This is a genomic window from Chitinophaga eiseniae, assembly GCF_012641265.1.
Classification (GTDB): Bacteria; Bacteroidota; Bacteroidia; order Chitinophagales; family Chitinophagaceae; genus Chitinophaga; species Chitinophaga eiseniae_A.
This window is the reverse complement of the sequence record NZ_JABAHZ010000001.1, coordinates 57,672-173,014: the sequence shown is the minus strand read 5'-3', so window position 1 is coordinate 173,014 and position 115,343 is coordinate 57,672. Positions and strand designations below refer to the sequence as shown.

Genomic DNA, 115,343 nt, shown 5'->3' with positions numbered 1-115,343 from the left:
ATCGCTAGAGTGATAATAACCACTGGTGGTACTACCGTCAAAAAGGCCTGCTACATTCCCGCCATAGCCCAGCGGTGCATCACCGGGCAATACTACTTCTTTCATTTTACTCCGGTCCAGCAGCTCTTCAAACAATGGCGTCAGTTTCACCAGTAGGGTATCAGAAATATTCCCCCACCGGTCCCTTACATATACGCCGAACTGTGTTTGTACATCTTTCATATTCCGGGTAGAGAAACTTCCTTCTTTCAGGTTAGTATACTGTGTCGTTACCGCGGAAAACTGCCCCAGGGAATCATTAGCCAGCACTACCAGCGCCAGGTCATTTTCTCCCGTATTAGTAAATTTTACGTTTACCCCACCAAAATCAGGGGCTACTGATAATGATCTTCTCACTATCCAGATCACTGGCTCCAGCGGATGTACCGTTACTTCCACGGCAGGGGAAACATTTTCACTTTTATCTACCACGTACAACGATACCTTGTAGGTACTGGTATCCCCAAATCCTTCCACTGTCAGGTTGTTGTTGTAACGACTTACCCTTGTTTCACTTTTTACCCCCTTCGTGGTTTGATACAGGGCTTTTACATACAACAGATCTGAATCTCCCGGTAGCGCAAAGCTTATTCTCGCGGCGCCATTGAGATTAGTGACGGCTACATTGGTCACTGCTCCCGGGGGAGTGCTGTCTTGTTTAACTGGCCTGGGCTCCTCTCTTTTGCAGGAACAGAAAGCCAACAGGGAAATTAAAATGCTATTGAGATAAATTCGTTTGTTCATATCAGTGCTTTTACGCAGGTATAAATATTTTAACAGGATAATCAGCTATTACCAGCCGGGATTTTGCTGCAGGTTGGGGTTGATCTGAAGATTATCTTCCCTGATTGGCCAGAAATAATCGCGGGGCGCAATAAACTGCATGTTGTATAAAAACACCTTGCGATTATAATCTTCATAAGTGGATTGGAGGATATCCCATCCGTAAATGGGGCTATTCAGTACCTGTGGTGCGGTTTTCCACCGGCGCAGATCCCAGAAGCGACTGCCTTCAAATGCCATTTCTATACTACGCTCCTGCCTGATGATATCACGGAGTCCACTTACAGACGCATACTTCGTTGGGTTGCTGGAATAAGTACTCCATGAAGTTTCGACCGACTGTAAACCGGCTCTTTCGCGGATCTGGTTCAGGTAGGTTAATGCCTCCGTGGAACCTCCGGTTTCATTGAGTGCTTCCGCATACAGGAGATAAAGGTCCGACAGGCGCATCACCGGCCATGGATATGACTCTGTTTGTAAAGAGGAGGTTGTAAAATTCAGGTTCCAGCTCACAATTTTCTTGGTATAATAGCCGGTGATAGAATATAAGCGAGTTTGCTTTTTCCCCGAATATTGTTCCAGCTTACTTTGAATGTTATAGTTTTTGTTTTTCATAAACCATTTGGATCCATCAAATGCCATATCAGCATAGAACCTTGGCTCTCTTTCAAAATGCAGCCCTACCGTGCTGTATCCTTCCTGCATACCGGTATCTTTTGCGGTAACATTACGCAGCTTGTAGCGATTGGCATAGTCCCAGGTTTTATCTTCCTCGATAGGCACACCATGCTGTGTGTAAAACATCTCCGCTATTTTCAAAGGAGGCGCAAGTTTCGCTTTCAGGCTAAGATTAATCGCATTAGGATCCAATTGCGGGCAGGCATAGGTTTGCAACCAGTAGGTAGGATCTCCGTCTGATGTTAATCCCCATATCAGTTCACTGTTCCATTTCTCACACACTGCATTGCGGATATTCATCTCTATCTGCGTAGCATGATCCACCTGGAAGATGGAAGGGCTGAAATGATATAATCTCACGCCAGCTGCATTGGCAAGGTCAATGGCTTTCTTACAGGCTTCCCTGGCCTTCGTCCACTTGGAGGCATCGTATTGGGGATTAAAGAGCACCTGTCCGTTTTTATTTTTCATACCGGTAAAATCACTGTTGCCATTAAACAAAGGACTGGCAGCTGTTACCAGTACCCGGGCTTTAATGGCCAGTGCAGCCACTTTAGTGACACGTCCGAGTTCTGTAGTAGAACTGGTGATAGACAGCGGCAGCCCGGTGTTTTCACCCGCTGCGGATTCATCCAACAGGCTGGTGATATAATTCACCACAGAATCGACCGGTTGCCTGAATACTCTTACTTCATCCGGTGATGCTGTAATGGGGAGATTTTTATCTACTATAGGAATGGGGCCGTACATCCTGAATAAATACCAGTGAAAGTATGCCTTCAGAAATTTTACTTCCGCGATCCAACGGTCTCTTTCATAAGGTTGCAAGTCTATTACTTTGCGGACATTCTCCAGGAAGATATTACATGCCCGGATTCCCTGCCATAACGATTTCCCATCATATCCGTCCCAATAGTTCATATTGGGATTGGCGCTATTTTGATAGCCCCGGGCAATATTGTACGGATCGAGGTAAAAATAGTCTTCAATCATAGGCCAGTAAGTCCACGCTTCGTCGCCGCCACTGAATCCGGGGTTCTTATCCGGGTGGCCTTCTTTTGGGAGATAAGCATAGCAGGTAAATAAATATTTCTCTGCTTCCACGCGGTTGGCGAAAGCATAATCGATCGTAGGCACATTATCTGGTACGATATCCAGGTATCCTTTTTTACAGGAAGTAAAAAGTGCTGCTGCCATACATAGTAGTCCAATCGTAAAATGCCTGCTGCGCATAGATTTCATTGACGCTGAATAAGTATATAATGATTGCATGGTAATAGATTTTGGCTGGTGCTATAAACTAACGTTGACACCCAGGTTAAATACACGCTGAACGGGATACCCCAATGCGTTGCCACCTTGTTCCGGATCCCACAGTTTAAAGGCGCTGATCAGGAATAGGTTGGTACCATTGGCATAGATCCTCAGCCCGGCGATATGATATCTTCTCATTCCCTTTTCTCCGATGTTATAGCCGATTTCGGCGCTCTTCATCCGGAGGAAAGCGCCGTTTCGCATCCACCAGTTGGAAGGCTGGTTGTTGTTGCTACTTTGTGTAGTACCCAGCCTTGGCCAGAACGAATACAGGTTACGGTTGTCTTCTGACCAGTGATCCTGGGCAATCACGTTGAGCAATCCATGTTGGTTAGCCCCATCCATTACGAAAGGGGAAATGGACGCAGGATCTATAAAGAAAGAAGATCGGGCAGAGCCCTGGAAGAAGGTACTGATATCAAAATTCTGGTAGCCGAAAGAGAACCCGAATCCATAAATAATCTCTGGTGTGGTAGGATAGCCCAGTCCATTCACCATATCCAGTTTAGTAATTTGGCCATCGCCGTTCATATCGCGGTATTTGATATCTCCGCCCTTCACTTCTCCGAAATTTTGCCGGGGGGAGTTCTTTACATCCTCTTCATCTACAAACAATCTTTCAGCAACCAATCCGTATACCTGGCCCAGGGAATAGCCTACACGGGAAAGGTATTGCATATTGTCGGGGTATTGCGGTTCTTCGTTTACCAGCAATTTGCTGGCAGCGTACGTAAATGTTCCCCGCATCTGCAACCAGGTGTTCGTAAATTTTTTATTGTAATCCATGGATACATCCACACCACGACCTTCCGCAACACCCACGTTAGCGCTGATGGGAGCAGTGAGCCCCATAGTGGACGGGATATAAGCCCTTGACATCAGGATACTGCTGCGACGTTCTTTATAGGCGTCAACCGTTACCGTGAGCGCATTCCAAAGTCCGAGATCCACCCCGATATTGGTCTTCTGGGATTTTTCCCAGGTAATATCGTTATTCGGATAGCGGGAAACGGAAACACCGGGTTTTGAATAGCCGTAATTTTCGCCAAAGTATGAGGCGAAGTTATTGTCATTCAGGCTTACGTTCGAGAGATAGAAAAAACGGTCCTCGGGCTTGCCGATCTGGTCATTACCTACCAGTCCGTAGGTAGCGCGGAATTTCAGTTGTGAAATGACATATGTCATTCCTTCCAGGAATTTTTCATTGCCTGCATTCCAGGCTACGCCTATAGATGGAAAGAATCCATACCGGTTATTTTTCGCAAAGCGTTCCGACCCGTTGTAACCAAAGTTTCCCTCCAGCAAATAGCGGTTATCATATCCGTAGGTGAATCTCCCGGAAACGCCCTGGTTACGGAAAGGAAGGGAGCGTTGCAGGTCGTCTGCATTGCCATTCAGGTAGTTGCGGCGAATGCCGATCAATAAGCCGCTGATATTATGCACTTTGTTGAACGTTCGGTTGTAGTTCACCGCCGCTTCCATATAGGTGGTGGTATTCACCAGCTTATTACCGGGAGTATAATTCAGGTATTCGGTGGCTGTTTTTTCATTTAAGAGCGACAGCGTGTACTGATCCGGGTCTTTAACAGTAGGATTGGCGGCATAAAAGAAGGGATTATACTGCCTGCTCAGGTCGAATCTGGAATAGCGTTTTGTATAGGCCATGACCCTGGCAGAGAGGCCGGGTATAATAAAGTTGAGATCTTGTTTTATCTCCAGTTGTACATTCAGTGTAGAGGTACTATACTGTTGGAACCCGGATACCATGGATGCGTAAGGATTGTTATATACCTCGCCATTGACGCCGCGGGAAGCATTCCCGAATAAGGGATGTTTCACATTGGGTAGATCACTGGCGGGGAAGATTGCCGGAAATTGCACGGGGTTAGCATTCAGCGCGCTTTGGAAGATAGCCGCGCCGCCGCCAACGGGGCCATTATAATCATCAAAATCGCCGGTGGTTCTGATAATAGCTTCCGTCGTGGAAGTTAATTTCAGGTTTACATTGGAGCGGATTTCATAGCTTCTCAACTTAATGTTATTATTGAAGTTATTCCCGCTTTGGGTTTTCAGGATACCGTTATCCTGGTTCATGGTAGCACCTACATAGTACTGCGCCTTCTGACCGCCGCCGGAGAGGTTGATATTCAGGCGTTGGTTGTTCGTATGTTTTTTGATCAACGTTCCGAGCCAGTCGTTGCTGGGGTATAAGTAAGGATTGTCGCCTGCTTTGGTATGATCGATCTTGTTTTGGCTGTAAGGCAACGGCGCCAGCCTGTCGCGGGTGATGGCTGCTTCGTTGGCCAGTTGCATGTACGAGATGTTATCTGCCAGGGCAATGTTGCGGGTATTGGAGGACATAGAGTTTTCAAATCGTACATTCATTTTCGTTACGCCGGATTTACCAGTTTTGGTGGTAACGAGTATTACGCCGTTTGCGCCACGTGCACCATATAATGATGCAGCTGCGGCATCCTTCAGTACGGAAAAACCGGCAATGTCATCTGGTTGCAGACGGGCCAGTTCGGTGGAAGTAGATTCCATTCCATCAATTAATATCAACGGGTCCAGTTTACCCGAGCCAAATGAAGTAATGCCCCGGATAAAGAATGACGCGTTATCCGCGCCGGGTTCACCACTTCGTTGGTAGGATACGAGCCCGGATATACGTCCTGCCAGCATGGTGGTGAGGTTGCTGGTGGGCCCTTTGATCTCCTTCGGATTTACGGTGGTAATGGAGCTGACCATGCTTTGTTTCTTTTGCTGTCCGTAGGCGACCACCACCACGTCGTTGATATTCTTTTGATCTTCCTGCAGGGTAATATTAAGTGTAGTAGTTGTGGTAACCGTTACCTCATACACCTTATAACCTATATAAGAGAATACCAGTACATCTCCTTCAAAACACTTCAGGGAATAATTACCTTTTGTGTCAGCTACTGCAAAACGGTCCTGGTGGCCTTTAACATAAACACTGGCTCCCGGTAACGCATTGCCCGAAGCACTTGCTATTTTACCAGAAATAACAATCGGCACATTTACTGTCTCCACTACAGATGTGTTCTTTTCAACAGGAATGGCCTTACGAATCAGTACAATGTTGTTACCATCAATCCGGTAGTTTAATGGCTGTTCTCCAAACACCTGGTCCAGGAAGGGTTTTAGCGGTGTATTCGTTGCATTCACCGTCACAGCCCGGGTATCTTTCAGCAATGCTTTATTGTAGAAAACCACATAACCGGTTTGCTTCTCTATTTCAGAGAAAATTACTTTTAATCCTGCACCTTTGGCAGAAATAGTCACTGATTGAGAATACGAACTTGCATATACATGCATCAGCGAAAAGCACATTATTAAAGCAGTTAGCTTCATAACCTGGAAGTAATGTTTTAGGGCACCGTTATGGCGTAGCCTGCGCAGTAGCTTTGGCCACAGAACCGGACAACGGTTTGCGGATTTTTGCATAATTTTGGTTGGATTTTAATTTTTAAATGTTGTTGTATACGACGGTTTTCCAATTGGAATCTATGCCGGAAGCGAGGGTCCAAGTTCTCTTCCGGCTTTATTATTCCAGGCAGGTTAGTTTACAGGTAAAGGCATGCCGCTGCCATACCGAATAGATCCGATAGTCATTATTCCATGTTTATTAATTACATTAATTATTTAGGATAAACTACTTGACTTATATTTTAACACTAATAACAGATAGCCATCTTATAGTTATTTGCTATGGCAGAATGGTTAATTGGCGACCATCCATCCGGAAATGGACCTCTGCATCTTTCAGGGCATGTAGTACCCCATCCAGACTTATATCCATACTTAGTTTGCCGCCGAAATCGATGTCGGGCGGTGTTCCTTCATATATCACGTCAATATCGTACCACCTGGACAGCTGTTTCATAACATCTTTAATATTGGAGCCTTCGAAATTGAATAGTCGGTTTTTCCAGGCCATTACTTTGGTAAGGTCCGGGCTGGTATTAATTGCCATTTTGCTGCCATTTTCGCCGGTCAGGGCTTGCTGTCCGGGTTTCAGCGATATTTTTTCACTCGCTGTTGTTACATTTATTGCCCCTGTCAGCAACGTAGTGGTTATATTTTTATCGTCGCTATATGCACTTACATTAAAACTTGTGCCCAATACCTCAATGGTTGTTCGGTCGGGAAGTGAAACAAAAAATGGATGATTGGCCCGCTGCGCGACTTCAATATATATTTCACCACTTGCTTCGATACGTCTTTCGCTACCGGCAAAGCTTACCGGGAATTTCACAGAGCTGGAAGAATTTAACCATAGTACAGAACCATCGGGTAATACCATGGTAAATTGCCTGGCTTTAGGGGTTGTAATCGTATTTGTTGCTATATTGCCGCTTTCATTTTTTAATACATCGTATTTCAGTTTACCTGAATCCATGAGGAGATTAGTTCCCTGCTGCGCAGTGAGGATGCCATTTCCAAGACTGTCCAGCAATACCTGTTGCCCGTTAGCCAATGTTAGCATGGCCCCCTGGCGGCCAGGTTGAATTTTTGCCGCTACCCGGAAGTTGTCAATACCAGGTTGTTTGGTTTTGTGGTATAACCATGTTGCCCCGGCAACCAGGATTACGGCAGCAGCTGCCGCTGCCCAATACCGGCGGCCAAACGCAACTTCACGTCCCCCCTCTCTACGTTCTGCATCATCCAATAACGATTCTATCGCTTGCTTCCTGTGATAAAGTAATTGTCCTTCGGAAAAAGTACGCCCGGGAAATGCCTCTCGCAACATTTCATTAAATGCTTCAAGAGAGGCACTGTTACACCATTTTTCCCAGGAAAGGCGCTCCTGCTCTGTGATGGTGCCTGCATCATATTTTCTGGCCAGCACAATTACTGCTTGTTTCTTCATAAGTTCTCAATAAATAGACGTAAGCAAAAAAGAGAATGGACACCTTTTTCAAAAAAAAATTTTAACGGGAGGAATTCCAGATGTACAGTACTGCTAATGAAATCCAGTCACTGTTTTTGACCAGGGCGGTTTTCATTTGTTCCAATGCGGTATATAAATGTTTTTTAACAGCAGACCTGCTAATCCCCTCACGCTGGGCAATTTCCTGCAACGTGAGCCCTTCCTGTGTGCGGAGCAGGAAGATAGATTTTTTCTTCCCACGGAGCTGCTGTATGGCTTCCCAGGCAGTTTCATAATATTGCTTATACAGATAGATATCATCTGATAACAGTTCGAATTCAGGCCGGTGCTCCTGGTAGACCAGTTCTGCAGTAGCACGGGTGCTGCGGCTTCTTATTTTATCGATACGAAGATTCCTCGCAACCATGAAGATATAGTCACCAAATGACCTGACCAGCATCAGCGTTTCACGGCTGATCCAGGCCTTTACAAAAGCTTCCTGAATGAGTTCTTCCGCCTCCGTTTCTGATTTTACCAGGAAACAAAGAGAATGATACAGGGAATCGTAATAACGGGCATATAAATTACCATAGGCCTCCCTATTTCCTTCAGCAGCCATATGCAGTAACTCTTTCTCTTCCGGGACTATTCTGGTTGACAATATGATTTCTGTTTATCCATTACTCAGATATAACGCATTTACCGGCATTGATCTAACAACTGAATTTCTGTCTTTGATTTGGGAATAAACTTTACGCTGCACTGGTTCAAAAATAGGGTTGAGAATAAAGTTGCTTTGTTTTGTACAAACATATATACATTTGACGTTTTTTACAATAAAATTTATATGATTTTAAAAACCGAAGATAATATTCATAAAATTTATAATAAATAAACATAAAATCATTCTGGTAATTCAGAGGCCTCAAGGTCAAAGATGCTATTTTTATCCCCTATAACGGTTTGGAAGAATATTCAACACATATGTTTGAACATATAAAAAGCTATTATTTTCATGCAGAATAATACCGGACCTGAAACAGCGATCAGGCATATACCTACCGGCCAGGAAGGCAAACCACTTTTTAATGTGCATAATTCTGATGGCTTCTGGGGTATGGATATTGGCTTTCTTTAGCTTTATCATTTTTAGTCCCTGGAAAAATACCGCTGATAAATAAAGATCAAAATTCCTTTCTACAAAAATCCGAAAAGCGACTACCTTTTTGAGTTGCTGCACGATGACGCGTTTCAGTAATATAAATACGAAAGAACTGTAGTAATTATACTACACATTTTGTAAATCGTCTGCCGAAATCCGGCCGGCGCTTTACTTCCGGCAGATAATAACAAAAAAACACTACGCTTCGATAACCTATCTTATTCCAAAAAATTTGCGCTTCAGCAAATACTACTTATCTTGTACCGTCAGTGAATTTATACAATATATAGTAAACCCATTTTGAAAACCCATATCAACAAGCCTTCTTAAAAAGCCCTCATATAACGTTCTCATAATAAACCATACAGAAAACCGCGATTTATCAATTTAATCACTATGCTATGACGCTCCGTAACCTTTATGGAAACCCACCCTGCGTGGCTGATAACTATCAGCTCATTGTAGACACCCTTACCGATTGGGGTATCACTTTATACACCGGCGTTACCGGCGGCGGTGTTATTCACCTGCTAAAGCACCTCAAACCTTTTGACGACCTGCCCTCCAATGAACCTGCTTTTCTAACGCTGGGCGAATACAGCGCTGGCTTTGTTCCTCTGGGCTATTATCTGGCAAGCGGTAAAATAGCTGCCGCTGTGGCCACTACCGGTGCTGCCACCAGGTTGATCACCTGCGGACTCAGTGACGCCAAGTTACACGACATACCCGCAGTTTTTATTGTGCCCGTTTCCGGTAGTAATACCATAGGCTTCTCTCCATTACAGGACACTTCCGTATATGGCAGCAATACCGTAGCACAGCTATGTGCAGAATTGGGAGAAGCTGTTTTTGTACTGAATGATCCGTTTTCATTAACGGCTCAACTGGCGCAGGCGAAAGCAATGCTGGACCGCTCCAAACCGGTGGTATTGGTATTGGACAATGAAGCCGTGGGAAGTCCTTTAATAGAGTATACTATGCCGATGCCCGAACAAGAAAGATCGGTAGAAGACGACTTCCTGGATGCATTTGTGTCTACGTTCCGGAAAACGGTGGATGATAAACGGGTAGTGGTGCTGGTAGGAGAAGAAATGGCACGTTATCGCAATGCTAAACAACTCACCACGCAACTATGCGAACAATTACAGGCAGCCGCCATCTGGAGCATCAACGGCGCCAACGCCGTGAGCCAGGATAACCCTTACGGTTACGGCTATATTTCCTTTGGGGGAAATGACAAAGCAATGTCTTTATTTAATTCGCTTGGTGCACAGGACGTACTGGTAGTACTGGGCGCCTGCCCCGATGAGTACACCATTAATTTCAACGGTTTTAATGCCGCTCATACCTTCTTCCTGGGGAATATTTTCGAGGCATATGGACTGGTGGAAAATAGTCTGCGCCACGTGGCCACAGGCGGGTATGACCATGTGTACGGACCGCTGGATGTTTTGTTAGGCGCATTGATAGGCGCCAGTCAACGCTATCCTTTTACCAACAGACCAGTGGCAAAGGCGCCGGCAGATCTGAACGACCGACCGTTTGCCACGCCAAGGGAAGGATATGTGAATATGGCTACTTTATATCAGCGCCTCAATAAGTGGTGGCCAACGCATTCGCTGGGGATAGACGATGTTTGCCTGGCTTATAAAGACCGGCAATATGTAACCCAAAGGCCTAATGATAATATCGACTTCTACTCCCTCTATCGTGGTTCCGCTATGGGCGGTGCTTTTGGCGCAGCGGTCGGCGCTAAACTATCAGACCCTGATCGTCCCGTTTTCTTGTTCACCGGCGATGGATGCTTCCGCCTGTTCTCAGGTGCTTTAGGAGAAGTGAGCCAGCTGGGCATCGTCATTTTCCTGCTGAACAATGAGTCGCTGTCTATCGTTGAACAGGGACTGGAAAAAGTACTGCCTGATATCGCCGCGCCGAATTATCATGCCCGTGTAACAGCGATTGATTATTGCGCTATCGCGAGGGCCTGTGGATGGGAAGCCGCACGATTGCAGCCTGATCTGAGTAATCTCGGGGAACTGCTGCATCGTATCGAAATGGAAGGGCAACGTTCCCTGCTCATTGAAATACCCGTAGATCACCAGCAGGAGCTGGGCAAAAATCCCCGTCTTAAAAATTTATAATTACAAACGCATGTCGTCAGTTCTTTCTTTAATCGCACAAATAGACCAGAATTTCCTCAACAGGAACGGCAAGGGGCTTCCCACGCCATCCGGCATTACGGCGCGCACCCAGTGGTTGCACGAAGAGGCGCCTTATAGCATCCTTGCGCATGGGACAGGCACGGACCCGCATTTTATTTATGCGAATCAATTTGCCTTATCCTGTTTTAAATATAACACAGCAGAGCTCTTGCAGCTTCCTTCCCGGTTGAGTGCAGCGCCGCAGGACAGAAGTGAACGGGAGCGGTTGTTACAGGATGTCTCGCTCAATGGCATCGCTTATCACTATACCGGTCCACGCGTTGATAAATATGGAAATACTTTTACGATTTATGACGGCGTAGTATGGCGATTAACTAATCCCGACGGATCACCGTTCGGTCAGGCGGCACTTTTCTGGCTTCATGATGAAGAAAGGCCTGCCTGGTATACAGGTATCAGGTAAGAAGCAAGGCCGGTCCCGTAAGGCCGGTCTTTTCTTAAATCTGTTTTAAAGAAATCCCTGGGGAGCGTCAGAAGGCATTTAAAAAGACAGACTTCATTAAACTGACACTTCACTCAGTTTACGCACAGATGCTATTAATTCGGAAAGACGTTCTGCTTTTACATCGTTATAGTCGGTAACGCTAATGCTTTCCCCACGTCCCTTCGCCAACTTGGCCCCTATAGTTAACAAACATTTATCCATCCATGAGAGCTTTCTGAATTCCAGTTTACCGGGAAGAAAAAAACAAGTGCATTTATTGCTGATGTCAGCGCCAATACCGGCAGTAATGTATCCCTTCAGTTTCTCCTTTTCCGTGGCCGGTGTACCAGCCACCAGGTAGAGAAACAGCTTTTTACCTGCCAACAGTCCTTTGTTCTTCTTCACCCAGTCGCGCAACTGCAATTTGCCAATATAAACGCTGGTTCCCATGATGATATAGTCAGCATCTTCCAACTGATCTTTCGTTTCTCCACCCCCCGTCACTGCGGGAATATTCAATGCTGCCGACAACCAGGCTGCATACTGCTGTGTAGCTCCATACTTGCCTTTATAGATAATAATACCTTGCATAGTTAAGGTTTTAAGGATGCGTGATAAAAATAAGTCTGAGGTCGTAAATCACTTTACTCAAATCTAAAACCAGCCAAGAGAATGAAATATGATGTCTATTAGCATAAATCCTGATTATCGTCAATATTATAGATATACGCATATCGACAACTCATAAAGAAAAATTAATTCCAACCTCCACCTTTCTGGCGTAATTATTGCTAAAAGCTGTAACATTAATATCAGAGAACGCCAGCTAATAAACCATATCGAGCATTAAAAATATTGGCGCACCAGATTTTAAGTGTAGCAATAGTTACATCTATTGATTGTCCTGATTTCTATCGCCTTAAACCATTAACATGAATAATCAATTATACTACGCTTTCCAGGCCGCAGTAGTGTTTTCGTCGTATTAATTGCGGATGGGCACAACATTCCTTTGTATCGTTACATTCCCAGCATTGAAATTGAAAAACCGTTCAACCAGCTTATACTATGCGGACTGAAATGGCCATATTAAAGAACCATAAACAGGCTCTACTAAACTGAGCTTTCTGTAAACCAGCTTAATCTTCTAAAAATGGTAAACAGGCGGAAAACCATTTGCATCAGACTATGGAACTTTCTATTTTTATTATTTGTGGGACAGAACGTCCTGGGGCAGTCGAAATTACTCAAAGTAAGCGTTATCAATGATCAACACCAGGGTATCAGTGCCCATATTGTGGCAGGCGCACTCACCGCTGTTACAGATTCAACCGGCACTGCCCTGCTGCATCTTTCTCCGGGCCGGTACCTGGTTACCATTAGCGCGGTTGGCTATTCCGGCAGCAGTCAGGGTATTGTACTGTACAGTGATACCACCATTGCTTTTGTTTTGCAAAAAAGTACCACTCAGCTCAAACCCATTACCATTGAGGCAGACCGAATTCTACAGCTCAACCAGATGAGTTCACATCTGTTGAGCATTGAGCAGATGAAAAAACTACCTACACTAATGGGGGAAATTGATCCATTAAAATCCATCACGCTGCTTCCGGGTGTCAAAAATGCCGGCGATGCCGGCAACGGTATATATGTTCGTGGCGGTGGCCCCGATGAAAACCTGGTACTAATGGACGGCATTACTGTGTATAATCCCACCCACCTGTTGGGTGCATTCAGTATTTTCAATGGCGATGCTGTTAAAAACATATCCGTCATTAAAGGCGGAATGCCAGCTGAATACGGCGGACGACTGAGCAGTGTAATTTCCGTCACCTCCAGGGAAGGGAATAAAGACAGCCTTAAATTTAATGGTGGTATCGGCTTGATTTCCTCACGCCTTACTGTAGAAGGGCCCCTGTCAAAAGGAAAGTCTTCCTTTATTATAAGTGCCCGCCGTAGTTACATTGATCAGCTTGCCCGTTGGATTGCACCGGATTCGATAGGTAATAATGGTTACTATTTCTATGATGTTAACGCTAAGCTGAATATTGAGTTAAATGCTGCCAACAGCATTTCTCTGAATTTCTATACAGGCAGAGACAACTTCAATTACGATAAAAATGAATCTACCGACAGGTACCGTCATTTTAAAGCAAATTGGGGAAATACGCTTGCCGGTGCTACCTGGAAATCTCAAATCAGCAGAAAAATCCAACAGGAGCTGTCAATATTCCATAACTCCTTTGAACTTGGCAGCAGTATCACCTACAATACAGATGGTATATTGTTTTCATCAGGACTTGTAGACTACCAGGTAAAAAATGACTGGATGTATCTCCCCTCCGACCGTCTTAAATTAAAAGCCGGCTGGCAGGGCACCTGGCATCAGTTCAAACCTGGTGCAGGCAGCACCAGCGCAGGAGAACAAGAATTTATATCAAAGATTAACAAACAATATGGCCGTGAGGCAGCCGGATACCTCAGCGCAGACTGGGACATCAGTAACCGGCTAAATATCCTTGCGGGATTACGTGTAAGTTACTTCGATCAGGTAGGCCCCAAAACAGATGTAGTATACGGAAAAGATGGCGTTCCTACCGGTAAAACAATTGCTTACAAAAAAGGGCAACGGATCGCGAAGTATATGTACCCTGAACCCCGTCTTGCCATGCGATACCTCTTCGACAGGGAAACGAGCATTAAACTTTCGTATACCCGTACCGTACAGTACCTGCACCTGGCCACCACCAGCGCAGCCACTTTTCCGAGCGACCTATGGGTACCTGTGAGCCGCCTGATAAAACCAGGAGTAGCAGACCAGGTCGCAGCAGGTTTCTTTAAGGATTTTTCCAAAGGCTATGAATTCAGTGCTGAAGCCTACTATAAACAAATGGACAACGAACTTGAATTTATGCCAGGCGCCCAACTGCTCCTCAATCAGAACATCGAAAGTGAAATGATCTTTGGTACCGGCAAGGCATATGGACTGGAATTACTGCTCAAGAAGAAAACAGGGCCACTCACCGGCTGGATCGGCTATACGCTGAGTCGCACCGAACGTACCTTTGCGGAGCTTAACGGGGGTAAACCATTTCCCTATCGGTACGATCGCACACATGATCTCAGTGTAGTTGCCAACTACGAATTGTCGGAAAAATGGACGTTCTCCGGTTTATTTGTATTCAGTACAGGTAACGCGCTCACCATGCCTAATGGCCGATTTGTTTATAACCTGGGATTTAATTTCAGCAATGATTCGCCAATATACACCAACATCAACCGCTATGGCAAAATCAATGACTATCGGATGCCCGCTTATCATCGCCTCGACCTCTCCGCTACTTTCACGCCAAACCCCGAAAGTACCAGGCGCTTTAAAAGTCATTGGATATTGAGTGTATATAACGTCTATAATCGTAGCAATCCATACTTTATTTATATAGACGTAGACGAAAACAAAAAGACCATACAAGGTAAACAGGTAACGCTGTTCCCCATTCTGCCAAGCATTTCATGGAATTTTAATTTCTGATGTATGAAAAAATCAAATTACAGCAACGGCTATATCTTTATTCTACTGCTACTGCTTCTTTGTAATTCCTGCGAAAAAAACATAGACCTCAACCTGGATAAAACACCTCCCATGCTGGTGGTAGAAGCTTATATTAACAACAGTCTCCGCACCTACAACTATGTCATCATTGGAAAAACAGTCAACTTCAATGAATCGCAATTCGCTAATACCGCCGTGGAAAAAGCAACGGTAACCATCACCGAAGGTGATTTCGAAAAAGGGAAAGGCTATCAGTGGAACACTGCCAGTAAAGTAACGATGAAGGAAGGAAAAACACCGGGCATGCATGGCCTGTATGTTCCAGGCGCCTACTTTGATCCCAAACTTACTACCGATTCTTCTCACGCCTTATTGGGTAAACCGGGGAAAGCCTATCTGCTTGAAATTGTAGCCGAAGGCAGGAAATATACCGCAATCACCACTTTACCCATTCCGGTACCTATCGACAGCCTTACCAATACCCCCCCATTTAAAGACGACTCCGGAAAGATACTGGCCCGGCTTACCGTACACTATACAGACCCGGATACACTTGGCAACGCACAAATTTATTACTGGGGCAACCGTTATACTAAAAACACCTTTGGATGGGGCGCCCTCAGCACAGACAGGTATCTGCCTAATACAGACGAACTGGTAAACGGACAAGCCATACATATCACACATTCAGCGCCCCTGCCAATCGGCGACACGGCTATTTACTATCTTGTTAGTATAGAACGCCCTGTATATGATTTCTGGGATAGTTTTAATAAAGCAAGGGTCAACAGCGGTCCGTTTTCTACCCCTGTTGTACTGAAGAGTAATATAAAGGGCAGTAATGTAGTCGGTTGTTTCAGTGGTTTTGCGGTGAGCAGCATGAAGCACGTGATGAAATAATAGTTATTCGGCATCCGTGCTTACAAGCTTATTTTTTGCCAACCTTCCTTCAATGTTTAATAAACGTTCCTGTTGAGTTGGATACCAAATAGAAATCTTTGGGGTAAATATTTTTTGAATAACGTCCTTTATGGATGTATTTTCCAGGTAAGCCAAAGCAGCTGTATCAGCAAGCATTTCGGCATTTCGTCTCTTTAAAAAAAGCCTGGAGAAGCTGAGAAAAATTATGCCGAACATTCCCACATAAGATTTGAAAAAATTTCCATTAAACGCACTTATCAGGAATGCGATAACAAATAATATGGCAGGAAACCAAAATATCCTGTTACTAATCTGTAAGAGCTTTTTATCTTTTTGCAGCACGTGCCCCAGCTCATGAAACAAGATGGATTTAAAATACAAAACGTTGGTGGAAAATAAATTAATCAATCCTCTGCTCAGATATAACGTTATTGTTTCGTCTTTTACAGATACATGGGCTTCTAATGCATTGGTCTTAAAATAGCACAGTTGGACGTTGTAATGATCCAGCTCCATTTTCAGCAATGCCTCGTCAATAAATTGCCAGATGGGTTTAAAGTCACTCCTCTCCAGGTAAACGTAATTCCCTTTATCGAGCCGGGACTTTTTTGAATTATAGAAAAGCAATAACAATGATACTCCGCTGGCAACACTCACCAGTAGCATTATCCAGGTAGCCGCCTGGATCGTATTTTCCAAATCATTATCCTTAAAAATACTATCATCTCCTGATACTGTAATATGATTTGTATAGTATAGTTGATTTTCCGTCCGTTCATTCATACTACGCTGCGCTTCCGAAACGGCAATTACTTGTGGAGCGATAAAAAAACCGAATGCCAGGGCCAGTATAATCATAACAATATTATATATATCGCCGTTCCTGTGCTTTTTTACATCTTTCTGATATTGCTCCCTGATATGCTGCCAGTTATATTCAATAGATACAGGGAGATGTTGATCGGCTGATAGTGCGCTATCTGTTTGCATTTTACAATGGTATAAGGGGTTAGATAGAAAAATATCTATTTTAACAATCTCTCAAAATCTGCTACATATTTTCTTGCCAGGCGTTCAGCAGCTGCTTCCTCTACATTATTCCTTATCAGTTCATCTTTCCATAGTTGCTCCATCTCTTTCTTCTTTTCTTTAGCCTCGTCGTCTTTATACTTTTTAAATTGCAGGTATAAAGTAAAGGTAGAAATGAGCAATCCTCCCAGGTCAACAACGCTTTTCACTACAGTGTCTATCAATTCCGGAGCAGCGCTATATTCAAGTCCCTGCGGTTTCCCTTCAATAACAGGACGAGGGTTTTGCGTAAGGAACATTTGCTCAATTAATTCCTCTCCGTCTATTTTAAATATTGTTTGTTGTATTTCGTCAAGGTCATTTTTGACGATTCTTTCAATGAAGTCGTGATACTCAGTGATCTCTTGCATGGGGTTAATTTTCTATTAAAATAAACCATCCGGGTATAAAATGAAAATTTTTTATAACAGGAAAAAGTCGGGGAATCTTAATATATGATTTATAAACAATTAGAAATAATTATTATTTACAAATCATCCATTCCTCCGTATGTGCAGACATATAAAAAACCGGTTGAAAGCATCACTGCTTTCAACCGGACTAAAAATACACCTACTGATATTACACAGTGGCATCCGCAGGAGTAGCTCCGGGAGCGAGCTTGAATATTTCATTTTCAAACATCACTTTAGGGCCATTCGCATACGGTGTTCTGGCTTTCCAAAAATTAAGCAACCTGGTACAAAAATCGATCGCGTTTCTCGCACCGATCAATCCATTAAAGGTTTCCAGTTTGCTGGTATCTAAAAGACTGGTATCATACTTATCGTATTTATCATGGTCATCATGATTCTGTCCTTTGTAGCAATGGAAGTTCTGGATGTCTCCGTAATCTCCGAATTTTCCAGGCTGGAATTGGTCAGTAGTGCCTGGCTTAAGATCACCGGGGTTCTTCAGTGCCCTTCTTACATGCCCTTTGGCAAAGGAATCCTGGATCAGGTGCATCAGGGATCCGATAGCCCTCCTGGAGTTGTTGAGGAATACACATTTTGTATTGCGGTTAAGCAACGTATTAATAGTATCTGTTTCCAGTGGATCGGAAGCCGCCGTAAAGAACGAATTTACGGAGTAGGTGGTACTACCGAACTTACTGGTGACTGGCACCGATTTCAACGTATCCGTATCCATGATTCCTTCATTGATAGACAGTTTATACATGAATTCCGCCCACAGCAAAACTTTGGCCTGCGTATCTTTAGGATCCTCTCCTATCGCCGCTGCCATACCGTGCAGGAACTGCATGTCCCAGTAGTGGGATCTGCCGGTAAGGTTTTTCAGATCATTGGCACTGGCCTTGCCGGCAGTGTCAAACTTGTTCTTCCACATAATGCCGCTGGAGAAATCCCAGTTGTCATACTTGTTCTCATCAAACAACAGGATAGCCGGGTCATCATTCCATATTACGCCGCGGAAGAATTCATTCACGGCCTGATCGCTGCCCACTTTGGTGGTGGTAGGAACGCCAACAGATGATTTGATCAACGCTGCCAGTGTCACATTTTCATGCACAGGGTTATTAATATTCCACGGACCTTCTATCTGGTACCCTTCGGAACTATCATCAATTTTGTCTTTGAAGTGTACCACCTGTACAAACAGGTTATCAGATTTATTATCCGTTACCATCTGTTCAAATGCCGCGATGAATTCGAGGAAGCTCTGTGATTTTTCTGAGCCGGTGGCAGGATCGTTGAAAATAAAGTAAGTACCTGTTCCGTTCGGGTTACCGGTGCCCTCAATCCTGGTGAGGATACGGGCATGAGGCGAGAACATACCAGTGGCAACACTGGCATCGGTAGTAATCCACAGCGGACCATAAGTCTTCATCCAGTCGATATACTGTTGCAATGGATAATCTGCAGGAGGCTCTCCTACCATACCCAGTTTACCGATAAATGCCTCTTTCTCACTAGACTTCAGGCCCTGCTTGTTCATGAATTTATCAACATATTCATCGCCGGCCAGTGCCAGTACGGTTGGAACTGTCATTGGTTTCTTCATCTTCCAGCTGACCATCATCGTAGCAGCAGTAGCCCAACAGGCAAGGTTGTTATCCTGCAGCAGTTTGGGAACAACGCCTTCTACAGCCGCCAGCACGGTACCATTCTTGCCACCGCTGCTGATTTCTACGGATTCTATATTACCTTCCGGATCCGTTTTCTGTGCTTTCACATCCTTGCCCTGGTCTGCAGCTTTTACAGCAGCATCTGTTAAGGTAGGTTTCTGCGTAGCTTTTTCTTTTTCCAGTTCTGCTTTCTTGGTAGCACCGCCATCGATCTGCTGTTGCAGGTGTTCTTTCACCAGCTTACCGTAATCTTCATTGCTGATAGCGCCTGTATCTTTGGCATTTTTCAGGGTATCCATGATCTTGGAAGAGTTATCGGTATTGTGACCCTGCATAGCCATGCTCTTCGCCATTTCTGCAAATGCTTTCGCATTTTCCTGGTTGGAAAGATAGGTTTTAATAGCATTCTGCTGGTTAGCATCCAGGCCGGTAATATCCTTAAAGATGCCTGCCTTGCCCAACAGTTCTGTTATACCTGCCAGACCAGCACCTGGTTCCGGTGTTGCCGGTGCATTCTGGATATTTACGATAGGCGTAGCAAAATCCTTGAATGCTGCTTTCCAGTCGGTAACAGTAGGTACTGGTGGGGTAATCGGATTAATTTGTGATGGCTCATCCGTTGGGAACTTATTCCAATCCTGTGAAGAGTTTTCTTTCACCTTCTCACAAGCATCGCAGGCGCCTTGTACCGCTTCCATAAACACACCCCTGGTAGGAATGCTGATGCGGTAAGGAGGCACGGGCGTAATGGGCTGATAATGATCCAACAGGGTTATTTCCTGCTCTACACCATCGCCGGTTTTTTCTGTGATGAAAGACTGGCTCACTTTATAGCCTGGCGCAACGGGCAGTACAAGGGAATTCCCCACAATACTGATCAGCTGATTTTTGACTACCGATGCCAGGCTTCTGAAACCTACCGGTATGCCGAAATCATTAAAGATCTGGATGTTGAAACCATCCAACAACATAAACCTTCTGTCTGCATCCAGGTTATACCACAGTGCTTTATTATAATGCTCCAGGTTACTGTTGAGATGTTCTATCAGCTTCTGCACCAGGTAGCGGTCTTCTTTACGGGGATCTTTTTTCTCGTCCGCATTTTCAGGAATATAAAGCAGGGTATCATCAAGCAGGTCGTCGCCAACACTGCCGCTGTATAACAATCCATTAAAGTGAGGCGTAGAATAGGCAATACGCACATTTTCCACGGTAAGTGTTACCAGGTCTTTTAAGGTTTTTACCACCGGGCTGTTGCAGAACATTTTCATGGTCAATGGAAAATCGACCCGGCGTTTGCTGGTAGTGCCTTCAAAATTAATACGCATCACACGCTCACCGCCCTTGTACCGGGATGTGCTGGTCATATCAGTGCCGATATATTCCAGGCGGATGCTATCTACGATCTTATCAAAAACCACCGGTGCAATATCATTGTAATAGATATCGTCCCATTCGGATATGAGCCTGCCTTTGAAATAGTAGTCCAGCATTTCCAGTGTATTATTATACCCCAGGATGGAAGCATAAGCGTCCCACAGCTTCTTATCTACGATGCCGTTCTGGAAAAAATCTACGGGGGAAATAGTGATGTTGATACCGGAGAATTTAATGCTAAAGGCCTCGAAATTTACGACCCGGATACATTTTGCCGGCGGCACATATTCGTAGTTTGCATCCAGTTGCATGAAAGAATCGAAGATCTTTTCTTTCGCCAGTATTTCTTCTGTTTCTGTATGGGAGCCATCAGAGCCAAAGAGAAAGGATAAGCCACCGGTCATAACACCCAGCATAGCGCTTTTAGCTATACTGCGCGCGTCGGTTACTTCTTTCGTTACCGTTTTGGTGATAATAGGCAAGGACTTGATGCGGTCGTATTTGGTTTTAGGCCTTTGCAGATTTGTGCGGATATTAATATCTCCTTTTACAAAGCTGATGGGCTCCTGGTCGTAAGATCCTGTCGGGTAATCTACGTGCGCGTAGTTCGTTTTGATCCTTTCATTGGCATCAAATGCCTTCAGCAATGGATGTTGCGGCCTTCCGTAGAAAAAGCTGAATGGCTTCAGGTACGTGTTGGAAGACATGGGCAACAGGTTCTTTGCCAGGATATCAGACCATTTGAAGATATTATCGGTCGTAAAATTGGTCATCAGCAGCGGAACAAACACACATTCTTCTACATTCACCAGCTCCTGGTAGATGGCAAAATGCCGTAATACTTCAAAATACATCATCGTCAGCGCGTGGCAGTGGTTATGATTGGCCACTACATCGGCAGTAGCGCCATATGTTTGCCCTTCCTGTACAGAACTCACCACAGAGGCATTCAACCTCCGGTAGCTTTCTGCATTCTGCATAATAGACTGGCGCAGCCTTTCCCCGAAGAATTGCGACACATTGCGGGAGCTATTTTGCGACGCATTGGAATTGGAATTGGAATAACCGCCGGCAACGCCCAGGGAAGCGCCTATGCCGCCATAGCTAACGCCAACGCCTAAACCGGCGCTGACACCACTCGTAGAAGCAGAGCTACTGCCCTGTAAGGCTTCGTTGATATTGCCTCCCAGCTGATCGGTGATAGAGCGGTCATTCAGCAGGTTAGCCGCCAGGCTTTCCCCTTGTGTGATAGATTGATTTTCGGCGCCTAACAGTGAGTGCGTGGCGTCAATTACTACCATCTGTTTTTTCTGCCCGGGGGCCAGCGCCAGGGAATACAGGAGATCTCCCATGGAATATCCATCTGCTTTAAACTCCGATTTATAATGCAGAATATGACCGGTAGCTACGGTAACAGACTGGTAAAAAGAAAGATTGTCTCCGGCATCCGGGGCATCCTGCCATCTTACCGGGTTGTCCAGGTCTACTGCTGCACGCTTGATCTTCTTATTATCACCTACCAGTTCAAAGGTGCCATTCTCCAGCTTACGCAGCGTATAATTGGATACGTCCGGATCGGAGGTGCGCACGATCGCCTGGTAATTATATTCTCTTAAGGTGCGGTTGGGGGTCGACAGGTTCACACAGGAACCGCCAATGTCCTGGGAATACTGGTCGGAGTTGATCAGGTCTTCCTGGCCAGGTAGCCGTCCTGATTTCTTTACGGAATGACACGCGCAGTCATCATCACCATGACTGTCGCCAGTTGTGGTACAATCAGCCCCGTTTACCAGCAGGTACAGGAAGTCTGCGGAAATGGACTGGTTATTTTTAGAGGCCGGATCTGTGGCGATTGTTACCGGGCTTTGCGGCGTCAGCGACACCAACGCCTGCGCCGCGATATACACACCGAAAGGATAGGCCATGGAAAAATTACCGGCGCTATCTGCATCGGCGGCACCTACTATCTGCCAGGGCTGATCGTCGGCTTTCTTCGCCTGTACCAGTACGGTAACTCCTTTCAGGTCGCATTGCTTACTTAGTTCTACCAGCTGTCCTCTCAGGCGCTTGTTTTCATCTTTACTGCCGCTTTTATCGCCCGAGGTAATTACGTTGGGGCGTTGCAGCGGAACTGAAATAGCGAGGCTGCCCAATGCGGCATCGTCTACCCGGTAATCTTTTGACCAGATAATTGTTTTATCGAAATTCTTCACTTTTACGGAGATCACGCCATCTACATTGCTCTGCAACAGCGGATTATCCTGGGTAAAGGAGAACTTGATTTTACCACTGTGGAAATCTGTTTTATGCGCCATCCAGTCGAAATGCAGGATCTGCATCAGGGAGGTGTTATCAGCAACATGAGAAGCATATTCCACCGACAGATCAAAGAGCAGCAGGTCTGTAAACCCTACATCTGTATTGTCGGTACTGACTACTTCAAAATTACCGCTGATATCCACTGTTTTCAGCTCCGGCATCAGCAATGAAAAATCGAACAGTTGTGCGAAGTTGGCAATCGTGTAATCGATCACCGGTTTAATGTTTGTTTCCTGCACACCCAACGCACCCAATATGCCGGCTATCTTTGTTTTCAGCGCATCATCGATATCTGTGCGCAGTACAGGCGCTTGTCCGCTGAGATCTGCCAGCTGGTTAATCACATACAGCAGGTAAAATCCTTCCTGGTCGGGGGAAATATTTCCAAATTTCTCCAGGAATTTCAGGTACACTGATTTGTTGATTAGGTAAAGGTTCTTGTTAATGTAAATCTCCGCATTTCCGTCGGCGGCATTTGCATTTAACAGTCGCAGCGATCGTTGTGCCGGAGCAAGGTCTTTCAGAAAATAGATGCCTTCCAGTACAGTGCCATCTGCAGCATTACCGGTACCACCATAGGTTACCTGCAGGCTGACGGAGATGTCATTTAAAGTGACGCCTGTAATGGACGACGAACTAAAATGAAGCTGGAAAAACCTGGCCAGCAAATCATAGGCAGTACTGAACATACTGCCTTCCGGAAGCGCACTAAAATAGGTGGTGGCACTTACCTCTTGTGAAAAGCTAATAGTGGCATTGCCTGATTTTTCCCGGGTAACCTGACCACTGGTATCACCAGTCTTGAATGAGAATACAGGATAGCCGACGTTAATGGGAACTTTACTAAACGGCAGCTTAGCAGGGTCCGCAGCGTAGCGGAACGACTTTTGGAGTGTTAACATTGATTTTTCAATTTGGGGTTATGAATATGTGTATTGGGGTTGCTATGTACGTATAAGCATTGTTATTAACTGGGGTTTCGATATACTGGTGTTAAAGGGTTTATGTAATGAAGGAATAAAATTAATTGTTTAGTGAATGGTAGCAAACTTTTCAGCGACCAAAATTAAAAATTCAGTAGAAGTACGTAAGTGGAGGGTATGCCGCCAGCGTAATTCTACGGAAGGTAATATACCCTTCGTCCCGAAGCTTTAGTGGGATGAGGAAAGATAAACTATAAATACAGATAATAAGGCTGCAATAACGCCTTAAACTCCGGTGTATACGTCTTCGCGGCATCATACACTGCCATTTCCGTTACCGCAGTATCTGCTGCCGCTCTTCCAAAAATGCCTACGGCCCGGAAATAACCATGATTCACACTCTGCCGGATATATAACACCTCGCGCAAATGCAATCCGGCTGTCAACGCCAGCTCCCGGAAGGTGTCAAATACAGCATAGGGCAACAACACAGATACCTCGCCTTCCGGCGACAGCTGCCGGTCGATCGCTGTTAGCAGATCACTGTAAGTAAGATTGGTAGCATGCATCGCCTGGTCTTTTTGGGCATGACCACTCTTCAATGCACTTTCATAAAATGGCGGATTGCTGATAATAAAATCATAGCCTCCGCCAGGTTTCATTTTTCGTATATCCTGTTGCGTTAGGGTTAACCGGTCCGCCCAGGGCGAAGCCGCAAAATTAGCGGTAGCCTGCTGCGCTGCGCCGGGATCGAGTTCCACGGCGGTAATGGCTGCCAGGCTATGCTGCGCCAGCATCAGGCTCAACAAACCGGTACCAGCGCCTAAATCCAGTATAGCCGGTACCGTTATTAGTTGGTTCGCCAGGTACTGCGCCGTAAAAGCTCCTTGTATACAGGCATCTGTACACACCTTCATGGCGCAGTGCTCCTGGTGAACGGTAAATTGTTTAAACTGGAAAAATGTATTTGCCATCCTTATTTTGAATCAATCAACAGCGACAGGTTCGGCATACGCAAATTACGATGCACCGATACCGGGTTCGCCTCTCTTACTTCACAGATTTCTACCTTGCCATTTCCCTTCACCTGCACATCCAATGGCTGCACATACATTACCTGTGGTACATTGCGACGGATAGCTACTTCCGACTGTTTGGCAAAACGGCTGTAAGCCTTTACCAGCAGCTGGTTTTTGCCTTCCTTCAGCGACAACAATACCACTTCATTGGCTACGCCTCCCCTTTCCGGGTTGTTATGCAATACCTGCTCTTCCCCGTTTAAATATACCGCAATTCCATCTCCACTGGTAAAACCTACCAAGTAGTTACCCGCTTTGGCAGCAGTGATTTCCTGCAATACATATTTGGCAATACTCCTATCTCCGTCAAAGGTGATGAGGGCATCATTTTTCCAGTCAGGCTGCAGCGTCCAGGGTTGACTGTCGTGGTTGGGCCATGGTTTGGAAGGATCTATCTGTTTTATATCTCCATGTACACCGTTTATACCAGACCAGAAAGGCCCGGCGCTGTACATTGGTCCCCACTGTAAATTGGATGCATCAGACTGCAGTGGCTGAGCAGTACCGCCGTCCAGCAATACCTGGCGGGTATTGCCATTTAGCGTCAGCTCTATACTGCGGCCTTTCTCCGCATCGCTGTATAACAATTTCAATGCGGCCGGCCTGCTGGCGGTAAACGTCCAGGAATCGCCTACCTGGCTGCGGTAGTAACTTTCATAATCGACACCGGAAAAACTGTACAGCGGAACAGCATTGTACCGGTCCAGTCGACGGGCGTTCGACAACAAATGCAGCGGAGTGATATGCACACCTTCTTTACAGGTCAACGCCAGTACTTCAATATCTTTATCCTTTAACTGGAAGCCTGCCGGTAGTTGGATATATGTGTTACCATTTTTGCTGCTGATCCTGGCGGCTATTTTCTTATTCTCTCCCAACAAAGTTACCTGGCTTATTTTACTGCTTAAACCTGGTAACAGGATGCTGCCATTTTCGGGGGTTTGCAACAGGTGCAGGTATAGTTTACCTGGTTTGGTGGTGACTTCTCCCCAGGTGAAAGTGGTGTCAAAAGGATTGGCGGAAGCACCGTAAATGGCTTCTCCATTACGTTGCAGCCAGGCGCCGTTTAACAGCAATACCTCTCTTTCAAAATCTACCACCGAGCCATCGCCACGGGGACCGATATTCAACAGGTAGTTACCGCCGCGGCTTACTACTTTAATCAACCCTTCCAGTTTTTCATGCGCCTTGTCAGTTGCTTTACCATGCTGCTGCCAGCTGCGGTAGCCCCAGGTTTCATCATATACGGAAGCAGGCGTTTGCCAGGCCGAAGCGATCTTATAATCGGGGTATTGATTATCTCCCATCACACAAAAATCTCCGGCATCATTACCCAAACGGCCACTCACCATACATCCCGGCTGCAAACGATGTACAATCGCTGCCAGGTCGCGGCTTTGGGCAGCGGTGAGCGAACCCATATCAAACCAGATTTCTGATACCGGCCCGTAGTTGGTCATCAGCTCAGTAACCTGTTTCTTGTTATACTCATGATGCTCGGGGGTAATAGGGTCACTGTTACTACTGGAGATGGGATAGGCCTGTGGGAAATGCCAGTCGATCAGCGAAAAATACATCCCGAATTTCAGGCCGTGCCGCTGACAGGCATCCGATAATTCCTTCAATACATCGCGTTTAAACGGTGTAGCGTCTACCACGTTATAGTCGGTATAGGCAGAATGAAACATGCAAAAACCATCATGGTGCTTGGACGTCATCACCACCGATTTCATGCCGGCAGCTTTTGCCAGCAGTACGATCGAGTCAGCATTCCAATGCTCGGGATGGAACCGTTTAGCTACATCTCCATATACATCGCTGTAAATACCGGCATGCGCCTGAATTTGTTCACTATAGCCCCGGGTTACCGGCTTTCCTTCCCATACGCCTCCCAGCGTGGAATAGATAGCTCCCCAGTGAATAAACATGGAATATTTCTGGTTTCTCCAGTCGGTATGTCCCGTGGATTCCTGTGCGGAGGCCGCCTGGAACGTGGTTACCAGCACCAGTAATGCGATAAAAATTTTCTTCATAGATAAATGTAAACGTTATAGCCAAACCTAAAGCTAAATCGATTCAGGAACTGAAAGGAATAGGATTTTACCCAAAACTGTTAGCATTTAACCGTGGGTACCTTTTTACTAAAATGCAGCTCTCGCAGTAGGTACTGCATCCAGGCCCACGAAATCGCCCGCCAGGTACTTGTAATACGCGGTAATGGCAATCATACCGGCATTGTCGGTACAGTATTCAAACTTCGGAATAAAGGTACGCCAGCCATAACGATCCCCATATTCGGCCAGCGCCTGGCGCAGGCCACTATTGGCGCTCACCCCACCGGCAATCGCTACATCGCGGATACCGGTTTCCTCAGCCGCCTTCATCACTTTATTCAATAAGATACTGACAATACGATGCTGTATGGAGGCACAGATATCTGGCATATTCTCCGCAATAAAGGCCGGATCCTGCTGCTGTAAAAAGTACAGGATGGCGGTCTTTAACCCGCTGAAACTGAAGTTCAGTCCCGGAATTTTGGGTTCGGGAAATTTAAACCGGGCCGGGTTACCGGTTTTAGCATATTTATCGATCAACGGGCCGCCGGGATAAGGTAGTCCCAGTATTTTGGCGCTCTTGTCAAAAGCCTCGCCGGCTGCGTCGTCCAGTGTTTCGCCAATGACCCGCATCTTCAACGGACTTTCACACAGCACGATCTGGGTATGTCCACCCGACACCGTTAAACATAAAAAAGGAAAATCAGGTTTGGGATCGTCAATAAAATTAGCCAGCACGTGCGCCTGCATGTGGTGCACGCCTATCAGCGGGATATCCAACGCCATGGCCATCGATTTGGCAAAGCAGCTACCCACCAGCAGCGATCCGATCAGGCCGGGCGACTGGGTAAAAGCAATGGCACTCAGCTCCTCCCGCTTCACGCCTGCTGTTTGCAATGCAATATCCACTACGGGCACTATGTTCTCCTGGTGCGCCCGGGAAGCCAGTTCCGGCACTACCCCGCCATATTGCTCATGTACCTTCTGGTTGGCAATATGATTGGATAACACTTTTCCATCTACAATAACGGCAGCTCCTGTGTCGTCACAGGATGATTCTATGGCTAATATTTTAACGGACATAAGCGGCAAATTTAATAAAAAAAGGCGGGAAAATCCCGCCTGTACACAGCATAACTGCTGCCAATACCTTTAGCTGATCAATTACTCCGTATGGCTACCACCGGATCCAGCTTACTGGCCACCCACGCCGGGATGAAACCCGCCAGCAGACCTACAATCGCTGATACGCTGATGCCAAAAACCGCCGAGCCCGGGGATAATATCATCTCAAAACTACCGGACATATTAATAACTACTGTCAGCAAATACACGAGTAATAGTCCCAGTAATCCCCCGAACAAACACAGACAAACGGCTTCCAGCAGGAACTCCATCAGGATAATCGCCCTGCGCGCGCCAATTGCCTTTTTTAACCCAATAATATTGGTCCGCTCTTTTACGGTTACAAACATAATGTTGGCGATCCCGAAAGCCCCTACAATCAGGGCAAACCCTGCAATCAGGATCCCCCCGCCATTGATAGCCGCAAAAAGAGAGTTGAGGTTCTCATTCGCCGAACTGATCTCATTTAGCGCAAAATCGTCTTCTACGGAAGGTTTCAATCGGTGTGCCGCCCGCATTACCCCTCTCAGCTCATCCTTCAGCTGATCCAGCGACACGGTGGATTTGGCCTTTACCAGGATATATGGATCAGCATACCGGCGCTCATCCACAATGGTACGGGCAAAACGGTAAGGCAGGATAATAGCGTTGTCGTAGCCAATCCCCCCGATCATACTTTCCCCCTTTTTCTTCAACACGCCGATCACTTTCACATCCCTTCCCGCTACCTTCACCATCTTTCCCAGCGCCGCCTCCGCGGAAGGGAATAAACCATCCCAGATGGTATATCCCAGGATGGCCACATTAGCGCCACTATTGCTTTCGCCGTTGGCAAAATAGCGGCCGCCCACTATCTGCAAGGTCTGGATCTGGTCAAAATCATGGGTCACCGCCATCATATTCACCCCATCCATGTAATCGTCGCCATACTCCACTTTCTTGCCGCCCACTTCAAAGTCGAAAGAAGCATAGCTGGCACTCTGGACCTTATCCTGTATAATTTTCAGGTCTTTATACTCAGGCAGGGGGCGGTTCATATATTTCCACCATGCATATTCTCCATTTCCACCCCAGGGCCATTTCTGCAGGTAAATCACATCATCACCCAGGTCGGCCAGGTCTTTCCTGATATTGTGTTCCAGGCTGCCCGTGAGCGTCAGTACGGCGATAATACAGAAGATACCTATGGTTATACCAAACAATGACAAAAAAGAACGCAGCTTGTTAACCCGCAATTCCTGCATCGCCATCTTAAAACTATTCCATAATATTTTAAGGGTCGCTATCATATTTCAAATGTAACAGATTTATGGCCATGAGCGGTGCCAATAAACACGAAATATAGCCGGACAAAAAATTTAGTTACCTTTGCTGCCATTTTTCGGATATATATGAAGTACGCTAACGAAATCAATAAAAGAAAATCCTTTGCTATCATCGCCCACCCGGATGCCGGTAAAACCACGCTGACAGAGAAATTCCTCCTGTTCGGCGGGGCTATTCAAACAGCCGGTGCGGTGAAATCCAATAAGATAAAGAAGCATACCACTTCGGATTTCATGGAAATTGAAAGACAGAGAGGTATCTCCGTGGCCACTTCCGTTATGACCTTCGAATACCGCGATATCCTCGTTAACCTCCTGGATACTCCCGGTCACAAGGACTTTGCTGAAGATACCTACCGTACCCTCACCGCAGTGGACAGCGTGGTACTGGTAATCGACTGCGTAAAAGGAGTGGAAGAACAAACCGAAAGACTGATGGAAGTATGCCGCATGCGCGATACACCTGTCATCATTTTCGTGAATAAAATGGACCGTGATGGTAAGTATCCCTTCGACCTGCTCGATGAACTGGAAGAAAAACTCAGCATCCGCGTAAGACCTCTCAGCTGGCCTATTAACATGGGTAGCGACTTCAAAGGCGTTTACAACCTCTATGATAAAAGCCTGGTAGCTTTCCAGCCCAATAAAAAAGCCACCGACGAGGATGTAGTACCCCTTGAGGATCTCAGCAGCAGCTACGTGGATGGGCATTTCAACGAAAAAGATGCCGCCCAGCTCCGTGGCGACGTAGAGCTCATCGAAGGCGTGTATGATACCTTTAGCCGGGAAGACTACCTCGCCGGTAAACTGGCCCCCGTTTTCTTTGGTAGCGCGGTCAACAACTTCGGGGTAAAAGACCTGCTGGATACCTTCGTAGACATTGCGCCTACCCCTCGCGACCGTACTGCTACTACCCGCGAAGTAAGTGTACAGGAAGATAAGTTCAGCGGATTTGTATTTAAAATACATGCGAACCTCGATCCCCGTCACCGCGACCGTATCGCCTTCCTTCGCGTTTGCTCCGGTAAGTTTGAACGCAACAAATTTTATCACCACGTTCGTTTAGACAAAGACGTTAGATTCAGCAACCCTTACAGCTTCCTCGCCCGTGAGAAAAACATCGTAGATGATGCATTCCCCGGCGATGTGGTGGGCTTATTCGATACAGGCAACTTTAAAATCGGTGATACCCTCACGGAAGGCGAAAACTTCTACATTACCGGTATCCCCAGCTTCTCTCCTGAACTGTTCAAGGAGCTGGTGAACAAGGACCCCATGAAAACCAAACAGCTGGAAAAAGGTATCCGTCAGCTCACAGATGAAGGGGTAGCCCAGTTGTTTACCCAACATGGCGGTAACCGTAAAATTATTGGTTGCGTAGGTGAACTCCAGTTTGAAGTAATCCAGTACCGCCTGCTCCAGGAATATGGCGCGGCCTGCCAGTTTAATACCCTGCCTTTCTATAAGGCCTGCTGGCTCACCGGTCCTAAAAATAAAATCGAAGACTTCATCCGTTTTAAATCCTCCAACATCGTGGAAGATAAAGACGGTCACCTGGTATACCTGGCCCAGTCTGAATGGTACCTGAATACTGAACGTACCAACAACCCGGATATCCAGTTTAACTTCACTTCGGAAATACACAAATAGGAAAACATAAAAAAAGATCGGCGTCCGGGATTCCGGGCGCCGATCTTTTTTATTATGCAATCAGGAATTGCTAGTCTTCCACGATCACGTACTGGAAAATATATTCTTCTATGGTGCCGTCCCTGGTGCCTTCTACGCGGGCATCCAGGTGCCGGGCATCTTTAAAGCGGTAAGTAATTTTACGGGGAAAATCGTTATTGAGGTCTTCTGCTACAAAGCCAATGGGCTTCAGTACCCGGAGCCGTAAACGTATAGGCCTGGCCGTAGGTCCACCTTCATAAACAGGCATAAAACTGATCTCCCCGTTCCTTTGCACCACCTGCATCGATTGCTGTACCGCGCTGTCTTTCCCCACCACGCGCCAGGTTTTACCGCTCCAGGTAGAGTCGTTTATTTTACTCCAACGCTCTACTATCGTGCTTTTGCGGGTAGACATACGCCAGGTGCCTTCCAGCTTGCTGAGCAGCGGAAAATCTGTCGTGCTTACCTGGCTGGCTGCCCGTAGACTGCCGGCCAGTAACAATCCTGCCAGGAGGAGATATTTACTGTTGTACCACCGCTTCTTCGCCATAGATCTGGTGTTTGTATTTAAGAGAAGGCGATGGAAGGAAGGGACCCATGCCCAGTTCCGGCCACTTGGCGTCTACTTTACTGATAGTGGTATCATCTGCTACAATGATATTAGGCCAGTCACGCTCGAAGTTATCCAGCAACCTGGTTTTCAGCGTACCGTCCATGCCGATGCCGCCCACATATTTCCCGGCAACAGCCGACGGCTGGCGTATCACAAAGCTATCACGCTTTGGATCCAGGTTATTGCAGAAGCGCCACAGGGCAGAGGCCAGGTCGCTAACATCCACGGTATGCTCTACATACAATACCATTTTCACGCCTGTCAGCGCCGGTAAAGTATATAGCTGTTCATTCAGTTCGCGGATATGGAAAGGACGGTTCTTTTCCACTGCTACCAGTATACAGGAGATATCCAACGGCAGTAAGCTGCTGTTGATACCCTTTATTTCAGGGAACTGCTGCATAATAGCTGCCGTATCTATTTCCCGGGGCGATGGCGCCTGCAGGAAGGTAGTATCCAGCTCTTCTTCCGATTTCCGGGTACCGTCGATACACATCTTACCGCCGAAGCCCATTTTGGAGCAGGAATGATCCAGCACGTCCATAGGCCCCTGGCTCAGGTAGATATCGGTAGCGGGGTTCAGGTGTTGGAAGACATATTGGGCCAGCTGCTTATAGTCATTGATCTTTGTCCCGTCGTCGGTAACCACCAGGATCTTGTTAAACATCATCTGCCCTGCGCCCCACATGGCGTTCATCACTTTCTGGGCTTGCCCGGCGTAGTCTTTCTTAATCTGGGCAATCACCAGGTTATGAAATACCCCTTCTACCGGCATTTCCATATCTATGATTTCCGGTACCAGCGTCATTTTAATGGGCGCCAGGAAAATGCGTTCTGTGGCCTTTCCTATCCAGGCATCTTCCTGTGGCGGGATACCCACTATGGTAGACGGATATACGGCATCTTTGCGGTGCGTAACTGCCGTTACATGGAACCTGGGGTACCAGTCGGCCAGGGAATAATAGCCGGTATGGTCGCCAAACGGGCCCTCCCATATCAGGTCTTCCGAAGGATCTACATACCCTTCAATCACAAAATCGGCATCGGCAGGAACTTCTATTTCCGGCTGGGTAATGCATTTTACCAGTTCTACTTTTTTCTTGCGGAGAAAGCCTGCCAGCATGTACTCATCCACGTTTTCCGGGAGGGGTGCAGTGGCAGAATAGGTATATACCGGGTCTCCGCCCAGTACCACGGCAACGGGCATACGCTTATTCAGCTTTTTATATTCCATAAAGTGTTTGGCAGATACTTTATGTTTATGCCAGTGCATACCGGTCATATCTTTTTCAAATACCTGCATACGGTACATCCCTACATTGCGGGTGCCGGTCAGCGGGTCTTTGGTATGTATCACGGGAAGCGTAATAAACGGGCCCCCGTCTTTAGGCCAGCAGGTAAGTACAGGCAGCTTGTTCAGGTCGGGGTTGGCCATTACTACTTCCTGACAGCTTCCTTTTCCGCCAATCACTTTGGGCATCCAGGAGGCAAATTGTCCCAGCTTGGGAAGCAGGGCCAGTTTATCCAATATCCCTTCTTTGGGCTTGGATAGCATTTTAAAAAGGTTTTCAATTTCCCCGGCAACATCGTCGAGTTCCTGTACACCCAGGGCCAGGCACATACGCTTATAGCTGCCCATCGCATTGATCAGTACCGGGAAGTCGGTCCCGGTATTTTCGAACAGCAGCGCCTTACCCCCATCGGGCGATTTGCTCACCCGGTCAGTTATTTCTGCTATTTCCAGTCGTGGGTCCACATACGTCTTGATGCGTACCAGCTCATTTGCCTGTTCCAGCGTATCTATAAAGTGTCTGAGATTTTTATATGCCATGATCGATTCGTATTACCAATCAACAAAAGTAACCATCCCGCACCGCAATAAAAAATGCCCCCCACTTAAATAATGGGAGGCATCTCATTTATTCCATTTTCAGTTATCAGTTCACGATGGTAACTCCTGCGTGGAATACGGCTCTGGGCCTGGAGGGGTAATAGCGCGGAGCGGGTACTGGCACCGGTACAGGTACTACAGGGTAGTAAGCGGGTTCGGCATATACCACCCTTCTTCTTGGGCGGTAACACTCATCGTCATCCCAGTCGCGGCGACATTCCCTTCTACGTTCCCATCTGTCATCGTCACGGTCGCATCTTTCGCGCTCCCAGCGGCCATGTCCGCGGCCCCTGTCATGACCCCATCCTCTTTGAGCGGAAGCGGTAAACACTGTACCAGCTATCAGCAGCATCATCAGCATTACTTTTTTCATGTTGTTTGGTTTTTAGTTCAAGATTGGTTGGCAAATAAAAATTGTGATGTTATTTTTTACGAAAGCTGATATAAGTTCAGGTGAGCGCTATTCACAACGTAGGTGGCTCCCGGGTAGCTCACATAGCTATATCGGTGGTAATGCCGATGTGGTCTATAGTGCCTGTGATGATGCCGGCGTGGCGGTCCGGGCGGATGTGGTGGATGCGGCGGATGCCTGAAATGCGGCGGCAACGGCGGATGAGGCGGAACCGGCGGATGCGGGAAATGCCCGGGTACCGGTGGCCTTGGCGGCAGTGGCGGAGCTGGAGGCCTGTGCTGTGCAAAAAGGCTCATGCTACCCACCGTCAATATCACTGAAGCTAAATACAAAAACTTCTTCATGGCACTTTTTTTTTGTTCGCTATAACAGGTCGTTGCACACCAACTTATTTTTCTGCGGCTGTTGATTTCATACTCTCTCCGCGATTTCTGTTAATGCCATCCGCTATAAGCTGGTGGCTGCATTGATACCTGTTTAAACTTCTAAATTCAACAACTATGCCAATAAAAAAATCCCGGCATATGGCCGGGATTATATGGAGACAATAAAAGGTTAAATGCGCTGTTATGGACGCAGTACAGGGCAGCGGGTAGCTTTTTGCTTACCCCATCCGGAACCAGAGCCACTGCCGAGGCGATAGGTAATTGTAAACCCTGAAAAGGCATACCAGTCCTTGTGCTTATCAGAACCGCGGATAGTGCCATCTGCCGGATAAGTACCTGGCGTAGTGCCTTTCCCCGTTACTTCATCGCCGCGATAGGCCATGTCTACAGCTTTCTGGCCACGATAAGTCAGCAACGTGTTTTTATCAACATAATTGGTACTTACATCATCCAGGTAGTCGGTGAGTGTAGGACGCAATCCAATTTCGAATCCGAGCGTCCATTTTTCATTCAGATTGGCTTTAAGACCGGCGCCGAAAGGAAAGGAAACAGTTAAAAGATCGTACGGCTTACGGCTGGGATATTGGGGTAACCCCTGCCCTTCCGTGCCCAGTGGCCGCAGGCGCACCTGGTTGCCCGACTGGTCTTTGGCGGTAGGATCAAAACCAAAGGCGCCTACACCTACAAATACGTAGGGAGTAAAGCCTTTTTCATCCAGGTCAAAAAAGTTGATTTCACCAATCAGGCTTCCTTCAAAAATATTGGTACGGAAACTAAGGTTACGGGCTTTCAATGCGGGCGAGGTGTTGGTACTATCTGCACCTGTAGCGATTCCCCAGGTAAAAGCGCCACGCACGCTGAGATAACGGTTGATATCTTTTCGCACTAACAATCCAAGTGCCGGCCGGGTGTATTTCATATCCACCCGTTGTTGTGTCAGATCTCCGCTGTAATTACTGATGCCTGCAAAAGCGCCCACGTGCCAGTCCTGTGCAAAGCTGAAAAAGGGGATCGCCGTCAACAACAAGAGTATTCCGGTAGATTTTGTGAATTTCAAAGTATAAAAGTTTAAGAGGTTAGTCCGATTTGATTCCATTAAACGCTAATTCTACAATTTTTATTTGCTGCCCGCTTCAATACTTCTCCACATATACCCACAGGGTCTTTAAAAATGTAAAAATAAACTAATAAAGTAATTAACTAATAAACAATTAAAGTAATAAATCGCTAAACTAACATCTGATATAGGCCCAGCCTTCTTGTTGGCGTTTTACCAGGTGAAAGATAGCTGCGGGTACCAGGGATATTCCAGGCAGCAGATCTGTTAATTGCATTTCCCGGCCACGGAGGGTATTGGCACAAACAATAAATAATACGGCCCTTTCCTGCAGTAGCCGGACTTTCTCCGCCAGGGGATTGGCGGCGGGTAACAACAGGTTCCAGGCCTGTCCATGTACTACTACCTCCACATCAAGCGGCGTTTGCTCAATAGCTGCCTGAGTTAGCAGGTTATGGAGCTGCCCTAACATGGATAACTGTACATCGGCATCACCGGACGTAATCTGGAAAACGACTTTCATGGCAACAAACCTACCCAAATATCGGCAAAATGGAAAGTAAAAAGGTGGATGTTCTCTCAGCGATGAGCTGCTTTCTGTTTCTCGTGATAGAGCTCATACTGTACCTCACGGAGCTTTTCCTCCAGCTGATGATTTTTCTTCTTGATTTCGTGCAACTGATACAACAGCGAAGCCTCCTTCTGCTCCTGCCTTACAATATTGATATTGGCAACCTGTAAGGCCCTGAAATGGCGGAACAATAAAGCCCAACCGAGAAACAACAACAGCAACAGGAAAGTAATAATGACAAGTATCATGGTTAAATACAATTATACTACGGGAGCCATGTTATAAATCTTCCAAATGGCGTTGCGATTTCCGCAACTCCATAACAGGATTGATAGGACAAATATGATAAACTCAATAAAATCCGAACTGAAAAACCTGGTTGGAGCTGTTTACATGACGCACTTTTAAAGTTATTCAATCACTTTCAGAACGATTTGTCCATTTCAGCTTTTTTTTTAAAAAAATTGCCCCGGGTGGCAACAAACACCCGCATTCCGTTCAAATACTTTAAAAAAAATATTCATATTATATTGATAATTAATATCTTGAAATGATTTTTAAAATTACATGTTGGAACATCTCAAAAGAGATTAAATTAGATATAATGTTCATGTTGATAAAAGCTGATTTACGATAAAATTTACATGTTCGCATCCGGTGAATTCCTAAAATCCCGTATTATTTTATGGCTTCCCTTATAACCAGAGAACAAATTGAGAATTTTGCCCTACAGGGGCTATCCTATGCAGATGATCATGTAGGCGATCCATTTAGTATTAAAGATGTTTCCGACAGACTGGGTATTTCTTATTCTTATTTCTATCACAACTTCGCGCAGTACATGGGCGAACCCTTCTGGCATTATGTAAAACGCCACCGGCTGGAACTGGCCGCGGGATTGCTCCGGCATAGCGGGTATAATATCGGTGAAATAAGTGACCTGTGCGGATACGCTACTACAGCGGCATTTAGCAAGGCGTTCAAACAACATTTTAAAGAAAGCCCAAAAGATTTCCGGCAAATCATTATTCTTCCCAACGAAAAGAGAACCTTGCAGATAACGGAGTCTATTACGGCCGCTCTTGGCCCCGATGCCTTCAACGGTCTGTTTAACTACGAACGTTGCGAAAAGGTAAAGCTGCCGGACAGCATCCTGTACTACTCTCTCATTTCACGGGGACAAGACCCCGTAGCGGAAATGATTGCCAGGATGACCCAGTACTATAACCTGTTTAAGAAGATGCAGACCTTATACGATCTGCCACAAAGCAGGATTATTACCGGTACACTCGACGCCGTACCAGTGACTAACTATGAGCGGCTATCCATGTTTGCCGGCATACTGATCCCCGTACCGGCCATTGCAGCGCATATACAGTTACAGCAAAACTTCGGCTACCTGATGACTAAAAGATTTACAGGTGGCAACTACCTGAAACTGCCCGTACCCATGGACTTTGCCACCGCCGGTGTGCCGATGTATAATTTCATCAGCATGAACTGTAAGGAAGGCGTATTCAAAATGAGCGGCAATCACTTTTTCATCTCCATGAACGGTCCCAGCAATTCCGAAATATATATACCGCAGCTGAAGAAACATTACTGAGTAAATGGCAAATGGATGTTCCCCGCGATGCCCCCCAGGCTGCGGTACCTCTCTCCGGGAACATCCATTGATTATTTTTCTTACTTCTCAAAAACCGCCCGGAAACAATTGGCGCTGGTATGTTCCAGGTCTTTCTGAGGCTTGCCGGTACCATAAAATTCGGCGAGAAAACTATCGGCATCCGACCACACCGTCTGCATCATTCCCTGGTAACGCGCCTTCATGTCCTTAGTAGCTGTAGCCCTGAAATCATTCATGTCTTTCAGTTGCAACTTCGCATTGGCTGGCATCCGCCAGGGACAGGTAATCACAGACAATCCTTTCATTGCAAAATAGACAGGCGTTTTATCAGGACGCTCATAATGCCAGTCGCAGATCATAATATCTTTTGGCACCAGGTCTACCGCCCTGGCAGTGTTATTCATGCTTGCCTCCCAGGCCCCCAGTCCCGTGGTTTTGCCATCCAGCAGGCGATCGCCCCAAATCCATAACGTACGCTGTTTTCCGGCCAGGTGATTGCGCAGCGTCCATACTTCTCCGGCAAATAATTCTGCCTTATCCCGCCCGCCGCAGCGGGGACACTTCTCTTCACCGATATAAAATACTTCGTCCATACCGGCATGAAAAGCGGTGGATTCAAACACATCACAGATCTCATCTACCAACTCAAATACTATTTTATGAACACCCGGATGCAGCGGGCAATAACTCTTGCAATACAACCCATCTGCATTGGGCCATTCATATTTGGCAGGCATCTTTACCCAGGGCGTTTCATCAAAATCAGGATATATCTTCAGCAAGTTGTTAGTGGTACCTGCCCAGGACTGATGCCCGAGCAAATTAATCTGCGGAATAAGCCGTATCTGGTGTGCGCGGCAGGTCTGTACCACCTGCTTTACTTCTGCTTCCGTTAAGGCGCCCGGGTCGCGCAATTCAGGATGCGACTTGAACTCGTAATTGAAATCCACCCGGAGCACCAGCGTATTGATATGGCGGGGCGCCAGCTCAGTTGCTATAAATTTCAGGAAAGCCGGCAGTCCCGCCGACCGGGGAGCCGCTATACAAAAACCGCGAACAGGCAGCGTGTCGGCTGGTGGCGGTGTTGCAAAAGAAAAGGAAATACTGGCGGCAAACAGCAGGAAAAGGGCAAACAGTTTTTTCATAAGTGATAAAAATTTTTCAGGAATGCAGTAAATTAAGGAATGCCGGGATGTTCTGCAACCATTTGGGCCAAACAAATGTATAATAGCAATTCTAATGTTATACACGTTGATTTTTAATATCTTTGATAAAAGTACGCATCTATGAACGAGGTTAAACTGCCTTTCAGCGCAAGACTCACCTTTACCCTGTTATCCATTATCCTGGTTATTTATGTGGCTCATATCGGTAGTGGTATCATTGTACCCATGATGTTTGCCCTCCTTATCGCCATCATGCTGTTACCTGTAGTCCAATGGCTGGAGAAACGGCGGATACCCAGGGGCATGGCCGCCATACTCGCTGTACTGCTATTTATAATTGTGCTCGTGTTGATCATGATCATGCTGGGTAAACAAATGGAAGCCTTTATTTCGGACTTCCCTACCCTGCAGCAAAAACTATTGTTGGTGGTTAGCTCTACCCAGGACTGGGTAAACGAAAAATTTCATGTTAACTCCAGCGACCAGCTGAGTTATGTGGAGAAGGCGCTGATGGGCACCCTGGGTACCGCTACCAGCTTTATCAGCCAAACGTTCCTGTCGCTGTCTTCCCTGCTGGTATTCATCGTGTTTGTATTCCTGTATGCTTTTTTTATTCTCTTCTACCGGAGGTTACTGGTAAAGTTCCTGATAAAAAATTTCAAGGAAGAACATCGCGGAAAGCTATTGACGGTAATCGGCAGTACCCGCAGTATCATTAAAAGCTATGTAGGTGGATTAATGATAGAAATGGTGATTGTGGCGGTTCTCAACACCGTCCTGTTCCTCATATTCGGTATTAAATATGCCATTTTACTAGGGGTAATGGCGGCCATCTTCAATATTATTCCTTACGTAGGTATACTCTCCGCCGCGATCCTGATTATACTGGTTACGCTGTCAACCGGCGCGCCCATCCAGGCCCTGCAAGCTGGCGTTACCTTGTTCCTGGTGCATATCTTCGACAGCAATGTATTGTTTCCCAGCATTGTAGGCTCCAAAGTGAAAATCAATGCCCTTATTACCATTATAGGCGTGGTATTGGGCAATATGCTCTGGGGCATTCCCGGTATGTTTCTCGCCATTCCTACCATTGCCATCATTAAGATCATTTGTGAGAACATAGAGGAAATGCAGCCATGGGCCATCCTCCTGGGAGATGAAGCCAAAGACAAAAAAGCAAGAAAGATAAAGCAAAAAAACAGCGATGAAAACGCTGCCGGATAAATAAAAAGGCTGCCTTCACGATAAAACGGAAGGCAGCCACACCAATTAAACTTATAAAACAACCTTCTTTATTCCTGGTGCCGGGTATCAAATTTCCGGTATACCCAACCAAAAATCAGGGGGAAGATAATCAGGGAAAATACCATAGCGCAAAGGATCCCTCCTATTACTACCCTGGCCAATGGCCGGGAGCTTTCAGATCCGATACCGTGAGATATTGCTGCGGGGAACAACCCTATCGCCGCCATCAATGCCGTCATCATTACTGGCCGGATCCGGGAGTTAACACCCAGCTTAATAGCAGTATAGAGAGAAGCATTTTGGCCCCGCATTTTTTCCAGGTTTTGCTTAAACACGGTGATCAGTAACACCCCATCCTGTATACAAATTCCAAACAAGGCAATAAAACCAATACCGGCGGAGATACTAAAGTTGGTGCCTGTGACATGCAGTGCCAGCAAGCCCCCCACGATCGCAAAGGGTACATTGAGGAATACCAGGCCGGCATCTACCAAATTACCAAACATCACAAAGAGCAACAGGAAGATCAGCATCAGGCTGATAGGCACTACCTGTTGTAAGCGGTGGGTGGCGCGTTGTTCATTTTCAAAGTCGCCCTGCCATACCATCGTATAGCCTCCTTTCAGTTTCAGCACCTTGTTCACCTTTTCCTGGGCTTCCGCAATGGTACTCCCCATGTCCCGGCCTCTTATAGAAAATTTCACCGCAGAATACCGCTCATTGGCATCCCGGAAAATCAGGCATGGCCCGGTTTTCATCACGATCTTCGCAATCTCTTTCACTGGCACTTTAGAGCCACTTTGAGTAGGCACCATCAGGTTGCCGATATCCTCTGCATTCTTACGGTATTCTTCCGGGAAACGTAAGCGAATGTCAAACTTCTTAATACCCTCATATAAAGTGCTGGCTGCCTTTCCTCCTATCGCCATTTCAATCACCGCATTGGCATCTGCCGTGGCTACGCCATATAACGCCATCTTCTGCTGATCCAGGTCGATATTCAGTTCCGGCTGACCGATATTCTTGATCACGCCCAGGTCTTCTATACCTCTCACGGTTCTCAATACATTCTGCACCTGGGTGATCTGTGATTCCATATAGTTTAAAGAATCACCGAATATCTTCACGCAGATAGACCCTTTCACCCCAGATACGGCTTCTTCAATGTTATCCATAATGGGCTGCGAGAAGTTGAGCGATGCGCCCGGTATCACCGATAACTTTTCACTCATGCGATCGATCAGCTCTTCCTTGGTAATGTGCGGTTTCCACTCCTTTTCCGGGTACAACATCACATCAAACTCGTTGTTATAAAACCCTGCCACATCAGTACCATCATCCGGCCGCCCGGTTTGTGATACAATGTTCTTCACCTGCGGGAATTGCATCAATGAGGCCCTTACCTGCCGGGACGTTTGTACGGACTTATCCAGCGACACGCTGTAGGGCAACTGCACCCTTAGCCAGATAGAGCCTTCATTCAGCTCCGGCAGGAACTCTGTCCCCAAAAATTTGAAAGAATATAACCCGAGGCCAATAATGATAAACGAAGAGAAGACCGCCTTCTTTTTATGTTTGAAGGTAAATGCAAACCATCCCAGCATAAACCCGGTGAGCGCGTGCAGAATAGGATTGTGTTTTTCATGCACATTTTTCCGGAGCAACAGGTTGATCAATACCGGCACCAGCGTAAGCGTGGTAATCAACGCGCCCAGCAAAGCAAAGCCCAGGGTATAGGCCAGCGGAGAAAACATTTTCCCTTCCACTTTCTGGAAAGCGAAGATGGGCAGTAAGCCGGTAATAATGATAACTTTGGCGAAGAAGATGGCCTTACCCAGCTGCGCGCCATGTTTACGGATCAGGCCCATTTTGGCCATCTTATTAAATCGCTCCATGCCCACATCCCGCGCCTGGTGGTCAAGGACGACAAATAGCCCTTCTACCATCACCACGGCGCCATCTATGATAATTCCAAAGTCCACCGCTCCCAGGGACAACAGGTTGGCCGACATACCCATAAGGCGCAGGCAGATAAATGCAAACAACAGTGATAGTGGAATGATAATAGAAACGATCAGCGTGGTGCGCCAGTTGAACATAAAGATCGATACCAGCAAAGTCACCAGCAGTATACCTTCTACGAGGTTATGCATCACCGTTTCGGTGGCAAAGTGGATCAGGTCTTCCCGGTCGTAGAAAGGAATAATTTTGGTATCCGCCGGCAATACGGAAGCATTGAGCTTACTAATCTTCGCTTTTACGGCCTGTACTACTTCTGAAGGATTCTCTCCTTTACGCATAATCACGATGGCCTGTACCACATCATCTTCATCTGTAACCGTTCTGTGACCGGCCGAGTCCACGATGGCATCTGTACGGCCTACATGCCCCAACCTGGGCATATTGGATATTTCTACAGCAGCCACGTCTTTCACCAGTACAGGTATACCGTTTACGTTCTGTACAATGATGTTTTTAATTTCATTGATATCATTCAACAGCCCTATACCACGTACTACGTAGGCCTGGTCGTTTTTTACAATCACATCCCCACCGATGTTGATATTGCTTTTGGTAACGGCAGAATATACGTCCAGTGGCGTAATGCCAAGATTGGTCAGTTTGCCCGGATCTACCCGTATTTCGTAGGTTTTTACTTCTCCCCCAAAACTCACAATATCTGCCACACCCGGTACAGCCCGCAGCTGCCGGTCGATCGTCCAGTCCTGTATGGTTTTCAGCTCCCGGACATCCCGAAAGGAACTCCTCAGCGAATAACGGTAAATTTCGCCCGTAGGGCCTGTAGGCGGCTGCACGGAAGGGTTAACATTCTCCGGCAGACTGGCATTGGCCAGGAGATTATTTACCTGTATCCTGGCCTCATTATCGGTGACTTTATCATCAAAAATCAGTTTCACATAAGACAATCCGAAAATGCTAGTGGAGCGCAGGCTGGTCTTCTTTTGCACCGGGTTCATCGCGATTTCTATCGGGATGGTCACAAATTTCTCTACTTCTTCCGCGCTTCTTCCCGGCCATTGGGTAATAATGCTGATTTCCGTGTTGGTAACGTCGGGAAATGCCTCAATGGGCATATTTTTAAAGCAGATAATGCCCGATACCAGCAACAGCAGCGTGGCGAAGAAAATGAAATATTTATTCTTCAGCGAAAAGCCTATTATACTTCTGAGAACTTTATTCATCTAAAAACAATTATACTATGATTAGTTAGCAGGTTCACCTAGTTATTCAGTGCATCATAAATCAGGATGGCCTGGGATGCAATGACCTGGTCGCCTGCGTTCACGCCCGCTGAAATATATGTTCTGTCGCCAATGGAATTGATCACGCTTACCGGTGTAATCTTCACATCAGATTTGCTATGGTAAATGAGTACATAGTAACGGCTATTATCAAATATCAGGGCGGAAGAAGGAATGCTCATGGCCTGTTCCCCATCTTTATAAACTACCCGGATGCTGGCAAACATTTCCGGCTTCAGGGAATAATCTTCGTTAGACATGACAATTCTCACCTTCATCACTTTATTCGTAGGGTCGAGTACGTTATACATCTTATCAACGGTACCATGAAAAACCTTGCCAGGATAGGACAAAGTGGTTACCTCCACATTGTCGCCCATATGCACCTGCCCGATATTGGATTCATATACGTTGGCCATGATCCATACATTTTTCAGGTCGGAGATGGTAAACAATTGTGTACCAGCGTCAGCGCGTACCATCGTATTGTTAGTGACCAGCTTTTCTACTACAAATCCGCTGATCGGCGAAGTAATCACGTATTCACCTCCAGTGTTGCCGCCGTTAATATTCAACACCCTTTTTACGCGGCCGAGTTCAGATTGCGCTTTCTGGTAATCAGTTTCGGCCGACAGGAGATCTTTCTGGGAAGCGATGCCGCTTTTATACATATCTTGTGTGGCATCCATATTTTTCTTTGCTACCGACAATCCTGCTTCGGCATTTACGAGGTCAGCGCTATAGCCGGCCATCTCGGTACTGCTCATGACGGCCAGGGTTTGGCCTTTGTTGACATAATCGCCCAGTGCCACTTTAATGTCCCGGATCTTACCACTCACCAGCGGATAAATCTTAGATACGTTATCATCGTTGGTTGTTACTTTACCAGTCAGTGTCAGGTCATTTACCAGCGCTCCCTTTTGTACAGTATCGATTTTCAGGGAACTTAATACGGTATCGGGGATGATATATTTTTGCTTTTCATCCGCTACTTTGTCGGGTTGGGTGTTACAGCCCTGCACCAGAAGTATTCCGGCAAAGAAGAAAAAGAAACGGCTCATACTACCTGCCTTCATAAAGTTTTGCATCTGTGTTATAGATTAGTCTTAGTTAAAAAAGTTGGTTCCCGTAACGAAGTTGAGTTCCTCAAAAGCCCGTACCCGGTTGTATTGTATGCTGTTTAACTGCAATACATTTTGCTTGTAGGAATCATAGAAATCCAGGAAATCCAGCATGCTGATATTTCTCTTCTGGTAATTAATCAATACTTCGTGCATGAGTCGCTGAAAATCCGATGCAAAAGAGGCATCTATATTCCGGTACAGTTTATCTGCCGCAGTAGCTTTCTCTACTACGCGGTACACCTGTTCTTCTACGGTGGCTTCCGTACTTTTTTGGGTGGCGGTATTCACGTCGATCATTGCCTTCGCCGATTTAATATTCCCCTGGTTCCGGTTAAACACGGGGAGATCGATGGCTACGCCGGCAGCAGTATAGTTTTTAATATAACTGCCTTGCTGATCGTAAGCGAGATTAAAGGTCACATCCGGCACCCCCAGCGCTTTCTGGTAGCTGTAATTTAGTTTGCTGATTTCTGTGTTGGTCCTGGCAATCATCAGGTCACTCCGGCGGCTATACGCAGAATCGAGCAGCGCCGGCAAGGGATACTGGCGGGGATTGAGGGCTACCAGGGAGGTGGTATCTACCAATGGGTCGATATATACCGGCTTCACCTGCAATACGAGTCTCATTTCACTTTGTTGGTCTGCAATCTGTTCCAACAGGTCCCGGTATTCACTTTTCAGGCTATATAGCTGGGCCTGGATCCTTACTACCTCCTTCTGGGAGATATAACCCTTCCCTTTTTGTTCAACAAAGGCATCTACTACTTTCTGAAGGGAGTTAATTTCTTCGTCATAGGCTTTCGCAGATTGCTGCAGGTAATAGATATTATAGAAATCATCTCTCAGGGTAAATTTAAGGGTGCGCAACAGGTCATAAAACTCAAACTCAGAGAGTCTTACATTGGCGCGGGCTATTTTGATCTGCTTATTCCGCTTACCTGCCAGCATTACCAGCTGCGACAATCCCGCGGAAGTTTCCCCGTCGCTGCCAAAAGGAAAAACTTTATGTGTCTGCGTATTATACAGCCCATGTTCAATATTGAAATTAGGGTTGGCGTACAGCTTTGACTGGATGACCAGGGCTTTCTGTGCATCAATATTATACCGCTGCGCGAGCAGGGACAGATTTTGCCTTAAAAAAATGTTTTCAGCGCTGTCTAAAGTGAGGTGAAGGGTATCCTGCTGCATGGTGGCAGTAGCGGGAGGAGCTGTTAGCTGAGCAAACACCATCACAGGTAGAAAGACGGCAAACAGTACAAAATAGGAACTTAATACTAGTCTATTAACCATACATCTGATTTTTCAGTGCAAAGATGGCAATAGGCTATTAGCTACATATTAGAATGAAGTTAAAACAAAATTAGAATTTATGGAGCAGGCGGAAAGAATATATTAAAAGTGGTGCCCTGACCAGGTACGCTGCTAACGGTAATACCGGCGCCATGGAGTTGGAGGATTTTGCCGGTCATCGACAATCCTATTCCATACCCATCAAAGGGATGGGCGTTACCAGCCCGGTAAAGCGGCATAAATATTTTATCCAGGTCGTCGGCTTCAATGCCAATACCATGGTCGCTGATGGATAGTGTCATCCCTGACTTATGCCAGGTAAGCAAACAATTAACATCACGGTTATACGAAAACTTAAAGGCATTCCGGACAATATTTTGCAGTGCCAGCATGAGCAGGGAGCGATTTCCCCGGATACAGAGCAGGGTCGCCTCTTCCGGCAGATCGTTGAGTTTTACGATCAATCTTACCGGCGGCGTCTTGTGGCGCCAGTGTTCCTGCATCTCCCACAACAGCTCATCTAGACGTACCATTTCGGCATTAGCGTCGGTTATGATGGCATCCAGCCGGGTAAGCTGCAACAGGCCGTCTGTAATGATCTTCAGTTTTTCCGACTCTCCCAGTACAGTACCCAGTGACTGTACGTATTCTTCCGGTTGCCGGTCGTTCTGCAGGGTAACTTCTATTTCGCCTATGATGGTGGTCAACGGCGTACGCAACTCATGAGAGGCATTGGAAACGAAGGAACGTTGCATATCAAAAGCCTGTTCCATATGTTGCAGCAGACTATTAAAGTTAGTTGCCAGTTCGTCTATTTCATCTTTATTCCTGCCATGCTGTACCCGCATATGCAGGTTATTGGACCGGATATTTTTCACCTGGCGGTTAATGTTCTTGATAGGTTCCAATGCCCTGCTGGCATACCACTGCCCCATCAGGAATACAATCAGCAGCGCCACCAGGAACATCACGATCAGTATCCACATCAGGTAATTCAACTGTTGGATGCCCATACTGTTACGGGCCGTTACAATAACCACAAAATCGCCCTGGTTGTCGGGATAATAGATGCCCAGGCCCGACTCATCCTGGAAACGGAAGCGGTATACTTCTTTATGGCGGATAGTTTCCAGCATAGATACCGGCCAGTCGTACCGCGTTTTTTCAATGAAGGCCGGCTGGTTATGGGCATCATAAATATTACTGGATTCATCAGGTATACGTTCCCGGTAACTTTTTTCTATTTCGAGGAATTTCTTTTTGGTGAGCTCATCTTTCTCCAGGTATACCTGGGCGGTTACCAATGCACGCATCTGCAGCAGCTTATAAAAGCTGTTCTGGATATATTGGGCAGACAACAGGTATATCAATACAAAAACGATCGTAAGGATAATACCTGATATCAGTGTAAACTGGAGGGATAAGCGATGCCGTATCTTCATGAGTGTGGGTAACCTGGCCTGTTTGTGTGATGGTGATGATTTACTTCTGCTTCATAACATAACCCATGCCTACTACGGTGTGGATTAACTTCTCGCCGCTGAAACCCTTTTCGATTTTATTGCGGAGATAATTTACATAGACGTCAATCGTATTGGTACCGGTATCGAACTCCAATCCCCATACCGCTTCCGAGATGAGGGCACGGGAAAGCACCTTACCGGTGTTTTTCAGCAATAGCTCCAGCAGGGCGTATTCCTTGGCAGTGAGCGTAATATCCTGTCCACCCCGCCTCGCCATTTTGGTATTGGTATTCAACTGCAGATCGGCAAACGCCAGGATGGCCTGGTCCTGGTGGAACTGGTTTTTCCTGCGGGAAAGTGCCTGTAGCCGGGCTATCAATTCTGAAAAATGAAAAGGCTTGGCCAAATAGTCATCAGCACCGGCGTTGAGGCCATCCACGATATCCTGGGTGGCATTGAGGGCCGTGAGCATCAATATAGGAGTGCCGACTTCCAGGGCACGCAAATTTCTGCAGAGGGTTATGCCGTTGATGCCGGGCAACATAAGGTCGAGAATGATCAAATCATAGTCATGCTCCAATGCTGCCTGTTGCCCGCCAATACCATCAGCATATACTTCTACCTGGTGATGATGTTCTTCCAGGCCCCTTTTAATAAAAGCGCCTACTTTAGTTTCATCCTCAATAACCAATATTTTCATAGTAATATATTAAAAGCAATAACCCTTACAAAAGTAGGATTGTTTCATTGCGCGGGCATTAAAGACAGATTAAAATCAGACATTTTCCGAATAACTGTTAGCTTTGCCTCAACCTAAACCGGCATCCGTATCATGCATTTACCCGTTTTAAGTACCGGCGACCTGGTACTGAGGCCTATCGAAGAAAGAGATACCGCTGCCCTTTTTCGTCATTTTTCGGACGATGCAGTTACCCAATTCATGGACATCGACTCCTTTACCAATATCAGTGATGCTGTGCAGATCATTCATTTTTTCCGGGAGAACCTGGAAAAAGAAGAAGGCATGCGTTGGGCCATTACAATGGCTGGCAGCGACGAGTTGATTGGCACCTGTGGATTCCACAAGATCAATAAACCGCATTTTAAAGCGGAGATCGGGTACGATCTCCGGCCTTTATACTGGGGACAAGGTATAATGAAAGAAGCCGTCAGCGCTATGCTGGCTTATGGTTATGATGTATTGCAATTCAACCGTGTCGAGGCTTTTGTAGATCCCGCCAATATCGCATCTTCCAAACTATTGACGCGGCTGGGCTTTCGCTATGAAGGTTTTTTAAGAGATGCGTTCTTTGAGAAGGGTAAATTTGTGGATGCGGAGATGTATAGTCTTTTACGACGGGAGCACAGCAGAGAATCTATTTACTAATATTTTATACCGATGATGAATTTAGTGTACAGGCAGGCTGGCATGGCTGATTTACCGAGGATCGTAGAAATTTATAACAGTACGATAGCGGGTAGGATGGTGACGGCTGATACCAGTCCTGTTACCGTAGAAAGCCGTATTCCCTGGTTTGAAGCGCATAATCCTGCGCAACGTCCTTTATGGATGATAGATCTCGATGGGCAAAATGTGGGCTGGATGAGTTTCCAGTCGTTTTATGGCCGGCCGGCGTATAGCGGCACCGTGGAAGTGAGTATTTACCTGGCAGAAAGCGCACGGGGAAAGGGTTTGGGAAAAGAAGTGCTGCGTTATGCCATGGAGGCGGCGCCGCAATTCGGTGTACATACCTTACTGGGATTCATCTTTGCACATAATGAGCCCAGTGTGAAGCTCTTTACGGCCATGGGCTTTGAAGAGTGGGCGCATTTACCGGATATTGCTGTACTGGATGGCGAACCCCGGAGCCTGAAGATACTGGGCTATAAGGTAAAATAAGCATCGCTTCAGGATTCCGTCAGATTCAACCCCTACATTCGAACTTTTAAATATGGTACCATGTGGTGGATTTACGCGTTACTATCAGCTGGTTTTGCAGCGCTCACGGCTATTTTCGCCAAGGTGGGCGTAGCCAATATCTCTTCGGACCTGGCAACGGCTATCCGTACCGTCATTATTCTCATCATGGCCTGGGCTATTGTGCTGACCCGTGGGGAATATAAAGGGATACAGGCTATTTCCCGTCACAGCCTGATATTCCTGGTATTGTCGGGGTTGGCGACAGGCTGTTCCTGGATTTTTTATTTCAAGGCCATACAGATCGGAAAAGTATCGCAGGTGGCGCCGGTAGACAAGCTCAGTGTGGCGTTGACTATTATTTTATCGGCTGTTTTCCTGCAGGAGGCGATCACCTGGAAGACGGCGATCGGGGCCTTGCTGATTATTTCCGGTACATTGGTATTGATTATAAAGTAGGAGTATCCACCTGTTCTATCTTATATACACAGCGGCGGGCGCCGTTGATGATGTGTTCCTCCCGGGATACGCTGGTGGCTTCCCCCAGGATGCTGACGAAAGTCCTCATTTCTGAGGTACAGATATTATCGCATTCGGTGGCGGCGCAACAGATAGGACAGTGATTTTCAATAAAATAATAGGTATTACCTTCTTTTTTCCATTCAGCCAGGTATCCTTCTCCTGAGCGGATGGCGGCAAACGAGGTGAGCCGATTTTCAAGGCCGGTGATGCCCTGCAGGGCAGTATTATATTTCTCCAGTTGATTTTTTTCCCGGGCATTCACTACGTTATCCAATGCTTCTTTACCCAGCACATGCTTAATGGTCTGGATCAGTTCACGGGTCAGTTCCGTATGGGTGTCGGGGAAACGGGCATTACCCAGGGGGGTAAGGCTCCATATTAATACGGGGCGTCCAACGCCCTTAGAGGTACTTTCAGATTGCACCAGTCCTTCTTCGGCCAGCTTTACCAGCTGTAACCGGGCTCCTTCACCGGTAATACCCAATTCGCCCGCCAGCACGGCGGCAGACAGCGGACCCCTGGTCTTGAGCAATGTCAAAAACCTGTCGGCAGCATGTTTCGTACGGATTGGATAATTTTCCAAGTTCTTACTTGTTTTATTCTCAAATGTCGTAAATTTGTGGGAGCTAAAAAAAGATTTTTGGGATTTTGATGGTTATGAGCGGTTGTTCATTAAAACTTAATCTCACAATCAGCTCAATCTCTAAAAATTAAATATTAATGAACGTCCTGATATTTAATGGCGCTATCGATGACCGGCCATATGCCACCTCCAATCAGTTGGCGGTGTATCTGACGGAGCAGTTAAAAGAAAAGGGATTTTCCCCGGAGATTTTTAGTTTGGGTAATGCAGATATCCCCTTTTTCTCTCAACAGGAAGCAGGTAATAAACCGGCAGCAGTAGATGCCATGTGTAAGGCATTTTGCAAAGCAGATCTTCATATATGGATGACACCCCTCTATCATGGCAGTATGACCGGCGCCATGAAAAACTGCCTGGACTGGCTGGAGATGACCAGTAAGAACCAACGCCCTTATTTAACAGGAAAGGTTGTAGCTTTGCTGTCCTGGGCAGACGGGACGCAGGCCATGCAGGGTATCAATGCGATGGATGCAGTGGCGAAAGCACTAAGGGCCTGGGTATTACCTTATTCCCTACCCATTTTGAAAGACAATCTGTATGACCCGCAAACCCGTGGGTTTACTGCATTTTATAAAAACAAGCTGGATACGATGGTGCAGTTATTATGTGCGGCTAAATCGCACGTAGTAGCAGGTATTGAAGGATAAAGCGTTACACCGGGCAACCGGTATTAGTCATTAAAAAAAATTCTGAGTATGATAACCGTTTCAGAAAAAGCAGGAGCATATATAAAAGATCTCATGGAAAAAGAACACCATGCGCCAGGCACCTTTGTACGTGTAGGCGTAAAAGGTGGTGGTTGTTCAGGTCTTGAATATGTGATGAAATTTGAAGCAACAGAAGAAGAAGGCGACCAGGTATTTGAAGACAAAGGCGTAAAAGTAGTGGTACAGATGAAGAGCCTGTTGTACCTGTATGGTACAGAGCTGGACTATTCAGATGGGCTGAACGGCAAGGGCCTTTTCTTTAACAATCCTAATGCGACAAGAACCTGTAGCTGTGGAGAAAGCTTCGCAGTTTAAATTTTAAACTTGTATGATCAACAGTAACGAAATAATTGATGATATAGCCAATAAGGAGTACGAGTTTGGCTTTACCACCGATATTGAAATGGATATTGCCCCTCCCGGGCTGAATGAGGATATCATCCGTTTTATTTCGGCAAAGAAAAATGAACCTGAATGGTTGCTGGAATGGCGTTTGAAAGGCTTTGCAGCCTTTAAGAAAATGGAATTCCCAAAATGGCAGCACTTTGAAATGCCGGCACTCGACCTGCAGGCCGTTTCTTACTATGCCGCACCACGTAAGAAAAAACAGCTCAACAGCCTGGATGAAGTAGATCCTGAACTGCTGGCTACTTTCGAAAAGCTGGGTATTCCGCTGAATGAACAGAAAGCATTAACCGGCGTAGCCGTAGATGCCGTATTTGACAGCGTTTCCGTTGCTACTACCTTTAAAGGTAAGTTAAAGGAAATGGGTGTTATCTTCTGTTCCTTCGGAGAAGCCGTACAGGAACATCCCGAACTGGTGAAGAAATACCTGGGTAGCGTGGTACCTCATACCGACAATGTTTTCGCTGCCCTGAACTCCGCTGTATTCTCCGACGGTTCTTTCGTTTACATTCCCAAAGGCGTACGTTGCCCGATGGAACTGAGCACCTACTTCCGTATCAATGCCCAGAACACCGGCCAGTTTGAACGTACCCTGATCATTGCAGACGATAACAGTTATGTGAGCTACCTGGAAGGTTGTACCGCCCCGATGCGTGATGAAAATCAGCTGCATGCGGCCGTAGTAGAGCTGGTAGCCCTCGAACATGCTGAAATAAAATATTCTACCGTACAAAACTGGTATCCCGGTGATAAAGACGGTAAAGGTGGTATCTACAACTTCGTGACCAAAAGAGGGATCTGTAAAGGCGCTGCCAGCAAGATCTCCTGGACACAGGTAGAAACCGGTTCTGCCATTACCTGGAAATATCCCAGCGTAATCCTGCAGGGCGATCACTCCGAAGGTGAATTCTATTCTGTAGCCGTTGTGCGCAATAAGCAAATTGCGGATACCGGTACCAAAATTCACCATATCGGTAAAGGCACTAAAAGCCGTATCATTTCCAAAGGTATTTCTGCCGGCCATGGCGACAACAGCTATCGCGGTCTGGTATCTGTAGGGCCTCGTGCGGATAACGCGCGTAACTTTACCCAGTGCGATTCCCTGCTGATCGGTAACCAATGCGGATCACATACGTTCCCTTACATTGAGTCGAGGAACAAATCAGCTATGATTGAGCACGAAGCCACCACTTCCAAAATCGGGGAAGACCAGATCTTCTACCTGAATCAACGTGGTATTGACAGTGAAAAGGCCGTAGCCCTCATTGTAAATGGTTACGTGAAGGAAGTACTGAACCAACTGCCAATGGAATTTGCGGTGGAAGCACAAAAATTATTATCTATTACACTTGAAGGAAGCGTTGGATAATTCATTATTCAACTAATACATACAGAACGAAATAAAACAAACATGCTGACGATTAAAAATCTGCACGCAGAAGTAGAAGGGAAAAAAATTCTGAAAGGCATCAATCTCGAAATAAACAAAGGAGAAATGCACGCTATCATGGGGCCTAACGGTTCCGGCAAAAGCTCACTGGCTTCTGTGCTGGCTGGTCGTGATAACTATACTGTGACCGAAGGTGAAGTTTGGTTCAATGGTAAAAATCTGCTGGATTTATCTCCGGAAGATCGCGCCCGTGAAGGTGTATTCCTTGCTTTCCAATACCCGGTAGAAATACCAGGCGTTTCCAACCTCAACTTTCTGAAAACAGCGCTAAACGAAATCAGGGCGTATAAAGGTCTCCCTGCGCTGGAAGCCAGAGAGTTCCTGAAACTGACCAAAGAAAAACAGCAGCTGGTAGATTTTCATTCCAACCTGATGAACCGTTCCCTGAATGAGGGCTTCAGCGGTGGAGAAAAGAAACGTAACGAAATTTTCCAACTGGCGATGCTGGATCCTCAGCTGGCTATTTTGGACGAAACAGATTCCGGATTGGACATTGATGCGCTGCGTATTGTTTCCAGCGGTGTAAACAAATTACGCGACGCAGAAAAATCCTTTGTAGTGATTACCCACTACCAACGCCTGCTGGAGTATATCATACCCGACTTTGTACACGTATTGTACAATGGCCGTATCATCAAGACCGGTACCAAAGAACTGGCACTGGAGCTGGAAGAAAGAGGATACGACTGGCTGAAAGAGGAATTACATTTGAAAGAATCTGTATAAGAAAGAATTTATGACAAGCGATATGATACTGCCATTTTACCAGGCTTTAACAGCCGATGTAACTGCATTAGCGGCGCAGGCAACTGTTCCGTCGACCGATGCAGTACAAAGCATCCGCCGCAAGGCGTTGGAACGTTTTACAGCGATGGGCTTACCTACGCTGAAAACGGAAGCATGGCGCTATTCAAATATTCAGCGCTACCTGAAGGAATTTCCCTATGAGCTGCTGAACGATGCCGCTCCCGTAGCGCCAACAGTGGCACAACAGGCAGCAATCCCTGAGCTGGACTGCTACCGGGTAGTATTGGTAAACGGTCGCCTGCAGGCTGATCAGTCTACCCTGCCGGAAGGTAAGGGCATCACCATAGGCGCTATGAGCGCATATGCCGACGCCCCTGGTTTTGTAACCTACTTCAACCAGCAGCATCACCTGGAAACAGAATCCCTGGCCCAGCTGAACACCGCCCTCTTTGCAGATGGCCTGTATATTGAGCTGGCCGCCAATACGGTACTGGATAAACCTGTCCATGTAATACACGTATACTCCTGCACTGCGCATTCCTTTATCCAGCCCCGCCACCTGTGGGTGCTGAACAGGAACGCCGCTGCAACGATCATAGAAAGTTCTGTACACCCGGAAACCACTGCTGTAGCATTTGCCAACAGCGTAGTAGAAACCATAGTACAGGAAAATGCTGAATTATGGCATTACTGTGTACAACAGGGAGAAGACAGCTTCCGTGAAGTAAGCACTACTGCGGCACAGCAATTTAAAGACAGCCGTTACCATCATTTCAGTGTTACCCTGCCTGGTACACCATTTACCCGCAATAATACCAGCGTGGCACTGAATGGCAGTCATACCGAGACTAACCTGAACGGTTTATACATTACCAACAAACACCAGCATGTAGACAACCATACCTTTATGGATCATATCATGCCGGATTGTAACAGTAATGAGCTGTATAAAGGCGTGCTGCTGGACGATTCCAACGGCGTATTTACCGGTAAGATCCTGGTACACCAGGAAGCCCAGAAAACCAATGCCTTCCAGCAAAACAATAACCTGTTACTGGGCAGCAAAGCGGATATCAATTCCCAGCCACAGCTGGAAATTTATGCCGACGATGTAAAGTGCAGTCATGGTTTTACTGCCGGTCAGTTCAGCGAAGAGTCTATGTTTTACCTGCGCTCCCGTGGCATAGGTGAAGAAGCGGCGAAAGCCCTGATGGTAAATGCTTTCTCGCACGATATTACCGATGCGATACATGTACCGGCCCTGCAGCATTTCCTGCAGGAGCAGATTGCGGAGATCATGAATAATTAAAATTAACGATGGAACATATTGCTAACATTACCACCGGCCTGGATATCGCACAGATAAGAAAGGATTTTCCTATCCTGCAGCAACAGGTGCATGGTAAGCCGCTGGTATATTTTGATAACGGCGCTACCACGCAGAAACCACAGGTTGTAATAGATGCGGAAGCACGCTATTACGAGGAATATAACAGCAATGTGCACCGGGGAGTACACCACCTGAGCCAGGTGGCAACGGATGCATATGAGAAAGCCCGTCACATTGTGGCCGGTTATATCAATGCAGCTCATTCCCATGAAATCATCTTTACCAAAGGTACTACCGATGGCATCAACCTGGTAGCCAATACCATGAGCCGTCGTTTCCTGAAAGCAGGCGACAGTGTGATCATCTCTTCCATGGAGCACCATAGTAATATCGTGCCCTGGCAGATTGCCTGTGAAGAGGCCGGCGCTACCCTGAAGGTCATACCGATCACAGAGAAAGGGGAACTGCGGATGGATGTGTATGAAAGCATGCTGGACGACACGGTGAAGATGGTAGCTGTTACGTATGTTTCCAATACCCTGGGTACCGTAAACCCGGTACAGGATATCATTGCCCTGGCACATGCGCGGAATATTCCCGTGCTCATAGATGCCGCCCAGGCCATTCAGCATATCAGTATTGATGTGCAGGCCTTACAGCCGGATTTCCTGGTATTTTCGGGGCATAAAATTTACGGTCCTACCGGTACCGGTGTGTTATACGGCACCACGGAATGGTTAAATAAACTGCCTCCCTACCAGGGTGGCGGCGATATGATCAAGACCGTTACTTTTGCCAAGACTATTTACAACGAACTGCCTTATAAATTTGAAGCAGGTACACCGAATATAGCTGGTTCCATTGCATTGGGTACGGCCATCGAATACCTGCAGCAGATTGGTCTCCCTGAAATTCAACAGCGGGAAGAAGCGCTGATGGCTTATGCTATGCAGGAGCTGCGTAAAATAGATGGTATCCGCTTCATTGGCGATGCCAAAAACAGAAGTGGCGTTATTTCCTTCCTGGTACATAATATTCACCCGTTTGATATGGGAGAATTACTGGATCAGCAGGGAATAGCGGTGAGAACCGGCCACCACTGTACCGAACCATTGATGGACCTGTTCCAGGTACCTGGTACGGTAAGGGCATCACTGACATTTTATAACACCAAGGAGGAAATAGACAAACTGGTAGCCGGTGTTAAAAGAGCCGCTTCCATGCTTTTGTAAACGAGTGTATATGACGATCCAGGAAATACAGGAAGAAATAATATCCGATTTTTCGGTGATGGGTAGCTGGGAAGATAAATATGAATATATTATCCAGCTGGGCAAAGAGTTACCGCTCATTGCAGAAGAATATAAAACACCGGATAACCTGATCAAAGGCTGTCAATCCAGGGTATGGCTGCATACCGAGCTGAAAGACGGGAAACTGTTTTTCACCGGCGACAGTGATGCGGTGATCACCAAGGGACTGGTAAGCCTGATGATTTATGTGCTTTCCGGTCATACGCCACAGGAAATTGCCACTTCGGATATTTATTTCATCAATGCCATTGGTTTAAGCAGTCATCTCTCCCCTACCCGTTCCAATGGGCTACTGAGTATGCTGAAACAAATGAAGCTGTATTCCATCGCTTACCAGGCTAAAATTAACCAGCAATGAGTGAAGCACCTATTAGTGAAGCAACATTAAGAGAACAGATAGAAGCCCAGCTGAAAACGGTATATGATCCGGAAATCCCGGTCAATATCTGGGAACTGGGACTGGTATATGAGGTAAAGATCAAGGCCAATAACCGGGTAGGTATCGATATGACATTGACGGCGCCTGGTTGCCCGGTAGCCGGCGATATTATCCGGGAAGTAGATGAGAAGGTAAGAAATATAGAAGGCGTGTCTGATGTAGATGTACACCTTACCTTTGATCCACCCTGGACCCGGGATATGATGAGTGAAGAAGCCAAGCTGGAGCTGGGATTTTTATAAGAGAAAGAAATTTCGTGATATTAAAACCAAATACCAAATACACTGCGTAGTGTTATTTGATATTTGGTTTTTTATTTTACTTAATTCTTTAATTTGTGGCTTAAATCGTTAATCCATTGAACCTATCCGACGAACAAGTGCTGGCCATGGGGCCTGACGATTCCTCCCGTAAATCGGGGAAAGACCTGGCCAATCCGGCTAAATGGGTGAGTAAGGGCGTTGGCGAACATGCATTGTGGGGCGAGTGCCAGGGCAGCGGCAGTAAACCCTACCAGACACAGATAGATACCGGCAACATGGCATTCAAGTGCAGTTGTCCCAGTCGTAAATTTCCCTGTAAACATGGTTTGGGGTTGCTACTCCTTTATTCCCGGCAACCCGGTTCTTTCGATACCCAGACACCGCCTGCCTGGGTGAGTGACTGGCTGGCCAAGCGCGCGGAGCGCGACGAGAAAAAAGCGGTGCCCACGACAGAGAAAACAACCGATACAGCGGCGCAGGCCAAACGGCAGCAGGCCCGTCAACAGAAGGTAACCGATGGTACTGATGAATTGCTTCGCTGGATCAAGCACCTGGTATACAACGGCATACTGGATCTCCCCGAAAAAGATTTTTCCTTCTTCGAAAATATGATCCGCCGTATGGTGGATGCCCAAGCCCCCGGCCTGGCCGCCATGATGCGGGAGCTGGCAGACATCAGCTATTTCCATGATGGCTGGCAAACCGTTTTCCTGAACCAGCTACTGCGTATTTACCTCGTTATCCAGGGCTACCGGCACCAGGATCAGCTACCTGCGGCATTGCAGCAGGATCTGCGCGCCCTGATTGGCTTTTCTCAATCGCAGGAAGAGCTGAAAGCGCAGACCGGGATTGCTGATACCTGGCAGGTATTGGGGAAACAAACCAGCGAAGAAGACAGGCTGGTAACAGAACGGTACTGGCTATACGGCATTCATACGCGGCGCAGTGCCCTGATCCTGCAATTCTTTGTCCGCGGCCAACAGGCGGCGGCTGTTCCGCTGACGCCCGGCACCTGCCTGGAGGCAGAACTGGTGTATTATCCTTCTGCAGCACCGCTGCGGGCATTGATCAAGCAACAAATCCAGGTACCGATGAATCATACCTTCCAGGGCCTGGAAGGCTGGCAGGAAGTGGTACAGGCGCAAACCAATATAGGAAGCGTATTTCCCCTGTATAACGACCAGGTATATACGATAACGGCCCTCACGCCGGTATGGTACCAGGAACAATGGTGGCTGCAGGATGGCCGGCAACAGCTGATGCCCATTAAGAAAGGGTTTCCGCATATCTGGAAACTGCTGGCTTTCAGCGGCGGCGCCCCCCTGCCCATGGCCGTTACCGGTCGCGAAAAGCAGTACGAACCCCTGGGAGTCTGGCATGAACAGGAATACAAAATATTATAATGGAGCATTGGAACAACATCATTAATACTGTGTTGCTGGGTACCGCCAAAAAACCGGCCGACAAGCAGGGCTTAACGGGCCCGCTGGAACAGGCTGCCGACGGTATACTGGGCAATCCCGCACTGGATCGGGAAGATCAGTTCCTGCACCTGGCATCGGTGATTTATAATTACCGGCAGTGCGGCACACAGGCCATTACAGCCAATGTGCCACCTATGCCCGTTGCACCACCGGAAACGAAACGTTATTGTCCCCCCGCCGCGGTGAGGGTATTACAATCAGTGCTGGAAACCGATAGCATACAGCTGGCACAACTCTGGCTGGAATACTGTACCAAAGCCAATTTGCTGCTACCGCCGGCACAGCTTCCGGTAATGCTCGACAAAGCCTGGAAAAACAAATCGCTGCGGGTACTCGCCGCAGCAGCCGGCGGATACCGGGCAGAATGGCTGGGACAATTTAACCCCGACTGGAACTTCTCCCGGGTGGCAGATACCATCGAAGAAAGGTGGCAGAACGGTGCTACCGCACAACGGGTGGAAGCCTTAAAAGAATTACGTATAACCGATCCCGTAATGGCCCGTACCTGGTTACAGCAATCCTGGGCGAAAGAAAGTGCTACTGTAAAAACAGAACTGCTGGGGGTACTGGAACAAGCCATTGATCCGGATGATGTTCCCTGGCTGGAATCGCTCAGCGGCGAAAAAAGCAAACAGGTAAAAGAAGCCCTGATACACCTGCTGAAAAAACAATCGTCGTCTTCCTTACAGACACAATACTGGCAGGTAGTATCAGCAGCAGTGCAACTACGCCCGGATGGCGCCGTAGATGTAATGGCGCCCGTCATTAAAGATGATGACATTTTTCAAAGTGGTATAGAAAAGCTCAGCAACAATAAAAAAATATCGGATGACCAGCACATCCTGCTCCAGTTGATCAGCCTTATACATCCTGCTCAATGGGAACTCCATTTCGGTAAAACCACAGCGGAAGTGATGCAGCTATTCCAGCAACAGGCAGCGCTGCAAATTTTTATTCCGTCCCTCGTACAAGCCATTGTATGGTTTGAAGACCAGCAGCGCGCTATGACGTTTATACAACACAGTGAGGTGTTTTATATCGATCTGATTCCTTTGTTGCCAGTGGAACAACAACAGCTGCTCAGTGAAAAATATTTCGATGAGCAGCCGGAAACGATCATCAAATATGCGGCCGACAGCCCGGAAGAATGGAGTATGCCGTTATGCACCCGCATTATGCGATATGCGGCCACGCAGCCATATACGTATAACCAGCTATTTATGAGTAATGTGGTTCGACAGATACCAGTGGCCATAGCAGGCAAACTGGACGATATCAATGCCACCGAAACTTATCATACCGGCTACTGGAATAATATCAAGGCTCACCTGGCCAGGCTGTTGCACGCCAAAAGCCTGATTAATACACTTTAACAACAACGCTTAACAAACATACCATGTCAGACATTTTACGCTATCATGCAGAACAACTCTTCGCAGAAGAACTGGAAGAACTCCGGAAACAGGATACCGGGAAACGCCCGCATAACTGGCTGTTAACACCCCAGTCTGTAGTAACCTACCTGGTAGGCGGAAAATTGAAAAACGGATTTGACGTAACTCCTAAATATATTGGCAGTAAGCGCCTCATGGAAATAGCCGTGGCTACACTGGCTACCGACCGGGCCTTATTGCTTTATGGCTTGCCCGGCACCGCCAAAAGCTGGGTGAGTGAACACCTGGCCGCCGCCATCAGTGGCGATTCCACCATGATCATACAGGGCACGGCCGGCACCAGTGAAGAAAGTATCCGGTACGGCTGGAACTATGCCCGCCTGCTGGCAGAGGGACCTTCCCGTAATGCACTGGTGGAAACACCGGTGATGCGGGCCATGCAGGATGGAAAAATTGCCCGCATAGAAGAGCTGACCCGTATCGGGGCAGATGTGCAGGATAGCCTTATCACGATCCTGTCGGAAAAAACATTGCCGATCCCCGAACTGAATACCGAAGTACAGGCCAATAAAGGCTTTAACGTGATTGCCACCGCCAACAACCGCGACAAGGGAGTGAATGAATTATCCAGCGCCCTAAAACGTAGGTTCAATACCGTTATACTCCCTGTACCGGATTCTATGGAAGAAGAAATAGATATTGTAAGGAGAAGAGTAGAAAGTTTTGAAAAGACCATGGATCTTCCAGCAGAGAAGCCTGCACTGGAGGAAATACGCCGTATCGTGACCATTTTCCGGGAACTGCGCAATGGCGTAACGCTGGATGGCAAAACGAAATTAAAATCCCCCGGCAGTACCCTCAGCACCGCAGAAGCTATTTCTGTCGTAAACAATGGATTGGCATTGGCCGCCTACTTTGGCGATGGCACCCTAAACGCCGCGGATCTGGCCGCAGGCGTTATCGGCGCTGTGGTGAAAGACCCGGTACAGGATAAACTGGTATGGCAGGAATATCTTGAAACCGTTGTGAAAACAAGGGAAGACTGGAAAGATGTATACCGCGCCTGCAGGGATCTGGCGTAGAAAGCTAAAAGCCCAAAGCAGAAAGCACCAGTTACAATGAAACCAACCATGTAAACGAGTCAAAAGCCTTATGCTTTTAGCTTTCTGCCTTCGGCTCCTTCATTACTTAACGATCTAACATAGACATATGTCTGTACATATTTTAGGTATCCGGCACCATGGGCCTGGTTCTGCCAGGAACGTGAAAGCATTCCTGGAGGAGTTGCAACCGGATATTGTGCTGATAGAGGGGCCTCCCGAAGCCGATACGCTGCTGTCGTGGGCGGGGCATGACGACTTACAGCCGCCGGTAGCCATCCTGGCCTGGCAGCCGGATAATCCGCGGAAAGCGTGTTTCTATCCTTTTGCCACCTTCTCGCCCGAGTGGCAGGCCATGCTATATGCAAAAGAACATCGTATCCATGCCCGGTTAATGGACCTGCCCCTGGCGCATGTATTCGGACTGGAAAATGAAGCGGCGGCGAAAGCGGCGGCCGCCAATGAGGGCGCTGAGGGAAAAAACAACACGGACGATATTAAGGGAGATAACGGGGATGAAAAAGCACTGCTGAACAACGCCCGTCAATCTGCCCGTGGAACCAGGCAGCATGCCCGCCAGGATAATATAGCAGAGGATGACGAGATAATCCCTTTCCCGGTGAGGCGGGATCCTATTTCCCACCTGGCTGCCGCCGCAGGCTACGATGACGGAGAAAGATGGTGGGAACATATGTTTGAATACCGCCAGCAACAGGAACAGGTATTTGAGGCGGTGAATGATGCCATGCAGGCGCTCCGCGAAGAGTTACCCCAGCCAGATAACCAGCAGGAACGACTGCGGGAAGCCTGGATGCGAAAATGTATCCGTGCTGCCGAAAAGGAAATGTTTCAGCGGATAGCCGTCATCTGCGGCGCCTGGCACGGTCCGGCGCTGCAAAATATGCCTAAGCAAAAAGAAGACAACGACCTGTTGAAAGGCTTACCCAAAGCCAAAGTAGCCACCACCTGGATACCCTGGACCTATAGCCGTTTGAGTTATGAAAGCGGCTATGGTGCAGGCATTCCTTCCCCCGGCTGGTATGAGCATATCTGGGAACATCCCACCGATGATAGCACCCGCTGGATGGCCCTGGTAGCAAAGCTTTTCAGGGAACAGCAACAGGATACCTCCGTGGCACATGTAATGGAAGCAGTACGGCTGGCCAATGCGCTTGCTGCGCTGCGCCAATATTCCCGCCCGGGACTGGAAGAGCTGAACGAGGCTACGCTGAGCGTGCTATGTAACGGGGAATCAGTGCTAATGCAGCTAATCAGGGATCAACTGATCATACGCAACCGCATCGGTAAGGTGCCCCATGAAGTGCCGGCTCCTCCCCTGCAATCTGATATTGCACAATGGCAGAAGAAACTGCGGCTACCGCAAACAGCCGATTTCAAAGACTATCAACTCGACCTGCGTAAGGAGAATGACCTGGAACGCAGTATCTTCCTGCACCGGTTACAACTGCTGGAAATCCGTTGGGGAACCATGCAGGAAGTGACGGGCAAGGGAACCTTTAAAGAGCAGTGGCGCCTGCAATGGGATCCCTCCTATTCCATCGACATTATCGAAAAAGGCAGTTGGGGAAATACAGTAGCCGAAGCGGCTTCCAGCTATGTGATAGATACGGCCCATCATACGGGCACCCTGCAGCAGGTATGCCAAATGCTGGAATCAGCCATACCGGCCGAACTACCGGCGGTGGTAGATGTATTGATACATCGTATCAATAACCTCGCAGCCACTTCCGGAGATGTGTTGCAGCTGATGCAGGTAATTCCCCCGCTGGTGAATATCAGCAAATTCGGGAACGTACGTAAAACAGATGCCGAACTGGTGAATGGTATTATTGAGAGCATGATAGACCGTATCTGCATCAGTTTACCCGCCGCCAGTACCTCCATTACAGAAGATGCTGCGCTGGCCTTACTGGAACTCTTCTATGGTATGAATGATGCCATCGGGTTGCTGCAACACGCGGCGCTAACCGGCTCCTGGCATCATACTTTACAGGTCATTGCCGGTAATCGCCAGTCGGCCCCCATGATAGCAGGCTATGCTACCCGCCTGTTGTTTGATGCCCGGATATTAAGGGGAGAACCTTTACTGCAGGGTTTCAGTGTAGCGATGTCGGTGGCCAATCCACCGGCGGTAGCTGCTTCCTGGCTGGAAGGCTTCCTCAAGGGCAGCGGCACCTTGCTGCTACTGGACGAATCGCTGTGGGGAATGGTGTACAGCTGGGTTTCTCAGCTGGAAAATGATATTTTCATCCAGGTATTGCCGTTATTACGCCGCACCTTTTCTAACTTTACAGCCCCGGAAAGGAAAAAACTGGGTGCTAAAGTGAAACAGGGCGGTAGCGATACCTCCGTTAAAATAGTAGCAACAGGAGATACAGATGCAGCACGGGGAGAACAGGGCATACCGGTGGTAATGCAAATGCTGGGATTGGTTGACTCAAAATTGTTAGCAGATGGAGCATGAAGAACAGGTTCGCAGATGGCGGTTGGTGTTGGGAGGTACAGAAAATGACGGCACTGCTTATTCGTTGGATAAAACGGATCTGCAAATCGACAAAACACTGGAGGCATTGTACGACAGTACGAAGCGGGGTGGCCTTGGCCCGTCATCGCCCAATGTAAGCCGTTGGCTGGGCGATATACGCAACTACTTCCCTTCCTCTGTAGTACAGGTCATGCAGCAGGATGCACTGAAACGCCTGAATCTTACCCAGATGCTCTTTGAAAAAGAGATGCTGGAGAACGTGGAAACAGATGTACACCTGGTGGCTACGCTGATGACCCTCAGCCGGGTAATACCGGAGAAAACCAAAGATACCGCCAGGCAGGTGGTAAAAAAAGTAGTGGATGAACTAATGAAAAAGCTGTCCCAGCCCACTCAACAGGCCATCAATGGCAGCTTAAACAGGAGTACACGCAACCATCGTCCGCGCCATCATGAAATCAACTGGCACCTGACGATACAGAAAAACCTCCGGCATTACCAGCCCGACTATAAAACAATTATCCCGGAAACATTAATAGGCTACGGCCGGAAGCGTTCTGCGCTGAAAGAAGTAGTATTGTGCCTGGATCAAAGTGGTTCTATGGGAACATCTGTCGTATATTCCGGTATCTTTGGCGCTGTGATGGCCTCCATCCCGGCGTTGAAAACACAGATGGTGGTATTTGACACCGCAGTAGCGGACCTGACAGAAGAGCTGAATGACCCGGTAGACCTGCTCTTTGGCGTACAGCTGGGCGGGGGAACCGATATCAACGCCGCGTTGAAATATTGCAGCCAGATCATTTCCCGCCCTACCGATACGGTATTGGTATTGGTAACCGACCTGATGGAAGGCGGCGATGAAATGGGCATGAGGAAACGCTTTGTAGAGCTGCATGCTGCCGGTGTGCAAGTGATCGTTTTGCTGGCGCTAAACGACGAAGGAGCACCGAGCTATGACCAGGAAAATGCGCAGTTCCTCGCGGGACTGGGCATCCCGGTGTTTGCCTGCTCGCCGGACAAATTCCCGGATATGATGGCCATGGCGCTGAGTAAACAGGATGTGGCGCAATGGGCCGCAAAAGAAGATATTGTGCTGAAAAAATAATTGAATCTATCTATACCTTATGCCGTACAAAAAGGAAACGATACTACCTCTGCTTGAAAAACTGAACTTGACTAACTATGAAAACAATGAATCTTTACGGTCCGGGGTAGATTTCCTTACTGGTGTAACCTTTCAGCCACCCATCTTCACAGATGAACATGCGGATACACCCGGGTTATTTATTGCACTATTGCAGGTACCAGAGCTATGGGACGATAACGACCGGCTGGTACTGCAACTTATTTCTGCGCCTAATACCTGGGCCAGGTGCCAGGACCGGTTCCTGCGCACGATTGTACCCATGATGGACATGCCGGGCACTTCTTCGTCTATCGTACTGCGATTCAGTTATTTTACCAGCTTCCTGCAACAGCGGGGCTATACGCCGGAAGAGATAGGCTCCCGCCTGATCAGCTATTCCGGCGATGGACATAACTTTGACCTGGCTCCGCTGAAATTTACGCCACTGCGTAAGTTTTTGCAAGACCTGATGAAGAGTGCAGACCCTCATGTGGTAGATGCATACCTCCATACCTGGAGAGACAAGCCCTGGAATTCCCTGTTTTATCGCCTGCTCGCCAAGGCCCATCCCGAAAGGGAAATGGAATACCTGGAAAACAGGTTGCTGCGAGGCGACACGCTGGCAGACCGGTATGAACTGAGCCGGGTATTGCTGCAAAACAATGCACAGAAATATGTCGACCTGGTGGCCCGTGTCACGGGAACATTCACAGCAGATCAGCAATACGCTGCTGCCTTATTGGGCTATCACCTGTTGGCAGCCCAATTGCCGGAGCAATATGTACCGGTATTGAAAAAAGCCGCGTACGATTTCCTGGAAGCGCCTCATAACAATATCGAAGCCCCGGCCCATAACGGTATACTGTCATCCAGTATGCCGCCACCGGTGGTACTGGCCATAAAAGACCTATTGCAATACGACCAGCCTGCGGTGTGCTCCTACCTGGGCAATTATCTTAGCGACAAGCGCTATATGCACCCGGATACCTTCCAGGTGCTGGCCGATGCGCTGAAAGAAAATGCGGTCGGCCTGTTGCTGCAGGCGCTGGACAACGATTACGATGCCAGGGTGATACTACCCGCATTGAGCCAGTTGCCCGTGTCGCTGTACATGGATCAACTCTGGCCGTTTACCCTGCACAAATTAAAATCTGTTCGTTCGCTCGTAGCCGTTATCCTGGCGGAACATCCGCTGGCATTGGAGAGAGCGGGCGAATTACTAGAGCATAAAAAGGCGGATCAGCGCCTGACAGCTGTGCAAATCCTGTGCAGATTAAATAACACCCATGCCAGAACATTACTGCAAGAGGCGGTACAGAAAGAAATAAATGATGATGCCCGCGACCTGATGTTGGAAACGCTGAATTATCCGACCGTTGAAGACGGCGACGATCTTACTGTTGTAACCCGGTTGGTAGCCTATGCCAAAAAAAGGCATAAACTCTCCCGGCCAGCGGAGAAGTGGCTGGATGACGCTTCCCTCCCATTATTATATTTACAGGATGGCCAGGCGATGAGTATCGAAATGATGCGTTTCCTGCTGTACCGCATGTCGCGGGTAAAGGAAGTACGTGCCGATATGGAAGTGAAGCCCCTCCTGCGTTTAATAGACCGTTCCCGCAGTGGGGAATTTGCTTCGGCCTTATTTCAGCAGTACCAGCAACAGGGTGGCGACGCCAGTATCCGGTACCTGCTGATTGTAGCGGCGATGCTGGGCGATGATCAGCTGGTAGAAAAGCTCAAGGACGCCATGCATTTCTGGATAGAATCCAAGCGTTTCAAAATGGCGGAACACGGCATTGCGGCGCTGGCCATGCAAGGCAGCGCCAATGCACTTCGCTTTGTAGAATTCCTGTCGCGCCGCTACCGTATCCGCAAATCGGCCGTGGGTGCAGCTGCATTGGCAACCTTGCAAAGCACCGCCGCTGAACTGGGCATCAGCATTCATGAACTGGGAGACCGTATTGCACCTGATTTCGGCTTTACCGGCATGTTTAAATATGTGGAGATAAACAACGAAACCTGGCGCGTATTTATCGATAACCACTTCAAACCTGGTTATCTCAACGAAAATAACCGGCGCTTCAAATCCATACCTACCGGTACTTCCAATGAAATGAGAGAATCATTTAAGCTGCTGGCCAAAGAAATTACCGATGCGGTAAAATCGCAGTCGCAGCGACTGGAGTATTTCCTGGTGATACAGCGTAAATGGAGCAGCCACGCATGGCGGCAACTGTTCCTGGGAAATCCATTAATGTTTGTATTCGCCCAACGGTTGCTGTGGGGATTATTTGATGAACAGGATCAGCTGATCACACCATTCTACTGCCAGGACAATATGGCCCTGCTTACAGCAGTAGATACGGAGATTACGTTGCTCGAAAATACCAGTGTACGCATCCTGCATCCCCTGATGCTGGATACAGCTACTTTACAACAGTGGCAGCATAAATTTGCAGAACGCGGTATTGAACCGGTTTTCCCTCAACTGGAAAGACCGGTAAGTGCCTTGTTGCCGCAACAGGCCTATACTACGCTGGTAGAAGATTTTGAAGATATATGGATGGAAAGCGAGGTATTGCATGCCCACATGGAACAGAAAGGTTGGAAACTGAGTGAGGGCAGCGATAGTAAATTCATGTATGCCTGGCACAAAACAGATGATGTACACCAGCTGGAAGTGGTCCTGGAGATGAATAATATTGCTGCTGCCGACCAATTGCGGTCTAAGCTGGGCAAGCTGTACTTCATCGATAAAACTAAAACATCACAACCTTGGTTCCGCAGTACAGATAAAGAAGCAGCCGACTGCCTGTTGCCGTTGAAAAACGTGCCGCCGGTATTTTATTCCGAAGCGATCACGGACATTACGATTTCCCGTGGGCAGGCATAGTTTTAAATCATGGGATTTTATTTGTATTTTATCACGGTTAATCAAGTGAACAATTAAAATCTCTGTATGTCAAAACTACGTTCCACGCTGGCAGGCGCGTTCCTGCTTTTGCTATCGGCGCGCACCACTCCGGGGCATGCCATTAACATCATTCCGCAGCCGTCGGAAGTAAAAACGTTAACCGGCACCTTTACATTATCCGGCGCCACTGCCATTATTCCTGGCAAGAGCGCCGGCGAGGCCAATCTCCTTGCATTGTCCCTACAGGAGAGTTATGGCATGGCACTTCCGCTGAAACCCAGCGCCAAAAACAATTACATCCGCCTTGCCATCAATCCCGCCCTCAAAAAAGAGCTGGGAGATGAAGGCTACCAGCTGCAGGTAAATTCCGATCATGTCGACATTACCGCCGCCACCAATACCGGCATTTTCTACGGTACCCAGTCGCTGCGCCAGCTGATCGCTACTAACGGGAACACGTATACGATAAATGCCGTTGCCATTAAAGATAAGCCCCGCTTTGGCTGGCGCGCTTTCATGCTGGATGAAGGCCGTTATTTCAAAGGCGGTGAAACCGTTAAGCGTCTGTTGGATGAAATGGCCCTGTTGAAGATGAATGTGTTTCACTGGCACCTGACAGATGACCAGGGCTGGCGCATAGAAATCAAAAAATATCCGCTGCTGACACAGGTGGGCGGCAAGCGCGACTCTACACAGATAGGCACCTGGAACAGCAAAGTATTTGACGGCAAGGTACATGAAGGCTATTATACCCAGGAGCAGATTAAAGAAATTATCAAATACGCGGCCGACCGGCATATTACGGTGGTTCCGGAAATAGAAATGCCGGGCCATTCCAGCGCCGCCATTGCGGCCTATCCCTGGCTGGGCACTACCCACCAGGCTATCAAGGTACCCACCGCCTTCGGCGTGCATTACGATGTTTTCAATGTATCTGACCCAAAAGTGATTGCCTTCCTCCAGGATGTATTACAGGAAGTGATTGCCTTATTCCCCTCTAAGGTCATTCATATCGGCGGCGACGAGGTAAGGTATGACCAATGGAAGGCTGATCCTGGCGTGAATGCTTATATGAAAGCGCAGCATCTCAACTCTCCGGCCGACCTGCAAATAGCCTTTACCAACGGTATTTCCAACTACCTGGCGGGAAAAAAACGCCGGATGACCGGCTGGAATGAAATCATGGGTAGCAAACTGCATGAATATACCGACAACAAAGACAATACAGTCACTGAAAAGCTGGCGCCAGGTACCATTGTACAATTCTGGAAAGGCGACCTGAAATTGATCAACGACGCGGTGTCCAAAGGATACGATGTAGTGAACTCCTATCATGCGCTCACTTACCTGGACTATAGCTACCAGGACATCTCGCTGGAAAAGGCATATAATTTTGATCCTATTCCTGCCGGATTAGATCCTAAATACCATGCGCAAATATTAGGTACCGGCTGCCAGATGTGGGGAGAATGGATACCCGATGTAAAATCTATGAATCGCCAGGTATTTCCGCGGTTGGCAGCCTATGCCGAAGATGGCTGGAGCCAGACGGCTAATAAGAATTTTACCCAGTTTCAGCAGGCGTTACAGTACTTCTATAACCGTTGGGACAAAGAAGCTATTGGTTATAATAAATAGAGATGAAAGCAAAAAGCGAAAAGCAAAAAGCTATTGTGAAGATTGATCTTAGCGAATATTAAAATTCGCATTGGTCATTCACTACAATAGCTTTTTGCTTTTCGCTTTCAGCTACTTACGGTTGTTGCACCATTATCAATGTATCCTGTTCCCGCTTTAGATAATATAACAGCATCCCTTGGGTATTGGAGGTAAGCGCCTCCGGATCCCCCGGTTTATACACCGGGAAACTACGTACCAGCCGGTCTCCTTTTATATAAAAAGTGTCCTCTCCTCTATAAGAGGGCAGCTCCATGGTGTCGATAGCATCGGTATTGATGCCGGTTATTTTATTGCCCAGGTTATAGGCATATATTTTCCCATAATGTCCTGTGCCTTCTGATAACGTGGAACAATAAATTTCCGGTTTGCCATCTTTATCAAGGTCGGCTATCATCACATCTTTCAGCGTTCCTTTAATATCGCGCTCCATTACGCTGTCCTGCCGCGTAGTATCCTTCTTATCCACTACAATCAGCACCAGGTTTCTGATGTTATCGTTCCCCTCTGTTCTGGCTATTATGTGCAAGCTGTCATAAGTAGTATCTTTCGTCACATTTTTCTTATTATCGGGAGAAGCAACCTCCGGGGGGGCATTGGCGGAATCATGCTGTGCCCGCTCTTTTTTATTTTGCAGGGGGCTGTTACAGGAAAAAAGAATGACCATCCATATCAGGAAGCCTGTTGTTATTTTGCTGTCCATCATCCTTGTTTTTTCTGTTTGTGTGCTTTGGTGTCTTTACTGTTATGTGTCATATCATTTCCTTTAAACACCTGTTCTTCATTCTTGCGGCTATCCAGGTGGTCCCGGATTTCCGGTTTGGGTAAATGAGGCTGTCTGCTCCGCTGGTTGTTGGCGCTATTCACGTTCTTCATAGCAAATAGATTTAAAGTAAGCAATATTTCATGCGACACAAAAGCAGTGCCCTACTCCTTTGCCCGCCTGTGGGGTGTTTGTGGGAATAATCGTGTTACCCGTGTTCCACTGATTGACGGGCAATGTCCACAGTTAACGGCTGCGGCTGGGCTAGGTGAAATAATGTATAACTTAAATATGTTCAATCGATTAGCTCAAACCAACGGGTATTTGGCAAGATATCTGCCTACGTTTTCATGAACAAAAATATTAGCATTATGAAAAACCTGCCTGCCACTATTGGCCTTGTCGTACTACTGATGCTGCTTTTTTTCTTTAAGGGAAACCCGGACCATGCAGCACAGGCCGCTCCGATAGCAACTAACGGTAGCGTTATTTCCGAAGGCGCTTTGCGTCAGTCGGTGGATACCATGCCTAAAAAGCACCACGCTGAAAAGAAGGATTGGAAGAAAAAAGGAATGGGAAAGGACACAACCTGGAGGCCCAAGAAAGATAGCGTTTAATAAGAATAAGTAAGATAGATGACTATAGTACCGAACTCCTGGCTCTTGCCAGGAGTTTTTTATTTTTCCAGGGTGCCGAATAAGCCGTTTTTATAGTCTGCTATTGCCTGGTCCACTTCTTCCGCGGTATTCATCACGAAGTTGTCTTTTGCGGCTACCGGTTCGTTGATCGGTTCGGCGCAAAGATATAACAGGCGTGTATCTTCAGCGGCGGTAATATGTATATCGCCGGCGGTATCTTCTTTATCAAATACTACCAGGTGGTACCCGGTAACATCCGTTCCGTTTACATTTATTTTGCCATCCACTACATACAATAAAGTCCAGTAGCCGGAAGTGGCCGTTAATGTTACCTGGCTACCGGCATCTACCTTTCCCCAGATAGCAGTAATGGGCGTATAGTTTTTCAGGGGGCCTTTTTTGCCTTCATAGTCACCGCCCACCAGGGTAAGGTGTACACCTTCCTTTACCGCCACAGCGGGCATTTCTGCGCCTTTAATGTATTGGTACCAGGGATTTTCACCCTTATGGGCAGCAGGCACATTAAACCATAGTTGCAGCAGTTCATAATTACCACCCTTTTCCAGGAATTCGGGGGAAGGACCTTCACTGTGGAGGATGCCTTTACCGGCAAACATCCACTGTACGTCACCACCGGTCACTGTCATAGCGTTACCGGCATTATCGCGGTGGAAGCCTTGTCCCTGCAGCATAAAGGTAACCGGGGCAAAGCCACGGTGCGGATGCGGATGCAGCCTGTCTTCCGGCGATCCCGGGGCAAAATATTTGGCCGGCATATGATGTATCACAATGAAAGGGCTGGCAAACCGGAACTGCATAGCGGGCAGCGATTGCCTGACAACCTCGGTATCCGTAATGTGTTTTTCGCGTCCTTCCAGTACGTGCAGTATCTTCTTCTCCATAAAAATTATTTAACGGATCAGTTTCAGTCTCGCTTTCTCCACGGAACTACGGAACATCTTCAGGATCAGCACTTCGTAGTTTTCGATGATGATCACTTCTCCTTCACGGGGGATATTACCATGTATGTAATTGATTAAACCGGAAAGTGTTTCATAATGTTCACTTTCAGGGAGTGGGTAAGGCAGCAGCTCATTGATGTCGGCCAGGTATTCGTGCGCGTTGACGATAAAGTTATCATCTTTTTGTTCCACGATAGGCGCCTCATGGTCGTGTTCATCCTGGATATCCCCTACCAGTTCTTCCAGGATATCTTCCATGGTCACAATCCCTTCTGTGTCGCCGAATTCGTTGGTTACAACGGCCATTTGCAGGCGTTGCAGCTGGAAAGTACGCAGGAGGTCTTTGATCTTCATGCTGTCCGGCACATAAAATACCGGCTTCATGATATCTTTTATGTTGACCAGCGTTTTCTCATGCATGCCTTTTACCACATCTTTGGTATATACCACGCCCTGGAGGTGATCGAGGGAGTTGCTGTATATAGGGTAGCGGGAATAGCCATCGCGGATAACCTGGTCTATCAATTCTGCCAGGGGCAGGTTAATGTCGAGAGCGGAAATATCTTTGCGGTGGGTAAGGATTTCCTTTACCCGGCTGTCATCGAATTCAAATACGTTCTGGATCAGTTCCCGCTCCGTTTCTTCGATAGCGCCCCCTTCCTGGCTTTCAGAGATAATCAGCTTCAGCTCTTCTTCGGAGTGAATTTCGGACTCTCCCACCGGGGTAATACCGATCAGGCGGAGGATACTATTGGCGAACCCGTTGAGCATCCAGATAAAAGGGCGGAAAATGACGAACAGCGCTCTTAACGGAACGGCTACCACCAGCGTGGTGGGTAACGGTTTACGGATGGCCATTGATTTAGGGGCCAGTTCCCCGAAAACGATATGTAAGATGGTGATAATGGTGAAGGCGATGGCCACTGCAATCACATGTACGGCAGATTCGGCGATGTGGATACCCAGTTTATCCATTACCGTGAGTACAATTGTAGTCATTACAGACTCGCCCACCCAGCCCAGGCCCAGGGAAGCCAGGGTAATGCCCAGCTGGGTAGCAGCCAGGTACCCGTCCAGGTTACTTAATATACTCTTGGCCGCCGCGGTGGTTCTCTTCCCCGCACCGCCCTTGCTGGCGATTTGGGAGGAACGTACTTTGACAATGGCAAATTCCGCCGCTACAAAGAATCCGTTTAAAAGCACTAATATAATGGTCCAGAAAAGTTGCCAAAGCATGTAGTTCGTAAATTGGTTCGCAACCCCAAATATAGGTAAATCAATTTTTATACGTTGTTGCTATTTTATGAATAACTTATTTATTGACGGTCGGGGGCTATTTTTTTTTAAATAGTCTACTTATTTCATAGAGTTTATGTATTTTGTGGTGAATTAAGGCAGGCATATCATAAAAAATGGAGAAAGATACTACTACCCTGGTTGCCCCTGCAGCCAATATCACAGCGGAATCGAAGGCGGTAGCGCCAAAAGGAAACGGCATCAATACCGAAAGCAGCACGTTTAGACAACAACGCTGGATATACGGGTTGGCCGGACTACTGCTCCTGGTAACGGGATTGGGCATTGCCTGGTGGCAGTCGCCCGATTTTCGCGTATATGTAGAAGATGTCCCTCCTACTTTCTATTACTTCCTCATTGCCGGGTTTATTTTTGCCATGATCGATGGCGCCATTGGCATGTCGTATGGTATTACGTCTACTACCTTTTCGTTGTCGATGGGGATACCGCCGGCATCGGCCAGTACGGCGGTGCATATTTCGGAAATCCTGAGTTGCGGCATTGCCGGCTGGATGCACCTGAGAATGGGAAATGTCAACAAGAAACTCTTTAAACTCCTGATATTACCGGGTATTGCCGGCGCGGTGATCGGGGCCTACCTGCTATCCTCGCTCGAACATTACGCACAATATACCAAACCCCTGGTATCCTTATATACCCTGATCCTCGGAACCGTGATCCTGAAACGGGCTATCCAGGCGCAGCGGAAAAAGGTAGTGGCTAAAAAAATAAAACGTATCGGTTTCCTGGGATTTGGAGGTGGTTTTATAGATGCCATTGGTGGCGGAGGCTGGGGCTCTATCGTATTATCCTCGCTCATTGCCGGCGGCAGGCATCCCCGCTTTTCGTTAGGCACGGTAAAGGCTACCCGCTTTTTTATTGCCATGCTCAGTTCCCTCACATTTGTTACGGTACTTTCTCACGTACACTGGGATGCTGTACTGGGCCTGGTATTGGGCAGCGCCATTGCTTCCCCCATTGCAGCCCGGGTATCCAATAAAATTTCCGCTAAAACCATTATGGTGGCCGTGGCTGTAATTGTGATCCTGGTGAGTATGAAGAGCATTTACACCTTTGTGGGAAAAATCATATAGTCCTCACCGTTAATTAATTGGCTGGTTAACCGTTAATGTAATGGGTTTATCCATTTCATATTCTACCCATACTTTAATGGTCACCGCTTCCCGATCGCTCAGCGGGCGTCCGGGTAGGAATTTGGGTGGTACATTTACGTGAATTTCTGCGGTCCGGTCTTCAAACACGTAGTTATTGTTATTCAACTTTTTGGTAAAGTAGCCGATGAGCTGCACAGTAGTGCTATCGTTATGCAGCCGGCGGGCATTGCGCATTACCTCTCCCACAGTATAAGTTTTATCCTGCACCAGGGCAAAGGGAAGCAACAAACCCAACAACCAGCTTTTCATAGTACTAAAATTAGTATACAAATTTCATTAAACAATAATCAGCCCTGATTGTTCACGGATCAATTACATTTGGTTAACTTGTACCCTATAAACTTCAGGCATGGGATTTTTCAAGACGTACCGCAGCATGTTTACGCTGCTGGCCGGCATTATAGCAGGTAGTATTGCAGGGCTTATATTCGGTGAAAAAGTTGTTGTGATAAAGCCCATCGCCGACATATTCCTGAACCTTTTATTTACTGCCATTATACCGCTGGTATTTTTCTGTATTGCCAGCGCCATCGCCCATATTGAAGCCGGTAATAAGCTGGGGCGTATACTGGGCGTGATGTCGCTGGTATTCCTGTCTACCGTTCTTCTCTCTGCTTTCTTAACCATTGTAGCGGTATGGATTTTCCCGATACATCAACAGGTAACGCTGAGTCATGATATCAACCTGGAACAGCCGGGCAACTGGGGAGACCAGGTCGTTAAACTCCTTACTGTAAATGAGTTCTACGAGATACTGTCCCGCAAAAACATGTTGCCGTTTATTATATTTTCGGGCATCACCGGTTTGGCGGCTATGCGCGCAGGCGAGCGTGGTAGAGCATTCCGGCAGTTTTTGCATTCCGGCAACGAGGTAATGAAAGATGTGCTCATTGTAATTATGCGTCTGGGCCCTGTTGGCTTAGGGGCTTACTTCGCTTACCAGGTGGGCACTGTAGGCCCAAAATTGTTTGGCACCTACGCGCATTCCCTGGGTATCTATTATGGCTTCGGCTCCTTGTACTTTCTTGTTGGCTTCACCTTATACGCCTTCATTGCCGGTGGTATGCCGGGTATCCGCATCTTCTGGAAAAATAATATTATACCTACGCTTACTGCAGTGGGCACCGGTAGCAGCATTGCTACCATTCCCGCCAATCTCAACGCGGTAAAAGCGATGGGCGTACCTGAGGATATAGGCGGCGTGGTAGTTCCCCTGGGAGCCACCCTGCATAAAGATGGCTCCAGTATTTCTTCTATTATCAAGATGGCGGTGGTATTTGCCATGTTTGGCAAGAGCTTCGATGGACCGGGCATTATCCTCATGGCGCTCGGTGTTACCGTCATTGCCAGCATTGTAGAAGGCGGTATCCCCAATGGGGGTTATATTGGGGAGATGCTGGTGATGAGCATCTACGGCTTCCCGATAGAAGCCTTGCCCCCACTGATGATTATCGGTACCCTTGTAGATCCGTTGGCCACCATTCTCAATGCCACAGGCGATAATGTAGCCGCTATGCTGACAACGCGGTTTCTTCGCGGGCGGTCGCCGGCAGTTTCTTAAACGCCTGTTCCAGGTCGGCCAGCAGGTCGGCTGTTTCTTCCAGCCCTACCGACAACCGGATGAGGCTATCGCTTACACCCGCTGCCTTTCTCTTTTCAGCAGGAATAGATTTATGGGTCATGGCCGCAGGGTGACAGACCAGGCTCTTAATACCGCCCAGGCTTTCCGCCAGTTTGAAGTAGTGCGTACCTGTTACGAAAGCGGTAGCTGCTTCGGTGGTATCGTCTTTGAGTGTGAAAGAAATGATTCCTCCAAATCCTTTGCTCTGCTGCTTTGCCAGCTCATGCCCCGGATGCGACGGTAGCCCCGGGTAAAATACTTTTTCTACGGCAGGATGTTGCTCCAGGTATTCGGCCAATGCCTGTGCGTTGATGCCATGCTGTTTGATGCGCAGTGGCAGGGTTTCTATGCCCCTGATCAGGAGGAAGCTGTCGAACGGCGAAAGAATAGCACCACAGGCATTTTGGTAGAACTTAATTTCCTCGCCCAGTTGCGGCGTTTTTGAGATGACCACGCCGGCAATCAGGTCGCTATGGCCACCGAGGTATTTGGTGGCGCTGTGTATGACCAGGTCGGCGCCCAATTGCAACGGCTTTTGCAGTATAGGGGAAGCAAAGGTATTATCGACGCAAAACAGGCAGTTATGCGCTTTGGCAATGCGCCCTATCGCTGCAATATCAGAGATCTTCAGCGTTGGGTTGGTAGGCGTTTCCAGCCAGATAAGGCGGGTGGCCGGTGTAATGGCATTGAATACCGCCTGTGTATCGGAAGTATCTACATATTTTACTTTGATACCAAATTTTTCATACACCTTATGAAACAGGCGGAAAGCGCCGCCATAGATATCGTCTACGGCTACGATTTCATCGCCTGACTTTAACAGTTTGATCACTGCATCGATGGCAGCGAGGCCACTGGCAAAGGCGGAAGCAGCGGCGCCGCCTTCGAGTTGAGCGATAATTTTTTCGGCTGCTTCCCGGGTAGGATTGTTAGACCGGGCATAGTCATATCCCTTGTTAATGCCGGGTGCGTCCTGTACAAAAGTAGATGTTTGATAGATAGGTACAGCAATAGCGCCTGTTTGCGGGTCTACCGGGATAGAATGGATCAGTTGGGTGATAGTGCTCATCTTCATTTGATTTTTAGTTTGATGAAAAATTGATTAAACAGGTCCGGTTAAATGAGCGTATCAAGAAGTGGTGGGCAGGTACAAAAAAAAACTCACCTGGATGCCAGATGAGTTTTTACATTATATGATAATGCGATTAAAAACATGTAATCTGACTTATCTTTCCCCGCTAAAAGCGGGGATGGATGCAGCACCTTTCTCGCTTTCGCGCGATGGTTGCTAAGGATTCGCAGGGCCATTTCCCTCCTCCTTTCTTGATAAGCTATTTAAAGAACTGGTGCAAAGATAGGGCAGAAAATTTAATTACCAAATTTATTTCCTACAAAATTAGTAGACTATTGTTTTGCCAGTGTTAAACGTATACCTTCTTCATAAGGCGTAGGTTTAACATGAAAATGATTTTCAAATTTTGATGAATCCAATATATAGGGATAGTTGTTCTGGTAAAGCATTTCCTTCAGTTCCCGGATGGTAGGATCAAACAATCCCGAGATGGTGAGCATAAAGCCGCCCAGCTTCATGTACCTGGGTTTCACACCCATTTGCGCGGCAATCATCTGCATATAACCTTTGCCATCGGGCGCAGGGTTGGCCGTAGGGAGATGCCACACCTGGTTCCAGGAGCTGTCATCCTGCGACAACAGGTAAAGTCCTTTGGCGGCATCCGGAGTAAAGGTATAGCTATGTGTGAGAGTATCTTTTCCCAGCCACATAGCCGAGCTTTTATTTTTGAATTTGTCGATGATAAGGAGGTTAAGGAAACCGGTTTTATCGGCGCCCGGACCGTAGAAATCCGCTGCCCTGGCAATGGTAGCAGTGATATTCCCCGCTTTTACTTCATTCATTAATTGAGTGGCAACAGCCGCGCGTACCTGGCCTTTTTTGCTGCTGGGCTGATACGGGGTATCTTCTTTCATAGGACCGTTTACTAACCCGTACGAGTATACGTTGTCGAAGAAGATCAGTTTAGCGCCGGTAGCTTTACAAGCTGCTATAACATTATTCATGATCCGGGGCCATGCATCGGACCATACTTTAATGTCATATTTGAGTCCCGCCGTGAGGAATACTACGGCGCTTCCTTTCACAGCATTGAGTGTTTGCGCGGCATCCGTGATATCTGCAGATACCAGGTCGGTAATACCGGCAATGGATTGAGGGGAGCGACTTACGAGGCGTACCCTTTTCTGGTTGCTGACCAGTGTGGAGGCCAGTTCATTGGCAATAATACCTCCTGCGCCGAGGATGGTATACAAAGGTGACTCAGACATAAATGATAATTGTAGATGTAAGTAAGACGAACAAGTGATTAAAATATTGCGTGCACCGGTCAGGGATCCAGCGGATCCATGGCGTTAGCCTGCAGGGAGCGGAGATCAGGCATAAATGACAAAAAGTAAAGGTCTGTTTGCTGGATATCCGCTACCGGCACATAACCCAGCTCGGTATTACAACGTTGTGCAAACACGGGGCTGTTTACATACACGAGGTGCATAGCATCAGATACACACAACATGCGCTTATCGACCGGCATACCGCTTCTCCACGCCAGGCGCACGGCGTTGCGTAAATTGGTGGTGGTATGCCGCGCATAGGGGTCTACCAGCACCGCAGATGCGGGGATTTTCAATTCTTCCACCAGGTACTTTTTCATTTCCACTCCTTCTGAAAACGTGGTGAACACTGGTCTCACATGACCTCCGGATACGATAATGAAGGGCACCTGCCCTTTGCGGTATAATTCGGCGCCCATACGGCAGCGGTTTTTACCGATTTCGCTGATGCGCTCCGTCGCTTTGGGGCTGGCGCCCAGGATCACCATGGCCGGGTACATATATTTACTCCAATCGGTTTTCTTTATCTGCTTCCAGGCGGCGGCATTGAGTGCCGACAAGGGCTCATAACGGATGGCTTCTTCGCGCCGGTTGAGGGTGAGCAAGCCCAGTGCCAGTCGCAGAGAGGGTTGAAAGAAAAGGGTGTTCTTCTCTCCTGCTTTCCCTGCTAATCGCTGTACAGCGTTCTTATACGCCCGCGCCTCTACGTAAAATGCAGCGGAATCGATGGTGGGATAACGCTGTCCCTTTCCTGTCGTATAACCGTTAATGATATAGTTGATACCGTTGGCGGCATCTTTCCACGCTGCTTCCAGCAGTTCATGATCGCCTTTGCCGGCATACAGTTGAAACAGTCCGCTGGCACGCATTTCACGAAACAAGGGCGCCATTTGCTCCGGATATTGCCGCGATAAACGCAGCAACGCGCTTGTTACGTCCCGGATGGCGTCGTCCGAAAACAGCAACGCTTCGGCGGGTGTTTCCTTACTCACAGGATGGGCTATACGTTCCTGGCAGTTAACCAGTATATGCTGCAGGGCACTGTCTTTCTCCAGCGGTGCAGACAGGCCTGGTAAACGTTCCATCAGCGTAAAAAGGTAGAAATTCCTATCCTGCAACAAGGACGGTCCGGCAATAAACCGGTAGTGCGGATCTGGTGCGCTGGGTTGACTATAAACGGCTGGTAAGAAAATGAATAACAGCAGGATGTTTATTAAGCAGATTCTCATAAGACGCATGGAAATGATATTACTACCGCAATAATAATACAAAAACACGCCTGAATTTTGCCTGACTAAAAGATATCTAAAATTTATTATACCAACGGTAACCAGGCGGGAAGTTTGGCCTTTATTATATAAAAAACATTAATGCATTAAATATATTAATATATAGCCAATTCAACCGAAAATACATACCCATATTCATTGTTTTCAATTGATAATCTATTAGTTATGGAAAATAAAATCATCTATTTTCGTTCTTTGGCCGGGAAAGCCACTCCTGCCAGCGCAATCATTATAATGTAACAATGTACAAATTACCCGAAAAAAAGACGTTTACCCGTTACGTAGTGTTAACCATCATGGTACTGGTGCTAATGACATTTTTCATGATCTTTTTTCTAAAGAAAAAGGAATCAACACAACTAGGTATCGTCGTAAAACATCTCGTTGCCACCAAAGCCGATGTTGGTCACATTGACCAGGCCGTACAGCTATTGTATGCCGCCGATAATAATTTCCGCATCTATACCCTTACTTATGACCGCAAATACCTGCACACCTATATATCGCAACTAAATGGTATTACCGCGCACCTGGACAGCGCCCTGACTTCGGAAAAGGATGAGCAGCAACTGGAAGTCCTGATGGCCGACAAAGCCCGGAAATCATCCCTGTTCCTGGAAACACGGCAATATGTAGACTCTCTCCTGCAGTTGTCGCAGGTATGGGACACTACTGATGTCCCTTCCCCCGAAAAGCAGTTAAGCCAGATTAAACTTCCGCAAATAAAACCGGCAGCAGATACGATGGTCACCACCCACGTAGCCAGCACCCGGGGTAAGAAAAAGCTGTTTGGCCGCCTGAAAGATGCGATCAGCAATAAGTCCGGCGTTCAGCAAACCAATCGCCAGGTAACCATTGTGCAGCGTGATACCGGCAGCAACCGGGCATTTACCAAAGAGCAACTGAAAAAGATACAGGATACCTATGCTAACTTTTTAAAGAATGCCACGGAAAGTCACAACAAGCTGAAACAAAAAGAGTATGCCCTGGTGGTGGCCAATGAACGCCTGTTTTCCGAGCTGCTCCACCTGATGGCCACATTAAAACAAAACATTACAACGGAAACGGACAAACGCCGGCTACAGCTGGGACAGGATATCGACCATTCGCTATACCGGCTCGATAAGCATAACTCCTGGGAGATTCCTTTGATACTCCTGATGGTGGGCATTGTGATCTATGGCATTATCCGCCTGTACCGGTACGACCTTGCTTTGTTAAAGGCCAAGCAACAGGCCGAAACGTTTGCGCAGCAAAAAAGCGATTTTGCAGCTACAGTGAGCCACGAGATCCGCACGCCCGTGCAGTCGATACTTGGGTTTTCATCCCAGCTGGAACGGGACCAGTCACCCGAAAACATATCCGCCCTGCGTCATTCGGCACAGATGCTGTTGCAGGTCGTCAATAACGTATTGGACTACACGCAGATGGAAAGCGTTACGCCCGTGTTGCGCCAGGAAAAATTTGCGCCCCGCACTACCATTGAAGAGGTATGCCAGGCCTTGTCTATCCAGGCCGAGATGAAGTCGCTGCCCCTGGTCGTCAACATCTATTTCCCCAGCACCTTACAGGTGATAGGCGACGATTTCCGGCTGAAACAGGTATTGATCAACCTGGTAGCGAACGCCATTAAGTTTACCGAAAAAGGGAACATTACCGTTACCGCGCATATGCGTGACAACAACCTGTTACAGGTAAGTGTAAAAGATACTGGTCCTGGTATTTCCCATAAAGAATTACCTTTGTTATTCAACGCTTTCTCCCAGGGAAATAACCATCATCATAAAGGAAGCGGATTGGGATTACACATTACAAAGAAAATCATCGATCTGCATAACGGTAAAATTCATGTGGAGAGCCTTCCAGGTAAAGGCACCACTTTTTATTTTGAAATCAGGTATCAGGCGATGCCCCCATCTCCGGCTACCAAAAAAATTATTGTCCCCGTGAGTAATACACCTACCAATGCCACCATTCCTGCAGGAATCCGATTACTGGTGGTAGAAGACAGTATCCTTAACCAGAAACTGTTGGCACTGATGCTCAACAGGATGCAGGCCTCTTTCCATATTGTTTCTTCTGCAGAAGAAGCCCTGGAAGTATACCAACGCGAAGCCTTCGATTTTATCCTTACCGACATCGATCTTCCCGGTATCGACGGGCTGATGCTCACCGCCATGATCCGTGAACTTCCCGACAAGAAAAAGGCCAGCGTCACGATTATCGCCATTACCGGCAACGTGATGGAAGATGATATTTCGCTGTACTTACGGTCAGGGCTAAACGATTATATTATGAAGCCTTACCGCGAAGAAGATATCCTGGAAAAAATAACCAGGCATCACCAAATGGTCTAAATTGCAGCATGACTATCGCCGATCAGATTATTAACTTCAACAGCCATCTGCATTTTCCTGGTAAGTTACCTCCCGGTATCCGTGTCATGAATCCTTTTAAAGAGGGTCCCGGCATTATGGATATTATGACGCAGTTTTATAAAAAGTTTTACGACGATAAAAAGCCCCGGCAGCTGATCATGGGCATCAACCCCGGCCGGCTGGGCTCCGGCGCTACCGGTGTACCTTTTACAGATACTAAAAGGATGTGGGAGAAGTGTGGTATAGAAATCCAGGGGCTGAAAACCCATGAACCCTCTTCTGTATTTATATATGACGTGATTGATGCCTATGGCGGCGTTAAGAAGTTCTACCAGCAATTTTATATCAGCTCAGTATGCCCATTAGGGTTTACCGCTATACAGCCCGGGGGCAAGGAAATCAACTATAATTATTACGATAGTGCCGCGCTGACAAAAGCCGCCTACGACTTCATTATAAAAAGCCTGAAAGAACAGCTGGAATGGAATATCAGCCGGGAAGTCTGTTATGTGATGGGAACAGGCAAGAATGCAGCTTTTTTGCAGGCGCTGAACGACAAGGAACACTTTTTCAAAAAAGTGGTTCCGCTGGAACACCCCAGGTTTGTGATGCAGTATAAATCCAAAACCAAGGCCGTTTATATCGACAAATACCTGCAGGCATTTGCCGACTTCGCCTGACCCCAGATTGTGGATTTATTACGCTGTTTGCCTGGCAATTTGTTCCGCAATATTGTTCAGCAGTTGCATATCCAACCGGTGTCCGCTGTCGGTAGCACCGGGCGCCCGCACATATCCGTCTTCATCTTTTTCCATAGCAACCTCCTCCCCGTCTATATCCACCAGGAAACGCCCAAGAGTACAAGGTCTTACATAAAACCGTCCGCCGGTTGTTTTAATCATAAATGCATTCATAAGATCCCCTTTTAAGAGATCTTAACGCAAATCGCAGACCAGCAACGTCAGGACAAAAAATTAAAATATTTGTTCCAGATCCCTTCAAATTCGGCAGCTGAAATCTGTTCAGAGACAAGCTGGGTATCTGCCGAAAATTCTTCTATCTCGGGTATTACCAGGCCAGATAAAGCGGTGCCGCCAAAATGAAACTGGGGACTGGCAATGCCAAAGCTGCCATCCGGGTATATCTCTATTTTCCGGCTTTCCTGGCGCTGTGCGTCGATTTCGCTGTACAGGAGTTCGGGTTCATCTTTAAAAGGATAAAGCCAGGATATCTTGAGGTATTCCATCGCTTACATTTTTACCAACCGGCAGTCCCAGGTATCTTTAGGTTGTTCCTGTACCGGGTCGGGAGTTACTACCCCCGTTATCTGGTAGATATTTCCTTCTTCATGTAAACGGTCGCCTATCTGTGGCGTCAGCGAGTCCTTAAACCGGATAGTGGCAAGGATACCGAAAGATTTATAGCTATGGATTTTCAGGATGTTCGCAGATCTTACGGGTGTCATAAATGCAACCTTTTTGCGATTGTGAGTCCGGTAGAGGGAGAACATCAGCCAGATTGCTATGGCAAACAGGCTAAGTAACAGGAGATTCACGGCTTTTTTTCAGGTTTAGGTAGTGATCAATATATGGTTGAATACGCCTCTCCGTTGGCATAGTAACTGGCAGAGGTCTTACAATATAGCGATTTTAATATATGTAAACAATTATTTTTATTTTTCCGGAGATGCGTACCGCGGTATTCCTGCGCTTTTCCCGGTACACCGGCCTGTGGATGCGCAACTGGCGGAAAACTGCCTATACCTGTTTGGAGGGCTGATTAAAAATCAGCAGTGGATCATCGTAGGTAAAAGTATAGCCCAGCTTATTTCTCAGTTTACTGGATCCCACTATTTTATAGGGTTGTTCTTCAGCGGGCATGCGCCGGGGTAATTGCAGTCCTATGGCCTGTGCAGCAGCCTTGTAGTAGGCGCAGCGCAACGGATGCCGGGTAGCGCAGGCATTGAATACTTCTCCCCAGGCCTCTTTCTCAATCACCATTTGGATAACGCCAATGCAGTCGTCCCGGTGAATGACGTTCATCGGTTGTTCGTTTACCCGCTTCCCTTCCAGCAACCGGCGTTCGTCTGGTACCCGGTCGTAACCGATCAGGCCTCCGAAACGTAGTACCGTGGTTTCAAATACGGGCGATTCCATCAACAGGGCCTCCACCGCTCTTAACGCCTGTCCATTGAGGGTATCCGGCATTTCTTCATTGTCTTCCGTCACCAACCCGTTGATATCGGCATATACGGAGGTAGAACTCACAAATAACACTCTACGGATAGCGGTTGTTTCAACAAAACTACGCAGCAGGGCTATTTCGGCGATATGTGCTTCTTTTCCTCTTTCCTTGCGGGGCGGGATATTTACAACAAGGATATCCGCATCCCAGAATGCATCGGGCCCGGACAACACCTCTTCAGACAACACTATTTCATAGGCCTCCAGTCCCAGCGCTTCCAGCTCCCTGACGCCGGCAGCCGATGTTCTGGCTCCTTTTACGCCATAACCTGCCGCCTGCAGGTGCAGGGCTAGTGGTTTTCCGAGCCAGCCGCAGCTTAAAACACTGATCTTAGTTTGTTGAATCATATCACTACTTTACGTTTACACTACACGTTATACGGCCAGGAGTACCAATTTCCACCGGATTTCCTACCCGTAAACAACCTACCCGGGAGGTGGCCGCGAAGATAAAAACATTTGACGGCATCTCCCCAAATCCGTCGAATATATAAAATATCGCCGCGGATATAGGTTCCACCCGATATCTGTGAATGATTCCTGTTACCTTGCATCCGTATTTAAGCAGCACTTTCGCCACCAGGGCATTTAGCCGGCCTCTCATCACTGTTTATACCCCCAATTTTGAAGACTGTGAAAATCCCTGTCTGGCGTGCCCCTGCAAAATATCACCCAGCCTGTTGTGCATGCCACAGCAGGTAGTATTTTATGGCGGCGATACAAATCACCACCGTAAAGGTTACCGCATGATTCAGGAGCGCTACGGTCCGGAATTCTTCATGGGCAATACTGCGGTCATTTTCCCCGATATACGGTTTTTCTACCAGCTTCCCCTGGTAAGTGTTAGGGCCACCGAAACGGCAGTCGAGAATGCCGGCTAATGCTGCTTCGGGGTATCCTGCATTGGGACTGGTATGTGCAGCGCTATACTTTATGACGAAATGCCAGGCACGGCTGCTGCCATACAAAATGATCATCAACAGGGCCGTTAGGCGCGCAGGAATGTAATTGGCTACATCATCCAGTCGCGCGGCAAAGCGTCCGAAATACAGGTATTTTTCATTCTTATAGCCAATCATGGAATCGAGGGTATTGATCATTTTATACATCATCATACCCGGGAGTCCCAGCACCGCATAAAAGCATAACGGCGCCACTACCCCATCGCTCAGGTTTTCCGACATCGATTCCATCACTGCTATCCGCACCTGGTTAGGCGTTAGTTCAGCGGTATCTCTTCCTACAATCCGCGACAGGCGCTGGCGGCCAGCTTCCACTCCTTTGTATTGCAGGACATCAAATACTTCCCGGCCCTCCTTCAGCAGGCTTTTATTGGCCAACGCAAAAAAGACGAAAATGGTGCTAAAACTGTAATAAGCCAGGGGCCAGGGCGTCAGGGCTCTCTGCATACCGTAAAAAAAGAAATATACCGCAGTGCAACTGGTAACCGTCAATAAAGCTCCTTTCCAGAAACGGGCGCCTCCTTTATTCAGCCATCGTGTGCCATAATGAATCAGTTTACCATAGCCTTTTACCGGGTGCGGCCAGCTTTGGGGATCTCCTAATATAAGATCCAGCAGATACCCTAACAGTAATGGCAATACGAATTTCAGTATAAGGTCCATTGGCGCAAAGCAGTAGTCAGTAATGTATTGTCGGCAACGCTGCGGCAGGCAACACGGCAATGGCCCTGTTCCAATCCATAAAAATTGGTCGCATCACGAATAAGAATGCCATGATTTTCGAGCAGCCAGGCCTTCAGCCCCGCGGCAGTGCCCGTCAATGTTTCAAAAAGAAAATAGTGCGTATGTGTGGGCCAGACCTTGAACTCCGGCATTTTCCGGATGCTTTCACGGAGCTGGTAAGTTTGTTCCAGCAAGGTATCTGTTGGCAGCTGGAACTGCCCAGGATGCGCTACAATGTAGTAGCCGGCTTCCAGTGCCAGGCTGTTGACCGACCAGGGCATTCTATACGCCCGCACCCGGTCTACCAGCTGTTTCCGGCCGGCAAGATAACCCAGTCTCAAGCCAGGAATACAGCAGGTTTTGGTAAGGGAACGTATCACCAGCACATTCGGCAGACGGTGCAGGTGTGGCACCATGGTGGCCGCATCACGGGTGAATTGGATATAGGCTTCATCAATGACGAAAATGGTGTGTTTATTCAGCTTTACCAGGTGTTGCAACGATTGTTCATCGAATGCATGCCCGGTTGGATTGTTGGGGTTACAGATAAATACCATGTCCGTTATAAAAACGGTGTCCCGGGTCAGTTTGTCCCAGAACAGGTATTGTACCTGGTGACGATATAGCTTGCAGGCGTCGGCATATTCGGCGAAGGTAGGCGCTATGATGGTAGCGGTGGCCCCGGTAAAGGCCTGCGCTACGAGGTAAATAGCTTCCGTACCGCCGTTGGTGACCATAACGGTCCCGGGAGCCAGGCCGGCTTGTTTCTCCAGCAGGGTTTGTAATTTCACACCTCCTGCATCCGGATAATGGTCTATGTCGCCTACCTTGCCGGCAAGATGCGCTTTCAACCCTTCGGATAAGCCTCCATACCAGACATTGGAGCTGAAGTCGGCTTTGATGGGCCGGTCAAACAGGTAGCCATCGTCCCCGTGTCCTTGTATCATAATGCAATTAAGTTATAATTCCAGCGCCTTATAAACAGCCGGAATATCCAGATGTTCACGGATATGTGTTGCCAGTTTGTTATATTGTATTTCTTTGAATGCACGATAGTCAAAATCCTTTACAGCAGTATCTTTACCACATTGGGCCAGTAAATCATTTACCACCGTATCGTTATCGAGTATGCCGTGCAGGTAAGTGCCCCAGCATTTTGCATGGAGGAAATACCCATCGGTAGTGCCATCTGTAAATTCATTGAGCGGCACACGGTTTTCACAGCTGGTATCTCCCATATGTATTTCATATCCTTCACATAACTTAGTTTGTTGGCGGTAATAAAAACTGCGTTGCCGGGTGACCTTTTCCCTGGTAAGCACCGTGGTTACCGGCAAAATGCCCAGTCCCGGTATGGTAGCTGGCGCTCCTTCCACTCCATCCGGGTCGGCTACCTGTAATCCCATCATCTGGTAGCCTCCGCAAATGCCGATGACCACCTTATTTCGTTTGTACGCTTCCGTTACAGCAGCAGCGGTGCCATTGTTCCGGATCGCCACCAGGTCGCTGATTGTATTTTTACTTCCCGGCAAAATAATGATATCCGCTTCGGCCAATGCCACTGGATTGTCTGTATAAAAGAGGTTTACCCGTTCATCTTTTTCCAGGGCATCAAAGTCCGTAAAGTTAGACATATGCCGCAATAAAACTACCGCAATATTAATACGGCCGGTGCTCCAACCTTTTTGCTTCAACGACAGTGCCACCGAGTCTTCTTCTTCAATGTGAATATCATGAAAGTAAGGCAGCACACCGGTTACGGGTACGCCGGTAATATTTTCCAGCATGGTACGTCCTTCCGCAAAAAGGCGGATATCGCCACGGAATTTATTGATAATGATGCCTTTGATCAGCTGTCTTTCTTCCGGCGGCAGCAGCGCGATGGTACCGTAAACGCTGCCGAAGATACCGCCGCGATCGATGTCGGTTACCAGGTATACGGCGGCGCCGGCGTGTAGCGCAATGCGCATATTGGTGATATCACGATGCCGCAGGTTGAGCTCTGAGATGCTGCCGGCGCCTTCCATCACTACCGGGTTAAACCTGTGTGAGAGGCGGTTAAAGGCCTGCTTTACCTCGTCGAACAAGGCACGCTTATCATCTTCCATGAAATATTCCCAGGCCGATTGGTTACCGGCGGGTTTACCATGCAGCACCAGCTGGGCAGTTTTATCGGTAGTAGGTTTGAGCAGGACCGGGTTCATATCTGTGTGACAGGGTATGCCTGCCGCTTCCGCCTGTACGGCCTGTGCACGGCCTATTTCAAAGCCTTCGGGCGTAGCATAGCTGTTGAGCGACATATTCTGCGCTTTAAACGGCGCCGGCGTATAGCCGTCCTGTTTAAATATACGGCAAAACCCCGCAGTGATCACGCTCTTGCCTACATCAGAGGCAGTACCTACAAACATAACCGGCCGCAGTTGTTTCATATATTACCCGCTTTAAACGGGAACGAAGATATTAACTTTCATAAAAGAATTCTTTCTTTGCATAGCATGAAACCACAGTTCCTCATCGCCGCGCCGCACAGCGGCGCCGGCAAAACCACGGTTACCCTTGGCCTGCTGAGCGCCTTACGACGCCGCGGACTACGGGGGCAGCCGTTCAAGTGTGGTCCCGATTACCTGGATCCCCAGCTCCATACCCTGGCCGCGGGGCAAACCAGCATTAACCTCGACCGGTATATGATGACTGATGCGCATGTACAGGAAGTGTATGCCCGCTACCTGCAGGCCGCCGATGTGGGTATTGTAGAGGGAGTCATGGGACTTTTTGATGGCGCCCGCAAAATGGAAGGCAGCGGGGCTGCCCTCGCCGCTTTCCTCAATATACCGGTGATACTGGTCGTAGATGCCAAAGCCATGGCCTATTCAGCGGCTGCCTTGTTATATGGATACAAACATTTCTATACAGGCATAAACATCGCCGGGGTTATCTTCAACTTCGTGAATTCACCAGCTCATTACCATCTCCTACAGGAGGCCGCGGCTGACGCAGGCATTCCGGCTTTGGGCTATTTACCGGAAACAGCGGCTATTCATCTTCCGTCCCGTCACCTGGGGCTATATGTAGCTGCCGATACAGACTACGAGCGGGTGATGAACCAGGCGGCCGATGAACTGGAAAAACATATTGATCTCAGCGCCTTGCTTGCGCATTGTACGCGGCCGGCGCCAGCCGTTACCACAGCATCTGCGGTGACCGGCAATTTTCGTATAGCCGTGGCCAGGGATGCTGCATTTAATTTCCTGTACGGGGAAAATCTCCGGGTATTATCCCTGTTGGGGCCGGTTAGCTATTTCAGTCCCCTGCAAGATAAACAGCTCCCGCCCGCCGACCTGCTCTATTTCCCCGGAGGTTACCCGGAGCTGCATCTGCCGGCCTTGTCGGCCAATACTCCCTTGCTGGAACAATTGCGTGCGTATACCGGTAAAATACTGGCAGAATGCGGCGGCATGATGTACCTGGGGACTTCCATCGCAGGCGAAGATGGTATCGCCTACCCTATGGCTGGTGTACTTCCCTGTAACACCAGTATGCAGCCACCGCAGCTATCAATGGGTTACCGCCAGGTATATTTCGGCGATGTGCTGTTAAAAGGGCATGAATTTCATTACTCACAATATACCAGTGTACCGCCACTAACGGCGCCGGATATACGCGTTTTAACAGTGCGGGATGAAATGGTGGAGGTGCCGGTTTTCAGGAGTGAAAATATGCTGGCGAGTTACCTGCATTTTTATTTTGGGGATAATGTATCGGGATTGAAGAAGGTGTTGGGGATCGTTTCCCGTTAACCAGGTGTATATACAAAAAGTATCGCCTGGGAATGCTCCCGGCGATACTTTTTCCAGGCAGCAACTATTGTTTGTTCACGGACTGTTCCACTTTCTCCAATCTTTCCTCCAGCGATTTATTCTTTTTATCAAGCTGTATAATATACAAGCTCAGCTCTTCAATTTTCTGCAGCAATTTTTTATTGATATCTCCGAGGTCGAGCCCATTGTCTGCCACTTCCTTTGCAGAAGGAATTTCAGGCAGGTGTTGATGGGTCAGGATGTACTGTTCCAATTCCGCAATGCGGGGCAGGTGATAATCTTTTCCAAATACATAATCCGGCCAGCCGGTTTGGGTAACCTTTACTTTGGTGGCCAGAATATCGCCATATACCGCTAATTTGGCTTTAGGGGTAAAAGTTCCGATACCCACGTTTCCGGTGGCATTAGATACAAACAAGGAATTGGCCAGGTAGGTATCGTTGAGGGTACGGGATTCGAAGGGCACCTCATAAGCGGTAGTGCCAGGGTCAGTGGCAGCTGTCATGCTGTGCGCCCAGCTCCCGTAGGCACTCAATACCTGGTAAACACCCATGCCGATATAGCTACCATTACTAAAATAAATGTCATAGGCAGTGGCAGCAGCGCCGGCAGCATTGGGCAGAATACGGATAGCTGCAACAGCCCATATTGATCGACCGGTTCGTGTAGCATAAGCTGAAAAGGCAAAACCATTCACTAAACTGCTTCCGTTGCTTGTTCTGATTACCAACTCGGTATATCCCATCTGATCCAGACCTGCATTGAAGCCGTTGCCTCCATAAATCTTTATTACAGCATCGGCTCCTCCCTGTTGCAAGGTAAGCGTTCCCGCTTTAACCCAGCTTGTCAGGCTCAGGGTAGCATTATTAGTGGTTCCGGTAAAATTAATTTGTGCAAAAGTGGATGGTATGCTCAGTACAAAAAGTGATAATAACATCCATAAAAAACGGCTAACAGTAACTGGGTTAATCATCATTATTTTTTTAGGTATAAGAGAATAGTCCGAAGATAAAAAAAGCAGTTAGTATAACAACATACTAACTGCTTCTTCTAAGAAAAAAATTTACTTACCACTTAAACACCTCATCACTCAAACCACCGTTTATCACGGCTTTTTTCAGGGTGAGGCTATTATTATATCCCCCTATATTTGACTGCATTTTATGCGGCATCAGGATACCTCCTTCTTCGCGGTAGTCGGCATAGTCAGTGGTGGTTTCGCTGCCTCCGCCGCTTTCCTGGCCTACCAGGGCGGTGCTTCTTACTTTAAAGCCGGTTTTAGCATCGTAGTAGTTTTTTACCAGGGCGCCGTTGGGAGTGGCAATGTTTACCACATATGCCGGCGCACCATTTACATCTTCCATGGTGGGCGATAATTCCAGCTTGGCATTATAATCTGGTGCTGCGAAATACAGTTCCGGGAAGAGCAGGTTTTTATCTTTCAGGATAGCCTTGTCGGATGCGGAAAGTGGTATTTCCTGTCCGCCGCGGGCTATGCGTACTTCATTACCATTGATCAGCAGTTTCATGGCGGTTAGACTGGCAATAGGAATGTATACAGTTTCCAGGCGTTTGTCGGGTGTAGCTTTGATGTGCAGCTCCATTTGTGTGCCGGAAACATCTCCTTCTTCATCCAGCACCAGGTCTTTTACTCCTTTTAATTTATCGGCGCCGCCAACAGCATCGATATACCGTTTCAGCACAGATGCACCGGTAGTACCGGCGGGTACAGGGATACCGGTATCTGCTTTCCAGCTGTTGTTGGCAGGTTTAATATCAGGGAAGTTACCGGCGGGATCAATCACTATACTACTCAGCTTCACAGTAGATGGATAGTGGAAAGTCCAGCTGGCGCCGCGTTGCCATATTTCAACCGGCAGGCGTACCGTATCTGTTTTACCGTTTACATCTTTTATTGCGATGACTACCGGCATCGGCATTTGCTGCAGGTTTTGTATGGTGATCAGCGCACCTTGTGCGGGATCGTTTTTAACATACTGTACGCCTTTCACGGCCTGATCCAGTTTCCAGGTGCTGAAGAACCAGCCGCGCCAGAACCAGCTGAGATCCTCTCCTGCTACATTTTCTATAGTCCGGAAGAAGTCCCACGGCGTAGGATGTTTAAATGCCCAGCGCTTAATGTATTCCCGGAAAGCATAATCGAAACGATCGGGCCCTAAAATTTCATTGCGCAGTAAATTCAATCCCATAGCGGGTTTAAAATAAGCTGCCACGCCATTGTACGACAAGTCAATCACATCAGGGGTATTCATGATCGCTTCTGCCCTGGGGGAAAACAGCAGGGCGGCCATGCGTTGCGCGTTCTGGGGGCTGTTGTATTCTCCTTTGTTGAATTGCGCTGTAGAGATCCCGTTGATGAAAGTATTAAAGCCTTCATCCATCCAGGCATATTTACGTTCATTGGTGCCTACGATCATCGGGAACCAGTTATGCCCGAATTCATGATCTGTAACGCCCCAGAGGCCGCCCCTGGTGGATTTTGCAGAGCAAAAAACAATCCCGGGATATTCCATTCCGCCTACAATACCGGCTACGTTGGTAGCTACTGGGTAAGTGTAGGAGAACCATGTTTTTGAGTAATGTTCAATACATCCTTTCACATATTCTGTGGATCTGCCCCAGGCGTTGCTGCCGCCAATTTCAGGCGGATAAAGCGACTGGGCCAGGGCTTTTTTACCGCCGGGCAGGTTGATGCGGGCAGCATCCCATACAAATGCGGACGAGGCGCCCCAGGCTACGTCGCGTGAATTTTTGCAGACGAAATGCCAGGTACGGTTGCCTTTAGCCGTGTTATTTTTTACCTCGGCGCTATCGCGGATCATTACCGTTTCTTCGCTGTTGCGGGCTTTGGCCAGGCGGCTGATCTCTTTGGGCGACAATACCTGTGCTTCGTTTACCAGTTCACCGGAACCGCCCAGCAGCATATTGGCCGGGGCAGTGATCGTATAGTCGAAGTTGCCGTATTCGAGATAAAATTCAGAAGCGCCCAGGTAAGGAATATTGTTCCAACCGAGAATATCATCATATACTGCCATACGGGGATACCATTGCGCTATTTCGTAGATCCAACCGTTGGGCGTACGTAGTCGTCCGTTACGATCGGTACCGTATTCAGGAACCGTATAGGCGTAGTCGATTTTTATTTGCAGCGAGGCGCCTGTTTTCATAGCGTCTGCCAGGCGTATCTGCATGCGGGTATCATTTACCAGGTAGTTGGCCGCCATTGTTTTGCCATTTACGACCAGGTTCACGGCCTTCAGCTCAAATCCCTGTGTAAAGCTGCGGTTGGCAAATCGTTCCCCGGTGGCAGCTACTGTAGCGGAACCACGGGAACCTTCCCGGTAAATGTTCTGGTCTAGTTGCAACCATACAAAGGGCAGTTGATCGGGGCTATTATTCTTGTAGGTGATGAGTACAGAACCACTGATCCGGTGTTGGGTGGTATCGAGGGTCACTTCCATTTTGTAGTCCGCCGTATTTTGCCAATACTTAGGGCCGGGCTGGCCGCCGGCGCTGCGGTATTCATTGCCCGGTGCAGGATAAAACAGGGGAGCGAAAGCTTCATGCTGGTCATATACCGGTGCCGTTTGGGCCATGCTCTGTTGTACTCCCGTGCCTAGTAACAGGCACGCGATAGCATAGATTTTGTTGATTTTCATCGGAGCGATTAGATTTAGCTAAATCGAATATACTGAAAAAGCGCACTACAGATGGTGCGCTTTTTTAAAAGCTTTTATCCGAAAGGCAAAAATAATACTCAGGATACCGGTAGCCCAGAAAGCGGCGGCCATGAGGCCCAATATGGCTGCGATGCCGAGGGCGGGATTATCAAGTATAAAAATAGCGATAATGATAAGTACTATCCCACCTACCAGCAGCCAGCCCCAATTGGGGATACCATCTGTTTGCAGTTGTATCGAAAAGCCTATCAGGCTAATGCCTTTAAACATAAACCAGAAAGCGAGGAATAACGGGATGACCGCCATGCTCACGGCCGGGTACAGCATGAGAATAATACCGATTACCACGTCTACAATACCCGATGCTAGGGACCATCCCCACCCCGTGTGATGTTTACGGTTGCTGAGTGCGAAAGATACTTCAAAGATCCCCGTCACAAAAAAAGTAATGCTAAAAAAGATACTTAATAGGACATAGCTGCTGAAGGGGTTGGAAAAAACAATACCTCCTGCAATCAGGAATATAATACCATTGAGCAAATACAGCCACCAATACTTCAGGTTGTTCCGGATGCCGGAGATAATTTGTGACATAAAGATTATTTTAATGTTATAAAACGATCGTATTCATTTTTCTCTAACACATCCGGGTATAAAAAGTTCGGCAGAACAGAAGCGCAAAAAAACGGGGAAAAGCACTTAACTTTGTCCGGATGATTTAAATCATAGAATTAACAACAGACGGAAATTATCTTTGTGGAATGAATAAGGCGATCAAGCAAGACAGACAACCACCCAACTGGTGGCATCAGGCAGACTTCATGGGTATTCACGCGGTGCCCTTGTTAGCGTTTTTCACTGGTACAACAGCATTTGACTGGATTTTATGCGGAGTTTTGTACGTAGTACGCATGTTTTTTGTGACAGCCGGCTATCACCGGTATTTCTCTCATCGCGCATTTAAGACGTCGCGATTCTTCCAGTTTATCCTGGCGGGCGGAGCGCAGAGCAGTTTACAGAAGGGCGCGTTGTGGTGGTCTGCCAATCACCGTATCCACCACAAGCATAGCGACACGCCAGAAGATCCGCATTCGGCGAATGTATATGGTATCTGGTATGCCCATATCGGGTGGATTATGGGTCCGGAATACAAGCCAACCCGTTTTGACCTGATCAAGGACCATAAAGCGAAAGAATTATTATGGCTCAACAAATGGCATATGGTGCCTGCCGTTGTATTGGCTATCGCCGTATACTTTGTAGGTAATAAAGTAAATGGTGCTGGTTGGTTTGATTGGTCGGCCGGCCTCTCTACCCTGCTGATTGGCTTTTTCCTCAGCACGGTATTATTATACCATGGTACTTTTACCATTAACTCACTTATGCATAAAATAGGTAATAAAAGATATTATACCGGAGATGAATCCCGCAACAGCGCTGTCCTGGCGTTGATTACCCTGGGAGAAGGCTGGCATAACAATCACCACTACTACCAAAGCGCGGCCAGACAAGGTTTTTACTGGTGGGAAGTAGATATTACCTACTATGTGATCAAAGTATTGGGCTTACTGGGCATTGTATGGGAAATACGCCCGATCCCTGCCAAACTGAAAGAAAGTAATAAACTGAAGCAACTCGCTTCCTCCCGTGTACCGGTAGAAGAAGTTACACACTAAAACAGTTTTCCATCGTATAGAAAGGGAAATGTACCTGCTGGTATGTTTCCCTTTTATTTTTTATCTTGGTTGCCTAAAATTTAAAATTCCATGCATTACGCTCCTGCAGCCGACAGATACAACAACATGACTTATCAGCGTTGTGGTAAAAGCGGTATCCAGCTGCCAGCTATTTCACTCGGCTTATGGCACAACTTCGGTTCAATAGATAATTTTGAGAACGGACGCAGTATTATCCGGCATGCCTTCGATAAAGGGATTACCCATTTTGACCTGGCCAACAACTATGGTCCGGTACCAGGCAGCGCAGAAGAAAACTTCGGCCGCATACTGAAAAAAGATTTTACAGGGCACCTGCGGGATGAGCTGATCATCTCTTCCAAAGCCGGTTATACCATGTGGCCCGGCCCTTATGGCGACTTTGGCTCCCGCAAGTATCTTATTTCCAGCCTGGATCAAAGCCTGCAACGTATGCAGCTGGAATATGTAGATATCTTCTATTCCCATCGCCCTGACCCGAATACACCCATCGAAGAAACCATGGGTGCGCTGCACAGCATTGTTCAGCAAGGGAAAGCATTGTACGTGGGACTTTCCAACTACAACGCCGGGCAAACCAAGGCGGCCCTGGCCGTACTGCAATCGCTTGGTACGCCCTGTTTAATCCATCAGCCGAAATACAGCATGTTTGAACGCTGGGTGGAAGGCGGTTTGCTGGATGTGCTGGAAGCTAACGGCGTAGGCTGTATTCCATTTTCGCCGCTGGCCCAGGGACTGCTGACCGATCGTTACCTGCACGGCATCCCCGCCGGATCCCGTGCCAGCAAACCTTCCGGCTTCCTCCAGGAAAACGACATAACGCCGGAGAAAGTTGAGAAGGTGAAAAAGCTCCATGCCCTGGCACAGCAACGCGGGCAATCCCTCGCACAGATGGCGCTGGCCTGGATATTGAAAGACAAACGGATCACTACTGTGCTGATAGGCGCCAGCTCTGTAGTGCAGCTGGATGATAATCTTGATACATTAAAAAATACCAGCTTCAACAAAGAAGAACTGGACACGATAGAAACGATATTAAAATAAACGAATAAAAACGGAACGCTTTCAGCGTTCCGTTTTTATTTACGATACTTCGCGCGTTCATATTGCACCGGCCATTTCACCGTGGCGTCCAATTCATGAGCAGCCCTTAATGGGAAATAGGGATCTCTTAAAAGTTCCCGTGCTATGAGCACCATATCCGCTTTGCCTTCATCAATAATCCCAGCCGCCTGTTGCGCCGTAGTGATCAGTCCCACTGCCCCGGTGGCAATGCCTGCTTCTTTCCGGATCCTTTCTGCAAAAGGCGTTTGATACAACGGGCCAATACTTATTTTCTGATGGGCGGCGAGGCCTCCGGAGGAACAATCAACCAGGTCTACTCCCTTGTCTTTCACGATAGTGGCCAGTTTCACCGATTCATCCAGGTTCCATCCTCCTTCTGCCCAATCGGTGGCGGAAATGCGCAGCAGTAAAGGATATTCTTCCGGCCATACGCTACGCAGGGCAGCGATGGTTTCCAGTACCATGCGGATCCTGTTTTCAAAGGAACCGCCGTATTCATCCGTACGTTGATTACTCAGTGGCGATAAGAAGTTATGCAACAGGTAGCCATGCGCTGCATGCAGTTCCAGCACCTGGAAACCTGCCTGGTGGGCGCGTATCGCTGCAGCCTTGAAGTCGTCCTGTATTTTACGTATACCTGTTTCCGTGAGGGTCTCCGGTTGAGGATATACGTCGTTGAACGGAATAGCGCTGGGGGCTACTACCTGCCATCCGCCTTCCGAGCGCGGTAAAGCGCGACTGCCCTCCCAGGGCCGGACCGTACTGGCTTTCCTACCCGCATGAGCCAGCTGTATTCCTGGTATTGCGCCCTGGGCGCTGATGAAATCGGTAATGCGTTGCAGCATAGGAATGTGTGCATCGTTCCAGATACCCAGGTCATGAATAGAGATGCGGCCTTCCGGTGAAACAGCCGCCGCTTCGGTGAGCACCAGCCCCGCCCCTCCTACCGCCCGGCTACCGAGGTGTACCAGGTGCCAGTCGTTGGCGAATCCATCCGTAGAAGAATATTCGCACATAGGCGACACCGTGATACGGTTTCTCAAGGTAACTTTCCTCAATGACAGAGGGCTGAACAATTGTGACATAATCGGCTGCTTTTAAGTGGATTAAAATTAAGCATTAATTATATAGTTAAGACCACCTTCCCTAGCCCCTTTCCCCCGAAAATTATCCGTAAAAATACCCTACTTTTGGCGCATATACCTATTCTACGATGGTCCTGTACCCTGTTAAGCACTCATTTGTTGCCTCCTTTTTTCTGAGTTTATGTGTGTGTTTATGTTTAGCTATTTCTGCAAAAGGACAACAAAAGGCTGATTTTACCGCTTCGGTAACAAGCGACTGTGAATCCGTGATTACCACTTTCACTGATCAGTCCACCGGCAGCCCTGTGTCCTGGCAGTGGGATTTCGGCAATGGCAATACTGCCACCAAACAAAACCCGGGCGCCACCTACGTTCAAACAGGCAACTATACGGTTACCCTGAAAGTAACCTATGCTGATGGCAGCACGCAAACAGTGACAAAAGCAGATTATATTCACGTAAGATCCAAGCCCAAAGTAGATTTTGTAGTTTCCGCCAATAAGGGCTGCGCGCCATTCGCCACTTCTTTCACCGATAAGTCGCAACCGGGCGATGGTACTCTCCAGAGCTTCAGTTGGGATTTCGGAGACGGCGGCGTGGCGCTGAATGCCAGCAGCACCGCCAATTACACTTATACCGTACCGGGCATCTATAATGTTATCCTGACGGTAACTAACAGCTACGGATGTACGAACTTTAAAACAATGGAAAAGGCCGTGGATGTGGCGCCGGCTATCCAGGCTGATTTCACGGTAACAGATAAAATACTTTGCAAAGCCCCCGTGGATGTATTGTTTCAAAACACCTCCACCGGCACGGGCACCCTTTCCTATAAATGGGAATTTGATGATGGCAGTACCAGCGCCCTCAAAGATCCTGTGAAGCATACCTTTACTACCAAAGGTACTCACCAGATCAAGTTAACGGTAACGAACGAACGGGGTTGCACAGGTACCAAAACGGTCAACGACATCAACGTGGCCAACTATGCTACCACGCTAACCGTTCCTACGCTGGCCTGTAGTGGCCAAAACAGTGATTACAGGGCCACGTTTTCACCTGTTCAGCCACAAAGTACCATATGGGAATTCAATGGCACTCCTTACTGGTCCAACTCTGACTATGCCACTTATAACAACGGCGCTGCCGGCCCCCTCACAGTGAAAGTAACCGCCCAGTATGGTAACTGTACCGATGTGGTGACAAAAACGTTGGATGTAAAGCAAAGTCCCACGATACAACCGGTTACCGATAATAAGCTGATCTGCAATGTACCGGCTACCGTGGACTTCAAGTCAAACAGCACCGGCGCCATCGCTTGGAAGTGGGACTTTAACGATGGCGGCAGCACCGCCACCACCGCAGATGCCACCCACGTTTTTAACCGGGAAGGATACTTCTGGATAATGCTTCAGGCTACCAGTAAAGACGGATGCAGTGTGAGTAACAGTATCCCGCTGGAAATCCGCAAAACAGAAGTCCGTATCTACTCAGCGATGACCAATGGTTGCGAAAACCTGTCTACCAACTTTTATGCATATACCAGTACGGGCGACGAGGTAAAGACCTATTTATGGCATTTCGGAGATGGCACCACCTCTACCGAAGCTACACCCACGCACGAATATGCCAAGGCCGGGTTTTATACCATTTCGATGGACTATATTACGGCTAATGGTTGCAGCGGAACGGCTTACCTGAGCGATAAAGTGGCTGTTTATAAAAAACCGACTCCCGATTTCAGTTCTCCGGATGCACCGGAGATTTGTGGCAATACGCCCGCTACCTTTATCAATAAATCAGATGTAGGCACTGACTGGTACTGGGAATTTGGTGATGGCGGATATGCTTCCGGCAGCACGGTTACCCATAGTTACTCGGAACCAGGCACCTACGATGTGACCCTGGTGGTAAACAATGAAACCTGCCGTAACAGGATTACCAAAAAGGCTTATATCACCGCGGTGAATCCATTCCCCCGCTTCGATATCAACCCGGTTGACTGTTCAAAACGTACTACCGTTAGCGTTACAGAGCACTCTTTGGGCGCCACCAGCTGGAAATGGAGCTGGGGCGACGGCAAAGAAACCAGCTACACCACACACAGCGATATCGTTACCCATCAATATGATAAAAGCGGTACCTATACTATACAACTCACTACCTCTGATGGACATTGTACCACGCATACCAGCCATACCGTTACTATCATTGCCCTTTCCCCGGTGGTGATTACCACCAATAAAACGGAATTGTGCAGCAATGACAATGTGGTGGCCAGTATCGTTTCTGAAGATGCCAGCATTCATGACTCCTATTATCCTGCCCGCTGGGAACTGGATGGTGGCGGTGGTTATGGGTACTATGATTACAAAACCTATACCTACAGCGGACTTACCCCCGGCAAACATGTGATAGGCCTTCAAATCATAGATAAGGTAGGATGTTACCATCCCAGCAATGATATTGAGATCAATGTAAAGGGGCCTGTAGCCGGTTATCATCTCCCCGGACAAATTCAATGCAGGGGAACAGAAGTAACCTTTACGGACAATACAGATGTTAGCCACAGCAGCGGTATTAAAAAGTGGGATTGGAACTGGGGAGATAACACACCCGTTCAATCCTTTACCAGCGGGCCGTTTAAACATACCTACCAACAGGCCGGCAGTTATTTTGTGCCTTCTGTTACCGTCACTGATAAGGACGGCTGCGTGAATACCTATAACCAGCAATATTTACAGGTAAACGGACCGAATGCTGATTTCTCGGCCGACTACTACCTGATCAAACCAGGCGATTATGTGAATTTATATAACTCCTCAACAGAAACAGGCGGCACTATTGTCAGTTACAAGTGGGACCTGGGCGACGGCACCACCAGTAATGAAGCCTATTATTTTTCCCATCAGTATCCAAACAAGGGTATTTACCCTGTGAAATTGCAGTTGACTGATGATAATGGGTGTACCGATGAAAAGACGAAGAGCATTAAAGTATCTGCCGTGGTTGCAGGATTCACTTATACCTCTTCGTTTGTGAATGGCAGTAGCTGCGCGCCTATGCTGTTTCGTTTTACCAATACCTCTACCAACTTCAGCTCCTCTGTATGGGATTTTGGAGATGGCGCCATTTCTGACCAGGTATCTCCCAATCATACCTATGTAGAAGCAGGGCACTATAAAGTGACGCTGAAAGTGAAAGGAGATGCAGACACCGAAGATGAATACAGTGAAGTGATGGTGGTAAAAGGCCCGTATGCCACTATTCAAACCAGTGCAGATGGAGGATGCCTGGAAAAGGAAATTCTGTTTACGATTAAGCCGGAAAACGCTACCACCTTCAGTTGGGACTTTGCCGATGGTAACGTAGAACAGACCACCGACCTGGAAATAAAACACCACTTCACCGCTCCCGGCATATACAAGCCACGGTTGTTATTGAAAGATGATGCCGGCTGTAAGGGCAGCGCCTTGCTCGATCATCCTATTGTGATCGACCAGCTGGATATTAAGCTACATCCTACGCCGGACAAAATATGCGATCAGGGCACCCTTACCTTTGCGCCGGTGTTCAACAGTTATTCCGTGGAAGAAATGAAGATCCCGCCCACTTTTACCTGGACTTATGATGCATCGCTGACGCCTAAAAATATTACTACCACCACGCCGGAATTTTACCTGGATAAACCCGGCGTCTATAAATTTGGCATGATAGTCAGCACCAAATATGGCTGTACTCAAACCGTGGAAGTGCCGGTAAACGTATACCCAAAGCCGTTAGCCGCCATATCGGGTCCGAACCAGGTATGTAAAGATGTACCGATCAGTTTCAGCGGCAGCGTTACCAAAGCTACAGATGTAACCTGGGCCTGGGAAATGGGAAATGGCCATAATAGTAGCTTACAACAACCTGTTGCACAGTCGTACGATCAGCCCGGTGCGGCTTCCGTAGCGCTCACCGTTACCAGTGCAGAAGGCTGTGCCGACCATATTGTGCACCCCTTGCAGGTATTGGCCTTACCTGATATCAAAGCGAGTACGCCGTCCCCATTTGTATGCTTGGGTAATACCACTCAACTGCATGCAGGCGGCGGCAGTACCTATGAATGGACACCTGCTGCAGGTCTCGATCATGCCAATATTGCTGAGCCAAAGGCCACGCCACTTACCACCACTACTTACCAGGTAAAAGTGACCGATAACAATGGCTGTGTGAATACCGATAAAGTGGACCTTCGCGTAGTACAGCCTTTTAAAATACAAGCCACCCCTGATACGGTACTATGCCTGGGAGATAAGCTTCCGTTGTGGGCTACAGGGGCAGACTATTACAAGTGGCAGGGCGCAGGTATCAGTCAGTCTACCGAAGCGGCGCCAGTGGCTACCATAACAGCCACAGGCAACTATCCTTACGAGGTAACCGGTTATGATAAAGAAGGCTGTTTCTCCGACCATACTTCCCTGACAGTAGCGGTACACCCTAGTCCTACTGTGAGTGTGGGACCCGACCGGGAAGTAATGGCGGGCATCCCGGTATACCTCCGGAGCGTTACCAGCAACGATGTGGTGAGCTGGCGCTGGTCGCCGCCAGATGGCGTGGATTGCCCCACCTGTGCGCAGGTGCAGGTACTGCCTAACCTCACCACCCGTTACCAGCTGGAGGTAACCAACCGCTATGGCTGCAAGGCCAGCGATGACGTGACTATTCACCTGCTGTGCAATCAAAGCGCTATCTACATGCCGAATGCTTTTACCCCTAACCAGGATGGCAAAAATGAATTTATATATCCCAAAGGAAAAGGTGTGAAAGAAGTGGCCTGGCTACGTATTTATGACCGTTGGGGTACGTTGGTATTTGAGAATCATCACTTCCCGGTGAATGTACCTTCCGCTGGCTGGGATGGGCGCCGTGGCAGCGACAGGGCGCCGATAGGCACCTATATTTTCTTTATGCAAACCGTTTGTGAAAACGGGGAAACATTTGAATTCAAAGGCAATATTACCCTGATCAAATAATTAAACGGGGTAGATAAGCCGTCTTATCTACCTCGTTAAAAATATCTTAAAGGCATGGTAGGTGACGGAAATTTTGATTAATTCGCATGGATCAAAATCCCATCATGGATACCCGCACTACTATTAATGAACAATGGCCTCTTTCCCGGAAAATTGCGTTCCGTTTTTTCACCGTTTATTTTCTCTTATATATCGCCTGCAACTTTGGTATGCCGGCATATCTCTGGAATGTTCCTGTGACCTGGGCAGGTAAATGGCTGATCAGACCAGACTTTGCTATTACCGCCTGGCCCAATGGCAGTGGCGATACTACCTTCAACTACCTGCAGTTGTTTTGTATGGTACTGTTCTCCTTACTGGTTTGTATTGGCTGGTCGCTGGCTGATCGGCGGCGGGCCGGTTACAACCGGCTGTTGTACTGGCTGCTGGTATTGTTGCGATACTTCCTGGCCGTTACGATGATCAGCTATGGCCTAGCCAAAGTATTCAAAACACAGTTTCCTTTCCCGTTACTTACATCGCTGGATGAGCGTTTGGGAGATATGTCGCCCATGAAACTGGCCTGGTCGTATATGGGATATTCCGCCGGCTACAACCTGTTTACCGGCGCGGCTGAGTGTATCGGCGGACTATTGCTCTTCTTCGGCCGTACCCGGCTGCTGGGCGCATTAGTGAGTATGGGAGTGATGATCAATGTGGTGGCGATGAATTTTTGTTATGATATCCCGGTAAAATTATTTTCTGCACACCTGTTTTTCATCGCATTGTTTATCGCGTTGCCTGATATAAAAAGATTGGTTGATTTCTTCCTGCTGAATAAACCGACGGAGCCCTATAATGGCTGGCAACCAACGTTCCGGACCAGGTGGAAGCATATTACTTTCAGGATTGCGAAGTATGCAATAGTTATTACTTTGCTGGTATTATGCAGCCGGGGAATGGTGGCCACGGACCCACATTCCCCCAAACCACGCTATTATGGTATTTATGAGGTGCAGTCCTTTACCGCTACGCCCGATATTACTAATACGCAACTTACCCAGTTCCGGGAATGGCAGAAAATATACCTTGACGAGTTTAACCTCCTGGTAGCCCGCAAAAAAGACAACAGCAAGGAATATTACAACATGAAAACGGATACGGCACATCATACTTTATCTTTCTGGGGTGACCGTGATACGGTATATTTACAAATCGGCGACCAGCTGGCCCAGGGGCTGCTTACCCTGGAGGGTAAAGTAAACGGGGATAGCCTGCATATAACCCTGAAGCAACAGGATTTGAATGCCATGCCGCTGATCAGCCGTGGTTTTCACTGGGTCAACGAATATCCATTTAACTGGTAATGTACATGCAAGATCACCACCTTTCCTCTTATGCCACGGGGCTGAACACAGCCGGGTTTACAATTATACCGGACGTATTTTCTGCTGCTGCTGTTGATGCTATGCTGACAAATATTGCCGGCGCCGATCAGGTGGGTCCCAATTTCAGGAAGACCGCCGACCTGTTTGCCATCCGTAGCTTTTTACAGGAAGTGCCGGCCATAGCGGCGCAGGTATTCTCTCCTGCGTTGCAACAGATCGTGCGGCAATTGTTTGGCGAAGATTATTTCCTGGTAAAATCTATTTACTTCGATAAGCCCGGTGAGTCGAATTGGTTAGTAGCCTGGCACCAGGATTTAACCATTTCCGTGGCAGAAAAACTGCCGGCGCCGGGGTATGAGCGTTGGTCTGTGAAGCAGGACCAGTATGCTGTTCAACCTCCCGTCGACGTCCTGGAAAGTAATTATACGATACGTATCCACCTCGATGATACCGATGAACAGAATGGGGCTTTAAAAGTACTGCCCGGCACACACCGCAAGGGGATATACCGGGCAGATAGCATAGATTTCGGCGCAACGCCGGAGGTCTGTTGCGCCGTTAAAAAAGGGGGTGTGATGATTATGCGTCCTTTGTTGATGCATGCCTCCGGGCGCAGCAGCAATGGACATAACCGGCGGGTGATCCATCTTGAATTCAGCAACCGTACCCTGGCCGGTGGGCTACAATGGGCAGAACGGCCGGCCTAATAACCATCATTTTGTTTTAGTGTGGGACTACCGCCTTTTACGCTCAGGTCTATCTGTCTTTGCGGAATCGGATATCTCACATTTTTAGGAGCGAAGCTACCGGTAGCAATGTCTGTCGTGATCGTCTTCTCATACGTAAAATAGCGGGTGAGCTCTGTTTGCGCAATGCCCCAGCGCACCAGATCGAAGTAACGATGTCCTTCCATGGCCAGTTCCAGCTTGCGTTCAAATCGTATCGCCTTCAAGGCCCAGGCTTGTCCGCCTGCGCTGAATTTACCGGCCGGCCAGGCGCCGATTTTATAATTGGCTGCCGGCGTGTTGGTATACCCGGCCAGCGGATGATCCGGATCGATATACGTTTTCACCCATCCTACGGGGTTGGCAGCTCTTTCTCTCACTGCATTTACATGATCCTGTGCGATGTCGAGGCTACCAGCCATGGCCTGGCACTCTGCCGCCATCAGTAATACATCTGACAGGCGGATGAGCACATAGTTGATGGCATTTCCCGGGGCCCAACCGTTGCCATCATAGTATTTATCCTGGGTAGCCTGCATATATACATTCTTGATGGCGGCATAAGGACCGGCAGACTGCTGGTTACGTACCCAGTCATTACCCGGATGATTGCCCCAGTCCAGGAAGGGAATACCCCGGCGACCTACGGTCCAGTCGAGCCGTGGATCCAGGTTTCCGGCATCCGGTGTAAAGGGCTCATTGCTTCCAATGGCCATATCATTTTTCACCGGGTGCTGATTAAAATCATCCAGGTAGGGCAAACCATTCGGGTCTGTGCGGAAGGAGTTGACCAGGTCTTGTGAGGGCTGATAAAAACCACAACAGCTAAAAGGACCGTTATAAGGGTAATTCAGCATCTCTCCCTGGTTAGCGTTACCTGTACCCCCGGAGCCATCGTTAGCGCTGTATTGGATCGAAAAAACGGCTTCACTGTTATTTTCGGTGAAAGCATCGAAGTTGTCGTGAAACTTTGTCACCAGCGCAAACTTCCTTCCTTTGGCCGTTACGCCATTGGCAATCACATCTTCAAAAACAGGCAGGGCATCTGCATATTTTTTCTCATAGAGATAGGTTTTGGCCAGGTAGGCTTTAGCGGCCCAGCTGTTGGCACGCCCTATCACATCCTGTATTTCGTTGAGATTATCGGCGGCAAATTTGAAGTCGGCTTCAATCATGGGCCAGATGTCTTTATCGTTGGGCACCTTGTAGTCATCTACATGCAGCTGGGAATAGCTGGCGGAGTTTTCATCTACCCAGGGTACATGATCAAACATTTTCTTCAGGTCAGAATAAAAATGTCCGCGTAGAAAGCGGGCTTCCGCTGCCAGCTCTTTCTTTTCATCGGCGGTCATGTCGGTTACGTTGTTAAGCACATGCAGCACGAAGTTGCAGCGACGTACGCCTTCATAGTCTACCCGCCATTTATCGTTAAAGAAACCGTTGGTAGCATTGCCTACGAAGGTAGCAATCTGCAGTACGGCAGAAGCATCACCGGGATCGCTGCCTTTATGGGCATCACCACCGCATATGCTGCCATAGATCCAGTTGTCGGGCGATACCGCATAGCCGCTGCCCCCCGAGAGGTTGACCATATCGCCATCTTTAAAATCCTGTCCGTCGAGCGCGCCGTAGGCGCCTATCAGCAGGGTATTTACGCCTTTTTTATTGGTAAGGGCAGCTTCTTCCAGGGAAGATTGCGGCGTGCGTTGCAGGAAGCTTTTGCTGCATCCCGGCGCCAGGAGGGTAACCGCAGCAGCGCCCAGTAGTATATGATAAAATGATTTCATGATCATACTTTTTAAATGAGCAATGTTTAGAATCCCAGGTTCACGCCAATGAGAAACTGGCGCTGGTTGGGATAAGCGCCTTCATCTACACCAAAGTCGGTGATGTTGCTACCACCGATTTCAGGATCCAGTCCCGAATATTTTGTGATGGTAAACAGGTTGGCTGCCTGTACATATACCCGCAGTTTTTCTACATGCAGACGGGTGAGCATACCTGCCGGCAGCGTGTATCCCAGCTGCATATTCTTACAGCGCAGGTAAGCGCCGTTTTCCACCATATAAGAGTTGGGAACATTTTGGGTACTGGTAGATCCGTCTCTTTCCTGTATGGGCGCCGTAGCATTGTGGTGGTCGGGGCGCCAGGAATCGTACAGGGCTGTTTTGCTTTTGGCGCTTTCAAAAGAGGGATAGAAATCACGCCACCATCGTACGTTATTCCATATCTGGTTGCCATGTGTTCCAAAGAAGAACATGCTGAAGTCGAATCCTTTGTACACTACGCCGATATTGATACCATAGGAGAAATCGGGATTGGGATTGCCGAGGAAGGTACGGTCATCGGGAGTGATGATACCATCGCCATTTACATCAGCGTAGCGGAAGCGGCCCAGCCCCTCTCCTTCCTGGTAGGTAGCCTGGGGATCGCTGGTGGCTTTCCGCGCTTGTTCATCCGCAGCTGTTAACTCCGCCTGTTCATTCCAGAAGCCTACTATTTTATATCCGAAAAAAGAAGATACCGGTTGACCGACGGCATTGCGGATAATATTGCTACCATCGAAACGGCGGCCATCACTATCGAAATAATCAACGCCATCGGCGATCTTGCTGATTTTATTCTTATAAGTGGTGAAAGTACCGGTTACATTGAACTGTAATTTTTTATTGATGGTTTTATGCCAGCCTACCGACAGGTCGACACCTTCATTTTTCATGCGGGCAATGTTAACAAAGGGCTGTGCCGAAGTACCCGCCAGTCCTGGCAATTCGGGGTTATATAAGAGGTCTTTGATGTCTTTGCGATAATAATCTATCGAAAAATCAAATTGCCCGTTAAACAAGCTGGCATCTATCCCTACGTTGGCGTTGATATCACTCTCCCATTTTGCATCCGGGTTACCGATCTGGTTACCGGCAAAACCGGCTGTGAGTCCATTGTTGACGCCGGCCAGGTCATAATAGGAAGAACTGCGTTTACCGCCATAGAGGAAATAGCCGTTGTTGACACCGAGATTGAGCTGGTTCCCCATGATCCCCCATCCGCCCCGAAGTTTCAAATCGCTGATCCAGGTGACCGGTTTCATGAACTCTTCCTGCGAGATGCGCCATCCTGCTGATATAGCGGGGAAAGTACCCCAGGGGTTATTCAGGAACTTGGAGGAGCCATCGCGGCGAACGGTGGCACTCAGCAGGTATTTATCTCTATAGGCATAATCTACTCTGGCCAGCAGGGAAAAAAGGCCTTCCTCCTGCCGGGTGCTGTAGTTCGTTTGCACGCCGGTACCGGTAGTCAGATCAGGGAAATAAGGTGCAAAGGTAAAGTAGTCTTTGGTAGTACCGCCTACGCTGCGATTGCGGCTGTCGAAGGCTTCTGTGCCGGCAATGACTTTCAGGTCGTGGGTATTATGAAACGTCTGGTGATAGGTCAGTGTGTTGGTCCAGGTCCAGGAATGCGCATTGGTAGATCCTTCCGTATAGGAGTTGCTGGTACTGTTTTCCTTGTTCTCATATTGCGGATAGGTAAAGGAATGCGACCAGCCGGAAGACACTTCTCCCCCGAAGCTGGTGCGGAAGGTGAGGTACTTCAGGAAGTCTACTTCTCCATATACATTCCCGAATAGGCGGCTGTTAAACCCTTTGTTGTTGCGGGTGCGGGCCTGCATAGCTACGGGGTTGAATGCATCGCCCAGGGCGTCGCCGGCAGAACCGGCATAGTTGCCTTTGATATCGTATACCGGTATAATGCTTTGTTCGCGCATAGCGTGACCAATAGCGGCATCGGCGGAGTTGACCTCCACAGAAGGGTTTTCAGACATGGCGAAGGCGAGGTTTTCTCCTATCCTGATATGATCGCTAACATTATACTGGGTATTGGAACGTACCGTATATCTCTTCAGGTAGGTATTGATCAAAGTACCTTGCTGATTAAAATAATTAAGGGAGAAGAGATAGTTGCCTTTATCGCCGCCACCGCTCACGGCAATGTTATGGCTGGTGATGGGCGCCGGGCGGAAAACCTCGTGGTACCAGTCGGTACCTGCTTTGTTGGCTTTTGCAATCTGGTAAAAGTTACCATAGTCGGTGAGGTCGGTATAGTCGGGGTTCAGATAATATTTAGAGGGATCTACTGCCGGATCTCCTTCCATTTTGCCGGAGGGCAATATATAATCCGGGATCACCGGCGTAGCGCCGTGGCCGTATTGATCCGTGCCGGGGTCGGCGCCTGAATTTTTGTAGGCCAGCCAGCGAAGATTGGCTTGTTCCTGTGGATTGAGGGTATTCCATACATTCCCGTGTTTGGGAGATTGGCGGCCATAGTAGCCATCGTAGGCTACCTTTACCCTTCCACTACCGCGACGGGTGGTGATGATGATGACGCCATTGGAAGCGCGGGCGCCGTAGATAGACGCTGCGCCGGCATCTTTCAATACCTGGAGGCTGGCCACATCATTGGGATTGAGGTCGGAAATATCTGTGGTGGGTACACCGTCGACCACGTATAGTGGTGAGTTGGCGCCAAAAGTGTTCACCCCGCGGATGCGGATTTGTGGCGCCTCGCCGGGTTGCCCGGAGCCTATCACGGTAACACCGGAGGCTTGCCCCTGCAGCTGTTCTGTTACCTGGGCGGAGGGCTGCTTAATGAGGTTATCGATATTTACTACCGCCACGGATCCGGTGAGGTCTTTTTTCTTCTGGGTAGTATAGCCGGTTACCACGATTTCGTTGAGCGCGCTCGCGCCTTCTTTCATGACGATATTAATAGCGGACCTACCGCCAACGGGTATACGCTGGGATTCATACCCGATAAAAGTGATTTCCAGCTGATCATTGCCATTACCCGGGGCCATGATGGAATAGGAGCCATCGGCATTGGATACCGTTCCTATAGTCGTTCCCGTTACCCTGATGACAGCGCCGGGGAAGGCGTTACCTTTCTCATCTCTCACGATACCCTTTACCGGGTGCTGCTGTACCGCGCCGGAGGCTGGAGGTGTGGCTGCCGGTGCTTTTTCACTGATCATATAAAAATGATCCCTTACTTTTTCATAGCGGAGATTAAAGGGCAGCAGGGCCTTATCCAGGGCTTCTTCGGGCGACTGACAGCTGGCCACTGCCAGTTGTACTTTTTTATTTTTCACCAGGTTGCTTTTGTAAGCAATAGATACGCTGAATTTTTCTTCGATCTGGTGCAGTACTATTTTCAAATCGGCTCCGGGGGCGGTGTTGTTGACATTTTCCGGGGGGAGCTGCGGGAATTCAGGGGCCAGCGTTTCGGCCGACACGGTTTGGGACAGGAAATACAGGGCCAATGCTTGCATTAGCAAAACACGTAAACCTTTTTTCATTTTGAACAGGTTTTAACGATTAAGAATAAGACTACTTATACTGATAAGCGGCGATCCTTACTTCTTATGGATCCAGACTTCATCGCCTCTTTGGTTGAATTTCATACGGAATACTTTTCCCAGTTGTGTCATCATGGTATCAGGGTTATATATAATCGGCATTGAGCCTGATACTTTATCATTGTATAGCGTTGTATCGGATACAATTAATTTTTTACCGAATACCTGTTGCATAAAGGCGGCAGCATCACGGAGTGTATAATCTTCCATGGTGAGACGGCCGGTATGCCAGGAGGTGTAGGTGTTGGCAGCTACACTTTTCTTGGAATAGTCGCCATCTGCTTTGTTGTAGGTAAGCATTTCGCCGGGCTGCAGGTACAGTGCGGCCGCTTTTCCCTGCCGGGGTGCAGTGATGTTGAGCAAAATACTTCCCTGCTGCAGTACCACTACGATGTTCTTCCCCTTGCTGTTGACATTAAACTGCGTGCCTAACACTTCTACGTTAAGATTATCGTAGGTGTGCACTACAAATTGCTGTGCGTTGGTGGTATGTTTTACCTGGAAGAAGGCTTCTCCATCGAGCCATACTTCGCGGGCATCGCCGGTAACGGCGTACAGCAGGCGGGAGTCGGCGTTGAGGGTAACGGTTGATCCGTCGGGCAGTTGCAGGGCTTTCGTTTCTCCCAGCCGGGTGTAGCTGCTAAGGAGCGTTTGCCGGTGCCGGGCAGCTTGTATCCCCCACCAGGCAGCGCCCAGCGCAATTCCCAGGAGCAGGACCGCCGCATATTTCCAGGCATATTTCCACCAGGAGATGGCAGCCGGCGCTGTGGGCTCTGTTTCTTCCAGTCCGTTCCAGACGGCCTCCCACAGCTGCTCTTTATCGGCAGTGGTGAGACTGTAGGCACGGAAGCGGATACCCTGTACCAGCTGACGGGCATCGTTGACAATACTTTCCTTTTCCGGGTGTTGCTGCAACCATGTTTCCCAGAACAAATTTTGTTGCCCGGGATGCAACACCCAGTCCTGGAAGTCTTCATCCATGGCCAGCTCAGAGGCTGTATATGATAAATAGTTACGGACTGTCAAAGGAACCTGCTTTCCATTAAAGAGCAGGTAGCCGATGAAATCTCATCACTTTTCAGCAACTTTTTTTTATTTTCCTAATAACAGCAACAGGAGCGGCAGTGGGAGCTGTTTTTTAAGCAGGCCGATGGCTTTGGAGATGGTGTTATAAACGGAGTCGACCTGCATAGACATGATGTCGGCCACTTCGTCGTAGCGGAGGTTCTGGAAGAAGCGCAGGTAGATGGCTTCCCGCTGGCGGCGGGTAAGGACTGACAGGGCTTTCTGGAGAAGGCGTTTTTGTTCTTCTATGGTTTCATTGATGATCAACTGGTTTTCCTGTGGCAGGGTATATTCAAATTCGAATGCTTCCCAGGATTCGCGGTGCTGGTAGCGGCGGTCTTTACGTAATGCGCGGAGTAGGCGCCTGCGCAGGCTGCTGAGCAGGTAATAACGTATATGCAGTACATTGGGCGACAGGTGTGTGCGGCTGCTCCATAAGTCCTGGAACAGGTCCTGCAGGCAGTCTTTCACCCTTTCCTTTTCCTGGCAAAAGTGCATTCCATAATGAAAGAGGTCATCGATGTGGGCCTCATATATTTCGGCGAATGCGTGGCGGTCACCTTGTAGAAAGCGTCCCCAAAGTGAGGAATGGGAGGCCACCACGTGTAAACCTGATTTGTGGGCTTTCCCTGTATTCATACCTATTTTGGTTGATCTGTTAAAGCTTGCGAATTATTTCGACAAGTACAAATATATTTTGGTACAGGATATGTCCGGTGTGATATATCACTAAAACTGAATACTATGAAACGCCTTCCTTATTGGTTTTTCTTGTGCCAGGTTCTCTTTCTCAGCAGCTGTGAAATAATAGGCGGTATATTCAAGGCTGGTGTATGGACAGGTATACTTGCGGTGGCGGTAGTAGCAGGCCTTATTATATACCTGGTAAGCCGTGGCGGCAAGCGGGATTAACGCCTCAGTGCTTTTTCTCCTGTTCTATCTTCAACAGGGTTTCCAGCAGTTCAATGCGTTTGCGTTCTGTAGCCAGCAGCTGGTCGTATAGGGCCACAATTTTTTCAATGGGGTTGAACTGGTAGTTGATCACCGTATTGTTTTGGTCGTATACATTATTAATAATGACATCTTCCCTGAAATTACGGATAACATCCGGAGATACTTCCAGGGCGGATGCTACCCTTTCCAGTCGTTCATCGTCTACCACTTCGCAATTTTCCATTTTAGATAAAGCCTGTTGTGTAATGCCTAATCGGCGTGCAAGGTCAGCCTGCTTAATACCACGAATTTCACGGAGGCGGGCTATTTTCTGACCAATATTCATATAAAAAACAGATTTATTATAAAAGTACGTTAAACAATTAAATTATGACCAGCCCGCCATTTTCAAATATTTCATATACAATGCATTAGCTGTTCATTGTTGTAAAGTACAATCATCCTGGTTGTATTTTACAACTTAAAAAACTTGTATTCCTTACAATAATATGAAATCTTTGCTTTGATACCTGTAACAGTCCCTATATACTGCCACAGGAATTATCCAAAACCCGGTGTTAATCGTTCCTCCGTTTGTGATCCACGTTTTGAAGTACCGTTTGTTAAGGGGAATCATACCATCACAGCAACAGATCCAGTTATTCATGGTTCCGGTACCAACTACCGGGGAACAGTGCAATGTTTTTTTTCGCTGATTTTGCAATCGATTACAAGAAAAAATTACTGCCCAAAAAAAACGCGATGAATTATTATCTCCAAATGAAAACAGCCGGCGCCTAACCAGCTACCGGCAAGCAACTCTCCGGGGAGAGTCTGCATGATATTACCATCTCTCCCTATCTGCCGGACAAAAGACCGTCCGCGGAAAGGCACAATCATGCATATAACGTAAACGGATATACGATTTAAAAATCACGTTTAAATACCACTTATGCAAGACAAATTTTACACAGGTATCGCTGTGTTATTCTTATTATTAATCCGGCTATCGGCCCCCGCTACCCCCGGGCTTCCCCTGGCGGATAAAGAAGTGAGGGGGCTTATCACCGACAGCAGCGGCACACCCGTCATTGGCGTTACCATTGCCGTTAAAAACAGACCGGGCGTAGGCACTGCGTCCGACAACAACGGACGTTATATCCTCAAAGTCCCGGAAAACGCCACCCTGGTATTTTCGATGATAGGATTCAAATCACAGGAAATCCCTGTGAATGGCAGGGAAATCATCAACGTAACGATGCGCCCTTCCTCCAGCCAGTTGACCGAGACGGTGATTGTTGCTTTCGGCAAGCAAAAGAAAACAGACGTAGTGGGCGCCGTTACTACCATTAACCCCGCCGCATTAAAGGTACCGGCCAGCAACCTCACCACCGCACTGGCGGGCCGTATTGCCGGCGTTATAGGCTACCAGCGCAGCGGTGAACCGGGACAGGACAATGCCGACTTTTTTATTCGCGGCGTCACCACCTTTGGTTACAAGAAGGACCCGTTGATATTAATAGATGGAATAGAGCTGACCGTAACAGACCTGGCCCGGCTGCAGCCGGATGATATTGCCAGCTTTTCCATTATGAAGGATGCCACCGCCACCTCGTTATATGGCAGCCGCGCAGCCAACGGCGTAATACTGGTGACCACCAAAGAAGGAAAAGAAGGCAAGGCAGCCATCGGCCTGCGTGTGGAAAACTCTTTCTCTGCCCCTACCCGCAACGTAGCCCTGGCAGATCCGATTACGTATATGCGGCTGAATAATGAAGCGGTGCTGACCCGTGACCCATTGGGGCAGCTACCTTACACGGATCAGAAAATTGATAACACCATTGCTGGCGTCAATCCCTATATGTATCCTGCCACCGACTGGCGTGGCGCTCTCTTTAAAAGCTATACTACTAATCAACGGGCCAACCTGAACGTAAGCGGCGGCGGCAGTGTAGCCCGCTACTATGTAGCCGGCTCATTCAACCAGGACAATGGAATACTGAATGTAGACAAGCGAAATAACTTCAATAGTAACATCAACCTGAAAAGCTATTCGCTTCGTTCCAATGTAAATGTGCATGTAACCAAATCGACCGAGATGGTGGTACGCCTCAGCGGCTTGTTTGATGACTACACCGGGCCTATTGACGGCGGCGCCGACCTCTATAAAAAAGTAATGCATACCAACCCGGTATATTTCCCCGCATATTACCCTGTGGATGAGGCTCACCGCTATGTGCAGCATATTATGTTTGGTAACTATGACGATGGCAGCAACAGCTATTTGCTGAATCCTTATGCCGATATGGTGAAGGGATATAAAAACTATTCCCGCTCCATGATGGCGGCACAATTTGAGGTGAAGCAAAACCTGTCGGCACTCACAGAAGGGCTGAACTTCAGGACCATGGTAAATGTAACGCGTAACTCCTATTTTGATGTTACCCGCGCCTACCAGCCCTTCTGGTACCAGGCTGGCGCGTATGATAAATTGCAGAATACGTATCAACTGGAATTATTAAATGAAGAAAAGGGAACAGAATACCTGAGCTACCAGCCGGGCGATAAAACAGTGAACTCAAGTTTTTATATGGAATCTGCGCTCAACTATAACCGCACATTTCATAAAGATCATACACTGAGTGGATTATTGGTATTTATGGTGCGTAATAACCTTACCGGCAATGCGGCAGACTTACAGGCATCCCTCCCTTTTCGCAATGTAGGCTTGGCTGGCCGCGGTACTTACTCTTATAAAAACAGGTATTATGTGGAGTTAAACTTCGGGTACAACGGGTCTGAGCGGTTTCATGCATCGCACCGGTATGGTTTCTTCCCTTCTGCCGGTGTGGCCTGGAGCGTATCGAATGAGAAATTTTTTGAGCCCTATAAGCATACCATCTCCAATTTACGCTTACGCGCTACCTATGGCCTTTCCGGCAATGATGCCATTGGCGATCCCAACGACCGCTTCATGTACCTGTCGAATGTAAATATGAATGACGCGGGTAAGGGCGCCGTATTCGGGCGTGAAAATAGTTATACCCGGCCTGGTATTTCTTTGTCGAGGTATGCAGATCCCAACATTACCTGGGAGCTGGCAAAGAAAACTAACCTTGGCCTGGAGCTGGGATTATTTGGTAAAATGGATGTACAGCTCGACTTCTACAAAGAACAGCGTAGTAATATCCTCATGACAAGAACTGCCACACCGGCTACCATGGGTCTTTCAGCAACGCCCCGGGCCAATGTGGGGGCTGCACAGGGCCAGGGAGTAGATTTATCGGTAGACTATAATCATTCTTTCAATCAACGGTTCTGGTTGCAGGGAAGGATTAATTTCACCTATGCCACCAGTAAATTTACCGCGTATGAAGAACCTTCTTACGATGGCGCGCCATGGAAATTACATGTTAACTATCCTATCTCCCAACAATGGGGATATATAGCGGAACGGCTTTTTGTAGATGATGCAGAAGCAGTCAAATCGCCCAAACAGAATTTCGGCGAATACGGCGGCGGCGATATCAAATACCACGATGTAAACGGCGATGGCCAGATAACGCAACTGGACCAGGTGCCCCTGGGTTACCCCACTACGCCTGAAATCACCTATGGCTTTGGTTTTTCTGCCGGGTACAAAAGGTTTGACCTTTCCGCTTTTTTCCAGGGATTGGGGCGGGAATCGTTTTGGATTGATGCCCGTGCCACTGCTCCTTTCATGAGCTACGACGGTGGAACATTGTCGGGCAAGCCGCAGAACCAGTTGCTGCAGGCGTATGCCGACAGTCACTGGTCGGAAGAGCACCGCGACCTATACGCGTTATGGCCCCGGCTTAGCACCACTGCTATTGGTAACGACAATAATTCCCAGCAAAGCACCTGGTTTATGCGCAATGGGGCTTTTATCCGGCTGAAACAG

The 115,343-nt window shown here is 47.8% G+C and carries 90 protein-coding genes and 1 riboswitch (2 of these 91 cut by a window edge); of the genes, 40 read left to right on the top strand and 50 right to left on the bottom strand.

Going from position 1 to position 115,343, the window contains the following annotated elements:
* The 5 genes from HGH91_RS00695 to HGH91_RS00675 form a co-directional block, all read right to left on the bottom strand.
* A protein-coding gene (locus tag HGH91_RS00695; protein WP_168736550.1) for a DUF5000 domain-containing lipoprotein crosses the window boundary here: on the bottom strand, window positions 1-783 show its 5' portion. 387 nt of this gene lie to the left of the window's left edge; 783 of the gene's 1,170 nt are visible here — the first part of the coding sequence; it begins with the start codon at window positions 781-783; the stop codon falls past the left edge of the window.
* Window positions 784-831: 48 nt separating this feature from the next.
* A complete protein-coding gene (locus HGH91_RS00690; protein WP_247651624.1) occupies window positions 832-2,772 on the bottom strand; it encodes a RagB/SusD family nutrient uptake outer membrane protein in 1,941 nt (646 codons plus the stop codon).
* A gap of 21 nt (window positions 2,773-2,793) precedes the next feature.
* Window positions 2,794-6,186, bottom strand: coding sequence for a TonB-dependent receptor (locus HGH91_RS00685; RefSeq protein WP_247651623.1), 3,393 nt, complete (start codon window positions 6,184-6,186; stop codon window positions 2,794-2,796).
* Window positions 6,187-6,541: 355 nt separating this feature from the next.
* Window positions 6,542-7,705 carry a FecR family protein gene (locus tag HGH91_RS00680; RefSeq protein ID WP_168736549.1) on the bottom strand — a complete coding sequence of 388 codons (1,164 nt, stop codon included), beginning with the start codon at window positions 7,703-7,705 and terminating at the stop codon, window positions 6,542-6,544.
* 61 nt (window positions 7,706-7,766) lie between these two features.
* Window positions 7,767-8,366 carry an RNA polymerase sigma factor gene (locus HGH91_RS00675; RefSeq protein WP_168736548.1) on the bottom strand — a complete coding sequence of 200 codons (600 nt, stop codon included), beginning with the start codon at window positions 8,364-8,366 and terminating at the stop codon, window positions 7,767-7,769.
* A gap of 354 nt (window positions 8,367-8,720) precedes the next feature.
* Between HGH91_RS00675 and HGH91_RS31370 the strand changes: the two genes are divergently transcribed.
* From HGH91_RS31370 to HGH91_RS00665, 3 genes are all read left to right on the top strand, one after another.
* The gene (locus HGH91_RS31370) at window positions 8,721-8,843 is read left to right on the top strand and encodes a hypothetical protein (protein ID WP_262888280.1); all 123 of its coding nucleotides are present in this window, start codon (window positions 8,721-8,723) and stop codon (window positions 8,841-8,843) included.
* Between the two features lie 425 nt (window positions 8,844-9,268).
* A complete protein-coding gene (locus HGH91_RS00670; protein ID WP_168736547.1) occupies window positions 9,269-11,008 on the top strand; it encodes a thiamine pyrophosphate-dependent enzyme in 1,740 nt (579 codons plus the stop codon).
* 10 nt (window positions 11,009-11,018) lie between these two features.
* The gene (locus HGH91_RS00665) at window positions 11,019-11,492 is read left to right on the top strand and encodes an MEKHLA domain-containing protein (protein WP_168736546.1); all 474 of its coding nucleotides are present in this window, start codon (window positions 11,019-11,021) and stop codon (window positions 11,490-11,492) included.
* Between the two features lie 96 nt (window positions 11,493-11,588).
* Here HGH91_RS00665 and HGH91_RS00660 read toward each other — a convergent pair whose 3' ends face one another.
* Window positions 11,589-12,104, bottom strand: a complete 516-nt coding sequence (locus tag HGH91_RS00660) for a flavodoxin domain-containing protein (RefSeq protein ID WP_168736545.1) — start codon at window positions 12,102-12,104, stop codon at window positions 11,589-11,591.
* 622 nt (window positions 12,105-12,726) lie between these two features.
* Between HGH91_RS00660 and HGH91_RS00655 the strand changes: the two genes are divergently transcribed.
* Together HGH91_RS00655 and HGH91_RS00650 are read left to right on the top strand one after the other, a co-directional pair.
* Window positions 12,727-15,045 carry a TonB-dependent receptor domain-containing protein gene (locus HGH91_RS00655; protein WP_168736544.1) on the top strand — a complete coding sequence of 773 codons (2,319 nt, stop codon included), beginning with the start codon at window positions 12,727-12,729 and terminating at the stop codon, window positions 15,043-15,045.
* Between the two features lie 3 nt (window positions 15,046-15,048).
* Window positions 15,049-15,966 (top strand): DUF4249 domain-containing protein, encoded by a 918-nt coding sequence (locus HGH91_RS00650; RefSeq protein WP_168736543.1) that lies wholly within the window; start codon window positions 15,049-15,051, stop codon window positions 15,964-15,966.
* Between the two features lie 3 nt (window positions 15,967-15,969).
* On the opposite strand, the gene HGH91_RS00645 is transcribed toward HGH91_RS00650, so the two are convergent.
* From HGH91_RS00645 to HGH91_RS00615, 7 genes are all read right to left on the bottom strand, one after another.
* Complete coding sequence (locus HGH91_RS00645) at window positions 15,970-16,977, bottom strand: M48 family metalloprotease (RefSeq protein WP_168736542.1); 1,008 nt, start codon at window positions 16,975-16,977, stop codon at window positions 15,970-15,972.
* Window positions 16,978-17,012: 35 nt separating this feature from the next.
* A complete protein-coding gene (locus tag HGH91_RS00640; RefSeq protein WP_168736541.1) occupies window positions 17,013-17,426 on the bottom strand; it encodes a hypothetical protein in 414 nt (137 codons plus the stop codon).
* 211 nt (window positions 17,427-17,637) lie between these two features.
* A complete protein-coding gene (locus tag HGH91_RS00635) occupies window positions 17,638-23,739 on the bottom strand; it encodes a papain-like cysteine protease family protein (protein WP_168736540.1) in 6,102 nt (2,033 codons plus the stop codon).
* 272 nt (window positions 23,740-24,011) lie between these two features.
* Window positions 24,012-24,734, bottom strand: coding sequence for a tRNA1(Val) (adenine(37)-N6)-methyltransferase (locus tag HGH91_RS00630; RefSeq protein ID WP_168736539.1), 723 nt, complete (start codon window positions 24,732-24,734; stop codon window positions 24,012-24,014).
* Window positions 24,735-24,736: 2 nt separating this feature from the next.
* Window positions 24,737-26,872 (bottom strand): alpha-L-fucosidase, encoded by a 2,136-nt coding sequence (locus tag HGH91_RS00625; protein WP_168736538.1) that lies wholly within the window; start codon window positions 26,870-26,872, stop codon window positions 24,737-24,739.
* A gap of 108 nt (window positions 26,873-26,980) precedes the next feature.
* The gene (gene tsaD / locus HGH91_RS00620; RefSeq protein ID WP_168736537.1) at window positions 26,981-27,976 is read right to left on the bottom strand and encodes a tRNA (adenosine(37)-N6)-threonylcarbamoyltransferase complex transferase subunit TsaD; all 996 of its coding nucleotides are present in this window, start codon (window positions 27,974-27,976) and stop codon (window positions 26,981-26,983) included.
* A 77-nt stretch (window positions 27,977-28,053) separates the two neighbouring features.
* A complete protein-coding gene (locus HGH91_RS00615) occupies window positions 28,054-29,307 on the bottom strand; it encodes an ABC transporter permease (protein ID WP_168736536.1) in 1,254 nt (417 codons plus the stop codon).
* 102 nt (window positions 29,308-29,409) lie between these two features.
* Here HGH91_RS00615 and HGH91_RS00610 point away from each other — a divergent pair, with 102 nt between their 5' ends.
* Window positions 29,410-30,993, top strand: coding sequence for a peptide chain release factor 3 (locus tag HGH91_RS00610; RefSeq protein ID WP_168736535.1), 1,584 nt, complete (start codon window positions 29,410-29,412; stop codon window positions 30,991-30,993).
* A gap of 70 nt (window positions 30,994-31,063) precedes the next feature.
* Here HGH91_RS00610 and HGH91_RS00605 read toward each other — a convergent pair whose 3' ends face one another.
* The 3 genes from HGH91_RS00605 to HGH91_RS00595 all read right to left on the bottom strand — a co-directional run bounded on the left by HGH91_RS00605 (window position 31,064) and on the right by HGH91_RS00595 (window position 33,891).
* Entirely contained in the window at window positions 31,064-31,564 is a 501-nt protein-coding gene (locus tag HGH91_RS00605) for a DUF6265 family protein (protein WP_168736534.1), read from the bottom strand.
* Entirely contained in the window at window positions 31,536-33,458 is a 1,923-nt protein-coding gene (locus HGH91_RS00600) for a menaquinone biosynthesis decarboxylase (protein WP_168736533.1), read from the bottom strand. The genes HGH91_RS00605 and HGH91_RS00600 overlap by 29 nt, the downstream gene beginning before the upstream one ends.
* Before the next feature lie 106 nt (window positions 33,459-33,564).
* Window positions 33,565-33,891 carry a hypothetical protein gene (locus HGH91_RS00595; protein WP_168736532.1) on the bottom strand — a complete coding sequence of 109 codons (327 nt, stop codon included), beginning with the start codon at window positions 33,889-33,891 and terminating at the stop codon, window positions 33,565-33,567.
* Window positions 33,892-33,937: 46 nt separating this feature from the next.
* Here HGH91_RS00595 and HGH91_RS00590 point away from each other — a divergent pair, with 46 nt between their 5' ends.
* Window positions 33,938-34,111, top strand: a complete 174-nt coding sequence (locus tag HGH91_RS00590; RefSeq protein ID WP_168736531.1) for a hypothetical protein — start codon at window positions 33,938-33,940, stop codon at window positions 34,109-34,111.
* A gap of 386 nt (window positions 34,112-34,497) precedes the next feature.
* On the opposite strand, the gene HGH91_RS00585 is transcribed toward HGH91_RS00590, so the two are convergent.
* From HGH91_RS00585 to HGH91_RS00575, 3 genes are all read right to left on the bottom strand, one after another.
* The gene (locus tag HGH91_RS00585; protein WP_168736530.1) at window positions 34,498-35,373 is read right to left on the bottom strand and encodes a DUF6089 family protein; all 876 of its coding nucleotides are present in this window, start codon (window positions 35,371-35,373) and stop codon (window positions 34,498-34,500) included.
* Window positions 35,374-35,548: 175 nt separating this feature from the next.
* On the bottom strand, window positions 35,549-35,896 hold the full coding sequence (locus HGH91_RS00580; protein WP_168736529.1) for a DsrE family protein: 348 nt from the start codon (window positions 35,894-35,896) through the stop codon (window positions 35,549-35,551).
* 56 nt (window positions 35,897-35,952) lie between these two features.
* Window positions 35,953-36,192, bottom strand: coding sequence for a hypothetical protein (locus HGH91_RS00575; RefSeq protein ID WP_168736528.1), 240 nt, complete (start codon window positions 36,190-36,192; stop codon window positions 35,953-35,955).
* A 437-nt stretch (window positions 36,193-36,629) separates the two neighbouring features.
* Here HGH91_RS00575 and HGH91_RS00570 point away from each other — a divergent pair, with 437 nt between their 5' ends.
* Window positions 36,630-37,550 (top strand): helix-turn-helix transcriptional regulator, encoded by a 921-nt coding sequence (locus tag HGH91_RS00570; RefSeq protein WP_168736527.1) that lies wholly within the window; start codon window positions 36,630-36,632, stop codon window positions 37,548-37,550.
* An 80-nt stretch (window positions 37,551-37,630) separates the two neighbouring features.
* On the opposite strand, the gene HGH91_RS00565 is transcribed toward HGH91_RS00570, so the two are convergent.
* Window positions 37,631-38,716 carry a family 20 glycosylhydrolase gene (locus HGH91_RS00565; RefSeq protein ID WP_168736526.1) on the bottom strand — a complete coding sequence of 362 codons (1,086 nt, stop codon included), beginning with the start codon at window positions 38,714-38,716 and terminating at the stop codon, window positions 37,631-37,633.
* A 141-nt stretch (window positions 38,717-38,857) separates the two neighbouring features.
* On the opposite strand from HGH91_RS00565, the gene HGH91_RS00560 reads away from it, so the two are divergent.
* Window positions 38,858-39,961 carry an AI-2E family transporter gene (locus tag HGH91_RS00560; protein ID WP_168736525.1) on the top strand — a complete coding sequence of 368 codons (1,104 nt, stop codon included), beginning with the start codon at window positions 38,858-38,860 and terminating at the stop codon, window positions 39,959-39,961.
* A gap of 68 nt (window positions 39,962-40,029) precedes the next feature.
* Here the strand turns inward: HGH91_RS00560 and HGH91_RS00555 are convergent, their stop codons facing one another.
* From HGH91_RS00555 to HGH91_RS00535, 5 genes are all read right to left on the bottom strand, one after another.
* Window positions 40,030-43,185: an efflux RND transporter permease subunit gene (locus HGH91_RS00555; RefSeq protein ID WP_168736524.1), complete on the bottom strand. Its 3,156-nt coding sequence runs from the start codon at window positions 43,183-43,185 to the stop codon at window positions 40,030-40,032.
* Between the two features lie 38 nt (window positions 43,186-43,223).
* On the bottom strand, window positions 43,224-44,333 hold the full coding sequence (locus tag HGH91_RS00550; protein ID WP_211092150.1) for an efflux RND transporter periplasmic adaptor subunit: 1,110 nt from the start codon (window positions 44,331-44,333) through the stop codon (window positions 43,224-43,226).
* 18 nt (window positions 44,334-44,351) lie between these two features.
* Complete coding sequence (locus HGH91_RS00545; RefSeq protein ID WP_168736523.1) at window positions 44,352-45,659, bottom strand: TolC family protein; 1,308 nt, start codon at window positions 45,657-45,659, stop codon at window positions 44,352-44,354.
* 77 nt (window positions 45,660-45,736) lie between these two features.
* The gene (locus tag HGH91_RS00540) at window positions 45,737-47,101 is read right to left on the bottom strand and encodes a sensor histidine kinase (protein WP_168736522.1); all 1,365 of its coding nucleotides are present in this window, start codon (window positions 47,099-47,101) and stop codon (window positions 45,737-45,739) included.
* Window positions 47,102-47,141: 40 nt separating this feature from the next.
* Complete coding sequence (locus HGH91_RS00535; RefSeq protein WP_168736521.1) at window positions 47,142-47,822, bottom strand: response regulator transcription factor; 681 nt, start codon at window positions 47,820-47,822, stop codon at window positions 47,142-47,144.
* A 132-nt stretch (window positions 47,823-47,954) separates the two neighbouring features.
* On the opposite strand from HGH91_RS00535, the gene HGH91_RS00530 reads away from it, so the two are divergent.
* Genes HGH91_RS00530 through HGH91_RS00520 form a run of 3 tightly spaced genes read left to right on the top strand, consistent with a single transcriptional unit; the run spans window position 47,955 to window position 49,499 of the window.
* Complete coding sequence (locus HGH91_RS00530) at window positions 47,955-48,509, top strand: GNAT family N-acetyltransferase (protein WP_168736520.1); 555 nt, start codon at window positions 47,955-47,957, stop codon at window positions 48,507-48,509.
* 12 nt (window positions 48,510-48,521) lie between these two features.
* A complete protein-coding gene (locus HGH91_RS00525) occupies window positions 48,522-49,022 on the top strand; it encodes a GNAT family N-acetyltransferase (protein WP_247651622.1) in 501 nt (166 codons plus the stop codon).
* 60 nt (window positions 49,023-49,082) lie between these two features.
* Window positions 49,083-49,499 (top strand): EamA family transporter, encoded by a 417-nt coding sequence (locus HGH91_RS00520; protein ID WP_168736519.1) that lies wholly within the window; start codon window positions 49,083-49,085, stop codon window positions 49,497-49,499.
* Here the strand turns inward: HGH91_RS00520 and HGH91_RS00515 are convergent.
* A complete protein-coding gene (locus HGH91_RS00515; RefSeq protein WP_168736518.1) occupies window positions 49,489-50,145 on the bottom strand; it encodes a helix-turn-helix transcriptional regulator in 657 nt (218 codons plus the stop codon). The genes HGH91_RS00520 and HGH91_RS00515 overlap by 11 nt on opposite strands.
* Window positions 50,146-50,282: 137 nt before the next feature.
* Here HGH91_RS00515 and HGH91_RS00510 point away from each other — a divergent pair, with 137 nt between their 5' ends.
* From HGH91_RS00510 to HGH91_RS00440, 15 genes are all read left to right on the top strand, one after another.
* A complete protein-coding gene (locus tag HGH91_RS00510) occupies window positions 50,283-50,852 on the top strand; it encodes an NADPH-dependent FMN reductase (protein ID WP_145673539.1) in 570 nt (189 codons plus the stop codon).
* A gap of 48 nt (window positions 50,853-50,900) precedes the next feature.
* Entirely contained in the window at window positions 50,901-51,227 is a 327-nt protein-coding gene (locus HGH91_RS00505) for a HesB/IscA family protein (RefSeq protein WP_168736517.1), read from the top strand.
* Window positions 51,228-51,240: 13 nt separating this feature from the next.
* On the top strand, window positions 51,241-52,686 hold the full coding sequence (gene sufB, locus HGH91_RS00500) for a Fe-S cluster assembly protein SufB (RefSeq protein ID WP_168736516.1): 1,446 nt from the start codon (window positions 51,241-51,243) through the stop codon (window positions 52,684-52,686).
* Between the two features lie 42 nt (window positions 52,687-52,728).
* Window positions 52,729-53,493: a Fe-S cluster assembly ATPase SufC gene (gene sufC / locus HGH91_RS00495; RefSeq protein ID WP_168736515.1), complete on the top strand. Its 765-nt coding sequence runs from the start codon at window positions 52,729-52,731 to the stop codon at window positions 53,491-53,493.
* Between the two features lie 10 nt (window positions 53,494-53,503).
* Window positions 53,504-54,823: a Fe-S cluster assembly protein SufD gene (gene sufD, locus HGH91_RS00490; protein ID WP_168736514.1), complete on the top strand. Its 1,320-nt coding sequence runs from the start codon at window positions 53,504-53,506 to the stop codon at window positions 54,821-54,823.
* 8 nt (window positions 54,824-54,831) lie between these two features.
* Complete coding sequence (locus HGH91_RS00485) at window positions 54,832-56,076, top strand: aminotransferase class V-fold PLP-dependent enzyme (protein ID WP_168736513.1); 1,245 nt, start codon at window positions 54,832-54,834, stop codon at window positions 56,074-56,076.
* Window positions 56,077-56,086: 10 nt separating this feature from the next.
* Window positions 56,087-56,515 (top strand): SufE family protein, encoded by a 429-nt coding sequence (locus HGH91_RS00480; protein ID WP_168736512.1) that lies wholly within the window; start codon window positions 56,087-56,089, stop codon window positions 56,513-56,515.
* Between the two features lie 11 nt (window positions 56,516-56,526).
* On the top strand, window positions 56,527-56,838 hold the full coding sequence (locus HGH91_RS00475; RefSeq protein WP_145673772.1) for an iron-sulfur cluster assembly protein: 312 nt from the start codon (window positions 56,527-56,529) through the stop codon (window positions 56,836-56,838).
* 116 nt (window positions 56,839-56,954) lie between these two features.
* Window positions 56,955-58,262 (top strand): SWIM zinc finger domain-containing protein, encoded by a 1,308-nt coding sequence (locus tag HGH91_RS00470; RefSeq protein WP_168736511.1) that lies wholly within the window; start codon window positions 56,955-56,957, stop codon window positions 58,260-58,262.
* Window positions 58,262-59,716 (top strand): DUF5691 domain-containing protein, encoded by a 1,455-nt coding sequence (locus HGH91_RS00465; RefSeq protein ID WP_168736510.1) that lies wholly within the window; start codon window positions 58,262-58,264, stop codon window positions 59,714-59,716. Before HGH91_RS00470 ends, HGH91_RS00465 begins: the two co-directional genes overlap by 1 nt.
* A 23-nt stretch (window positions 59,717-59,739) precedes the next feature.
* Window positions 59,740-60,819: an ATP-binding protein gene (locus HGH91_RS00460; RefSeq protein ID WP_168736509.1), complete on the top strand. Its 1,080-nt coding sequence runs from the start codon at window positions 59,740-59,742 to the stop codon at window positions 60,817-60,819.
* Window positions 60,820-60,946: 127 nt separating this feature from the next.
* Complete coding sequence (locus HGH91_RS00455; protein ID WP_168736508.1) at window positions 60,947-63,322, top strand: DUF5682 family protein; 2,376 nt, start codon at window positions 60,947-60,949, stop codon at window positions 63,320-63,322.
* Window positions 63,312-64,451, top strand: a complete 1,140-nt coding sequence (locus HGH91_RS00450) for a VWA domain-containing protein (RefSeq protein WP_168736507.1) — start codon at window positions 63,312-63,314, stop codon at window positions 64,449-64,451. Before HGH91_RS00455 ends, HGH91_RS00450 begins: the two co-directional genes overlap by 11 nt.
* 67 nt (window positions 64,452-64,518) lie before the next feature.
* Complete coding sequence (locus HGH91_RS00445) at window positions 64,519-67,368, top strand: DUF4132 domain-containing protein (protein WP_168736506.1); 2,850 nt, start codon at window positions 64,519-64,521, stop codon at window positions 67,366-67,368.
* 66 nt (window positions 67,369-67,434) lie between these two features.
* Window positions 67,435-69,027 (top strand): beta-N-acetylhexosaminidase, encoded by a 1,593-nt coding sequence (locus HGH91_RS00440; protein WP_168736505.1) that lies wholly within the window; start codon window positions 67,435-67,437, stop codon window positions 69,025-69,027.
* A 115-nt stretch (window positions 69,028-69,142) separates the two neighbouring features.
* Here HGH91_RS00440 and HGH91_RS00435 read toward each other — a convergent pair whose 3' ends face one another.
* Together HGH91_RS00435 and HGH91_RS00430 are read right to left on the bottom strand one after the other, a co-directional pair.
* The gene (locus tag HGH91_RS00435; RefSeq protein WP_168736504.1) at window positions 69,143-69,769 is read right to left on the bottom strand and encodes a PliI family lysozyme inhibitor of I-type lysozyme; all 627 of its coding nucleotides are present in this window, start codon (window positions 69,767-69,769) and stop codon (window positions 69,143-69,145) included.
* The gene (locus HGH91_RS00430) at window positions 69,769-69,942 is read right to left on the bottom strand and encodes a hypothetical protein (protein WP_168736503.1); all 174 of its coding nucleotides are present in this window, start codon (window positions 69,940-69,942) and stop codon (window positions 69,769-69,771) included. Before HGH91_RS00430 ends, HGH91_RS00435 begins: the two co-directional genes overlap by 1 nt.
* 258 nt (window positions 69,943-70,200) lie before the next feature.
* Between HGH91_RS00430 and HGH91_RS00425 the strand changes: the two genes are divergently transcribed.
* Window positions 70,201-70,446 (top strand): hypothetical protein, encoded by a 246-nt coding sequence (locus HGH91_RS00425; protein WP_168736502.1) that lies wholly within the window; start codon window positions 70,201-70,203, stop codon window positions 70,444-70,446.
* A gap of 59 nt (window positions 70,447-70,505) precedes the next feature.
* On the opposite strand, the gene HGH91_RS00420 is transcribed toward HGH91_RS00425, so the two are convergent.
* Together HGH91_RS00420 and HGH91_RS00415 are read right to left on the bottom strand one after the other, a co-directional pair.
* Complete coding sequence (locus HGH91_RS00420; RefSeq protein ID WP_168736501.1) at window positions 70,506-71,369, bottom strand: pirin family protein; 864 nt, start codon at window positions 71,367-71,369, stop codon at window positions 70,506-70,508.
* Between the two features lie 9 nt (window positions 71,370-71,378).
* Window positions 71,379-72,665, bottom strand: coding sequence for a hemolysin family protein (locus tag HGH91_RS00415; protein WP_168736500.1), 1,287 nt, complete (start codon window positions 72,663-72,665; stop codon window positions 71,379-71,381).
* 176 nt (window positions 72,666-72,841) lie between these two features.
* Between HGH91_RS00415 and HGH91_RS00410 the strand changes: the two genes are divergently transcribed.
* Window positions 72,842-73,819, top strand: coding sequence for a sulfite exporter TauE/SafE family protein (locus tag HGH91_RS00410; RefSeq protein WP_168736499.1), 978 nt, complete (start codon window positions 72,842-72,844; stop codon window positions 73,817-73,819).
* Between the two features lie 9 nt (window positions 73,820-73,828).
* Here HGH91_RS00410 and HGH91_RS00405 read toward each other — a convergent pair whose 3' ends face one another.
* Complete coding sequence (locus HGH91_RS00405; protein WP_168736498.1) at window positions 73,829-74,149, bottom strand: NirD/YgiW/YdeI family stress tolerance protein; 321 nt, start codon at window positions 74,147-74,149, stop codon at window positions 73,829-73,831.
* A gap of 100 nt (window positions 74,150-74,249) precedes the next feature.
* On the opposite strand from HGH91_RS00405, the gene HGH91_RS00400 reads away from it, so the two are divergent.
* Window positions 74,250-75,461, top strand: a complete 1,212-nt coding sequence (locus HGH91_RS00400) for a dicarboxylate/amino acid:cation symporter (protein WP_168736497.1) — start codon at window positions 74,250-74,252, stop codon at window positions 75,459-75,461.
* Here the strand turns inward: HGH91_RS00400 and HGH91_RS00395 are convergent.
* From HGH91_RS00395 to HGH91_RS00385, 3 genes are all read right to left on the bottom strand, one after another.
* Window positions 75,412-76,590: a trans-sulfuration enzyme family protein gene (locus tag HGH91_RS00395; RefSeq protein ID WP_168736496.1), complete on the bottom strand. Its 1,179-nt coding sequence runs from the start codon at window positions 76,588-76,590 to the stop codon at window positions 75,412-75,414. The genes HGH91_RS00400 and HGH91_RS00395 overlap by 50 nt on opposite strands.
* Window positions 76,591-76,743: 153 nt before the next feature.
* A riboswitch (SAM riboswitch) is annotated at window positions 76,744-76,854 on the bottom strand.
* A gap of 71 nt (window positions 76,855-76,925) precedes the next feature.
* Window positions 76,926-77,861 carry an NAD-dependent epimerase/dehydratase family protein gene (locus HGH91_RS00390; protein ID WP_168736495.1) on the bottom strand — a complete coding sequence of 312 codons (936 nt, stop codon included), beginning with the start codon at window positions 77,859-77,861 and terminating at the stop codon, window positions 76,926-76,928.
* Window positions 77,862-77,920: 59 nt separating this feature from the next.
* Complete coding sequence (locus tag HGH91_RS00385; RefSeq protein ID WP_168736494.1) at window positions 77,921-79,153, bottom strand: YdcF family protein; 1,233 nt, start codon at window positions 79,151-79,153, stop codon at window positions 77,921-77,923.
* Between the two features lie 302 nt (window positions 79,154-79,455).
* Here HGH91_RS00385 and HGH91_RS00380 point away from each other — a divergent pair, with 302 nt between their 5' ends.
* Entirely contained in the window at window positions 79,456-81,570 is a 2,115-nt protein-coding gene (locus HGH91_RS00380) for an ATP-binding protein (protein WP_168736493.1), read from the top strand.
* 8 nt (window positions 81,571-81,578) lie between these two features.
* Entirely contained in the window at window positions 81,579-82,271 is a 693-nt protein-coding gene (locus HGH91_RS00375) for a uracil-DNA glycosylase family protein (RefSeq protein ID WP_168736492.1), read from the top strand.
* Between the two features lie 18 nt (window positions 82,272-82,289).
* Here HGH91_RS00375 and HGH91_RS00370 read toward each other — a convergent pair whose 3' ends face one another.
* From HGH91_RS00370 to HGH91_RS00340, 7 genes are all read right to left on the bottom strand, one after another.
* Entirely contained in the window at window positions 82,290-82,505 is a 216-nt protein-coding gene (locus HGH91_RS00370) for a hypothetical protein (protein ID WP_168736491.1), read from the bottom strand.
* Between the two features lie 47 nt (window positions 82,506-82,552).
* Window positions 82,553-82,837 (bottom strand): DUF6881 domain-containing protein, encoded by a 285-nt coding sequence (locus HGH91_RS00365; RefSeq protein ID WP_168736490.1) that lies wholly within the window; start codon window positions 82,835-82,837, stop codon window positions 82,553-82,555.
* A gap of 3 nt (window positions 82,838-82,840) precedes the next feature.
* Window positions 82,841-83,056, bottom strand: a complete 216-nt coding sequence (locus tag HGH91_RS00360; RefSeq protein WP_168736489.1) for a hypothetical protein — start codon at window positions 83,054-83,056, stop codon at window positions 82,841-82,843.
* Between the two features lie 292 nt (window positions 83,057-83,348).
* Window positions 83,349-84,182, bottom strand: coding sequence for an SDR family NAD(P)-dependent oxidoreductase (locus HGH91_RS00355; RefSeq protein WP_168736488.1), 834 nt, complete (start codon window positions 84,180-84,182; stop codon window positions 83,349-83,351).
* A gap of 320 nt (window positions 84,183-84,502) precedes the next feature.
* Window positions 84,503-85,459 carry an adenosylcobinamide-phosphate synthase CbiB gene (gene cbiB / locus HGH91_RS00350; RefSeq protein ID WP_168736487.1) on the bottom strand — a complete coding sequence of 319 codons (957 nt, stop codon included), beginning with the start codon at window positions 85,457-85,459 and terminating at the stop codon, window positions 84,503-84,505.
* Window positions 85,444-86,466: a pyridoxal phosphate-dependent aminotransferase gene (locus HGH91_RS00345; protein ID WP_168736486.1), complete on the bottom strand. Its 1,023-nt coding sequence runs from the start codon at window positions 86,464-86,466 to the stop codon at window positions 85,444-85,446. The genes cbiB and HGH91_RS00345 overlap by 16 nt, the downstream gene beginning before the upstream one ends.
* 12 nt (window positions 86,467-86,478) lie before the next feature.
* On the bottom strand, window positions 86,479-87,948 hold the full coding sequence (locus HGH91_RS00340; protein WP_168736485.1) for a cobyric acid synthase: 1,470 nt from the start codon (window positions 87,946-87,948) through the stop codon (window positions 86,479-86,481).
* A gap of 66 nt (window positions 87,949-88,014) precedes the next feature.
* Here HGH91_RS00340 and HGH91_RS00335 point away from each other — a divergent pair, with 66 nt between their 5' ends.
* Window positions 88,015-89,316, top strand: a complete 1,302-nt coding sequence (locus HGH91_RS00335) for a cobyrinate a,c-diamide synthase (protein ID WP_168736484.1) — start codon at window positions 88,015-88,017, stop codon at window positions 89,314-89,316.
* A 64-nt stretch (window positions 89,317-89,380) separates the two neighbouring features.
* Here the strand turns inward: HGH91_RS00335 and HGH91_RS00330 are convergent, their stop codons facing one another.
* From HGH91_RS00330 to HGH91_RS00320, 3 genes are all read right to left on the bottom strand, one after another.
* Window positions 89,381-90,310 (bottom strand): hypothetical protein, encoded by a 930-nt coding sequence (locus tag HGH91_RS00330; protein WP_168736483.1) that lies wholly within the window; start codon window positions 90,308-90,310, stop codon window positions 89,381-89,383.
* A gap of 94 nt (window positions 90,311-90,404) precedes the next feature.
* A complete protein-coding gene (locus HGH91_RS00325) occupies window positions 90,405-93,017 on the bottom strand; it encodes a M1 family metallopeptidase (RefSeq protein ID WP_168736482.1) in 2,613 nt (870 codons plus the stop codon).
* 45 nt (window positions 93,018-93,062) lie between these two features.
* Window positions 93,063-93,632 (bottom strand): HdeD family acid-resistance protein, encoded by a 570-nt coding sequence (locus HGH91_RS00320; protein ID WP_168736481.1) that lies wholly within the window; start codon window positions 93,630-93,632, stop codon window positions 93,063-93,065.
* A 167-nt stretch (window positions 93,633-93,799) separates the two neighbouring features.
* Between HGH91_RS00320 and HGH91_RS00315 the strand changes: the two genes are divergently transcribed.
* Entirely contained in the window at window positions 93,800-94,714 is a 915-nt protein-coding gene (locus HGH91_RS00315) for an acyl-CoA desaturase (RefSeq protein WP_168736480.1), read from the top strand.
* Between the two features lie 90 nt (window positions 94,715-94,804).
* Complete coding sequence (mgrA, locus tag HGH91_RS00310) at window positions 94,805-95,797, top strand: L-glyceraldehyde 3-phosphate reductase (protein WP_168736479.1); 993 nt, start codon at window positions 94,805-94,807, stop codon at window positions 95,795-95,797.
* A 35-nt stretch (window positions 95,798-95,832) separates the two neighbouring features.
* Here the strand turns inward: mgrA and HGH91_RS00305 are convergent, their stop codons facing one another.
* Complete coding sequence (locus HGH91_RS00305; RefSeq protein ID WP_168736478.1) at window positions 95,833-96,903, bottom strand: NADH:flavin oxidoreductase/NADH oxidase; 1,071 nt, start codon at window positions 96,901-96,903, stop codon at window positions 95,833-95,835.
* A gap of 185 nt (window positions 96,904-97,088) precedes the next feature.
* Here HGH91_RS00305 and HGH91_RS00300 point away from each other — a divergent pair, with 185 nt between their 5' ends.
* From HGH91_RS00300 to HGH91_RS00290, 3 genes are all read left to right on the top strand, one after another.
* Complete coding sequence (locus tag HGH91_RS00300; RefSeq protein WP_317166798.1) at window positions 97,089-101,921, top strand: PKD domain-containing protein; 4,833 nt, start codon at window positions 97,089-97,091, stop codon at window positions 101,919-101,921.
* A gap of 86 nt (window positions 101,922-102,007) precedes the next feature.
* Window positions 102,008-103,267 (top strand): DoxX family membrane protein, encoded by a 1,260-nt coding sequence (locus HGH91_RS00295; RefSeq protein ID WP_168736476.1) that lies wholly within the window; start codon window positions 102,008-102,010, stop codon window positions 103,265-103,267.
* 5 nt (window positions 103,268-103,272) lie between these two features.
* Window positions 103,273-103,995: a phytanoyl-CoA dioxygenase family protein gene (locus HGH91_RS00290; RefSeq protein ID WP_168736475.1), complete on the top strand. Its 723-nt coding sequence runs from the start codon at window positions 103,273-103,275 to the stop codon at window positions 103,993-103,995.
* On the opposite strand, the gene HGH91_RS00285 is transcribed toward HGH91_RS00290, so the two are convergent.
* The 4 genes from HGH91_RS00285 to HGH91_RS00270 form a co-directional block, all read right to left on the bottom strand.
* Complete coding sequence (locus HGH91_RS00285) at window positions 103,992-105,800, bottom strand: RagB/SusD family nutrient uptake outer membrane protein (RefSeq protein ID WP_168736474.1); 1,809 nt, start codon at window positions 105,798-105,800, stop codon at window positions 103,992-103,994. The two genes, HGH91_RS00290 and HGH91_RS00285, sit on opposite strands and share 4 nt — an antisense overlap.
* 26 nt (window positions 105,801-105,826) lie before the next feature.
* Window positions 105,827-109,363: a SusC/RagA family TonB-linked outer membrane protein gene (locus HGH91_RS00280; protein WP_168736473.1), complete on the bottom strand. Its 3,537-nt coding sequence runs from the start codon at window positions 109,361-109,363 to the stop codon at window positions 105,827-105,829.
* A gap of 57 nt (window positions 109,364-109,420) precedes the next feature.
* A complete protein-coding gene (locus HGH91_RS00275) occupies window positions 109,421-110,449 on the bottom strand; it encodes a FecR family protein (protein ID WP_168736472.1) in 1,029 nt (342 codons plus the stop codon).
* 66 nt (window positions 110,450-110,515) lie between these two features.
* On the bottom strand, window positions 110,516-111,127 hold the full coding sequence (locus HGH91_RS00270) for an RNA polymerase sigma factor (protein WP_168736471.1): 612 nt from the start codon (window positions 111,125-111,127) through the stop codon (window positions 110,516-110,518).
* 105 nt (window positions 111,128-111,232) lie between these two features.
* Between HGH91_RS00270 and HGH91_RS00265 the strand changes: the two genes are divergently transcribed.
* Window positions 111,233-111,400, top strand: a complete 168-nt coding sequence (locus tag HGH91_RS00265) for a phosphatidate cytidylyltransferase (protein WP_168736470.1) — start codon at window positions 111,233-111,235, stop codon at window positions 111,398-111,400.
* 4 nt (window positions 111,401-111,404) lie between these two features.
* Here HGH91_RS00265 and HGH91_RS00260 read toward each other — a convergent pair whose 3' ends face one another.
* Window positions 111,405-111,767, bottom strand: coding sequence for a helix-turn-helix domain-containing protein (locus HGH91_RS00260; RefSeq protein ID WP_168736469.1), 363 nt, complete (start codon window positions 111,765-111,767; stop codon window positions 111,405-111,407).
* A 606-nt stretch (window positions 111,768-112,373) separates the two neighbouring features.
* Here HGH91_RS00260 and HGH91_RS00255 point away from each other — a divergent pair.
* A protein-coding gene (locus HGH91_RS00255) for a SusC/RagA family TonB-linked outer membrane protein (protein WP_168736468.1) crosses the window boundary here: on the top strand, window positions 112,374-115,343 show its 5' portion. Its footprint extends 180 nt past the window's final position; 2,970 of the gene's 3,150 nt are visible here — the first part of the coding sequence; the start codon lies at window positions 112,374-112,376; its stop codon lies off the right edge, out of view.

Coding starts and splice junctions, on each gene's coding strand:
- HGH91_RS00690 (WP_247651624.1), bottom strand. CDS start 2,772: ATGCAATCATTATATACTTATTCAGCGTCAATGAAATCTATGCGCAGC.
- HGH91_RS00685 (WP_247651623.1), bottom strand. CDS start 6,186: ATGAAGCTAACTGCTTTAATAATGTGCTTTTCGCTGATGCATGTATAT.
- HGH91_RS00680 (WP_168736549.1), bottom strand. CDS start 7,705: ATGAAGAAACAAGCAGTAATTGTGCTGGCCAGAAAATATGATGCAGGC.
- HGH91_RS31370 (WP_262888280.1), top strand. CDS start 8,721: ATGCAGAATAATACCGGACCTGAAACAGCGATCAGGCATATACCTACC.
- HGH91_RS00670 (WP_168736547.1), top strand. CDS start 9,269: ATGACGCTCCGTAACCTTTATGGAAACCCACCCTGCGTGGCTGATAAC.
- HGH91_RS00665 (WP_168736546.1), top strand. CDS start 11,019: ATGTCGTCAGTTCTTTCTTTAATCGCACAAATAGACCAGAATTTCCTC.
- HGH91_RS00660 (WP_168736545.1), bottom strand. CDS start 12,104: ATGCAAGGTATTATTATCTATAAAGGCAAGTATGGAGCTACACAGCAG.
- HGH91_RS00650 (WP_168736543.1), top strand. CDS start 15,049: ATGAAAAAATCAAATTACAGCAACGGCTATATCTTTATTCTACTGCTA.
- HGH91_RS00645 (WP_168736542.1), bottom strand. CDS start 16,977: ATGCAAACAGATAGCGCACTATCAGCCGATCAACATCTCCCTGTATCT.
- HGH91_RS00640 (WP_168736541.1), bottom strand. CDS start 17,426: ATGCAAGAGATCACTGAGTATCACGACTTCATTGAAAGAATCGTCAAA.
- HGH91_RS00635 (WP_168736540.1), bottom strand. CDS start 23,739: ATGTTAACACTCCAAAAGTCGTTCCGCTACGCTGCGGACCCTGCTAAG.
- HGH91_RS00630 (WP_168736539.1), bottom strand. CDS start 24,734: ATGGCAAATACATTTTTCCAGTTTAAACAATTTACCGTTCACCAGGAG.
- HGH91_RS00625 (WP_168736538.1), bottom strand. CDS start 26,872: ATGAAGAAAATTTTTATCGCATTACTGGTGCTGGTAACCACGTTCCAG.
- tsaD (WP_168736537.1), bottom strand. CDS start 27,976: ATGTCCGTTAAAATATTAGCCATAGAATCATCCTGTGACGACACAGGA.
- HGH91_RS00615 (WP_168736536.1), bottom strand. CDS start 29,307: ATGATAGCGACCCTTAAAATATTATGGAATAGTTTTAAGATGGCGATG.
- HGH91_RS00610 (WP_168736535.1), top strand. CDS start 29,410: ATGAAGTACGCTAACGAAATCAATAAAAGAAAATCCTTTGCTATCATC.
- HGH91_RS00605 (WP_168736534.1), bottom strand. CDS start 31,564: ATGGCGAAGAAGCGGTGGTACAACAGTAAATATCTCCTCCTGGCAGGA.
- HGH91_RS00600 (WP_168736533.1), bottom strand. CDS start 33,458: ATGGCATATAAAAATCTCAGACACTTTATAGATACGCTGGAACAGGCA.
- HGH91_RS00595 (WP_168736532.1), bottom strand. CDS start 33,891: ATGAAAAAAGTAATGCTGATGATGCTGCTGATAGCTGGTACAGTGTTT.
- HGH91_RS00590 (WP_168736531.1), top strand. CDS start 33,938: ATGTTATTTTTTACGAAAGCTGATATAAGTTCAGGTGAGCGCTATTCA.
- HGH91_RS00580 (WP_168736529.1), bottom strand. CDS start 35,896: ATGAAAGTCGTTTTCCAGATTACGTCCGGTGATGCCGATGTACAGTTA.
- HGH91_RS00575 (WP_168736528.1), bottom strand. CDS start 36,192: ATGATACTTGTCATTATTACTTTCCTGTTGCTGTTGTTGTTTCTCGGT.
- HGH91_RS00570 (WP_168736527.1), top strand. CDS start 36,630: ATGGCTTCCCTTATAACCAGAGAACAAATTGAGAATTTTGCCCTACAG.
- HGH91_RS00565 (WP_168736526.1), bottom strand. CDS start 38,716: ATGAAAAAACTGTTTGCCCTTTTCCTGCTGTTTGCCGCCAGTATTTCC.
- HGH91_RS00560 (WP_168736525.1), top strand. CDS start 38,858: ATGAACGAGGTTAAACTGCCTTTCAGCGCAAGACTCACCTTTACCCTG.
- HGH91_RS00555 (WP_168736524.1), bottom strand. CDS start 43,185: ATGAATAAAGTTCTCAGAAGTATAATAGGCTTTTCGCTGAAGAATAAA.
- HGH91_RS00550 (WP_211092150.1), bottom strand. CDS start 44,333: ATGCAAAACTTTATGAAGGCAGGTAGTATGAGCCGTTTCTTTTTCTTC.
- HGH91_RS00545 (WP_168736523.1), bottom strand. CDS start 45,659: ATGGTTAATAGACTAGTATTAAGTTCCTATTTTGTACTGTTTGCCGTC.
- HGH91_RS00540 (WP_168736522.1), bottom strand. CDS start 47,101: ATGAAGATACGGCATCGCTTATCCCTCCAGTTTACACTGATATCAGGT.
- HGH91_RS00535 (WP_168736521.1), bottom strand. CDS start 47,822: ATGAAAATATTGGTTATTGAGGATGAAACTAAAGTAGGCGCTTTTATT.
- HGH91_RS00530 (WP_168736520.1), top strand. CDS start 47,955: ATGCATTTACCCGTTTTAAGTACCGGCGACCTGGTACTGAGGCCTATC.
- HGH91_RS00525 (WP_247651622.1), top strand. CDS start 48,522: ATGATGAATTTAGTGTACAGGCAGGCTGGCATGGCTGATTTACCGAGG.
- HGH91_RS00520 (WP_168736519.1), top strand. CDS start 49,083: ATGTGGTGGATTTACGCGTTACTATCAGCTGGTTTTGCAGCGCTCACG.
- HGH91_RS00510 (WP_145673539.1), top strand. CDS start 50,283: ATGAACGTCCTGATATTTAATGGCGCTATCGATGACCGGCCATATGCC.
- HGH91_RS00505 (WP_168736517.1), top strand. CDS start 50,901: ATGATAACCGTTTCAGAAAAAGCAGGAGCATATATAAAAGATCTCATG.
- sufB (WP_168736516.1), top strand. CDS start 51,241: ATGATCAACAGTAACGAAATAATTGATGATATAGCCAATAAGGAGTAC.
- sufC (WP_168736515.1), top strand. CDS start 52,729: ATGCTGACGATTAAAAATCTGCACGCAGAAGTAGAAGGGAAAAAAATT.
- sufD (WP_168736514.1), top strand. CDS start 53,504: ATGACAAGCGATATGATACTGCCATTTTACCAGGCTTTAACAGCCGAT.
- HGH91_RS00485 (WP_168736513.1), top strand. CDS start 54,832: ATGGAACATATTGCTAACATTACCACCGGCCTGGATATCGCACAGATA.
- HGH91_RS00480 (WP_168736512.1), top strand. CDS start 56,087: ATGACGATCCAGGAAATACAGGAAGAAATAATATCCGATTTTTCGGTG.
- HGH91_RS00465 (WP_168736510.1), top strand. CDS start 58,262: ATGGAGCATTGGAACAACATCATTAATACTGTGTTGCTGGGTACCGCC.
- HGH91_RS00460 (WP_168736509.1), top strand. CDS start 59,740: ATGTCAGACATTTTACGCTATCATGCAGAACAACTCTTCGCAGAAGAA.
- HGH91_RS00455 (WP_168736508.1), top strand. CDS start 60,947: ATGTCTGTACATATTTTAGGTATCCGGCACCATGGGCCTGGTTCTGCC.
- HGH91_RS00450 (WP_168736507.1), top strand. CDS start 63,312: ATGGAGCATGAAGAACAGGTTCGCAGATGGCGGTTGGTGTTGGGAGGT.
- HGH91_RS00440 (WP_168736505.1), top strand. CDS start 67,435: ATGTCAAAACTACGTTCCACGCTGGCAGGCGCGTTCCTGCTTTTGCTA.
- HGH91_RS00435 (WP_168736504.1), bottom strand. CDS start 69,769: ATGGACAGCAAAATAACAACAGGCTTCCTGATATGGATGGTCATTCTT.
- HGH91_RS00430 (WP_168736503.1), bottom strand. CDS start 69,942: ATGAAGAACGTGAATAGCGCCAACAACCAGCGGAGCAGACAGCCTCAT.
- HGH91_RS00425 (WP_168736502.1), top strand. CDS start 70,201: ATGAAAAACCTGCCTGCCACTATTGGCCTTGTCGTACTACTGATGCTG.
- HGH91_RS00420 (WP_168736501.1), bottom strand. CDS start 71,369: ATGGAGAAGAAGATACTGCACGTACTGGAAGGACGCGAAAAACACATT.
- HGH91_RS00415 (WP_168736500.1), bottom strand. CDS start 72,665: ATGCTTTGGCAACTTTTCTGGACCATTATATTAGTGCTTTTAAACGGA.
- HGH91_RS00410 (WP_168736499.1), top strand. CDS start 72,842: ATGGAGAAAGATACTACTACCCTGGTTGCCCCTGCAGCCAATATCACA.
- HGH91_RS00405 (WP_168736498.1), bottom strand. CDS start 74,149: ATGAAAAGCTGGTTGTTGGGTTTGTTGCTTCCCTTTGCCCTGGTGCAG.
- HGH91_RS00400 (WP_168736497.1), top strand. CDS start 74,250: ATGGGATTTTTCAAGACGTACCGCAGCATGTTTACGCTGCTGGCCGGC.
- HGH91_RS00395 (WP_168736496.1), bottom strand. CDS start 76,590: ATGAGCACTATCACCCAACTGATCCATTCTATCCCGGTAGACCCGCAA.
- HGH91_RS00390 (WP_168736495.1), bottom strand. CDS start 77,861: ATGTCTGAGTCACCTTTGTATACCATCCTCGGCGCAGGAGGTATTATT.
- HGH91_RS00385 (WP_168736494.1), bottom strand. CDS start 79,153: ATGAGAATCTGCTTAATAAACATCCTGCTGTTATTCATTTTCTTACCA.
- HGH91_RS00380 (WP_168736493.1), top strand. CDS start 79,456: ATGTACAAATTACCCGAAAAAAAGACGTTTACCCGTTACGTAGTGTTA.
- HGH91_RS00375 (WP_168736492.1), top strand. CDS start 81,579: ATGACTATCGCCGATCAGATTATTAACTTCAACAGCCATCTGCATTTT.
- HGH91_RS00370 (WP_168736491.1), bottom strand. CDS start 82,505: ATGAATGCATTTATGATTAAAACAACCGGCGGACGGTTTTATGTAAGA.
- HGH91_RS00365 (WP_168736490.1), bottom strand. CDS start 82,837: ATGGAATACCTCAAGATATCCTGGCTTTATCCTTTTAAAGATGAACCC.
- HGH91_RS00360 (WP_168736489.1), bottom strand. CDS start 83,056: ATGACACCCGTAAGATCTGCGAACATCCTGAAAATCCATAGCTATAAA.
- HGH91_RS00355 (WP_168736488.1), bottom strand. CDS start 84,182: ATGATTCAACAAACTAAGATCAGTGTTTTAAGCTGCGGCTGGCTCGGA.
- cbiB (WP_168736487.1), bottom strand. CDS start 85,459: ATGGACCTTATACTGAAATTCGTATTGCCATTACTGTTAGGGTATCTG.
- HGH91_RS00345 (WP_168736486.1), bottom strand. CDS start 86,466: ATGATACAAGGACACGGGGACGATGGCTACCTGTTTGACCGGCCCATC.
- HGH91_RS00340 (WP_168736485.1), bottom strand. CDS start 87,948: ATGAAACAACTGCGGCCGGTTATGTTTGTAGGTACTGCCTCTGATGTA.
- HGH91_RS00335 (WP_168736484.1), top strand. CDS start 88,015: ATGAAACCACAGTTCCTCATCGCCGCGCCGCACAGCGGCGCCGGCAAA.
- HGH91_RS00330 (WP_168736483.1), bottom strand. CDS start 90,310: ATGATTAACCCAGTTACTGTTAGCCGTTTTTTATGGATGTTATTATCA.
- HGH91_RS00325 (WP_168736482.1), bottom strand. CDS start 93,017: ATGAAAATCAACAAAATCTATGCTATCGCGTGCCTGTTACTAGGCACG.
- HGH91_RS00320 (WP_168736481.1), bottom strand. CDS start 93,632: ATGTCACAAATTATCTCCGGCATCCGGAACAACCTGAAGTATTGGTGG.
- HGH91_RS00315 (WP_168736480.1), top strand. CDS start 93,800: ATGAATAAGGCGATCAAGCAAGACAGACAACCACCCAACTGGTGGCAT.
- mgrA (WP_168736479.1), top strand. CDS start 94,805: ATGCATTACGCTCCTGCAGCCGACAGATACAACAACATGACTTATCAG.
- HGH91_RS00305 (WP_168736478.1), bottom strand. CDS start 96,903: ATGTCACAATTGTTCAGCCCTCTGTCATTGAGGAAAGTTACCTTGAGA.
- HGH91_RS00295 (WP_168736476.1), top strand. CDS start 102,008: ATGGATCAAAATCCCATCATGGATACCCGCACTACTATTAATGAACAA.
- HGH91_RS00290 (WP_168736475.1), top strand. CDS start 103,273: ATGCAAGATCACCACCTTTCCTCTTATGCCACGGGGCTGAACACAGCC.
- HGH91_RS00285 (WP_168736474.1), bottom strand. CDS start 105,800: ATGAAATCATTTTATCATATACTACTGGGCGCTGCTGCGGTTACCCTC.
- HGH91_RS00280 (WP_168736473.1), bottom strand. CDS start 109,363: ATGAAAAAAGGTTTACGTGTTTTGCTAATGCAAGCATTGGCCCTGTAT.
- HGH91_RS00270 (WP_168736471.1), bottom strand. CDS start 111,127: ATGAATACAGGGAAAGCCCACAAATCAGGTTTACACGTGGTGGCCTCC.
- HGH91_RS00265 (WP_168736470.1), top strand. CDS start 111,233: ATGAAACGCCTTCCTTATTGGTTTTTCTTGTGCCAGGTTCTCTTTCTC.
- HGH91_RS00260 (WP_168736469.1), bottom strand. CDS start 111,767: ATGAATATTGGTCAGAAAATAGCCCGCCTCCGTGAAATTCGTGGTATT.